The sequence below is a fragment of the Microbacterium ulmi genome (genome assembly GCF_011759705.1).
In the GTDB taxonomy this organism is placed as follows: Bacteria; Actinomycetota; Actinomycetes; order Actinomycetales; family Microbacteriaceae; genus Microbacterium; species Microbacterium ulmi.
Window position 1 is genome coordinate 2,570,626 of the sequence record NZ_JAAOZF010000001.1, and the last position, 109,970, is coordinate 2,680,595.

General features: G+C 71.1%; 108 protein-coding genes and 1 pseudogene (1 of these 109 running past the window's edge). 81 read left to right on the top strand and 28 right to left on the bottom strand.

The window, feature by feature from the left end; genetic code table 11:
* Together FHS08_RS11985 and FHS08_RS11990 are read left to right on the top strand one after the other, a co-directional pair.
* A protein-coding gene (locus tag FHS08_RS11985; protein ID WP_167039249.1) for an aldehyde dehydrogenase family protein crosses the window boundary here: on the top strand, positions 1-55 show its end. 1,388 nt of this gene lie to the left of the window's left edge; only the last 55 of its 1,443 coding nucleotides appear in the window; its start codon lies beyond the left edge, outside the window; the stop codon is at positions 53-55.
* A complete protein-coding gene (locus FHS08_RS11990) occupies positions 52-915 on the top strand; it encodes an aldehyde dehydrogenase family protein (RefSeq protein ID WP_167039251.1) in 864 nt (287 codons plus the stop codon). The genes FHS08_RS11985 and FHS08_RS11990 overlap by 4 nt, the downstream gene beginning before the upstream one ends.
* Positions 916-1,027: 112 nt before the next feature.
* On the opposite strand, the gene deoC is transcribed toward FHS08_RS11990, so the two are convergent.
* The gene (gene deoC / locus FHS08_RS11995) at positions 1,028-1,741 is read right to left on the bottom strand and encodes a deoxyribose-phosphate aldolase (RefSeq protein ID WP_167039253.1); all 714 of its coding nucleotides are present in this window, start codon (positions 1,739-1,741) and stop codon (positions 1,028-1,030) included.
* 48 nt (positions 1,742-1,789) lie between these two features.
* On the bottom strand, positions 1,790-2,506 hold the full coding sequence (locus FHS08_RS12000; RefSeq protein WP_167039255.1) for an NRDE family protein: 717 nt from the start codon (positions 2,504-2,506) through the stop codon (positions 1,790-1,792).
* A gap of 44 nt (positions 2,507-2,550) precedes the next feature.
* Here FHS08_RS12000 and coaBC point away from each other — a divergent pair, with 44 nt between their 5' ends.
* The 5 genes from coaBC (at position 2,551) to FHS08_RS12025 (ending at position 9,008) form a co-directional block, all read left to right on the top strand.
* Positions 2,551-3,768: a bifunctional phosphopantothenoylcysteine decarboxylase/phosphopantothenate--cysteine ligase CoaBC gene (coaBC, locus tag FHS08_RS12005; RefSeq protein ID WP_167039257.1), complete on the top strand. Its 1,218-nt coding sequence runs from the start codon at positions 2,551-2,553 to the stop codon at positions 3,766-3,768.
* 113 nt (positions 3,769-3,881) lie between these two features.
* The gene (locus FHS08_RS12010; RefSeq protein ID WP_167039259.1) at positions 3,882-4,781 is read left to right on the top strand and encodes a glycerophosphodiester phosphodiesterase; all 900 of its coding nucleotides are present in this window, start codon (positions 3,882-3,884) and stop codon (positions 4,779-4,781) included.
* 34 nt (positions 4,782-4,815) lie between these two features.
* Complete coding sequence (locus tag FHS08_RS12015) at positions 4,816-5,475, top strand: hypothetical protein (RefSeq protein ID WP_167034306.1); 660 nt, start codon at positions 4,816-4,818, stop codon at positions 5,473-5,475.
* A 244-nt stretch (positions 5,476-5,719) separates the two neighbouring features.
* A complete protein-coding gene (locus FHS08_RS12020) occupies positions 5,720-7,879 on the top strand; it encodes a DEAD/DEAH box helicase (protein ID WP_167039261.1) in 2,160 nt (719 codons plus the stop codon).
* A gap of 100 nt (positions 7,880-7,979) precedes the next feature.
* The gene (locus tag FHS08_RS12025) at positions 7,980-9,008 is read left to right on the top strand and encodes a 6-phosphofructokinase (protein ID WP_167039263.1); all 1,029 of its coding nucleotides are present in this window, start codon (positions 7,980-7,982) and stop codon (positions 9,006-9,008) included.
* Between the two features lie 124 nt (positions 9,009-9,132).
* Here the strand turns inward: FHS08_RS12025 and FHS08_RS12030 are convergent, their stop codons facing one another.
* Positions 9,133-11,274 (bottom strand): S9 family peptidase, encoded by a 2,142-nt coding sequence (locus FHS08_RS12030; RefSeq protein WP_341800394.1) that lies wholly within the window; start codon positions 11,272-11,274, stop codon positions 9,133-9,135.
* A 197-nt stretch (positions 11,275-11,471) separates the two neighbouring features.
* Between FHS08_RS12030 and FHS08_RS12035 the strand changes: the two are divergent.
* The 5 genes and pseudogenes from FHS08_RS12035 to FHS08_RS12055 form a co-directional block, all read left to right on the top strand.
* Positions 11,472-12,665: pseudogene (locus FHS08_RS12035) on the top strand (inorganic phosphate transporter); the annotation flags it as partial.
* Positions 12,666-13,126: 461 nt separating this feature from the next.
* On the top strand, positions 13,127-13,459 hold the full coding sequence (locus FHS08_RS12040; protein WP_167039265.1) for a peptidase: 333 nt from the start codon (positions 13,127-13,129) through the stop codon (positions 13,457-13,459).
* Between the two features lie 106 nt (positions 13,460-13,565).
* Positions 13,566-14,480 (top strand): phosphodiesterase, encoded by a 915-nt coding sequence (locus FHS08_RS12045; protein WP_167039267.1) that lies wholly within the window; start codon positions 13,566-13,568, stop codon positions 14,478-14,480.
* A 135-nt stretch (positions 14,481-14,615) separates the two neighbouring features.
* Positions 14,616-16,082: an aspartate ammonia-lyase gene (locus tag FHS08_RS12050; protein WP_167039269.1), complete on the top strand. Its 1,467-nt coding sequence runs from the start codon at positions 14,616-14,618 to the stop codon at positions 16,080-16,082.
* Between the two features lie 82 nt (positions 16,083-16,164).
* Positions 16,165-16,713 carry a DUF4190 domain-containing protein gene (locus FHS08_RS12055; protein WP_167039271.1) on the top strand — a complete coding sequence of 183 codons (549 nt, stop codon included), beginning with the start codon at positions 16,165-16,167 and terminating at the stop codon, positions 16,711-16,713.
* Between the two features lie 159 nt (positions 16,714-16,872).
* On the opposite strand, the gene FHS08_RS12060 is transcribed toward FHS08_RS12055, so the two are convergent.
* Positions 16,873-17,739: a fumarylacetoacetate hydrolase family protein gene (locus tag FHS08_RS12060; RefSeq protein ID WP_167039273.1), complete on the bottom strand. Its 867-nt coding sequence runs from the start codon at positions 17,737-17,739 to the stop codon at positions 16,873-16,875.
* A 66-nt stretch (positions 17,740-17,805) separates the two neighbouring features.
* Between FHS08_RS12060 and FHS08_RS12065 the strand changes: the two genes are divergently transcribed.
* Complete coding sequence (locus FHS08_RS12065; protein ID WP_167039275.1) at positions 17,806-19,008, top strand: PrsW family intramembrane metalloprotease; 1,203 nt, start codon at positions 17,806-17,808, stop codon at positions 19,006-19,008.
* A 109-nt stretch (positions 19,009-19,117) separates the two neighbouring features.
* Here the strand turns inward: FHS08_RS12065 and FHS08_RS12070 are convergent, their stop codons facing one another.
* Complete coding sequence (locus tag FHS08_RS12070; RefSeq protein WP_167039277.1) at positions 19,118-20,434, bottom strand: threonine/serine exporter family protein; 1,317 nt, start codon at positions 20,432-20,434, stop codon at positions 19,118-19,120.
* 83 nt (positions 20,435-20,517) lie between these two features.
* Here FHS08_RS12070 and FHS08_RS12075 point away from each other — a divergent pair, with 83 nt between their 5' ends.
* The gene (locus tag FHS08_RS12075; protein ID WP_167039279.1) at positions 20,518-20,886 is read left to right on the top strand and encodes an FKBP-type peptidyl-prolyl cis-trans isomerase; all 369 of its coding nucleotides are present in this window, start codon (positions 20,518-20,520) and stop codon (positions 20,884-20,886) included.
* A gap of 325 nt (positions 20,887-21,211) precedes the next feature.
* Complete coding sequence (locus FHS08_RS12080; RefSeq protein ID WP_167039281.1) at positions 21,212-21,772, top strand: YceI family protein; 561 nt, start codon at positions 21,212-21,214, stop codon at positions 21,770-21,772.
* 69 nt (positions 21,773-21,841) lie between these two features.
* Here FHS08_RS12080 and FHS08_RS12085 read toward each other — a convergent pair whose 3' ends face one another.
* Positions 21,842-23,149: an MFS transporter gene (locus FHS08_RS12085; RefSeq protein ID WP_167039283.1), complete on the bottom strand. Its 1,308-nt coding sequence runs from the start codon at positions 23,147-23,149 to the stop codon at positions 21,842-21,844.
* A gap of 23 nt (positions 23,150-23,172) precedes the next feature.
* Positions 23,173-23,394 (bottom strand): DUF167 family protein, encoded by a 222-nt coding sequence (locus tag FHS08_RS12090; RefSeq protein ID WP_167039285.1) that lies wholly within the window; start codon positions 23,392-23,394, stop codon positions 23,173-23,175.
* A 203-nt stretch (positions 23,395-23,597) separates the two neighbouring features.
* On the opposite strand from FHS08_RS12090, the gene rpsO reads away from it, so the two are divergent.
* Positions 23,598-23,867: a 30S ribosomal protein S15 gene (gene rpsO / locus FHS08_RS12095; RefSeq protein WP_167039287.1), complete on the top strand. Its 270-nt coding sequence runs from the start codon at positions 23,598-23,600 to the stop codon at positions 23,865-23,867.
* Positions 23,868-24,063: 196 nt separating this feature from the next.
* Here rpsO and FHS08_RS12100 read toward each other — a convergent pair whose 3' ends face one another.
* A complete protein-coding gene (locus tag FHS08_RS12100; protein WP_167039289.1) occupies positions 24,064-25,083 on the bottom strand; it encodes an isopenicillin N synthase family dioxygenase in 1,020 nt (339 codons plus the stop codon).
* Between the two features lie 366 nt (positions 25,084-25,449).
* Here FHS08_RS12100 and efeU point away from each other — a divergent pair, with 366 nt between their 5' ends.
* The 3 genes from efeU to efeB are packed head-to-tail and all read left to right on the top strand — an operon-like array spanning position 25,450 to position 28,954.
* Positions 25,450-26,394, top strand: coding sequence for an iron uptake transporter permease EfeU (efeU, locus tag FHS08_RS12105; RefSeq protein WP_167039291.1), 945 nt, complete (start codon positions 25,450-25,452; stop codon positions 26,392-26,394).
* A complete protein-coding gene (gene efeO, locus FHS08_RS12110; protein ID WP_167039293.1) occupies positions 26,391-27,620 on the top strand; it encodes an iron uptake system protein EfeO in 1,230 nt (409 codons plus the stop codon). Before efeU ends, efeO begins: the two co-directional genes overlap by 4 nt.
* Positions 27,620-28,954, top strand: a complete 1,335-nt coding sequence (efeB, locus tag FHS08_RS12115; protein ID WP_167039295.1) for an iron uptake transporter deferrochelatase/peroxidase subunit — start codon at positions 27,620-27,622, stop codon at positions 28,952-28,954. Before efeO ends, efeB begins: the two co-directional genes overlap by 1 nt.
* A gap of 12 nt (positions 28,955-28,966) precedes the next feature.
* On the opposite strand, the gene FHS08_RS12120 is transcribed toward efeB, so the two are convergent.
* Positions 28,967-30,175 (bottom strand): acyltransferase family protein, encoded by a 1,209-nt coding sequence (locus tag FHS08_RS12120; protein WP_243847282.1) that lies wholly within the window; start codon positions 30,173-30,175, stop codon positions 28,967-28,969.
* Between the two features lie 149 nt (positions 30,176-30,324).
* Here FHS08_RS12120 and FHS08_RS12125 point away from each other — a divergent pair, with 149 nt between their 5' ends.
* From FHS08_RS12125 to FHS08_RS12135, 3 genes are all read left to right on the top strand, one after another.
* Complete coding sequence (locus FHS08_RS12125) at positions 30,325-31,206, top strand: alpha/beta fold hydrolase (RefSeq protein ID WP_167039297.1); 882 nt, start codon at positions 30,325-30,327, stop codon at positions 31,204-31,206.
* Positions 31,207-31,371: 165 nt separating this feature from the next.
* The gene (locus FHS08_RS12130) at positions 31,372-32,571 is read left to right on the top strand and encodes an LLM class flavin-dependent oxidoreductase (RefSeq protein ID WP_167039878.1); all 1,200 of its coding nucleotides are present in this window, start codon (positions 31,372-31,374) and stop codon (positions 32,569-32,571) included.
* 2 nt (positions 32,572-32,573) lie between these two features.
* Positions 32,574-33,218 (top strand): FMN reductase, encoded by a 645-nt coding sequence (locus tag FHS08_RS12135; RefSeq protein WP_167039300.1) that lies wholly within the window; start codon positions 32,574-32,576, stop codon positions 33,216-33,218.
* Between the two features lie 144 nt (positions 33,219-33,362).
* On the opposite strand, the gene FHS08_RS12140 is transcribed toward FHS08_RS12135, so the two are convergent.
* Positions 33,363-34,190, bottom strand: a complete 828-nt coding sequence (locus FHS08_RS12140; protein ID WP_167039302.1) for a DNA/RNA non-specific endonuclease — start codon at positions 34,188-34,190, stop codon at positions 33,363-33,365.
* Between the two features lie 40 nt (positions 34,191-34,230).
* Positions 34,231-34,827, bottom strand: coding sequence for a DedA family protein (locus FHS08_RS12145; RefSeq protein ID WP_167039304.1), 597 nt, complete (start codon positions 34,825-34,827; stop codon positions 34,231-34,233).
* Positions 34,828-34,967: 140 nt separating this feature from the next.
* Here FHS08_RS12145 and FHS08_RS12150 point away from each other — a divergent pair, with 140 nt between their 5' ends.
* Positions 34,968-36,944: a GDSL-type esterase/lipase family protein gene (locus tag FHS08_RS12150; protein WP_167039306.1), complete on the top strand. Its 1,977-nt coding sequence runs from the start codon at positions 34,968-34,970 to the stop codon at positions 36,942-36,944.
* Positions 36,945-36,979: 35 nt separating this feature from the next.
* On the opposite strand, the gene FHS08_RS12155 is transcribed toward FHS08_RS12150, so the two are convergent.
* Entirely contained in the window at positions 36,980-37,147 is a 168-nt protein-coding gene (locus tag FHS08_RS12155) for a hypothetical protein (protein ID WP_167039308.1), read from the bottom strand.
* Between the two features lie 51 nt (positions 37,148-37,198).
* Positions 37,199-37,381: a DUF5302 domain-containing protein gene (locus FHS08_RS12160; RefSeq protein WP_167039310.1), complete on the bottom strand. Its 183-nt coding sequence runs from the start codon at positions 37,379-37,381 to the stop codon at positions 37,199-37,201.
* Between the two features lie 332 nt (positions 37,382-37,713).
* Here FHS08_RS12160 and FHS08_RS12165 point away from each other — a divergent pair, with 332 nt between their 5' ends.
* The 3 genes from FHS08_RS12165 to FHS08_RS12175 all read left to right on the top strand — a co-directional run bounded on the left by FHS08_RS12165 (position 37,714) and on the right by FHS08_RS12175 (position 42,003).
* On the top strand, positions 37,714-40,005 hold the full coding sequence (locus FHS08_RS12165) for a polyribonucleotide nucleotidyltransferase (protein WP_167039312.1): 2,292 nt from the start codon (positions 37,714-37,716) through the stop codon (positions 40,003-40,005).
* A 269-nt stretch (positions 40,006-40,274) separates the two neighbouring features.
* Positions 40,275-41,303, top strand: a complete 1,029-nt coding sequence (locus tag FHS08_RS12170) for an aldo/keto reductase (protein WP_167039314.1) — start codon at positions 40,275-40,277, stop codon at positions 41,301-41,303.
* Between the two features lie 97 nt (positions 41,304-41,400).
* On the top strand, positions 41,401-42,003 hold the full coding sequence (locus FHS08_RS12175) for a histidine phosphatase family protein (RefSeq protein ID WP_167039316.1): 603 nt from the start codon (positions 41,401-41,403) through the stop codon (positions 42,001-42,003).
* On the opposite strand, the gene FHS08_RS12180 is transcribed toward FHS08_RS12175, so the two are convergent.
* Positions 42,000-42,470 carry a GNAT family N-acetyltransferase gene (locus FHS08_RS12180; RefSeq protein ID WP_167039318.1) on the bottom strand — a complete coding sequence of 157 codons (471 nt, stop codon included), beginning with the start codon at positions 42,468-42,470 and terminating at the stop codon, positions 42,000-42,002. The two genes, FHS08_RS12175 and FHS08_RS12180, sit on opposite strands and share 4 nt — an antisense overlap.
* A gap of 127 nt (positions 42,471-42,597) precedes the next feature.
* Between FHS08_RS12180 and FHS08_RS12185 the strand changes: the two genes are divergently transcribed.
* Both FHS08_RS12185 and FHS08_RS12190 read left to right on the top strand, forming a co-directional pair.
* On the top strand, positions 42,598-43,410 hold the full coding sequence (locus FHS08_RS12185) for a 4-hydroxy-tetrahydrodipicolinate reductase (RefSeq protein ID WP_167039320.1): 813 nt from the start codon (positions 42,598-42,600) through the stop codon (positions 43,408-43,410).
* Positions 43,407-43,856 carry a hypothetical protein gene (locus tag FHS08_RS12190; RefSeq protein WP_167039322.1) on the top strand — a complete coding sequence of 150 codons (450 nt, stop codon included), beginning with the start codon at positions 43,407-43,409 and terminating at the stop codon, positions 43,854-43,856. The genes FHS08_RS12185 and FHS08_RS12190 overlap by 4 nt, the downstream gene beginning before the upstream one ends.
* 11 nt (positions 43,857-43,867) lie before the next feature.
* Here FHS08_RS12190 and FHS08_RS12195 read toward each other — a convergent pair whose 3' ends face one another.
* The 3 genes from FHS08_RS12195 to FHS08_RS17160 all read right to left on the bottom strand — a co-directional run bounded on the left by FHS08_RS12195 (position 43,868) and on the right by FHS08_RS17160 (position 45,867).
* On the bottom strand, positions 43,868-44,767 hold the full coding sequence (locus tag FHS08_RS12195; RefSeq protein ID WP_167039324.1) for a TIGR01777 family oxidoreductase: 900 nt from the start codon (positions 44,765-44,767) through the stop codon (positions 43,868-43,870).
* Between the two features lie 27 nt (positions 44,768-44,794).
* On the bottom strand, positions 44,795-45,220 hold the full coding sequence (locus FHS08_RS12200; protein ID WP_167039326.1) for an OsmC family peroxiredoxin: 426 nt from the start codon (positions 45,218-45,220) through the stop codon (positions 44,795-44,797).
* A gap of 209 nt (positions 45,221-45,429) precedes the next feature.
* Positions 45,430-45,867, bottom strand: a complete 438-nt coding sequence (locus FHS08_RS17160; RefSeq protein ID WP_167039328.1) for a thioredoxin domain-containing protein — start codon at positions 45,865-45,867, stop codon at positions 45,430-45,432.
* Between the two features lie 115 nt (positions 45,868-45,982).
* Between FHS08_RS17160 and thyX the strand changes: the two genes are divergently transcribed.
* The gene (gene thyX, locus FHS08_RS12210; RefSeq protein ID WP_167039330.1) at positions 45,983-46,738 is read left to right on the top strand and encodes an FAD-dependent thymidylate synthase; all 756 of its coding nucleotides are present in this window, start codon (positions 45,983-45,985) and stop codon (positions 46,736-46,738) included.
* Positions 46,735-47,496 carry an SDR family NAD(P)-dependent oxidoreductase gene (locus tag FHS08_RS12215; protein WP_167039333.1) on the top strand — a complete coding sequence of 254 codons (762 nt, stop codon included), beginning with the start codon at positions 46,735-46,737 and terminating at the stop codon, positions 47,494-47,496. Before thyX ends, FHS08_RS12215 begins: the two co-directional genes overlap by 4 nt.
* Positions 47,497-47,599: 103 nt before the next feature.
* Here the strand turns inward: FHS08_RS12215 and FHS08_RS12220 are convergent, their stop codons facing one another.
* On the bottom strand, positions 47,600-48,142 hold the full coding sequence (locus FHS08_RS12220; protein ID WP_167039335.1) for an NUDIX domain-containing protein: 543 nt from the start codon (positions 48,140-48,142) through the stop codon (positions 47,600-47,602).
* Between the two features lie 54 nt (positions 48,143-48,196).
* Between FHS08_RS12220 and dapA the strand changes: the two genes are divergently transcribed.
* The 3 genes from dapA to FHS08_RS12235 all read left to right on the top strand — a co-directional run bounded on the left by dapA (position 48,197) and on the right by FHS08_RS12235 (position 51,492).
* Entirely contained in the window at positions 48,197-49,174 is a 978-nt protein-coding gene (dapA, locus tag FHS08_RS12225; RefSeq protein WP_167039337.1) for a 4-hydroxy-tetrahydrodipicolinate synthase, read from the top strand.
* A 97-nt stretch (positions 49,175-49,271) separates the two neighbouring features.
* Positions 49,272-50,948 (top strand): ribonuclease J, encoded by a 1,677-nt coding sequence (locus FHS08_RS12230; protein WP_167039339.1) that lies wholly within the window; start codon positions 49,272-49,274, stop codon positions 50,946-50,948.
* A 49-nt stretch (positions 50,949-50,997) separates the two neighbouring features.
* Positions 50,998-51,492, top strand: a complete 495-nt coding sequence (locus tag FHS08_RS12235; protein ID WP_167039341.1) for a GNAT family N-acetyltransferase — start codon at positions 50,998-51,000, stop codon at positions 51,490-51,492.
* Between the two features lie 70 nt (positions 51,493-51,562).
* On the opposite strand, the gene FHS08_RS12240 is transcribed toward FHS08_RS12235, so the two are convergent.
* Positions 51,563-52,036: a hypothetical protein gene (locus tag FHS08_RS12240; protein WP_167039343.1), complete on the bottom strand. Its 474-nt coding sequence runs from the start codon at positions 52,034-52,036 to the stop codon at positions 51,563-51,565.
* A 183-nt stretch (positions 52,037-52,219) separates the two neighbouring features.
* Between FHS08_RS12240 and FHS08_RS12245 the strand changes: the two genes are divergently transcribed.
* The 13 genes from FHS08_RS12245 (at position 52,220) to dapF (ending at position 65,804) form a co-directional block, all read left to right on the top strand.
* Entirely contained in the window at positions 52,220-54,901 is a 2,682-nt protein-coding gene (locus tag FHS08_RS12245) for an FtsK/SpoIIIE family DNA translocase (protein ID WP_167039345.1), read from the top strand.
* Between the two features lie 40 nt (positions 54,902-54,941).
* Positions 54,942-55,517 (top strand): CDP-diacylglycerol--glycerol-3-phosphate 3-phosphatidyltransferase, encoded by a 576-nt coding sequence (pgsA, locus tag FHS08_RS12250; RefSeq protein ID WP_167039347.1) that lies wholly within the window; start codon positions 54,942-54,944, stop codon positions 55,515-55,517.
* Positions 55,514-56,095 (top strand): CinA family protein, encoded by a 582-nt coding sequence (locus FHS08_RS12255; protein WP_167039349.1) that lies wholly within the window; start codon positions 55,514-55,516, stop codon positions 56,093-56,095. Before pgsA ends, FHS08_RS12255 begins: the two co-directional genes overlap by 4 nt.
* Before the next feature lie 158 nt (positions 56,096-56,253).
* Positions 56,254-56,562, top strand: a complete 309-nt coding sequence (locus FHS08_RS12260) for a helix-turn-helix domain-containing protein (RefSeq protein ID WP_167039351.1) — start codon at positions 56,254-56,256, stop codon at positions 56,560-56,562.
* A 42-nt stretch (positions 56,563-56,604) separates the two neighbouring features.
* A complete protein-coding gene (locus FHS08_RS12265) occupies positions 56,605-56,829 on the top strand; it encodes a DUF3046 domain-containing protein (protein WP_167039352.1) in 225 nt (74 codons plus the stop codon).
* A gap of 259 nt (positions 56,830-57,088) precedes the next feature.
* Entirely contained in the window at positions 57,089-58,138 is a 1,050-nt protein-coding gene (gene recA / locus FHS08_RS12270; protein WP_167039353.1) for a recombinase RecA, read from the top strand.
* On the top strand, positions 58,138-58,848 hold the full coding sequence (locus FHS08_RS12275; RefSeq protein WP_167039354.1) for a regulatory protein RecX: 711 nt from the start codon (positions 58,138-58,140) through the stop codon (positions 58,846-58,848). The genes recA and FHS08_RS12275 overlap by 1 nt, the downstream gene beginning before the upstream one ends.
* 117 nt (positions 58,849-58,965) lie before the next feature.
* Positions 58,966-59,895, top strand: a complete 930-nt coding sequence (locus tag FHS08_RS12280; RefSeq protein WP_167039355.1) for an ABC transporter ATP-binding protein — start codon at positions 58,966-58,968, stop codon at positions 59,893-59,895.
* Complete coding sequence (locus FHS08_RS12285) at positions 59,892-60,770, top strand: ABC transporter permease (RefSeq protein ID WP_167039356.1); 879 nt, start codon at positions 59,892-59,894, stop codon at positions 60,768-60,770. Before FHS08_RS12280 ends, FHS08_RS12285 begins: the two co-directional genes overlap by 4 nt.
* Positions 60,771-61,480: 710 nt before the next feature.
* Complete coding sequence (gene miaB / locus FHS08_RS12290; RefSeq protein ID WP_167039880.1) at positions 61,481-63,028, top strand: tRNA (N6-isopentenyl adenosine(37)-C2)-methylthiotransferase MiaB; 1,548 nt, start codon at positions 61,481-61,483, stop codon at positions 63,026-63,028.
* Between the two features lie 524 nt (positions 63,029-63,552).
* Positions 63,553-64,467 (top strand): tRNA (adenosine(37)-N6)-dimethylallyltransferase MiaA, encoded by a 915-nt coding sequence (miaA, locus tag FHS08_RS12295; RefSeq protein WP_167039357.1) that lies wholly within the window; start codon positions 63,553-63,555, stop codon positions 64,465-64,467.
* Positions 64,464-64,889, top strand: a complete 426-nt coding sequence (locus FHS08_RS12300) for a GNAT family acetyltransferase (RefSeq protein WP_341800395.1) — start codon at positions 64,464-64,466, stop codon at positions 64,887-64,889. The genes miaA and FHS08_RS12300 overlap by 4 nt, the downstream gene beginning before the upstream one ends.
* 57 nt (positions 64,890-64,946) lie before the next feature.
* Entirely contained in the window at positions 64,947-65,804 is an 858-nt protein-coding gene (gene dapF, locus FHS08_RS12305) for a diaminopimelate epimerase (RefSeq protein ID WP_167039359.1), read from the top strand.
* Positions 65,805-65,882: 78 nt separating this feature from the next.
* On the opposite strand, the gene FHS08_RS12310 is transcribed toward dapF, so the two are convergent.
* Entirely contained in the window at positions 65,883-66,524 is a 642-nt protein-coding gene (locus tag FHS08_RS12310; protein ID WP_167039360.1) for a class I SAM-dependent methyltransferase, read from the bottom strand.
* A gap of 91 nt (positions 66,525-66,615) precedes the next feature.
* Between FHS08_RS12310 and hflX the strand changes: the two genes are divergently transcribed.
* Positions 66,616-68,133, top strand: coding sequence for a GTPase HflX (gene hflX / locus FHS08_RS12315; protein WP_167039361.1), 1,518 nt, complete (start codon positions 66,616-66,618; stop codon positions 68,131-68,133).
* A gap of 25 nt (positions 68,134-68,158) precedes the next feature.
* Here hflX and FHS08_RS12320 read toward each other — a convergent pair whose 3' ends face one another.
* Positions 68,159-70,066: a prolyl oligopeptidase family serine peptidase gene (locus FHS08_RS12320; RefSeq protein ID WP_167039362.1), complete on the bottom strand. Its 1,908-nt coding sequence runs from the start codon at positions 70,064-70,066 to the stop codon at positions 68,159-68,161.
* Between the two features lie 304 nt (positions 70,067-70,370).
* Between FHS08_RS12320 and FHS08_RS12325 the strand changes: the two genes are divergently transcribed.
* Together FHS08_RS12325 and metE are read left to right on the top strand one after the other, a co-directional pair.
* Positions 70,371-71,342: a methylenetetrahydrofolate reductase gene (locus FHS08_RS12325; RefSeq protein ID WP_167039363.1), complete on the top strand. Its 972-nt coding sequence runs from the start codon at positions 70,371-70,373 to the stop codon at positions 71,340-71,342.
* Positions 71,339-73,660: a 5-methyltetrahydropteroyltriglutamate--homocysteine S-methyltransferase gene (gene metE / locus FHS08_RS12330; protein WP_167039364.1), complete on the top strand. Its 2,322-nt coding sequence runs from the start codon at positions 71,339-71,341 to the stop codon at positions 73,658-73,660. Before FHS08_RS12325 ends, metE begins: the two co-directional genes overlap by 4 nt.
* Positions 73,661-73,667: 7 nt before the next feature.
* Here the strand turns inward: metE and FHS08_RS12335 are convergent, their stop codons facing one another.
* Positions 73,668-75,065: a hypothetical protein gene (locus FHS08_RS12335; protein WP_167039365.1), complete on the bottom strand. Its 1,398-nt coding sequence runs from the start codon at positions 75,063-75,065 to the stop codon at positions 73,668-73,670.
* Positions 75,066-75,128: 63 nt separating this feature from the next.
* Positions 75,129-75,818, bottom strand: a complete 690-nt coding sequence (gene lexA / locus FHS08_RS12340; protein WP_167039366.1) for a transcriptional repressor LexA — start codon at positions 75,816-75,818, stop codon at positions 75,129-75,131.
* A 290-nt stretch (positions 75,819-76,108) separates the two neighbouring features.
* Here lexA and FHS08_RS12345 point away from each other — a divergent pair, with 290 nt between their 5' ends.
* From FHS08_RS12345 to FHS08_RS12370, 6 genes are all read left to right on the top strand, one after another.
* Positions 76,109-76,471: a LysM peptidoglycan-binding domain-containing protein gene (locus FHS08_RS12345; RefSeq protein ID WP_167039367.1), complete on the top strand. Its 363-nt coding sequence runs from the start codon at positions 76,109-76,111 to the stop codon at positions 76,469-76,471.
* 47 nt (positions 76,472-76,518) lie between these two features.
* On the top strand, positions 76,519-77,601 hold the full coding sequence (locus FHS08_RS12350; RefSeq protein WP_424960800.1) for a histidinol-phosphate transaminase: 1,083 nt from the start codon (positions 76,519-76,521) through the stop codon (positions 77,599-77,601).
* Positions 77,598-78,200 carry an imidazoleglycerol-phosphate dehydratase HisB gene (gene hisB, locus FHS08_RS12355; protein WP_167039370.1) on the top strand — a complete coding sequence of 201 codons (603 nt, stop codon included), beginning with the start codon at positions 77,598-77,600 and terminating at the stop codon, positions 78,198-78,200. Before FHS08_RS12350 ends, hisB begins: the two co-directional genes overlap by 4 nt.
* The gene (hisH, locus tag FHS08_RS12360) at positions 78,197-78,847 is read left to right on the top strand and encodes an imidazole glycerol phosphate synthase subunit HisH (RefSeq protein WP_167039372.1); all 651 of its coding nucleotides are present in this window, start codon (positions 78,197-78,199) and stop codon (positions 78,845-78,847) included. The genes hisB and hisH overlap by 4 nt, the downstream gene beginning before the upstream one ends.
* Positions 78,848-78,923: 76 nt before the next feature.
* The gene (gene priA, locus FHS08_RS12365; RefSeq protein WP_167039374.1) at positions 78,924-79,670 is read left to right on the top strand and encodes a bifunctional 1-(5-phosphoribosyl)-5-((5-phosphoribosylamino)methylideneamino)imidazole-4-carboxamide isomerase/phosphoribosylanthranilate isomerase PriA; all 747 of its coding nucleotides are present in this window, start codon (positions 78,924-78,926) and stop codon (positions 79,668-79,670) included.
* Positions 79,654-80,430: an SseB family protein gene (locus FHS08_RS12370; RefSeq protein WP_167039376.1), complete on the top strand. Its 777-nt coding sequence runs from the start codon at positions 79,654-79,656 to the stop codon at positions 80,428-80,430. Before priA ends, FHS08_RS12370 begins: the two co-directional genes overlap by 17 nt.
* 127 nt (positions 80,431-80,557) lie before the next feature.
* Here FHS08_RS12370 and FHS08_RS12375 read toward each other — a convergent pair whose 3' ends face one another.
* Complete coding sequence (locus FHS08_RS12375; protein WP_341800396.1) at positions 80,558-80,977, bottom strand: DUF1844 domain-containing protein; 420 nt, start codon at positions 80,975-80,977, stop codon at positions 80,558-80,560.
* A 240-nt stretch (positions 80,978-81,217) separates the two neighbouring features.
* Between FHS08_RS12375 and infC the strand changes: the two genes are divergently transcribed.
* The 20 genes from infC to FHS08_RS12475 all read left to right on the top strand — a co-directional run bounded on the left by infC (position 81,218) and on the right by FHS08_RS12475 (position 101,097).
* Positions 81,218-81,886 (top strand): translation initiation factor IF-3, encoded by a 669-nt coding sequence (gene infC, locus FHS08_RS12380; RefSeq protein WP_167039378.1) that lies wholly within the window; start codon positions 81,218-81,220, stop codon positions 81,884-81,886.
* A 75-nt stretch (positions 81,887-81,961) separates the two neighbouring features.
* Complete coding sequence (gene rpmI / locus FHS08_RS12385; protein WP_167039380.1) at positions 81,962-82,156, top strand: 50S ribosomal protein L35; 195 nt, start codon at positions 81,962-81,964, stop codon at positions 82,154-82,156.
* A 33-nt stretch (positions 82,157-82,189) separates the two neighbouring features.
* Positions 82,190-82,570 carry a 50S ribosomal protein L20 gene (rplT, locus tag FHS08_RS12390; protein WP_167039382.1) on the top strand — a complete coding sequence of 127 codons (381 nt, stop codon included), beginning with the start codon at positions 82,190-82,192 and terminating at the stop codon, positions 82,568-82,570.
* Positions 82,571-82,680: 110 nt separating this feature from the next.
* Positions 82,681-83,481, top strand: coding sequence for a TrmH family RNA methyltransferase (locus FHS08_RS12395; RefSeq protein ID WP_167039384.1), 801 nt, complete (start codon positions 82,681-82,683; stop codon positions 83,479-83,481).
* An 87-nt stretch (positions 83,482-83,568) separates the two neighbouring features.
* A complete protein-coding gene (locus FHS08_RS12400; RefSeq protein WP_167039386.1) occupies positions 83,569-84,360 on the top strand; it encodes an amino acid ABC transporter ATP-binding protein in 792 nt (263 codons plus the stop codon).
* 58 nt (positions 84,361-84,418) lie between these two features.
* On the top strand, positions 84,419-85,333 hold the full coding sequence (locus tag FHS08_RS12405; protein WP_167039388.1) for a glutamate ABC transporter substrate-binding protein: 915 nt from the start codon (positions 84,419-84,421) through the stop codon (positions 85,331-85,333).
* Between the two features lie 72 nt (positions 85,334-85,405).
* Entirely contained in the window at positions 85,406-86,062 is a 657-nt protein-coding gene (locus FHS08_RS12410; protein ID WP_167039390.1) for an ABC transporter permease subunit, read from the top strand.
* The gene (locus tag FHS08_RS12415; RefSeq protein ID WP_167039392.1) at positions 86,059-86,967 is read left to right on the top strand and encodes an amino acid ABC transporter permease; all 909 of its coding nucleotides are present in this window, start codon (positions 86,059-86,061) and stop codon (positions 86,965-86,967) included. Before FHS08_RS12410 ends, FHS08_RS12415 begins: the two co-directional genes overlap by 4 nt.
* 59 nt (positions 86,968-87,026) lie before the next feature.
* On the top strand, positions 87,027-88,076 hold the full coding sequence (pheS, locus tag FHS08_RS12420) for a phenylalanine--tRNA ligase subunit alpha (protein WP_167039394.1): 1,050 nt from the start codon (positions 87,027-87,029) through the stop codon (positions 88,074-88,076).
* The gene (pheT, locus tag FHS08_RS12425) at positions 88,076-90,607 is read left to right on the top strand and encodes a phenylalanine--tRNA ligase subunit beta (protein ID WP_167039397.1); all 2,532 of its coding nucleotides are present in this window, start codon (positions 88,076-88,078) and stop codon (positions 90,605-90,607) included. Before pheS ends, pheT begins: the two co-directional genes overlap by 1 nt.
* A 70-nt stretch (positions 90,608-90,677) precedes the next feature.
* Entirely contained in the window at positions 90,678-91,271 is a 594-nt protein-coding gene (locus FHS08_RS12430; RefSeq protein ID WP_167039399.1) for a DUF2510 domain-containing protein, read from the top strand.
* A gap of 25 nt (positions 91,272-91,296) precedes the next feature.
* Positions 91,297-92,034: a dienelactone hydrolase family protein gene (locus tag FHS08_RS12435; RefSeq protein ID WP_167039401.1), complete on the top strand. Its 738-nt coding sequence runs from the start codon at positions 91,297-91,299 to the stop codon at positions 92,032-92,034.
* A 407-nt stretch (positions 92,035-92,441) separates the two neighbouring features.
* Positions 92,442-93,488 carry an N-acetyl-gamma-glutamyl-phosphate reductase gene (argC, locus tag FHS08_RS12440; protein WP_167039403.1) on the top strand — a complete coding sequence of 349 codons (1,047 nt, stop codon included), beginning with the start codon at positions 92,442-92,444 and terminating at the stop codon, positions 93,486-93,488.
* A complete protein-coding gene (argJ, locus tag FHS08_RS12445) occupies positions 93,485-94,642 on the top strand; it encodes a bifunctional glutamate N-acetyltransferase/amino-acid acetyltransferase ArgJ (protein WP_167039405.1) in 1,158 nt (385 codons plus the stop codon). The genes argC and argJ overlap by 4 nt, the downstream gene beginning before the upstream one ends.
* Entirely contained in the window at positions 94,639-95,544 is a 906-nt protein-coding gene (gene argB / locus FHS08_RS12450; RefSeq protein ID WP_167039407.1) for an acetylglutamate kinase, read from the top strand. The genes argJ and argB overlap by 4 nt, the downstream gene beginning before the upstream one ends.
* Entirely contained in the window at positions 95,541-96,758 is a 1,218-nt protein-coding gene (locus FHS08_RS12455) for an acetylornithine transaminase (RefSeq protein WP_167039409.1), read from the top strand. The genes argB and FHS08_RS12455 overlap by 4 nt, the downstream gene beginning before the upstream one ends.
* Positions 96,755-97,678 carry an ornithine carbamoyltransferase gene (gene argF / locus FHS08_RS12460; protein WP_167039412.1) on the top strand — a complete coding sequence of 308 codons (924 nt, stop codon included), beginning with the start codon at positions 96,755-96,757 and terminating at the stop codon, positions 97,676-97,678. The genes FHS08_RS12455 and argF overlap by 4 nt, the downstream gene beginning before the upstream one ends.
* Entirely contained in the window at positions 97,657-98,802 is a 1,146-nt protein-coding gene (locus FHS08_RS12465; RefSeq protein WP_341800397.1) for a heparan-alpha-glucosaminide N-acetyltransferase domain-containing protein, read from the top strand. Before argF ends, FHS08_RS12465 begins: the two co-directional genes overlap by 22 nt.
* A gap of 61 nt (positions 98,803-98,863) precedes the next feature.
* Entirely contained in the window at positions 98,864-100,306 is a 1,443-nt protein-coding gene (gene argH / locus FHS08_RS12470) for an argininosuccinate lyase (RefSeq protein ID WP_167039414.1), read from the top strand.
* 152 nt (positions 100,307-100,458) lie between these two features.
* Positions 100,459-101,097, top strand: a complete 639-nt coding sequence (locus FHS08_RS12475; RefSeq protein ID WP_167039416.1) for a SatD family protein — start codon at positions 100,459-100,461, stop codon at positions 101,095-101,097.
* 9 nt (positions 101,098-101,106) lie between these two features.
* On the opposite strand, the gene FHS08_RS12480 is transcribed toward FHS08_RS12475, so the two are convergent.
* Positions 101,107-101,700 carry a hypothetical protein gene (locus tag FHS08_RS12480; RefSeq protein ID WP_167039418.1) on the bottom strand — a complete coding sequence of 198 codons (594 nt, stop codon included), beginning with the start codon at positions 101,698-101,700 and terminating at the stop codon, positions 101,107-101,109.
* A gap of 132 nt (positions 101,701-101,832) precedes the next feature.
* Between FHS08_RS12480 and tyrS the strand changes: the two genes are divergently transcribed.
* The 5 genes from tyrS (at position 101,833) to FHS08_RS12505 (ending at position 105,407) form a co-directional block, all read left to right on the top strand.
* The gene (gene tyrS / locus FHS08_RS12485; RefSeq protein ID WP_424960801.1) at positions 101,833-103,143 is read left to right on the top strand and encodes a tyrosine--tRNA ligase; all 1,311 of its coding nucleotides are present in this window, start codon (positions 101,833-101,835) and stop codon (positions 103,141-103,143) included.
* A gap of 215 nt (positions 103,144-103,358) precedes the next feature.
* On the top strand, positions 103,359-104,381 hold the full coding sequence (locus FHS08_RS12490) for a matrixin family metalloprotease (RefSeq protein ID WP_167039420.1): 1,023 nt from the start codon (positions 103,359-103,361) through the stop codon (positions 104,379-104,381).
* Positions 104,382-104,420: 39 nt separating this feature from the next.
* Positions 104,421-104,645 carry a hypothetical protein gene (locus tag FHS08_RS12495; protein WP_167039422.1) on the top strand — a complete coding sequence of 75 codons (225 nt, stop codon included), beginning with the start codon at positions 104,421-104,423 and terminating at the stop codon, positions 104,643-104,645.
* Between the two features lie 11 nt (positions 104,646-104,656).
* On the top strand, positions 104,657-104,974 hold the full coding sequence (locus FHS08_RS12500) for a hypothetical protein (protein ID WP_167039424.1): 318 nt from the start codon (positions 104,657-104,659) through the stop codon (positions 104,972-104,974).
* Positions 104,967-105,407 (top strand): hypothetical protein, encoded by a 441-nt coding sequence (locus FHS08_RS12505; protein ID WP_167039426.1) that lies wholly within the window; start codon positions 104,967-104,969, stop codon positions 105,405-105,407. The genes FHS08_RS12500 and FHS08_RS12505 overlap by 8 nt, the downstream gene beginning before the upstream one ends.
* A gap of 4 nt (positions 105,408-105,411) precedes the next feature.
* On the opposite strand, the gene FHS08_RS12510 is transcribed toward FHS08_RS12505, so the two are convergent.
* Positions 105,412-106,131, bottom strand: coding sequence for an AfsR/SARP family transcriptional regulator (locus FHS08_RS12510; protein WP_167039428.1), 720 nt, complete (start codon positions 106,129-106,131; stop codon positions 105,412-105,414).
* Positions 106,132-106,261: 130 nt separating this feature from the next.
* On the opposite strand from FHS08_RS12510, the gene FHS08_RS12515 reads away from it, so the two are divergent.
* Positions 106,262-107,056: a DUF4184 family protein gene (locus FHS08_RS12515; RefSeq protein WP_167039430.1), complete on the top strand. Its 795-nt coding sequence runs from the start codon at positions 106,262-106,264 to the stop codon at positions 107,054-107,056.
* Positions 107,057-107,128: 72 nt separating this feature from the next.
* Here FHS08_RS12515 and FHS08_RS12520 read toward each other — a convergent pair whose 3' ends face one another.
* Positions 107,129-108,241: a pyridoxine/pyridoxamine 5'-phosphate oxidase gene (locus tag FHS08_RS12520; protein ID WP_167039432.1), complete on the bottom strand. Its 1,113-nt coding sequence runs from the start codon at positions 108,239-108,241 to the stop codon at positions 107,129-107,131.
* A 61-nt stretch (positions 108,242-108,302) separates the two neighbouring features.
* Positions 108,303-109,574: a CoA transferase gene (locus FHS08_RS12525; RefSeq protein WP_167039434.1), complete on the bottom strand. Its 1,272-nt coding sequence runs from the start codon at positions 109,572-109,574 to the stop codon at positions 108,303-108,305.
* Positions 109,575-109,970 lie beyond the last annotated feature (396 nt).

Below are 109,970 nucleotides of genomic sequence, written 5' to 3' on the forward strand. Positions count from 1 at the left end.
ACGCGAGGGCGGCCGCCACGGCCTGCTCGCCTACCTCGAAGGAGGCGCGAAGTGAGCGGACGACTTGCGGTGCCGAAGACGTACAAGCTCTACATCGGAGGAAGGTTCCCGCGGTCCGAGTCCGGGCGCACATACGAGATCGTCTCGGCGGACGGCGAGTTCCTCGCGAACGCGGCGCTCGCGTCGCGCAAGGACGCGAGGGATGCCGTGGCCGCCGCGGAGTCCGCCCTCGAGGGATGGTCGGGTGCCACCGCGTACAACCGCGGCCAGGTGCTGTACCGCGTCGCGGAGATCCTCGAGGGGCGCCGCGCGCAGTTCGCGGACGAGATCTCGCGCCAGACCGGGGCCTCGGCATCCGTCGCGGGCGCGGAGGTCGACGAGGCGATCGACCGCTGGGTCTGGTACGCGGGGTGGTGCGACAAGTTCGGGCAGGTCGCGGGCAACGGCAACCCCGTCGCGGGGCCGTACTTCAACATCTCGGTGCCCGAGCCGACGGGGGTCGTCGGCATCGTCGCGCCCCAGGACTCGGCGCTCGTGGGCCTCGTCTCGTCGATCGCGCCCGCGCTCGTGACCGGCAACGGCGTCGTCGTCGTCGCGTCTCAGGCGTATCCCCTGTGCGCCGTCAGCCTCGCCGAGGTGCTCGCCACCTCCGACGTGCCGCCCGGCGTCGTCAACGTTCTCACGGGATCACCGGCGGAGATCGCGCCGTGGCTCGCGTCGCACCCCGACGTGCATGCGCTCGACCTCGTCGGCGCGGGTGGGATCGACTGGGTCTCGCTCCAGATCGCGGCGGCCGAGACGCTCACCCGCGTCCTCCCGCCCGAGCAGGGTCCGGATGCCGCGGCTCCGAGCATCCGCCGCATCGCGGCCTTCACCGAGGTGAAGACCGTCTGGCATCCCAAGAGCCTGCTCTGAGGCGCGCCGCGAGAACCGTCTCTACGCCCGCGGAGCGAGCGTGCACATCTGATCAGGAAGACACCGCGTCGGAGGCTCTCGTCGGCTGATCGTCCGGCACGCAGGCGGGGGCTCAGTACGACGTGTCGTCGACGGCGCCGGTCGCGCTCCGCCCCTCGGCGATCGCGCGCGCCTCGCCGAGGATCGTCGCGGTCGCGCTCGTTCCGAGCCGCGTGCAGCCGGCGTCGAGCATCGCGACGGCGCGCTCGAGGCTGCGCACGCCGCCCGACGACTTGACCTGCACGTCGGGTCCGACGCTCGCGCGCATGAGGCGCACGTCTTCGAGCGTCGCGCCGCCGCCGCCGAACCCCGTCGACGTCTTGACGAAGTCGGCGCCCGCGGCCTCGGTCGCGCGGCAGGCTCGGACGATCTCGTCGGCGTCGAGGTACGACGTCTCGAAGATGACCTTCACGACGTGTCCGTCGGCGGCCGCGACGACCGCCCGGATGTCGGCTTCGACGGCGTCGTCGAACCCCGACCGGAGCCACCCGATGTTGAGCACCATGTCGAGCTCGACGGCGCCGTCGGCCAGGGCCTGGCGGACCTCGGCGACCTTCGCGGCCGTCGAGGTCGTGCCGTGCGGGAACCCGATGACGGTCCCGACGGCGACCCCCGTCCCGGCGAGGCGCTCGGCGACGTAGGGGATGTCGGAGGGGCGCACGCACACGCTGAAGACCTTCCACTGCACGGCGACGTCGAGCTCGGCATCCACCTCGCTCCTCGTCAGCTTGGGCTTGAGGATCGCGTGGTCGATCGTCGCGGCGATCTCGGCTTCGGAGTAGGTCATGTGCCCAGCCTAGAACCGCACGGACGGAGCGTCGGGGCTGCGGCGGGCTTACGCGAGCTCGAGCGAGTTCCACTCGCCCGGGGTGCGCAGCTCGCCGTAGTGGACGGCGGCATCGCCGCGCGAGACCTCGGCCGCGCACAGGAGCAGCGACAGCGTGGGATAGCCGAGCGGGCGGTTGTCGCGGATGATCGCCTGCTCGTCGTCGGCGGGAAGCTCCGACGAGCGCGCGAGGACGTCGAGCCACGGCGTCCACCAGGTCCCGCCGTCGGGGAGCGGAGTGTCGCGGAACACGGGCAGCCAGCGCGCGATGCGCGCGGTCGCCGGGTCGTCGACGTCCTCGTGCGCGATCATGTGCGTGCCGGGCTCGAGCTGCGTCGTGCGCAGGGACGAGCCGTCCCACGTCACGACCCGCGCCGAGGATCCCTCGACCTCGACGAGGTTGAACCCGTGCGTCGGGGGGTGGCCCTGCGGGGACGACCCTCCGACGGAGGCGAGCACGATGCCGCCGCGCGAGACGAGCTCGGACTCGGGGCGCGTCGAGACGTCGGCGCGATTGAGAAGCACCGAGAGGCGGCCGTCGGAGGGGGCCGCCGCGAGCCATGCGCCGCCCGCGCGGCCGTCGCGCACGCCGATGACGCCCGGGTGGCGCTCGGGCCACGACGGTCCGAGCGGCTGCCACGTGCGCGCAGGGTCCTCATCGCGGACGGCGAGGACGCGGACCGCCTCGTCGGAGTCGACGGGGACGCGGATGATGACGGTGCACATGCTGGTCGGGCTTTCCGGGGGTCGGGCGTGGGAGTATCGGAGTCGTGTTCGTCGTGGTGGGTGTCTCGGGCGGTATCGCCGCCTACAAGTCGGTGCAGCTGGTCCGGCTGTTCGTCGTGGAGGGGCACGATGTCCACGTCGTCCCCACCGAGGACGCGCTGCGGTTCGTGGGCATCCCCACGTGGGAGGCCATCAGCCGCAACCCCGTGACGACCTCCGTGCACGACGACGTCGCGAAGGTGCGTCACGTCGCGCTCGGGCAGGCGGCCGACCTCGTCGTCGTGGCGCCGGCGACGGCGAACACTCTGGCGAAGATGGCCGCGGGACTCGCGGGCGATCTGCTGGGAACAACCCTACTTGCCACGACGGCACCGGTCGTCGTGGCCCCTGCGATGCACACCGAGATGTGGCGGCATCCGGCGACGGCGCACAACGTGGCTCTGCTGCGCGCACGCGGCGTGCACGTCGTCGGCCCCGACGACGGAGCGCTCACCGGCGGCGACAGCGGACCGGGGCGGATGTCCGAACCCGAGACGATCCACGCGGCGGCGCTCGCGATCGCCGGGCGGCGCCGGGACCTCGCGGGCCTCGACGTCGTCGTGAGCGCGGGGGGCACGCGCGAGCCGATCGATCCCGTGCGGTTCATCGGCAACCGCTCGAGCGGCAAGCAGGGCGTCGCGGTGGCGCTGGCGGCCGCCGATCGGGGAGCAGACGTCGTGCTCGTCGCGGCGCACGTCGACGACGGCGTGCTGGCCGAGGCCTGCGCGCACCCCCGCATCGCGGTGCGGCGCGCGGGGACGGCCGCGGAGCTCGCGGAGGCGGTGACGGATGCCGCCGCCGCCGCGGACGTCGTCGTGATGGCGGCGGCGGTGGCCGACTACCGCGTGTCGCACGTCGCGGAGCGCAAGCTCGCGAAGGAGTCGGCGGGCGGGCCCGGGATCACGCTCGAGCTCGTCGAGAACGCCGACATCCTCGCGGGCCTGGTGGCATCCCGCCGCGCGGGCCAGACGGTCGTCGGCTTCGCGGCCGAGACGCCGGGGGAGGACGAGACGCTGCTCGACCGCGGGCGACGCAAGGCCGCGCGCAAGGGTGTGGACCTGCTCGCCGTCAACGAGGTGGGGTGGACGTCGGGCTTCGAGGCCGACGAGAACGCCCTCGTCGTCCTGGCTCGGTCGGGCGAGGTCGTCGCCGAGCCTCGCGGCAGCAAGCGCGAGGTCGCCGACGCCCTGTGGGATGCCGTCCTCGGCATCCGTGTGCGCTGACGTCCTCGGTGCCGCGCTCATCCGGGTGGACAGGTGGTAACGAAAAGGTAACGGCGCATGTAGAGTGGTCGCCACGTCGACGATGACGTGAGGTACCACGGAGGACATGCCCGATGCCCGACGAAGCTCCGTCCGCTCGCGGGAGCGACCGGATCCAGGCGCTGCTGGTCGTGTGCGTGCTCGCCGTAGCGAGCGTCGTGATCGCACTGCTGGGCACGACGCCCGCGCGGGTGAGCGCGACCGAGCTCATGGGCGACGCGCGGACGCCGGGGGAGCGCGCCTTCATCGCGAGCCACCGAGGCGGAGGCGCGACGGCGCCAGAGAACACGCTTCCCGCGATCTCGGCGGCCCTCGCGGGCGGCTTCGACTACGTCGAGGTCGATATCGCGCTCACGGCCGACCGGCATCCCGTGCTCATGCACGATGCGACGGTCGATCGGACGACCGACGGGCACGGCGCCGTGCGCGGCCTCACGCTCGACCAGGTGCGCGCACTCGACGCGGGCGCGTGGTTCGCGCCGGCGTACGCGGGCACCCGCGTTCCGACGCTGACGGAGTTCCTCGACGTGCTCGCGGCCTCGGAGGGACGCGCGCTCGTCGAGCTCAAGGGACGCTGGGATGCCGAGGCCGTCGCACACGCCATCGCGGAGGTCGAGGCGCGAGACCTCGACAGGCGCATCCTCGTCTCGAGCTTCGACGCGCGCACGCTCGCGCTCGTCCGCGAGACCACCGAGCAGGTTCCGCGCCTCGTCATCCTGCACACTCTGCCCGACGACGTCGTCGCGGCGGTCCGCGAGGCGGGCGCGCGCGGGATCGTCGTCGACCGGCGCGCCGTCCTCGATCGCCCCGAGGTCGTCGACGAGCTGCACGACGCGGGGATGCGGGTCGTCGTGTACACCCTCAACACCGACAGGCAGTGGGGGCAGGTGACCACGCTCGGCGTCGACGGCATCGTGACGGATGATCCCGGCACGCTGTCGCGGTGGCAGGAGAGCGCGGCAGGCAACGGGTAAGGTCGGGAGAGCACCACGACCCACGGAGGCTCCCGTGTCAGACGTCACGCACCGCGCGCGCGCCCGGCGTGTCCTCGGAGCGCTGATGGCCGTCGGACTCGCGACGCTCGCGCTCAGCGCGTGCCGCCCCGAGCCTGCGGCCTCGCCCACCTCGACGCCCTCGTCCGTGTCGACGCCGACGCCGACGCTGACCCCGACCGATCCGGGGCCCACTCCCGAGCCCACCGTCCTCGGGCCCGACGACATCGCCCTTCCGACCTCGTGCGAGTCGATCTACTCCCCGGCGATGCGCGACACCCTCGAGGCTCAGCTCCCGCCGCTCAACGACCCCGGCGTGACGATGAACTCGTCGCAGATCGTCGAGGCCCTCGAGCTGCTCACGTCCGGCATCCCGACGATCCGCTGCTCGTGGGGGACCCCCAGCGAGTCGGGCCTCGCGACCAACGTCTCGCTCATCGAGCAGGACAGGGCGCAAGAGCTCATCGTGTCGCTCCAGTCCGTCGGCTTCATCTGCGACTCCGTCGACGACGGAACGATGTGCGACCTGCAGCGCAACACGATCGACCTCGACGACAACGAGGTCGCGCTCGGCGAGTCCCACTACTTCCGGGGCAACGGGTGGGTCTCGACGGCGTGGATCCAGTCATTCCCCGAGGGGTACACCGACGACATCGTGGCGACGCTCTGGCAGTGACGTCGCAGGTGCCGCTCGCGTGTTCCCGGCCTTCGGCCAGCGGATGCCGCTAGACTGACACCGCAACTCCGCCCCCGATGTCGCAGCTCGCAGAAGCGAGTGCCCGCGACCGGAGGAGGCAGGAGTCCTGCTCCGCGTCAGCGACGGCACCCCGTCACACGACACACGCCGCCCGCGGAAGCCCGTCCTCGCCGGTTCCGACCGGTCATCGCCGGACCATCCGGCACCTACGCTCAGGAGGAGCATGCCGCCCACGGCATCCACCGCTCACCGCACCGCACAGCGGCGCCGTCGCCCGTCGTCCGCCCGCCGCGACGACGAAGCGCCCATCATCCCTATCCTCGCCCGCAAGGTGCGCGAGGTCGAGGCGAAGGCGCAGCGCGGCAAGCTCGGTCCGACCAATCGCGTCAAGTTCCAGGTGATCGCGTTCCTCGTGCGCGAAGAGCGCGCACGGGTGAAGGCCGACACGACGATCGCGGATGCCGCGCGGGCCGAGCTGCTCAAGCGCCTCGACGGCGTGGCCACGATCCTCGCCAAGACGGCGGCGCGCGACACGTCCCTCATCCAGCTGCTCGAGGTCGACCAGGCCGCCTCGCCCGTCGCCAGGCGCATGCGGCGCGACTGGCTCCTCGAGTCCGGTGCAGAGCTCGCGCCCGACGAGCTCATCATCACGGACGTCGCTCCCGTCCAGACGCCCGTCGTGCCCGCCGCGCTCGCCGAGCGCCAGGTGGTCCCGCCGCAGGTCGAGGCGCGCCGCGAGTCGAACCCGTTCCTCGCGCCGGATCTGAGCCTGCGCGCCCCGATCCAGACGCCGCGCCGGCGCCTGGACGGGTGGGAGCTCATGGGCCCGCTCTACAAGGCGTTCGAGACGGGCGCAGGCGGAGGCGCGGCCACGATGGAGCTGCCGCCGGTGCCCGAGTTCGACCGGCTCTCGCCCAAGGGCCTGGAGATCATGCCGCACCAGTCTCGGTTCCTCGAGTCCGTGCGCGCCGGCCATCGCACGTTCCTGCTCGCCGACGAGCCGGGCCTGGGCAAGACCGCGGAGTCGGTGCTCGCGGCATCCGTCGCCGGCGCCTATCCGCTCCTCGCGGTCGTCCCCAACGTCGTCAAGATGAACTGGGCGCGTGAGGTCGAGCGCTGGACGCCGCAGCGCCGCGCGACCGTCATCACGGGCGACGGCGAAGACATCGACGCCTTCGCGGACGTCTTCATCGTCAACTACGAGATCCTCGACCGCCACCTGGCGTGGCTCGGGGCGCTCGGGCTCAAGGGCATGGTCGTCGACGAGGCGCACTTCATCAAGAACCTGTCGTCGCAGCGCTCGCAGAACGTCCTGGCGCTCGCCGCCCGCATCAGGGAGCAGGTGCGCGACCCGCTGCTGCTCGCGCTCACGGGCACGCCGCTCATCAACGACGTCGAGGACTTCGATGCGATCTGGCGCTTCCTGGGCTGGACGAACGGCGAGAAGCCCGGTCCGCTCCTCATGGAGCGCCTCGACGAGTCGGGCCTGACCCCCGCCGACAAGGCCTTCTACCCCGAGGCGCGCGACGCCGTCATCTCGATGGGCATCGTGCGGCGCAAGAAGAAGGATGTCGCCGCCGACCTTCCCGACAAGCTCATCGCGGATCTCCCCGTCGAGCTCGACGACGAGTTCGGCCGCTCGATCCGGCAGGCCGAGCGCGAGCTCGGCGAGCGCCTCGCGGCGCGCTACCGGCGCATCGTCGAGGCGAGGGGCGATCGCGGACTCGCGCCTGGCGAAGTGGATGCCGACATCGTCCGGCTCGTCGCGCAGAACGAGCTCGAAGAGTCCAAGGCGGCCGGGACGGGTGCCGAGAACGTCTTCACGATGGTGCGCAAGATCGGCCAGGCGAAGGCCCTGCTCGCGGCGGACTACGCCGTGCAGCTGCAGCGCTCTGTCGACAAGGTCGTCTTCTTCGCGAAGCACATCGACGTCATGGATCAGGCCGAGGCGCACTTCGCGGCTGCGGGCCTTCGGACCGTCTCGATCCGGGGCGACCAGACCTCTCCGGCGCGTCAGCTCGCGATCGACTCGTTCAACAACGATCCCGGGGTCGGGATCGCCGTGTGCTCGCTCACGGCGGCGGGCGTCGGTCTGAACATGCAGGCCGCGTCGAACGTCGTGCTCGCGGAGCTCTCGTGGACCGCCGCCGAGCAGACGCAGGCGATCGACCGCGTGCACCGCATCGGCCAGGACGAGCCCGTGACGGCGTGGCGCATCATCGCGGCGCACACGATCGACACGAAGATCGCGGAGCTCATCGACTCGAAGCAGGGCCTCGCGGCCAGGGCGCTCGACGGCGAAGCGGTCGACCCGCAGTCGAGCGATTCCGTGCAGCTGTCGGCGCTCATGCACGTGCTCCGGCAGGCGCTCGGCGCCGACTAGGACGCGCCGCCCATCGCGTGTGGCAGGTGGGCGGCATCCGGCGATAGTGTCTGAGAAGGCACCGTCGCCGGACCCCTGAACCGACAGCAAGGACCACACAATGAAGATCGGCATCCTGACGAGCGGCGGCGACTGCCCCGGGCTCAACGCGGTCATCCGCGGAGTCGTCCTCAAGGGGACGACGAACTACAACCTGGAGTTCGTCGGCATCCGCGACGGCTGGCGAGGTGTCGTCGACGCCGACTTCTTCCCCTTGACCAGGCACGAGGTGAAGGGCTTGTCGAAGGTCGGCGGCACCATCCTCGGCACGAGCCGCACGAACCCCTACGAGGGCCCCCGCGGCGGCGCCGAGAACATCGCCAAGACGCTCTACGGGCACCGCATCGACGGGATCATCGCGATCGGCGGAGAGGGCACCCTCGCGGCGGCCAATCGCCTCCAGAACGACGGCATCAACGTCCTCGGGGTGCCGAAGACGATCGACAACGACCTGCGCGCGACCGACTACTCGTTCGGTTTCGACACGGCCGTCAACATCGCCACGGAGGCGATGGACCGCCTGCGCACGACGGGCGACTCGCACCAGCGGTGCATGGTCGCCGAGGTCATGGGCCGGCACGTCGGCTGGATCGCTCTGCACGCCGGCATCGCGGCAGGCGCGCACGTCATCTGCATCCCCGAAGTGCCCCTGTCGATCGAGGAGATCGCGTCGCAGGTGACGAAGGCCTTCGACCGGGGCCGGGCGCCCCTCGTCGTCGTGTCCGAGGGGTTCACCGTCACGGGGATGGACGAGGCGTACAGCGACAAGGGCCTCGACGCCTTCAACCGTCCGCGCCTGGGCGGTATCGGCGAGGTCCTCGCCCCCGAGATCGAGCGCATCACGGGGATCGAGACACGCGCCACGGTGCTCGGCCACATCCAGCGCGGCGGTTCGCCTTCCGCGTTCGACCGCGTCCTGGCGACCCGGCTCGGCCTGCACGCGGCCGATGCGGTCGTCGACGGGGCGTGGGGTCAGATGGTGTCGCTGAAGGGCACCGACATCGTGCGCGTCCCCTTCGCCGAGGCGCTCGGCGAGCTCAACACGGTCCCGCAGTACCGCTACGACGAGGCCGCAGCGCTGTTCGGGTAGCGCATCGTCCGCCGCGGCGGCGTGGGAGCACTCAGGGGTGGCGCGTGTCGCATGTCGTCCCCCAGGCGCCCCATCGCTCGTAGCCGCGCATCAGCACGCGGTCGAGAGCCGCGCCTCGCGAGGATCAGGCGTCGGCGACGCCGAGGACGTCGAGGAGCCACGCGAGCTCGAACGCCCGCTCGCGCCACGCGTTGTACCGCCCGCTCACGCCGCCGTGGCCCGCGACCATCTCGCACTTGAGCAGCGCGTCGGCGCCCACCTCGCGCAGCCGAGCGACCCACTTGGCGGGTTCGACGTAGAGCACGCGCGTGTCGTTGAGCGAGGTCACGGCGAGGATCCGCGGGTAGGCGACATCCTCCCGCACGTTCTCGTAGGGCGAGTACGACTTCATGTACGCGTACACGTCGGCGTCGTGCAGGGGGTCGCCCCACTCGTCCCATTCGATGACGGTGAGGGGGAGCGAGGGGTCGAGGATCGTCGTGAGAGCGTCGACGAACGGCACGTCCGCGAGGATGCCGGCGAACAGCTCGGGCGCGAGGTTCGCGACGGCTCCCATGAGGAGCCCGCCTGCCGAGCCGCCTTCTGCGACCATGCGGTCGGCGCTCGTGTATCCGCGGTCGACGAGGTGCAGCGCGCTGTCGACGAAATCGGTGAAGGTGTTGCGCTTGCTGAGCAGCTTGCCGTCCTCGTACCACTGACGGCCGAGCTCGCCGCCGCCGCGGACGTGGGCGACGGCGAACACGACGCCGCGGTCGAGCTCCGACAGCCGAGGCACCGAGAAGCCGGGCTCGATCGAGTGCTCGTACGAGCCGTACCCGTACAGGTGCAGCGGCCGGGGCGCGGCTCCCGCGTCGCCGAACGAGCGCTTCCACACGAGCGAGATGGGCAGCTGCGTGCCGTCATGCGCCGTCGCCCACACGCGGGCCTGCGCATAGTCGTCGGGATCGTAGCCGCCGAGCACCGGCTGGCGCTTGCGCAGCAGGAGCTCCCCTGACGCGACGTCGTAGTCGTAGACCGTGCTCGGGGTCACGAACGAGCCGTAGCCCAGCCGCAGCAGCGGGGGCGCCCATTCGGGGTTGCCCGCGGTGCCCACCGAGTAGAGGGGCTCGTCGAAGCCGATCTCGCGCACGTCGTGCGTCGCGTAGTCCAGCATCCCGAGCCGTGCGAGGCCGCCGCGCCGATAGGCGACGACGCCCCAGTCGCGAAACGTCGACACGCCGAGGAGCCGCTCGCCTGCGCGGTGGGGGATCACGACGGTGCGGTCGCCCGCAGGGTCGGATGCCGCCACCCGCACGAGCTCGAAGTCGAGGGCGCCGTCGTTGTGCAGGAGGTACAGGACGTCCTCGCCGTCGACGACGGCGTGCTCCGACTCGTACTCGACGCCTTCGCGCCGCGGCCACACGACGCGAGGCTCCCTGCGCAGGTCGTCGGCGTCGATGAGCCACTCCTCGGACGTGATCGACGACCCGAGGCCGATCACGAGGTACCGGTCGCTGCGCGTGAAGCCCGCGCCCACCCAGTACCGTTCGTCGGGCTCGTGGAACAGCGTGACGTCGTCGGCGACGGGCGTGCCCAGCTCGTGCAGCCACACGGTGTCGGGACGCCACGCCTCGTCGACCGTCGGGTAGACGATGAACCGGCCGTCGGGCGAGAACGTCGCCCCGGCCCCTGTGCCGGGGATCTCGTCCGCGAGCTGCTCGCCCGACACGAGGTCGCGCACGCGCACGGTGTACCGTTCGTCGCCGGCGACGTCGACGCCGTAGAGCATCCTCGTGCCGTCGTTGGACACCTCGAAGCTGCCGAGCGAGAAGAACTCGTGGCCTTCGGCTTCGACGTTGCCGTCGAGCAGCACCTGCTCGCCGGGCACCTCGACGTCGGGGGAGAGCACGGGCGGAGTCCAGTCGTCGGCAGACGCGAGGGGCGCCCGGCACTGGATGCCGTACTGCTTGCCCTCGACGGTGCGCCCGTAGTACCACCACTGGCCGCGTCGCGTGGGCACCGAGAGGTCGGTCTCGAGCGTGCGGCCCTTGATCTCGCCGAAGATCTCGTCGCGCAGCCCCGCGAGGTGGGCCGTCCGCGCCTCCGTGTAGGCGTTCTCGGCCTCGAGATGCGCGATGACCGCGGCATCCTCCTTCGCGCGGAACCACTCGTAGGGATCCGTGACGTCGTCGCCGTGATGGGCCCTCACGACGGGGCGACGGTCGGCGACGGGAGGGAGGATTTCCGGAGGGACGGATGCCGCGGCGGCGGCGGAGCGATCGGTCACGGCTCCACGCTAGTCGCCCTCCGCGCAGGGGCCTCCGCTGCGGCCTCGATTGCGCGACAGGTGGATTACGGGATCCCCATCTGGTATGCGAGGATTTGTCGTGGCCGGGTTGCCGGAGCATGAATCCTCGGTGAACTGTTCGTTCGCAACGCCGATCTCTCGGCACCTCTCCCTCACCCCATCACGGAAAGCGAACGGTGGAAACCGCAGCCCTGATCGTCGTGCTGGTCATCGCACTGGCGCTGTTCTTCGACTTCACGAACGGGTTCCATGACACCGCCAACGCGATGGCGACGCCCATCGCGACGGGTGCCCTCAAGCCCAAGGTCGCGGTCCTGCTGGCGGCCGGGCTGAACCTCATCGGCGCGTTCCTGTCGACCGAGGTGTCGAAGACGATCTCGCACGGGATCATCCAGGAAGACCGGATCCAGCCCGTGGCGTTCCTGCCGATCATCTTCGCCGGGCTCATCGGCGCGATCACGTGGAACATGCTGACGTGGCTGCTCGGACTGCCGTCGAGCTCGTCGCACGCACTGTTCGGCGGGCTCATCGGGGCCACGATCGTGGGCGCGAGCGCCGCGGCGATCGACTTCGGCGTCGTCCTCAGCCGGGTCGTGCTGCCTGCCCTCATCGCCCCGTTCACGGCGGGAGTCATCGCCTTCGTCGTCACGAAGGTCGCCTACGCCGTGACGCGCAGATACGACGGCAGGCCGGACGGCCGCGACGGCTTCCGCTTCGGCCAGATCTTCACGTCGTCGCTCGTCGCGCTCGCCCACGGCACGAACGATGCGCAGAAGACGATGGGTGTCATCACGCTCGCGCTCATCATGGCGGGCTGGCAGAGCTCGGCGCAGGCGGACCCGCAGCTGTGGGTCGTGCTCGCCTGCGCCATCACGATCGCGCTGGGCACCTACACGGGCGGCTGGCGCATCATCCGCACGCTCGGCAAGGGTCTCACCGACGTCAAGCCCGCACAGGGGTTCTCCGCCGAGACCTCGACGGCATCGACGATCCTCGCCTCGAGCTTCTTCGGGTTCGCCCTGTCGACGACGCAGGTCGCCTCGGGATCGGTCATCGGCTCGGGTCTGGGCCGCCGTGGGTCGACGGTGCGCTGGCGCACGGTCGGCCGCATCGCGGTCGGATGGGTGCTGACTCTTCCCGCTGCGGGCGGGGTGGGGGCGCTCGCGGCCCTGCTGGTGGTGTGGCTCGGCACGTGGGGGATCCTGATCGACGCCGTCCTGGCTGTCGGCATCGTCGCGGCGATCTTCGTGCGCTCCCGCCGCAACGCGGTCTCGGCCCACAACGCGATGAGCGAGGTCGCAGACTCGGGCCTGGCCGTCAACGTCACGGAGAACCCCCCGCCGACCCGCCGCCAGAGCCGGCTCGCGCGTGAGCAGGAGCGCCGCCGCGCGGAGGCCGCGGCGCGCAGGGCCGCCGACGCGCATTCCAAGGCGCAGGCCAGGGCACGTGCCGACCAGAAGCGCGCCGACGAGGCCAAGCGCGCGGCCGAGCACGCCCGCCGCGCGGCCGACACCGGCGCTCCAGGCGATGCGAAGCGGACGGCGGCGGCGAAGGCCAAGGCCGACGCGAAGGTCCGCTCGGCCGACGCGCGCGCGGCCGAGGCGCAGCGCGACGCCGACGAGAAGGCGGTCGTCGCGGCGCGGGCCAAGCGCGCCGTCGAGGCCACCACTTCGGCCCTCTCGCTCGTCGACGTGGGCGCGCAGACGCGCAGGGCGACGGCCTCCGGCAGACCCGCCGATCCGAAGGCGACGGCCAAGCGCGCGGGGCAGACGCCCGACTCCGCCACGAAGGCGGATGCCGCGCGTGCGGCATCCGAGAAGGGGACGTCGAAGTGAACGTCGTCATCGAGTGGGATGCCTTCGTCCAGGTCTTCGTCGCCGCGATCATCGGCGCGTCGCTCGTGGTCGCCTTCTATGCGCTGGGCCTCAGGCTTCTCGTGCGCGCGGGCCGTTCGCCCGTCGTCACGCCGGCGGCGTTCACCGACGCGATCACGGTCATCTCCGACAAGGAGGCGCGGCGTGCGGCCAAGGCCTCGGCGAAGGCCGCGAAGAAGAGTCCGCTGACGGCCGGCCAGAAGCGCCTCTCGCTCACCGGCGCCTACGCCGCGTTCGGCGTGTGCACGCTCGCCGTGCTCGGCGGGCTGTACCTCATCGTCATCCACTGACGCCGCCGGAACCCCCTCGCGCCCGAGACCGCGGGCAGGCCGGCCGCGCCCGAGACCGCGGGCAGGCCGGCGAGGAGGACGGATGCCGCGGCTCTAGGCTGAGCGCATGGATGCCGCATCCTCGTCACCTGTGCAGTTCGGCCGGCACGCCCCCGCCCGGCGGACCATCGTCCACCTGAGCGATACGCACCTGCTCGCGGGCAATCCACCGCTCGGCGGCCGGTACGACACGGCGGCGAATCTCGCGCGGACCCTCGAAGCCGTCGAGGGTCTCGGCATCCGCCCCCATGCCATCGTCTTCACGGGCGACCTCACCGATCTCGGCGAGCCGGACGCCTATCGGGCGCTGAAGGATGCCGTGGACCCCGTCGCGGCTCGGCTCGGCGCACCCGTCGTCTGGTGCGCGGGAAACCATGACGAGCGCCCGGCGCTGCGCCGCGACCTGCTGGGCCTCGCGCCGACGGAGGAGCCCGTGACGGGCGTCTGGGACCTCGGCGGACTGCGGCTGATCGCGCTGGACTCGAGCGTGCCCGGCTGGCACCACGGAGACCTCGACGAAGGGCAGCTCGCCTGGCTGCGCGACCTGCTCTCGGCGCCCGCGCCGCTCGGGACGCTCCTGGCTCTGCATCATCCGCCGCTGCCGAGCCACATCCCGCTGTTCGACATCCTCGAGCTGCGCGACCAGGGGCGGCTGGCCGATGCCATCGCAGGCACCGACGTGCGAGGCGTCCTGGCGGGTCATCTGCACTACTCGACCAGCGGCACGTTCGCCGGCGTCCCCGTCAACGTCGCGGCGGCCACGTGCTACACGATGAACCTCGCGCGGCCGGCCGCCGCGGTCAACGGCATGGACGCGGGTCAGTCCTTCCACCTCGTGCACGTGTACGACGACACGATCACGCACTCGGTCGTCCCCGTCGTCGAGGTCGACACGGGCGGCTTCTTCACGCAGGAGTGGGTCGACCGGATGGCGAGGCTGACCCCCGAGGAGCGGCTGCTGTCGTTCTCGCGCAAGCGCTGACACCTCGGTCGCGCCATGGCGGCGAGGGCCGACGAGCGCGATGTACGCCGTGTACATGGGCCGTGCGGGGCGGCGTGACTAGGCTCGAGACATCCCTTTCACACCGCCGTGAACGACCCACGAGGACTGCACACCATGGCTGAGGACGCGACGACGCGCACCCGGATCGAGACCGACTCCCTGGGATCCATGGAGATCCCCGCCGACGCGTACTGGGGGATCCACACCGCGAGAGCGCTGGAGAACTTCCCGGTCTCGCGCCGCCCGATCTCCGTCTACGCAGACCTCGTGCGTGCCCTCGCGATGGTCAAGCAGGCCTCCGCGCGCGCGAACAGGGAGATCGGCGTCCTGAGCGCGCACAAGGCGGATCTCATCGACCGCGCCGCGCAGCTGGTCATCGACGGGCGCTTCCACGACCAGTTCGTCGTGGGCGTCATCCAGGGCGGGGCCGGGACCTCGACCAACATGAACGCGAACGAGGTCATCACCAACATCGCGCTCGAGCTCGCCGGCCGGGACAAGGGCGACTACGCGTTCCTGTCGCCGATCGACGACACGAACCGCAGCCAGTCGACGAACGACGTCTACCCGACGGCGGTCAAGATCGGGCTCGGACTCGACCTGCGCACGCTCCTCGAAGAGCTCGACCTGCTCCGGCACTCGTTCCTCACGAAGGCGGTGGAGTTCCACGACGTCCTCAAGATCGGGCGGACGCAGCTGCAGGATGCCGTCCCCATGACGCTCGGGCAGGAGTTCCACGGCTTCGCCACGACGCTCGGCTACGACCATCAGCGCCTGAGCGAGAACGCCGCGCTGCTGTACGAGATCAACATGGGGGCCACGGCGATCGGCACGGGCATCACGACGCACGCCGCCTACGCGTCGGCCGTGCTGCGGCACCTGCGTGAGATCTCGGGGCTGGACCTGGCGACCGCGGAGGACCTGGTCGAGTCCACGAGCGACACGGGATCGTTCATGTCGTTCTCCTCGTCGCTCAAGCGCAACGCGATCAAGCTCTCGAAGATCTGCAACGACCTGCGCCTGCTGTCGTCCGGTCCGCAGGCGGGGCTCGGCGAGATCAACCTGCCAGCGCGCCAGGCGGGCTCGAGCATCATGCCCGGAAAGGTCAACCCCGTCATCCCCGAGGTCGTCAACCAGGTCGCGTTCGCCGTCGCCGGCGCCGACCTCACCGTGACGATGGCCGTCGAGGGCGGCCAGCTGCAGCTCAACGCGTTCGAGCCCGTGATCGCACACTCGATCTTCCAGTCGATCACCTGGATGCGCCGTGCGATGCGGACGCTGCGCGTCAACTGCGTCGACGGCATCACGGCGAACCGCGAGCGGCTCGGCGCGATGGTCGGATCGAGCGTCGGCGTCATCACGGCGCTCACGCCCTTCATCGGCTACGCGGCGGCCGCGGCCCTCGCCAAGACCGCGCTGCTGACGGGCCACAGCGTCGCGGACCTCGTGGTCGACGCGGGGCTCATGTCGCGCGACGAGGTCGCGAAGCAGCTCTCGCCGGCTCGCCTGTCAGGGCTCGAGGCGGTGACCGCCGCGATCCCCGTCGTCCGACCGGCGGAGAACGTCGTCCCGGGCAAGTGAGGCGTCTGCCGATCGCACGGCGTTTGCCTCGCATGTCCGGGTGCGGGTAGCGTTCGAGCACAGGCCGACGAGAGGACTTCCCGTGACCGATCCGCAGAACCCCGACGCGCAGCAGCCGCCCGCGTACACGCCGCCCCCCGCCGAGGTGCCGCCCGCGTACGACCCGGCTGCGCAGCCCCCCGCCTACGGCGGTCAGCCCCCCGCGTACGGGGCGCAGCCTCCCGCCTACGGCGCCCAGGCCCCCGGCTACGGCTACGGTGCCCAGCAGCCGTATGCCGCCGCACCGCCCGCGCCGTACGGCGCGCCCGTGCAGCCCACCGTGCCCGGCCGGACGATGGGCATCGTCGCGTTCATCCTGTCGTTCTTCGCGCAGCTCATCGCGCTGATCCTCGGCATCATCGCCCTCGTGCAGAGCCGCAAGGCGGGCGCCAAGAACGGCTTCGCGCTCGCGGCGATCATCATCAGCTCCGTGCTCATGGTGGTCGGCATCATCATCGGCATCGTGCTCCTGAGCTACTTCGGCAACCTCGCCAACGAGGTCGTCGTGAACTGCGGTCCCGGCGGATCGGGGTTCGTGGAGATCTGGGGTCAGCTGGTGCCGTGCGATCAGATCGAGAGCCCGCGCCGGTAGCCCTCCACGGCGGCGGCCGCGCTCCTGCGCGCCGCCGCCGTTCACATGCGCGCGGGCACATGCTCGGCCGACGCGCTGCTCAGCCGACCCCGGTGCACGGTCGACTCGTGCTCAGCCGACCCGTGCTCACCCGACCCCGTGCACGGTCGGCTCCGCGGCTCAGCCGATGATGCGACAGTGCGTCGTGAGCGCGCCGATCCCGTCGATCCCGACGGTCACGGTCGAACGGTCGCGCAGGAAGATCTGCGGGTCGCGCGAATAGCCCGCGCCTCCGGGGCTCCCCGTCGAGATGAGGGTGCCCGGGAGCAGCGTCGCCGACCGCGACACCTGCGAGATGAGGGTCGCGACCGACCGCACCATCTGCGCCGTCGACGCGTCCTGCAGCAGGTGCCCGTCCAGGATCGTCCAGATGTGCAGCTGCTGAGGGTCGGGGATCTCGTCCGCCGTCACGACGAAGGGACCCGTCGGGGTGAAGCCGTCGAACGACTTGCACCGCGACCACTGGGCCTCCGAGTACTGGATGTCGCGCGCCGTGATGTCGTTGACGACCGTATAGCCCCACACGTGCCTCAGCGCGTCCTCCACGGCGACGTCCTTCGCGGGCGTTCCGATGATGACGCCCAGCTCGGCCTCGTAGTCGATCGCCTCGCTCAGCGAGCGCCGCCACGTCGTCGTCCCCTCGTGGCCGGTCAGGGAGTTCGGCCACAGCCCGAACACGGTCGGCGTGGAGTCGGTCTTGAGGCCGAGCTCGCTCGAGTGCGCCGCGTAGTTGAGCCCGATCGCGAGAATGGCGGGCGGTGTCAGGACGACGGACGCGAACCGCACCTCCGGGAGCGGATGCCGCGGCCCCCCGCCCCGCGGTGCCGCCCGCACGCGGGCGAGCAGATCGTCGCCCCCTGCGATGAGCTCCTCCAGGAACCGCGGCGCTCCCGGGAAGAGCGACTCGACGAGGATGGCCTCCTCGTTCTCGACCACTGCCAGCCTGGGCTCGTCCGCCCCGGGCGGGATCACGTGGGCGAAGCGCATCTGTCCAGGCTAGTCGTCCGTCTCGCGTCGGGGCGCGGCGATGTGCGCGGCCCCTAGGCTGTCGTCATGTCGACCGGACCCTGGCCGCCCGCAGACCCGCAGCCGGGGTTCTCGTCGCCTCTCGCGCAGTCGCCGCTGACACCGCCGGAACCGGTCGCGCCCGCGCCCGTCTCTCCTGCTGCTCTGCCGGCGCTCTCGCGGAAGGGACGATCCGCGCCGATCTGGATCTTCGGCGTGCTCGTGTTCGCGCTGATCGCCCTCGTCGGCTACTTCCTGAACGCACTCGGGCCGTCGGCATCCGTCGTCGGCGCTCTTCTCGCGCTCGTCCCTCTCGCCGGGGTCCTGCTCGCCGTGCGGATCGTCGACAGGTGGGAGCCCGAGCCGCGCGGCCTGCTCGTCCTCGCCGCGGCGTGGGGCGCGATCGCCGCGATCGGGATCGCGCTCGGCGTCGACCTGCTCGTGACGATCGCGACGGGCGGCGACGCGTCGACCCGCGAGGTGTTCTCGTCGGTCGTGCAGGCGCCCCTCGTCGAGGAGTTCGCGAAGGGGCTCGGGGTCTTCCTGATCTTCGCGTCGGCGCGGCGCGCGTTCGACGGGCCGGTCGACGGCATCGTCTACGGCGCGCTCGTGGGGGCGGGGTTCGCCTTCACCGAGAACATCCAGTACTTCGCGATCAGCCTCATCGAGGGCGGCGTCGCCGACGTCTCGCAGACGTTCTTCCTGCGCGGCATCCTCTCGCCCTTCGCGCACGTCATGTTCACCTCGATCACGGGCTTCGCCGTCGGGCTGGCGGCGCGCCGCGGCGCGACGACGCGGCAGGCGGTGGGGCCGTGGGTCGTCGGGATGCTCGGCGCCGCGGCGCTGCACGCGTTCTGGAACGGCTCCGCCGTCTTCACGGACTTCTTCCGGCTCTACGTGACGGCGCAGGTGCCGCTGTTCCTGCTCTTCGTCTTCGGGATCGTCGCGCTGCGGCGCGAGGAGTCGCGCCTCACGCGGGCTCGGCTGGCCGAGTACGCCGACGCGGGGTGGTTCACGCCGCAGGAGGTCGACATGCTCGCGACGGGCGCGGGGCGCAGGGCCGCCCTCGCGTGGGCACGGACGCTCCGGGGCGACAGGACGGCCGTGATGAAGAGGTTCATCGCGGACGCGACGGCCCTCGCGATGGCGAGGCAGCGGGCGCTCACGGGCAGGGATGCCGCAACCGCGCAGGACGAGCGGACCCTGCTCGAGCGCACGAGCGCCGCGCGCGCGGCGCTGTTCGCGCCATAGGCACGGGTGCCCACATCAGAACTCAGCGCTCGGTGCCGCGGCGATGCCTGCGTGTCAACCGAGCGCTGAGCTGATCTGCCTCCAGCGTGCCAAAGCCGCGCAGAGCCCGTCAAGACCTCTTCTTCGACGGCGGATGCCGCCACGCGCGCGTGACGGCGGTCATGTCGCGGCTGAAGCCTGCGCCCACCATCATGCCGATCGCGATCGCGACGAGCGATACGAAGGTCTGCACGACCGTGTCGAGCGCCCCCGCAGCCCCGGCGGCGACCTCCGTGATCCCGATGAACCCGAGCGCTCCGGGGACGAGCAGCCAGTACGCGCACGTCAGCATGACGGCGCTCGGAGGAGCCGTGCGGATGCGTCGCACGAGATGGACCGCGGGGACGACGGCGGCCGCTCCGACGAAGCCCGACAGCTCCGCGCCCAGCAGGGCGTTGCCGGCGAGCTGAGCCGCGTAGGCGACGACGAGGGCGGACAGGATCCAGGGGATCGCCCCGCGCGGTGCGACCGAGAACAGCGCGAACCCGGCGCTCGTGAGGACGATGCCGACCCACGGCGCCCACCAGCCGAGGGTGTCCGGCGTGGCGGCCGGGACATGGATGCCCACGACCGTGATCGCCCCGAAGACCCCGAAGGCGAGCAGGCCCAGCTGCGCGACGCCGTAGACCATGCGGCTGGCGCCGGCGATGACCTGGCTGCTCGTGAGCTCGACGGCTGCGACCGTCAGGGTGAGCCCCGGAAGGAAGCTCACGAGCGCAGGGGCGACGAGCCGCAGAGGATCGTCGTCGACGAACGGCACGACCAGCCACGCCGTGAGCGAGGTCACGGCGAACGCCGTGAAGACGGGCAGCAGCAGCGACAGCGTCGCGACCCTCGCCCCGAACACGACGATCGCGCCGACGATCGCGCCCAGCACGACGTAGACGGGCAGCGCCGTCGCCGTGGGGTTGAGCACCATCCCGAACCCGAGCGTCAGGATCGTGTGCCCGAGGATCGTGACCGCCACGGGGAACCGCGGGGGAGCGGCGCGGATGCGTGCGGCCTCCGCCACGACGTCGCGCGGCGGCATCCGCGTGTCGACGGCTCTCCCGATGAGGCGCTCGATGCCGCCCGCCTGGTCCAGTCGCAGGCTCGTCCCCTCGGCGGGGAAGATCGCGGTGTGGGCGGGCGTCGTCGAGGGGTCCTCGACGAGGACGAGCGTCGGGAGGACGAACGTGCGCAGATCGGGCCTGTCGTAGGCGCGCGAGAGCTGGTGCAGCGTGTCCTCGACGTCGTTCGTCGCCTGCGTCGATGCGAGCATCGACGTGCCCACCGCGCCCAGCATCTCCGGAACCCCGGCCGTGTCGGGATCGGGTCGGGGCGCAGGCTCCGACCGGCGGCGCAGGGCGCCGACGGCGGCGCGCACACGATCGAGGAGACCCGTCATGCGCCCCATCCCACCATCTGCGGACGACTCGCGACAGTGCCGCTCGCGTTGACCCGATCGACCGCCTCGGGTTGGATGGAGTCATGACTGACGACCGCACCAAGCCCGACATCGACGCTCCCGAGGGTCCTGCACCCTCCGAGCTCGTCATCCGCGACCTCATCGTGGGCGACGGCGCCGAGGCGAAGCCCGGAGACACCGTGACCGTTCACTACGCGGGTGTCGAGTACGAATCCGGCGAGGAGTTCGACTCCTCGTGGAACCGGGGCGAGAGCATCCAGTTCCCCCTGCGCGGCCTCATCCAGGGATGGCAGGACGGCATCCCGGGCATGAAGGTCGGGGGTCGTCGCGAGCTCGTGATCCCTCCGCACCTCGCCTACGGACCCGCGGGAGGACACTTCCTCGGGGGCAAGACGCTCATCTTCGTGATCGACCTCATCGCGGTCGGCTGACCGCGATGCCTTGGCTCGGGGTCGTCTGTACCGTCGGGCTCGGGTGTCCTCTGGTTCCGCGCGGTCGTCACGACCGCGCGGCTTCGTGATCGACCTCATCGCGGTCGGCTGACCGCGGCTTCGTGATCGACCTCATCGCGGTCGGCTGACCGCTCCCCGCACGACGACGGATGCCGCGGCCCTCGGGTCGCGGCATCCGTCTTCTCTCGACCGATCTCACAGGACGTGAAGAAATCCAGGGGAACCGGGAATACATGCGTGTGAATGCAACTTGTCCCGTGTCAGACTCGCCGCGCTGTGCGGCGCCATCCCACCAAGGAGAGACATGACCGACACGACGATCGACGTTCCCGGCTACCGTGCGGGCACCTGGGTGCTCGACCCCTCGCACAGCGAGGTCGGCTTCAGCGTGCGCCACATGATGATCTCGAAGGTGCGCGGCGCCTTCGGCATCAAGAGCGCCACCCTCATCGCGCCCGAGAACCCGCTCGAGGCGAAGGTCGAGGCGTTCGTCGACGCGTCCTCCCTCTCGACGAAGGACGACGGCCGCGACGCCCACCTGCGCTCCGCCGACTTCTTCGACGTCGAGAACCACCCCTCGATCGAGTTCGTCTCGACCGGCGTGCGCATCGAGGACGGCGACTTCCTCGTCGACGGCGACCTGACGATCCGCGGCATCACGAAGCCCGTCACGTTCGAGTTCGACTTCGGCGGCTTCGGAGCCGACCCGTGGGGCAGCTACAAGGCCGGCGCGACCGCCAAGACGGTCATCAACCGCGAGGACTTCGGTCTCACGTGGAACGCCGCCCTCGAGACGGGCGGCGTGCTCGTCGGCAAGGACGTCACGATCACGCTCGACCTGCAGGGCGCGCTCCAGCAGGACTGACGCGACGAGAGGGGCGGATGCCGCAGCCCGCGCGAGAGCGCAGGGCTCGGCATCCGCCCCTTCGTCGTCCTAGGGCTCGGGATGCAGCGCGTCGTACGCGCGGAAGCGCGGACTCAGCCGCACGAGGAACGCGACGAGGCCGACGATGACGAAGCCGCCCAGCAGCGGGGGGAACCACAGCGCCGTGAAGGTCGCGAGCGTCCCGGCGTAGAACGCGCCGACGCGGGGACCGCCCGCGACGACGACGATGAACAGTCCCTGCAGGCGGCCGCGGACCGAATCGGGCACGGCTGCGAGCACCATCGTGTTGCGGAAGATCGAGCTGACGTTGTCGGCCGCGCCCGCCAGAGCGAGCGCGATCATCGCGAGGACGAGAACGACGACGTTGGCGTGGTCGACGTCGACGACATCCGGTGCGAACCATCCCAGCGCGCCGGCGCCGAGCGCGACGCCGAACAGGGCGATCGCCCCGCCGTACACGAGGATGGCGCGCTCGATGCCGAGCCCCTGACGCCGGACGCGCCCGACAGGCCCCGAGAAGACGCTCGAGACGAAGGCGCCCGCCGCGATGGAGGCCGTGAGCAGGCCCGTCGTGATGGGGCCGCCGCCGAGGAGGACCGCGCCGATCGCCGGGAACAGCGCGATGGGCTGGCCGAACGTCATGGCGACGATGTCGAGCAGGAACTGCAGGCGGATGTTCGACCCGCGCGTGAGGAACCGCCACCCGTCCCGGAGCGACTCGAGCCCGGGCCGGACGATCTCGCCCTCCGGATGGATCGCCGGCAGCGTCCACAGGCCGAGGAAGAGCGACGTCATGAGCACGACGTCGATCGAGTACGTCCACGCGTACCCCGCGAAGGCCACCAGCACGCCCGCGAGCGCGGGGCCGGCCATGACCATGATCCCGACCGTGATGCCGTTGAGCGCAGATGCCGCCGGAAGGAGCTCTCGAGGCACGAGCCGGGGAACGATCGACTGGCGCGCCGCCATGACGATGGAGTTCGCGGACGAGTTGACGACGCTCAGGACGTACAGCCACCACACCGTCTCGAACTGCCCCCACGCGAGCACGGCGAGCAGCAGAGTGGACGCGAAGGTGACCGATGCCGCGATGAGGGCGACGCGGCGCCGATCGAAGGCATCAGCGAGCATTCCGCCGTAGAGTCCCGCAAGGATCATGGGGACCAGCCCCGCGACGGCGATCATCGCGACGGCGAACGTGGATCCCGTCAGCTCGTACATGTGCAGCATGACGGCCACGATCGTCAGCTGGCCGCCGAGTCCCGCGAGGGTCGATCCGATCCACATGCGCGCGAAGGCGGGGCTCGCGGCGAACGGACGCAGGTCGATGAAGTGGTCGCGGCGCAGTCGCGGCATCCGTGTCGGCGCTCTGCGCGCCGTCACTCGTCGACCTCGACGCGCTTGATGCGGGACGCGTGGCCGCGGACGATCTCGACGCGGCTCGGCGCGACGCCGAAGTGCGCGGCGAGGGCCTTCACGAGCCCCTCGTTGGCGGCGCCGTCGACGGCGCGCTCGCGAACGTGCACCGTCAGGCCGTCGGCGGATGCCTCCACGAGCGGGCCCTTGCGGCTTCCAGGTCTGACGCGAACGGTGTACTGCACCCGTCGAGGCTACCGGGCACCCGGATGACTCATGCCTCGGCGGCGACGCGCCGGCGAGGCCGGGGCGCCCGCCTCATGGGGGATTCGCGGGGGCGTCGCTCCCGCTGGTAGACTCTTCAGGTTGCCGTTCGATCGGCCGCGGATAAAGAGAGCCCACGCATCAGGCGTCGGGCGCCGCGCAACGAAGAGAGAGGGGATCACCTATGGCACTGGATGCAGAGGTCAAGAAGGCGATCATCGAAGAGTACGCGACGCACCCCGGTGACACCGGATCCCCCGAGGTGCAGGTCGCGATGCTGACGCAGCGCATCAAGGACCTGACCGAGCACCTCAAGGAGCACAAGCACGACCACCATTCGCGTCGTGGGCTGTTCCTGCTCGTCGGTCAGCGCCGTCGTCTGCTCGGCTACCTCCAGGACATCGACATCGAGCGCTACCGCTCGCTGATCGAGCGTCTCGGACTCCGCCGCTAAGCGACTCAGCGTTCAATCGCACCAAACTTCTTGAAGGCCGCCCCGGGTGTGGGGCGGCCTTCGTGGTTCCCGCGCCGAGGAGCCGGCGGCGCAGACGCCACGTTCCGTCCGCGCCGCGGTGAGCCGATGCATCGACACGCCGCCGGGGGCGCCGACGCGTCGTCGCGCGTGCGGCGCGCCGGCGCCTCCGGGCGGGTCAGGATGCCGCAGCCCGCGCGGCGACGAGGTCGGCGTGCCAGATCCCGGCGACATCGGGGTGCGCCCTCAGTCGCGACTTGAGCGCGTTCTCGCCGTACAGGGCGTGGATCGGGTTCGACGGATCCTGAGTGACCCCGCGGGCCTGGGCCGCGAGCTGCGCGGGCAGCTCGATGATCGGCAGGCGCGCATCGAGCGCGGGATTGAAGAAGAACGGCACCGAGATGCGATCGCCGGGGTACCGCGGCGAGACGACCCGGTGCTTCGTCGCGATGAGGTACCCCTGCGTCGCGTACTCGAGGAGCTCGCCGATGTTGACGACGAACGCCCCGGGCACGGGAGGAGCGTCGACCCACTCGCCGTTCCGCTCGACCTGCAGTCCGCCCTTGCCGGGCTCGACCCACAGGAGTGTCAGGACGCCGGAGTCCTTGTGTGCACCGACGCCCTGCTGCGGCTCCGGCTCTCGCGAGCCGGGGTAGCGCACGATCTTGATGAGCGTCGACGGCTCGCCGAAGTGCTGGTCGAAGTACGACTCGTCTGCGCCGAGAGCGAGCGCCCACGCCCGGAGGAGCTTGCGGGCGACGCCCGACAGATGGTCGTGCCACTCCGCGACGACCTCCCGCAGCTCGGGCTGCGCCTCGGGCCACAGGTTGGGGCCGATGAGCGCCGCGTAGTCGGGTGCGTCCGGGTCTGTCACGGCCTCGCGCTCGGGGCCGATGTCGATCTGCTCGCGCCAGTCGACCTTCCCCTGCGTGCGCTCGCCGCCGACGCGCGTGTAGCCGCGGAAATGCGGACTCTTGACGTTCTCGATCGAGAGCTTGTCGTCCTCGGGGAGGGCGAAGAAGTCCCGCGCGGCGCGGTGCAGCCGCGCTTCGAGCTCGGGGGTGACGCCGGTGCCCGTGAGGTAGAAGAAGCCCACGTCGTGCGTCGCGGCGCGCAGGTCGTCGCGGAACCGCGCGGCGGTTTCGGGGCCCTCATCGAGCTGAGACAGGTCGAGGATCGGCAGGTTCAGGTCGGTCATGACCCGAGAGTAGGCACGGTCGCGGCATCCCGAGCCGTATGTTGCCGAGGATTACTCGCGCAGACGGCGGCGACGCACGGGATGCCGCGCCGTGGCCGGCGGTGAGCGCGACCCCGGGGAGTCATGGCCGCACCGCGGCTGCATCGCGGCGGTTGGCGCGCTCCTCGTCCTGCTGGTCATGCGCGCCGTCCGCGCGGTGCGGGGCATCCGCGCCGGCGCCTCGGTTTGATCGCGTTCGATCCCTGGAGTAAGGTCCTGCTTAGTGAGGTTCGCCTAACCTGAGTTCACTGCGGTAGAACTCGGTTCAGCCTGCAACGCGGCAGGACGTCGCCTCCGCCGCATCCCTCCAGCAGATCGAGTCCACCCGTGTTCCTTCCCTCGCTTCTCATCGGCCTGCGAGAAGGCCTGGAAGCCGCGCTGGTCGTCGGCATCCTGGTCGCCTACATCTCGCGCCTGGGTCGCCGCGACGTGCTTCCGCGTCTGTGGGTCGGGGTGGGGCTCGCCGTCGCGCTGTCGCTCGCGATCGGCGCCGTGCTCACCTTCGGCGCCTACATGCTGACCTTCCAGGCGGTCGAGATCATCGGCGGCACGATGTCGCTTCTGGCCGTGGGGCTGGTCACGTGGATGATCTTCTGGATGCAGCGCGCCGCCCGCACGCTCAAGAAGACGCTCGAGGGCGACATCGACCGCGCGCTGGCCGCGGGGTCGCTGTGGGGCGTCGTCATCATCGGCTTCGTCTCGGTCGCCCGCGAAGGCATCGAGACGACGCTCATCCTGTGGGCGATGGTGCAGGACTTCGCCGAGGCGCCCATCGCGCTGCTCGGCGCCCTCGTGGGCCTGCTCATCGCGGTCGTACTCGGCTGGGGGATCGCCAAGGGGATGCTGCGCCTCGACCTGCGCATCTTCTTCACCTGGACCGGCGCCTTCCTCATCATCGTCGCCGCCGGGGTCCTCGCGTACGGCATCCACGACCTGCAGGAGGCGGCCGTCCTTCCCGGCCCGTTCAGCCCCGCGGCGCCGATCGACCCCGTGACGGGCGCCGTCGCGGTCGGGTGGGGCGCATTCCCGTTCGGCTGGGCGTTCGACGTGAGCACGAGCTTCCCGCCGGGAAGCATCGTCGCGACCCTGCTTCAGGCGACGGTCGGCTTCACCCCGGCCATGACCTGGCTCCAGGTCGTCGCGTGGGCCCTCTACGTCGTCGTCGTGGGCGCCGTCTTCCTGTCACGATCGCGTCGCCGCCCGACGCGCACCAGCTCGTCCACGAGTCCTTCCACCGAGACTCCCGTCACTGCACAGCAAGGAGCAGCATGAACACGACCCGCGCACTGGGCGCACTCGCCGCCGTCGGCGTGACCGCCCTGGCCCTCGCCGGCTGCGTCGCCAAGAGCGACGTCGCGGCATCCGACACCCTCACCGTCGACTCGAGCGACGCGGGCTGCGAGGTCTCGGCGGCCGCTGCGACCAGCGGAACGCTCGCCTTCGACGTCACGAACTCGGGCTCGCAGGTCACGGAGTTCTACCTGCTCGCGGAGGACGGACTGCGGATCATCGGCGAGGTCGAGAACATCGCCCCCGGCGCCTCGCGCTCGCTGACGCTCGTCGCCCAGCCGGGCGAGTACTTCACGCTGTGCAAGCCCGGCATGATCGGCGAGGGCGTCGGCCGGGCGGGCTTCTCCGTGTCGGGCGACAAGATCGCGGCGACCGGCGACGACGCCGGGCAGAAGCAGCAGGCCGTCGACCTGTATGCCGCATTCGTGAAGGACCAGGTCGAGCAGCTCGCTCCCGCCGTCGAGACGTTCGTCGCCGCGTACGAGTCCGGCGACGACGCCGCCGCGAAGGAGCAGTTCCCGCAGGTGCGCGCGTTCTACGAGCGCATCGAGCCCGTCGCCGAGTCGCTCGGCGACCTCGACCCGCGCATCGACTTCCGCGAGGTCGACGCCGTCGCGGACGGCATCGACTGGACGGGCTTCCACCGCATCGAGAAGGACCTCTGGGTTCCCGCGGAGGACGCGCTCAACGCGGACGACGAGACGCCCGCGTGGCAGGACTGGGCCCCTTCCACGCCCGAGGAGCGCGCCGCCTTCGGCGACCAGCTCATCGCCGACGTGCAGGAGCTGAACGACTACGTCCACTCGGACGATTTCCAGACCGCGCTCGACGAGCAGGGCATCGCCGGCATCTCGAACGGCGCAGTGGGCCTGCTCGACGAGGTCGCGACCGGCAAGATCTCGGGCGAGGAGGACTGGTGGTCGGGCACCGACCTGTGGGACTTCGCCGCCAATGTCGAGGGCTCGAAGATGGCGTTCTCGCTCGTGCAGGACTTCGCGACCGCGAAGGGCGACGAGGGCGAAGCCCTCGCGGATGAGATCGCTCAGGGCTACGCCGACCTCGAGACAGCCCTCGCGCAGCACGGCTCGCTCGCGGACGGGTTCGTGAACTACAGCGAGCTCACCGAGGCCGACAAGCGCGAGTTCACCGATCTCATCAACGCGCTCGCCGAGCCGCTGTCCCAGCTGACATCGACGATCCTGGAGTAATGACGCAGGATGCACCCGACCCTTCGGGGTCGGCGCCCGAGCCCCCGGCGCCCGTTTCGGCGACCGGGGGTTCCGGCGTGTCTCGGCGCGGCCTGTTCGGCATCGCGATCGGCGCGGGAGCGGCGGCGGTCGCCGTCGGGGCCGGCGCAGGCGCGACGGCGGGCGTCGCGACCGGCCGCGGGCGCGAGCGGGATGCCGCGGCATCCGCCCACGACTTCTTCGGTGCGCATCAGGCGGGCATCACGACGCCCGTGCAGGAGCACCTCCACTTCGCCTCGTTCGACATGATGGCCCGCACGGACCGGGACGACCTCGTGTCGCTCCTGCAGGACTGGTCGTACGCGGCATCCCGCATCACGAAGGGCCTCGACGTCAGCGCGACGGGCGCGGTCGGCGGGTCGCCCGAGGCCCCGCCCGACGACACGGGCGAAGCGCAGGGGCTCGCGGCGAGCAGCCTCACGATCACGATCGGGTTCGGTCCGACGCTGTTCGAGACCGCCGACGGCGTCGACCGCTACGGTCTCGCGGCGCGCCGGCCCGCGGCGCTGCAGAAGCTCCCGCCGTTCCTCGGCGACGATCTCGACCCCGACTACAACGGCGGCGACTTGTGCATCCAGGCGTGCGCCGACGACCCCCAGGTCGCCGTCCACGCGATCCGCAACCTCAGCCGCATCGCGTTCGGCCGTGCGCGCCTGCGATGGTCGCAGCTCGGATTCGGTCGCACCTCCCGCACGACGACCGACCAGTCGACGCCGCGCAACCTGTTCGGGTTCAAGGACGGCACGGCGAACATCCTCTCGGACGATCAGGAAGCCCTCGACGACCACGTGTGGGTCTCGGCATCCGACGGCCCTTCCTGGCTCGCGGGCGGCTCGTACCTCGTCGCGCGCAAGATCGCGATGCTCATCGAGACGTGGGACCGTGTGCGCCTCTCCGAGCAGGACGGCATCATCGGGCGCGAGAAGGGATCCGGCGCGCCTCTGTCGGGCGGAACCGAGTTCACCGAGCCAGACTTCGAGGCGACGGATGCCGCGGGCTCGCCGCTCATCCCCGAGAAGAGCCACGTGCGCCTCGCGCACCCCGGGTTCAACGACGGCACGCGCATCCTCCGCCGCGGCTACAACTACGTCGACGGCAACAACGACCTCGGCCGTCTCGACGCGGGCCTGTTCTTCCTCTCGTTCCAGCGCGACCCCGAGCACTTCGTCCGGCTGCAGCGGGCCCTTTCGACCGACACGATGAACGAGTACATCCGCCACGTCGGATCCGGCATCTGGGCCGTGCCGCCTGGCGCCGTCCCCGGGTCGTACGTCGGGGCCGGGCTGTTCGCCTGACCCGAGGTCGCGTCAGCCGTTCTGCCTCGGATCGGGATGCCGCACCCGCGGAGCCTCGGCGGCGCGGGCGCGCTGCGATCCCGTCGGGTCTGTGCGGCGCCCCTCGCGACCCGCGAGCGTGGGGTCGGCGAACAGCCACGCGGGGCGAGGCTCGACGAGCGGGCGGAACACGCGCCGGACGGGCCTGGTCGCGAGGCCGAGCGCGATGAGCACGGATGCGACGACGACGATGGGCAGCCACAGCCACGTGGGCTCGAGGTTGCGGAGGATCCCGGTCTCCCGGAACGGATACAGCACGAACGAGTGCAGCAGATAGACGTACATCGTGAACTGACCGAAGTGGGTCCACCAGTGCGTCGTGCGCGGAAGGAGTGCGAACAGGGCCGCCGACAGGATCAGCGCGACCGCCATGATGGCGAGGCGCACGGCGCCCGCCCACCACTGCGTGCCGCCGATCGCGGAGTAGTTCTCGTCGTAGAAGAGCCACTCCCGCAGGTTCATGTCGCGCCATCCGTCGACGAAGAACCACGCGGCCCAGCCCGCGACGGCGAACGCGGCCAGCGCCCCGCCGACGGACCACCACGTGCGCCGGAGCAGCTGGAGGCGGGCGACGATGTCGTGCTCGCGCAGCCACCAGCCGAGCGTGAAGAACGGGAGGAGGCCGAGCGTCCGTGAGAGGGAGAGCGTCGAGTCGATGTTGGGCAGGTACCCGGCGCCGATCGAGATGACGACGGTCCACACGAGCGGCCAGCGCAGCAGCGCGAGGTAGGGCAGCACGAGCCGGAAGATCCCGAGCGCGAGCAGGAACCACAGCGTCCACGAGGGCTCGGTGATGTTGGGGTTCGCGCGTCCCTCGACGAGCCACTTCGTGAGCGTCCAGAGCGCCTCGAAGATGAGATACGGCACGAGGATGTCGGTGACGACCCGCGCCATCTGGCGCCTCGACGGCGCCTCCGACTTCGAGAAGTACCCCGAGATGATCGCGAACGCCGGCATGTGGAACGCGTAGACCAGGAGGTAGAGCCCGAGGGCGATGTCGGAGTCGTAGGTGAGCCGCTGCGTCGCGTGCCCGAGGACGACGAGCACGATGCAGGCGAAGCGTGCGTTGTCCCAGAACGGCACGCGCCGCTTCGCGCGGGGCAGACTCGTGCTCCCCGTCGCAGGTGCGCCCGGGGATCGGGATGCCGCGTCCGCGGCGGGGCCTGGGTCGTCGATCATCATGTCGGCGCTCTCGACCCTATCCCGCCCCGCCGCGAGCGGCGAGGCGTGCCACGCGTGGACGCCGGGTCCGCTCGAGCGGCCGGCACGTCGACGGCGCCCCGCGCGCGATCCGGATCGCGCGATCGCCGCGCGGTAGTGTCGACCGCGCGATGACCATGGCAGACGACGCACTCGAACTCGACCTGGCGATTCCCGACATCGACTGGCGGGTGTTCCCCGACGGCACGGAGCGAGACCGCCTCGCGGCCCCCAGCGGCGACCTCGCGCGCGTGCGGCTCGGCGATCCGCACGCGCCCCGGGTCGTGCTCGTCCCCGGCGTCGCGGGGTCGAAGGAGGACTTCGTCCTGCTCTTCCCGCTGCTGGCGGCTGCGGGCTACCGCGTCGAGTCGTACGACATCGCAGGACACTACGAGTCGGTCGATGCGGGTCCCGCACACCTCGACCCGCCGCGCGAGCGCTACGACCATGCTCTCTTCGTCGACGACCTCGTCGCGGTCCTCGAGGACGGCGACGGGCCGGCGCACGTGCTCGGGTACAGCTTCGCGGGGCTGACCGCCGAGCTCGCGCTCATCGCCCGCCCCGACCTGTTCCGCAGCCTCACACTCATGTCGGCTCCGCCCGCCGTCGGGCAGGTGTTCCGCGGCATGAAGCACATCGGACCGATCTCCGACATGCCCCCGCATCGCGCGGCCGGCCTCATCCTGTGGGGCATCCGCTACAACCTCAACCGCACGCCGCCGCAGCGCATCGCGTTCGTCCGGGAGCGGCTGGGCGTCACCCCGCGCTCGACGATCGACGACGTCGTGGCGCTCATGATGGCGATGCCCGACATCGTCGACGAGGTCGCCGCGATCGGCATCCCGAAGCTCATCGCCGTGGGCGAGAACGACCTCTGGCCCATCGCACAGCATCGCGAGTTCGCCGCGCGCATCGGCGCGGAGGTCGCCATGTACCCGACGGGGCACGCACCCTGCGAGACGGCGCCGCATCAGCTCGCGCGCGACATGATCGCGCTCTTCGACGGGTCCTGAAGCGCGGCCCGCTGTGCCGCCGCTCCCATTCGGCGGCGGTTCAGGGTGCCGGGAATAACCTGGCTGAGCAGGCGTTGCACGAGATACATTCATCTGAATAGAAGCGGATGCCGAGTCATCCGGGAATCGGAAGCGATCGTGAACGACAACAGCACGTGGCCGGGGATGCAGTTCGGCATCTTCTCCGTGAGCGACATCACGGCCGACCCCACGACGGGACGCACCCCGAGCGAGGCCGAGAAGATCCGCGACGCCGTGACCATCGCCAAGCACGCGGAGGATGTCGGACTCGACGTCTACGCGCTCGGCGAGCACCACAACCCGCCCTTCTGGTCGTCGTCGCCCACGACGACCCTCGCCTACATCGCGGCCCAGACCGAGCGCCTGATCGTCTCGACGGCCACGACCCTCATCACGACGAACGACCCGGTCAAGATCGCCGAGGACTTCGCGATGCTGCAGCACCTCTCCGGCGGCCGCGTCGACCTCATGCTCGGCCGCGGCAACACGGGCCCGGTGTACCCGTGGTTCGGCAAGGACATCCGCCAGGGCCTGCCGCTCGCGCTCGAGAGCTACAACCTCCTGCATCGCCTCTGGCGCGAGGACGTCGTCGACTGGGAGGGGAAGTTCCGTACGCCCCTCCAGGGCTTCACGTCGACCCCCCGCCCCCTCGACGGCGTCGCTCCGTTCGTCTGGCACGGCTCGATCCGCACGCCCGAGATCGCCGAGCAGGCCGCGTACTACGGCGACGGCTTCTTCGCGAACAACATCTTCTGGCCCGCCGAGCACTACCAGCGGCTCATCGCCCTCTACCGCCAGCGCTACGCGCACTACGGCCACGGCACACCCGAGCAGGCGATCGTGGGCCTGGGGGGTCAGGCGTTCATGCGCAAGAACTCGCAGGACGCCGTGAACGAGTTCCGCCCGTACTTCGACAACGCGCCCGTCTACGGCCACGGACCGTCGATGGAGGACTTCACGCAGATGACGCCGCTCACGGTCGGCTCGCCGCAGCAGGTCATCGACCGCTACGCGGGCATGCGCGACCTGTTCGGCGACTACCAGCGTCAGCTGTTCCTCATGGACCACGCGGGGCTCCCCGTGAAGACGGTGCTCGAGCAGCTCGACCTGCTGGGCGGCGAGGTCGTGCCGGTGCTGCGCAGGGAGCTGCAGCACAACCGCCCCGCGCAGACCCCGGATGCCCCGACCCACGCGAACCTCGTCACGAAGGCGTACCCCGACGGGGCGCCGCGCGAGGCGCGTCCCAACGCCAACCGCGGCGACAACCTCACGGTGGGCTCGCCGTACCAGGACACCGCGGCGCCCGTCGGCGCCGCGTTCGGCCTCGGCCGGAAGGACGCATGACCATGACCGTTCGCCGCATCGCGGTCGTCTCCGCCGGCCTGTCCAACCCGTCGTCGACGCGCATGCTCGCCGACCGGCTCGCCTCCGCCTCGGTGCGGGAGCTCTCCGAGCGCGGCATCGAGGCGGAGCTCGACGTGTTCGAGCTGCGCGACTACGCGCACGACATCACGAACAACCTCCTGACGGGCTTCGCTCCGCCGGCGCTCGAGTCGATGATCAACACGGTCGTCTCGGCGGACGCGCTCATCGCGGTCACGCCGATCTTCTCGACGAGCTACTCGGGACTGTTCAAGTCGTTCATCGACGTCATCGACCCCGACGCGCTCACCGGCAAGCCCGTGCTGATCGGCGCGAACGCCGGAACGCCGCGTCACTCGCTCGCGATCGACTACGCCATCCGTCCGCTGTTCGCCTACCTCCACGCCGAGCCCGTCTCGACGGGCGTGTTCGCGGCCTCGGCGGACTGGGGCGCCTCGGGCGATCAGGTCGCCTCGCTCGGCTCCCGCGTCGAGAAGGGCGCCCGGGAGTTCGCCGACGCGATCGCACGCCGCGAGCCGGCGTCGGCGGTCGACCCGTTCGACCCGGCCTCGTACCTCGGGGAGGGGCGGTCGTTCGGCCACCTCCTGGGCGGTCTCGCGGGGGAGTAGCCGCGACGGATCGGGCGCGACGCGCGGCCCGCATCCGACGGCCGCCGGGTTCCCGCGCATGACGTCGTGGCCGGCCCTCAGCGACCAACAGGATGCGCCCCGGCGGGGTGTGCTGCGCACTGCGGGCCGGCAGGGGACCACGCGTCAACCGAGCACGACGTCCTCCGGCGCGTGCAGCTGTGTCCACGCGCGTGCGCGCACCGCCGCCCGCGGCAGGACGTCGGCGTCCACGAGGGCGCCGAGGTCGACGCGGGCGAGCTGCGCGATGTCGCCGATCGGCGCCTGGAACGTGCGAAACGCCCCGAGCGGGGGCACCGCGAAGACGTCTGCCGACGGGTCCACGAGCTGCGCCTGATCCAGGACGAACCCTGCCGCCGCGAGCGCCGGCGGATCGCCCTCGTCGGCCGACGACCACGCCGCGATCTTCCAGAACCGCAGCGGGATCCGGATGCCGCGATACGGCGGATCGTCGTCGGCGAGGACGGGAGCCGTGAAGACCGAGATGCGGAGGTCTGCGGCATCCGCGTAGTGCAGGACGTGATCCTCGAGGCCGAGCCAGAGGTCTTTGGACTGATTGAAGACGGATGCCTGGGGTGCCGCATTCGGATAGGCGAAGGTCGCCGCCGTCGCGACGCGCGCCTGCTCGACCGTGCCCCAGCCGGGATCGCGGCGGCGCACGAGGTGTCCGCGGTCGAGGTCGTTGCGCGCGTAGACGTCTGGCCCTGCCTGCTCCGACGCGGGAATGCGGGGATCCAGACGCCAGTCGCCCCGGCGCTCGAGGTCGTGCAGGGTCGGCCCGTCGATGTTGACCCCTGTCGTCATCGCGAGCCGGCGAGCCGGGTCGAGGAGCACCGTGAACCGCGGATACGGCAGCTCGCGCACGGGGCGCCGATCGGCGGGACGCGGAAGCGGGAGCGGGATGCCGAGGAAGCCGGCGTCGTAGCCCGCCCCTCCGGTGGTCGGCGAGGTCATGCGCTCATCCTGGCGTGCGGTGCGGACAGTCGCGACGGCGTCATCGCGGCTCGCGCCGCGCGGCCCGCGCGAGCATGCCGTCGACGGCCAGCCCGACCCCTATCGCGATGACGACCGACACCACGACCGCGACGACGGGACCGCCCGGCACGATCGCCGCGACGACGGCGCCCACGAGGGTCTGATACGCCGCCCAGCCCGTCGCGGCCACGGCGGCGACGGCGAGGTACCGCGCGGCGTGCACGCGCGATGCGCCGGCGACGAGGTTCACGGCGAGTCGGGCGAACGGGATGAAGCGCGCCGTGAACAGCACGACTCCCGTCCGTTCGTGGATCCGGGTCCGCGCCCACGCGAAGGCTGCGCGCACGCGATGCGCGCGCATCCATCGCCACCGCTCGAGCCCCGCGAGGCGCCCCACGGCGTAGCAGGCGGCATCCCCGCAGACGGCGGCGACGGCCCCCACCACGAGCACGGCGCCGAGGGGCGGCGTGCCCGTCGACACCGCGAGCGCGCCGAACGCCGCCAGCGCGATCTCGCCGGGGACCACGACGAGGAAGGCGTCGCCGAGGACGAGGGCGAAGAGGATCGGGAGCGCCCATGCGCTCGCCGCGAGCGCCGTCAGCCAGTCCTCCGCCATGCCTGTCTGTCTAGTCGTCGGAGGTGAACGGCGACGAAACGGCGCACGGCAGGTGACCGGGCGTCGTGCATCGAGTGAACTCTGCGCGCGGAGCGGGGTGTGCGGCGTTCCGGCGTGGCGCAGCCCGAGACCCTGGATGCATGAGAGTCGCGATCCTGGCGGAGTCGTTCCTGCCGCATCTGAACGGAGTGACGGGCTCCGTCCTCCAGATCCTGCGCCACTTCGAGCGCGAGGGTCACGAGACGCTCGTCATCGCCCCTCGGGCAGGCGACGTCGACGCCGACCTGCACGGCGCGCGCCCCGAGCTCCTGCGCTCCGTCCCGCTTCCCTCCTACCCTCAGGTGCGGCTGGTCTTCGCGCGCGCGGCTCGGCTGTCCGGCATCCTGCGCGCCTTCCGTCCGGATGTCGTCCATCTCGCATCGCCGTTCCTCCTCGGCTGGCAGGGCGTCGTCGCGTCCGACGCGCTGCGCGTGCCCTCCGTCGCCGTCTACCAGACCGACGTCATCTCGTACGCCGAGAAGTACGGGATGCCGGGCGCCACCTCGCTCGTCGCATCGCATGTCGCGCGCCTGCACACCCGTGCGACGCTGACCCTCGCACCCTCCGGCGCCTCCCTGCGCCAGCTCCAGGACCTCGGCGTCGACCGGCTGCGGCTGTGGGGGAGGGGCGTCGACGCGGAGCGGTTCTCGCCCGCACGGCGGGACGAGTCGTGGCGCCGACGCGTCGGATCGGGAGAGGTCGTCGTCGGGTACGTGGGCCGGCTCGCCCCGGAGAAGCAGGTCGAGGACCTCGCCGCGCTCGACGGGCTTGCCGGCGTCCGTCTCGTCGTCATCGGCGACGGGCCGTCGAGATCCGAGCTCGAGCGCGCCCTCCCTCACGCCGAGTTCACGGGCCAGCTGTCCGGCGATGCGCTCGGGAAGGCCTTCGCGAGCCTCGACGTCTTCGTGCATCCCGGCGAGAGCGAGACGTTCGGCCAGACGATCCAGGAGGCGCTCGCGAGCGGCGTGCCCGTCGTCGCGACGGGAGCGGGCGGCCCGCTCGATCTCGTGCACAGCAGCGTCGACGGGTGGCTCTACCGCCCCGGCGACCTCGCCGACCTGCGCGCCCGCGTCGCAGACCTCGCGGGCGACGAGGCCAAGCGCCGCGCGTTCGGGCGCGCCGCGCGCGAGGCCGTCGCGGATCGATCGTGGGATGCCGTGTGCCGTCGTCTCGTCGAGCACTACGAGGAGGCCCGTCGACTGCGACCCATCGACGACGCGCTCCCGGCCAGGGCGCTGTCGCGCCCTGCGCTCCCGCCGCGTCCTGCCCCTCTGCGGCGCCCGCGCTGGACGCGGTACATCGCGCTCGGCGACTCCCTCACGGAGGGTCTGTGCGACACGTCCCGCGCGTCGGCCGGCCAGTACCGTGGGTGGGCCGACCGCCTCGCAGAGCTGATCGCGCACGCGGGCGGCGGGGTCGAGCCGTTCCGGTACGCGAACCTCGCCGTGCGCAGCCGGAAGGTCGCGCACGTCGTGACGGAGCAGCTGCCCGCCGCGCGCAGCCTGCGTCCCGACCTCGTGTCGATCCTCGTCGGGGGCAACGACCTGTTGGCCCGAGCCGCGAGCCCCGTCGATCTCGCGGCCGCGCTGGAGACGGCCGTCCGACAGCTGCGCGGCGACGGAGCCGACGTCGTGCTCGTGACGCCGTTCCTGCCACGCCGGCGGGCGTCGCTGCTGTTCGCGCGGCGATTCGCGGCGTTCAACGGGCAGCTGCGGCGGATCGCCCGGGAGACGGGGGCGATCCTGCTCGACCTCGAGGCGCACCCGCGGATCGGGGAGCCCGAGCTGTGGGCCGACGATCGCGTGCATCTGCGCTCGCGCGGCCACCGGTTCCTCGCCTACTGCGCGGCAGAGGTCCTGGGCATCCCCGACGCGCACACGCTGGGCGGGCTCGACGCGGCACTCCACGCGGACGACGAGGAGCCCGCGCGCGGTAGCTGGGTCGTCCGCGACGTGCTTCCGTGGATGTGGCGCCGCCTCCGCGGGCGCACGGCGGGTGACGGGCGCGCGGCGAAGCACGCCGACTACGTCCTGCTGCCGCGCGGCGGCTCGATCACGACGGCGCCGACGCGCCCCTGAAGCGCGGACACGCCCTGGGCGCATCCGCGGGGGAGTCAGCCCTGGATGCCGCCCTCGAACTGCTCGAGCTCGAGGGCCAGCGTCTCGCGGAGCTCGATGCGCTCCTCGGGGTCCAGCGTCGCGTCGGGGCTGTCGAACTCGTCCTGGTCGTCGATCGGAACCTCCCGCTCATCGTCGGGATTGCGCTCTCGGAAGTCGCTCATGGCTGCTTCCTCCTCTCGAAAGTCGCGAAGCACCGCAGGGCGCCGGGGCGGTCAGCCGCTCTTGCGCCGGAACTCCCGCCTCGTGACGGCGCCGTGCGTGCCGTGGATCGCCGAGTCGCCGTCGAGGCGCGCTTCGCCGCGGCGGCTCTGCGCATTCTTCTTCTCGAGGGCCTCCTTGAACTTCTTCTTCAGGTCCTCGGGTGCCGCGCCGGCCGGATTGTCGTCGGTGCTCATCTCCCCAGACTAGGCGTGCCCGGAGTGCTTGTCACGGCTCCGCGTCCCAGCGGCATCGCAGGACCTCACTGGTAGGGTTGACAAGGTTGCCCTCCGGCATCCGCTCAACTACACACTGAGCTCCTGGAGCAGGCCCGGCAGGAAGCTGGTCCCCTGTGGTGGATTCCCCGTCGCGACGCCGGGTGGTCTTCTACTGGTGGCCAGCGCAGGCGGACCTCGCGGACGTGCGCATTCCGCACTTCCGCACGCCCATATCTGCCTGTTCCTGCTCCTTCGATTGACCCTCGCCCTGCACACGGCCGGACGAGGCTAAACAAAGAAGGAGAGACCTCTTGGAAGGTCCTGAAATCACCGCAGCCGAAGCCGTCCTCGACAACGGACGCTTCGGCACCCGCACGGTCCGGTTCGAGACCGGACGCCTCGCCCAGCAGGCGCAGGGCGCCGTCGCCGCCTACCTCGACGAGGAGACGATGCTCCTCTCGGCGACGAGCGCGAGCAAGCAGCCCCGTGAGGGCTTCGACTTCTTCCCGCTGACCGTCGACGTCGAAGAGCGCTCGTACGCCGCGGGCAAGATCCCCGGCTCGTTCTTCCGCCGCGAGGGCCGGCCCTCGACCGAGGCGATCCTCGTCTGCCGTCTGATCGACCGCCCGCTGCGCCCCTCGTTCGTCGAGGGCCTGCGCAACGAGGTCCAGATCGTCGTGACGGTGCTCTCGATCGCGCCCGGCGAGTTCTACGACGCGCTCGCGATCAACGCCGCGTCGCTCTCGACGCAGATCTCGGGGCTGCCGTTCTCCGGCCCGATCGCCGGTGTGCGCCTCGCGCTCGTCCCGGGCCACGGCGAGCACGCCGACCAGTGGATCGCATTCCCGTCCGCCAAGCAGCTCGAGGACGCCGTCTTCGACCTCATCGTCGCGGGCCGTGTCGTCACGGATGCCGACGGCAACGAGGACGTCGCGATCATGATGGTCGAGGCTGAGGCGACCGAGGGCAGCTGGAACCTCATCAAGGCCGGCGCGACCAAGCCCAACGAGCAGGTCGTCGCCGAGGGCCTCGAGGCGTCGAAGCCCTTCATCAAGCAGCTCGTCGCGGCGCAGAACGTCGTCGCGAACACCGCCGCGAAGGAGATCGCGTCGTTCCCGGTGTTCCTGCCCTACTCGCAGGAGACCTACGACTTCGTCGCGGGCCGCGCCTACGACGCGCTCGTGGGCGTCTACCAGATCGCCGACAAGATCGAGCGTCAGAACGCAGACGACGCGGTCAAGGACCGCGTCAAGGGCGAGCTCGTCGCCGCCGTCGAGGCGGGCGAGCTGGCGCAGGTCGCGCTCAGCGAGTTCTCGGCCGCGTACAAGTCGGTCACGAAGAAGATCGTCCGCGGTCGCATCCTCACGGACGGCGTCCGCATCGACGGCCGCGGCCTCGCCGACATCCGTCCGCTCGACGCCGAGGTGCAGGTCATCCCGCGCGTCCACGGCTCGGCGATCTTCCAGCGCGGCGAGACGCAGATCCTCGGCGTCACGACGCTCAACATGCTCAAGATGGAGCAGCAGATCGACTCGCTGTCGCCCGTCACCCACAAGCGCTACCTGCACCACTACAACTTCCCGCCGTACTCGACGGGTGAGACCGGTCGTGTGGGCAGCCCCAAGCGCCGCGAGATCGGCCACGGCTTCCTCGCGGAGCGTGCCCTCGTTCCGGTGCTGCCGGCGCGCGACGAGTTCCCCTACGCGATCCGCCAGGTGTCCGAGGCCCTCGGGTCCAACGGCTCGACGTCGATGGGCTCTGTCTGCGCGTCGACGCTGTCGCTCTTGAACGCGGGCGTGCCGCTGCGCGCTCCCGTCGCGGGAATCGCGATGGGCCTCGTGTCCGACGAGGTCGACGGTCAGACCCGCTACGCGGCGCTGACCGACATCCTGGGCGCCGAGGACGCGCTGGGCGACATGGACTTCAAGGTCGCGGGAACGAGCGAGTTCGTCACGGCGATCCAGCTCGACACGAAGCTCGACGGCATCCCGTCGTCGGTCCTCTCGGCGGCTCTCCAGCAGGCGCACGACGCACGCATCACGATCCTCGGCGTGCTCAACGCCGCGATCGACGGTCCCGACGAGATGGCACCGACCGCGCCGCGCGTGATCTCGGTGCAGATCCCGGTCGACAAGATCGGCGAGCTCATCGGCCCCAAGGGCAAGACGATCAACGCGATCCAGGACGAGACCGGCGCCGACATCTCCATCGAGGAGGACGGCACGGTCTACATCGGCGCCGTCGACGGACCGTCGGCCGAGGCCGCCCGCGCGCAGGTCAACGCGATCGCCAACCCCACCAATCCGGAGGTCGGCGAGCAGTTCCTCGGAACGGTCGTCAAGATCGCGACGTTCGGCGCGTTCATCTCGCTCCTCCCAGGCAAGGACGGACTGCTGCACGTCAGCGAGGTCCGCAAGCTCGCCGGCGGCAAGCGCGTCGAGAACGTCGAAGACGTGCTCTCGGTCGGCAAGAAGCTGCTCGTGCGCATCACCAAGATCGACGACCGCGGCAAGCTCTCGCTCGAGCCCGTGCTCGAGGAGGCCGCCGACCAGGAGGGTCGCGACGCGGCCAGCCGCGGCCCGGAGGCGCCCGCAGAGGGCTGATCCCCGCGCAAGCGCGAAGGCGCCCGTGTCTCCTTGCGGAGAGGCGGGCGCCTTCGTCTTCCCCAGATCTCGGAGATGTCCTCCGAATGGGGGACACATTGCCGCATCCGCGCCGCTTGTGACAAGAACGTTATGGAATGTTTACCGAGTGGATGCCGGAACTTCGAGTGTCGAGGCCGGGCTGTCCTACCCTCGAAGTACCGCGCCGGGGGGCGCGGGTTTCGTGGTCATGGCGACACCCGACGGGCTTCGCCATGGGGGGGTGGGACATGGCTTTCTTCAGCGTCGGCTCGGCCGTCTCCTCGACGCGCCCCGCCGCCATCCCCGCGACGCATCCGTCGGCGCCCATTCCCGTGCAGGGACCGCCGCTCGGGCAGAACGTGCGTGTGCCGCTCGGCGAGACGGGTGCGCGCGTCTTCCCGCTCATCCTCGGCGGTGCCGAGTTCGGCTGGAACGTCGATCTCGAGTCGAGCCACGAGATCCTCGACGCCTACGTCGAGCTCGGCGGCAACGCCGTGCACACGGCCGACAGCTTCGCAGGCGGGCGCAGCGAGCACATCATCGGGCAGTGGATGCACTCGCGCGGCCTGCGCGACGACGTCGTGCTCGCCGTGCGCGTGGGCGGCCATCCCGACAACCCCGGGCTCGGTCCCGTCAACCTCGTCCGCGCCGTCGAGGCGTCGCTGACGCGACTGCGCACCGACCGCATCGACGTGCTGTACCTCGATGCCGTCGCCGACACGGGCGCATCGCTCGACGACACGCTCGCGACGGCGGAGTGGCTCATCGAGTCGGGCAAGGCGCGTGCGCTCGGCGCGTTCGGGTACACGGCGGCGCAGCTCGTCGAGGCTCGCATCTACGCCTCGGCCGGGTACCCCCGCATCTCGGTGCTCGACGTGCCGTTCAACATCCTGCGTCGCCACGAGTTCGACGACGACCTGCGGCTCGTCGCGGGCGCCCAGGACATGGCCGTGACGCCGTCTCACGCGCTCGAGCACGGCTTCCTCGCGGGGCGCCACCGCACGCGGCAGACGGCGAGCCTCACGGTCCGCGGCGCTCAGCTCGCCGCCAGCATGAACCGGCGCGGCACGCGCACGCTCCGCGCGCTCGACGCCGTGGGGACGGAGCTCGGGGTGCCCGACGCCGCCGTCGCGGTGGCCTGGCTGCTCGCGCAGAGGCTCGTGACGGCTCCCATCATCAACGCGTTCGCGCCGCAGCACATCGACGAGCTCGTGCAGGGCGTCGGGGTGCGGCTGAGCCGTGCTCATCTCGCCGACATCGCTCGCGCCGCCGAATAGGCGCACGGGTTCTCCACCGCTCCGGCATCGACGGGAGGGGTGACGTAGGGTGGAAACGTGCCCGTCGGCACGTGAGACCCCCGGAGACGATTCAGGCATGACGCACTACATCTACCTCGTGCGGCATGGTGAGCATCAGGATGCCGAGCACGGCGTCGACGACGGCCCCCTCTCGCCGCGCGGCCGGAGGCAGGCGTCCCTCATCGCCGACCGTCTGTCGGGCGTTCCGCTCAGCGCCGTGTGGCATTCGCCCCTCATGCGTGCGAGCGAGACGGCTCGCGCCGTCGCGAGCCGTCTTCCCGCCGTGTCGCCGCAGCCGTCAGCGCTGCTGTTCGACTGCGTCCCGACCGGCATGACCGACGCGACCCCCGCCGTGTTCGAGCCCTTCTTCGGCGGGATCACGCCCGCCGAGATCGACGCGGGCCGTGCGCAGATGGAGGACGCCGTGAGCGAGTTCCTCGTGCGCAAGCCCGGCGACGTCCACGAGCTCCTGATCACCCACAACTTCGTCATCGGCTGGTTCGTGCGCGAGGTCCTGCAGGCGCCGGAGTGGCGGTGGATGACGCTCAACCAGGCCAACTGCGGACTCACGGTCATCGCGCAGAAGCAGGGGCGGCCGTGGACGCTCGTGTCGCACAACGACCTGGCGCATCTGCCGGTCGAGCTGCGCACCGGCCTGCCGGAGCAGTACCCCGTCTAGGGGCGGAGCCGCTTCCCGTACCACCGGGTCGCGTTGGGATTGTCGTTGTAGGGCTCGATCTCGCCGAAGCCCGACGCCGCGTAGAGACCGCCCGCCGCCTCGAGCGTGTGATGCGTGTCGAGCACGAGCTCGGCGGCATCCCACTCGCGTGCGCGCCGCTCGAGGTCGTCGAGGAGCAGGCGCCCCCAGCCGCGGCCGCGCGTGGACGGCGCGAGATACAGGTGCTTGACCTCGTACCGGGTGCCGGCGGGTCCGTCGGCGATGCGGCGGATGCCTCCGCAGCCCACGGGTTCACCCTCGTCGTCGAACACGACGACGAACACGCCCGCAGGCGGCTCGAAGGTCGCACGCTCGGGGAACACCGGTCGGTACTGGCCGGGGAACGTGGCGCCGCGCATCTCGAAGTAGTCGGCGAGCAGCGTGCGCGAGGCGGGATCGTCGGCGGGAAGCACGCGCAGGTCGACCATGCGGCCAGCCTAGCGACGGACCGTTCCCCGCCGTGCGAGCGGCGGTCGCTCGCACGTCCTGCCCGCCGCGGCGGCGAGCACCTGGCACACGCCCTGACTCTCGAAGCGCCCCGGCTACGCTGGATGCATGACGACACGCGTGGCCATCGTGGGCGGAACGGGCAAGCTCGGCGGCATCATCCGCGCGGCGGTCGAGGCGGAGGACGGCTTCACGGTCGCCGCCGTGCTCTCTTCCCGGTCGGAGCTCAGCGAGCTCGACGGCGCCGACCTGGTCGTGGACGCCTCGACGCCCGCCGTCTCCATCGACGTGGTCCGCGCGGCCGTCGAGCGCGGGCTGAACGTGCTCGTCGGCACGTCGGGCTGGTCGACCGAGCGCATCGCGCTCGTGCGACCCCTCGTCGAGGCGGCGGGGACAGGGGCCGTCTTCATCCCGAACTTCTCGCTCGGCTCCGCGCTCGGCTCGGCCCTCGCGGCCGCCGCTGCGTCGTTCTTCCCCTCGATCGAGATCGTCGAGGCGCACCGCGAGACCAAGATCGACTCCCCGAGCGGCACGGCAGTGCGCACGGCCGAGCTCATCTCGGCGGCGCGCGCCGAGGCGGGTCCCGTCGAGTCTCCCCACGTCGACCAGCGCGCCCGGGGGCAGCAGGTCGCGAGCGTGCCCATCCACTCGCTGCGCCGCCCTGGCGTCGTCGCCCGCCAGGAGACGATCCTCTCGGGTCCCGGGGAGTCGCTCACGATCGTGCACGACACGATCGACCCGGCTCTCGCGTACGGCCCGGGCATCCGCCTCGCGCTCTCGGCCGCACGGGACGCGAAGGGGGTCGTGGTGGGGCTCGACAGTCTCGTCGACATCGGCATCAGCACGCCCCGCGCGCCCGCGGCCGATCCCGTCGTCGAGGACGACGTGCCCGGTCAGGTCGCGCGGGCGACCGGCGCGTGAGCGCGCGCATCGGCGTCGCCGTCATGGCGGCGCTGCTCGCCCTGTACATCGCCCTGGCCGGGCAGCGCGCGTGGCTCCTGCTGACGTCGGGCGAGCCGGTCGCGATCGCGATCGGGGCAGCCCTCGTCGTCCTGCCGCTCGTGGCCGTGTGGGCGCTCGGCCGGGAGCTGTGGTTCGGGTGGCGCGCGGAGCAGCTGGGGCGGCGGCTCGAGTCCGAGGGCGCGCTCCCGGCCGACGACGTCGCGGTGCATCCGAGCGGCAGGGTCGTCCGTGAGGACGCCGATGCCGTCTTCCCCGCCTACCGCGCCGAGGCCGAGGCGCACCCGGACGACTGGCGCGCGTGGTTCCGGCTCGGGATCGCGTACGACGCCGCAGGCGATCGGCGCCGGGCGCGCGAGTCCGTGCGCAAGGCCATCCGCCTCGAGGCCGCCGGCCGCAAGCGCTGACCGGATCCGGCTCAGGATGCCGGGACCGCGGCTGCGACGGCATCCTCCACGGTCGAGTGCCGGTGCTCGAACCCTGATGCCTGCAGGACGGAGGGCACGACGTCGAGGTCGCTCGTGAGGATCGCTTCGGTCGCATCGGAGCCGAGGACGAGCCGCATCCCCCACACGGGTGCGCGGACGAGGAACGGACGGTTGAGCCGCACGGCGAGTGCGAACCCGAGGTCGGTCGCCGTCGCCCGGGTGGGCCCCGTGAGGTTGACGGGGCCGGCGAGGCCCGCGTCGATGACGTGGCGTATCGCGCGCACCTCGTCGTCGAGCGTCATCCACGGCCAGACCTGCGAGCCGGCGCCGATGGGGCCGGCCAGTCCGGCCTTCGTCAGCAGGATGAGCGGCTTGAGCACGCCCTCCGCATGCACGAGAGGCGCCGTCCGCAGGAGAGCGACCCTCGCGTCGGGGCCCGCCGCGAGCGCCGCGCCCTCCCACTCGCCGCACAGGTCCGCGAGGAAGGTCTCGCCGCGGGGCGACGACTCGTCGAGCCGCGCGCCGGCTGCCGAGCCGTAGTAGCCGACGGCGGAGGCCGAGACGAAGGCGGGCGCATCCGTCCCGAGCGCGCGCACGGCGGACGCGAGCGTGCGGGTCGGGGTCACCCGCGACCACAGCAGGGTGCTCTTGTACTTCGGCGTCCACGGGAAGTGCCCGATGCTCGCGCCGTTCAGTCCGACGACGGCGTGCGCGCCCTCGAGCACGGCCGGATCCAGCCCTTGCGAGCCGGGACGCCATTCGACCTCGGAGGGGTCCTCGGCGGGTCGGCGCACGAGCGTCGTCACCTCGACGCCGTCGGCGCGCAGGCTCGCGGCCAGCGCCGAGCCGATGAGCCCGGACGCTCCCGCGATGACCACCCGCTGCGGCATCCGTGCCCTCCGCTCAGCGTCGCGCCGTCAGGCGAGCGACGCCTCGAGGGTGATCTCGATGCCGGCGAGCGCCTTCGAGACGGGGCAGTCCGCCTTCGCCGCCGCGGCGATGCGTGCGAAGTCCTCGGCGCCGAGCCCCGGAACGGAGGCCTCGACATTGAGGTGGCTGCCTGTGATCCCCGTGCCGGGGACGAAGGTGACGGATGCCGTCGTCTCGATGCTCGTGGGGGGCGTGCCGTTGGTGGCGAGGGCCGCCGAGAGCGCCATGCTGAAGCACGACGAGTGCGCCGCCGCCACGAGCTCCTCCGGCGTCGTGACCGACGTCGATCCTTCGCTGCGGGCCTTCCAGTTCACGGCGAACGGACCCTGGTTCGAGCTCTCCAACGCGACCTCGCCGGAGCCGTCGACCAGGCCCCCCTTCCAGGATGTGCTGGCTTCGCTCGTGACGCTCATGGTGTCCTCCTCATCGACCGCGCCGTCGTCGGCGCTCGCGGTCAGCCTAACGACACCGACGACAGCGTGGGAGGGGTCGACGGAGGCGTGAGCGCTTCGACGGGCTGCGGATGTGCGGCGGGCCGGGCATGGATCGGTCGGGACCGCGTGCGGTCGGTCGGAGCTGGGCCGCGGTGGCGCGCCGGTGCCGCGCGTGGACGCGCGTCCGCTCAGACGTTCGCCGTCTCGCCGATCAGGCGGTTGAGCTCGAGCTCGAGGACCTCGCGGTTCGCAGCTCCGCCGAAGCGCGTCTGCACGACGCCGTCGCGGTCGAGGAGGAGCGTCGTGGGGGTCTGCAGCACGTGGAAGTGCTTCGCGATGTCGGGGCGATGCGTCACGTCGACGTCGAGATGGCGCACGCCCTCGCGGCTCTCCGCGAGGGCTGCGAGCGTCCGGTGCACGCCGGGGCACCGCGCGCACATCTCGGTGCTGAACTGCAGGAGCGTCGCCGTCTCTCCGAGCGCGTCTGCACCGAGTCGTCCGGGCTCGACGACCTCGTGGGCGATGTGCCGCTGGGGGCGGCTCTGCCGCCATTGGAGGAAGACGCCGAGCGCGACGGTCGCCGCGAGGAGGACGGCGAGGCCGATGAGGGCGCTGACGAGGGTCACAGCAGACCAGGCTAACCCCATTCAGCTGGATGGTCGCCGGATGCCGCCAAGATGACGGCGCGGCGTAATGAACCGAGGCGGGCGTGGACGGGCCGGCGGCTTCGTCGCCCCCGGTATGGTGGCACTCGTGACCGACGCCGCCGACGCACCTCAGCCAGAATTCCGCAGCGACGTGACGGTGGAGCTCGTCCGCGCGAGCGCCTCCGACTCGGACGTCCTCTTCGCCGCCCGCGTCTCGACGCAGGGGGAGCAGACCCTGGAGGCTGCGGCGGCGGGTACCGAGGCATCCGCCCGCGATCGCGGCCTCATCAACTACCTCATGCGCGACCGTCATGGATCGCCGTTCGAGCACAACTCGATGACGTTCTACGTGCAGGCGCCGATCTTCGTGTTCCGCGAGTTCATGCGCCACCGCATCGCGTCGTACAACGAGGAGTCCGGCCGCTACCGCGAGCTGCGCCCCGTCTTCTACGTGCCCGCGCGCGAGCGCAACCTCAACCAGGTCGGAAAGCCCGGCGCGTACGAGTTCCTCCCCGGCACGGACGAGCAGCACGCTCTCGTCGAGGTCGCGACGCGGGATTCCGCGACCTTCGCATTCGCGGCGTACCAGCGGATGCTGGAGGCCGGAGTCGCGCGAGAGGTCGCACGCATCGTCCTGCCCCTCAACATCTACTCGTCGATGTACGTCACGATGAACGCCCGCTCGCTCATGAACTTCCTCTCGCTGCGCACGAAGGTCGAGGGGACCCACTTCCCGTCGTTCCCGCAGCGCGAGATCGAGATGTGCGCCGAGAAGATGGAGGCGTTCTGGCGCGAGCTCATGCCGCTGACGCACGCCGCCTTCAACGCGAACGGGCGCGTCTCGCCGTGACGACGGCGCTCGTCACGGGCGCGAGCTCGGGTCTCGGGGCGGAGTACGCGCGGCAGCTCGCCGCGCGCGGCGCAGACCTCGTCCTGGTCGCACGCGACGCGAGTGCGCTCGAGGGGCGTGCGGCGGCGCTGCGCCGCGAGTACGGCGTCGATGCGGAGGTGCTCGCCGCCGACCTTCTCACGCCGCGGCAGCGCGAGAAGGTCGAGCGGCGGCTCACGGATCCCCGCCGGCCCGTCGAGGTGCTCGTGAACAACGCGGGATTCGGTCTCCCGCTCGCGTTCGAGCGCAACGGGATCGAGCGAGAGGCGGCCCATCTCGCTCTGCACGTCGAGGTGCCGATGCGCCTCACGCACGCAGCGCTCGGACCCATGCTCGAACGGGGGAGCGGGCGCATCGTCAACGTCGCGTCGATCGCCGCCTTCATGCCGCGCTCGACCTACGGCGCGTGTAAGCAGTGGATCGTGTCGTTCAGCCGCTGGGCCGATGTCGCCTACAAGGACCGCGGGGTCACCGTGACGGCCGTGTGCCCCGGCTTCACCCACACGAGGTTCCACGAGCGTCTCGGGTTCCCGCCGGGCGAGGAGGGCATCCCCGCGTGGATGTGGCTCGACGTGCGAGACGTCGTCTCGGAATCGCTGAGGGATGCCGCGCGCGGCAGGAGCGTGTCGGTCCCGAGCCTGCGGTACAAGGCCCTCTCGAAGCTCGTGGGGCTGCTTCCCGATCCGGTCTCGGCCCGGCTCGGCCAGCGCGGACGCTGAGCAGGCCGCGCGTCCGCGCCGCCTGCTCGCTCGCGCGGCACGCCCGCGCCGCACGCAGCCGGACGGCGCCCGACGGATCCGGCGGCGACGGCACGCGGCCGGATCAGCGGAATCGGCCGAGTCTGATCCCCGCGAGGGCCAGGGCCGCGATCGACTCGCCGTCGGTGAGCGAGCCGCCGCGGATGAGGCCGACGGCGTCGGGGAACGGCATCCACTGCACCGAGTCGATGCCCTCCTCGCGCTGCGTCGACGAGGCGTCGGCGACGGGCGTCAGCCCGCGCGCGAGGAAGACGTGCTCCGGCGCGTTGGCGACCCCGTTGAGCGCGTGCATGCCCCCGAGCAGCTCCCATTCGGCGGCTTCGAAGCCCGTCTCCTCGAGCAGTTCGCGCTGCGCGGCGGCGAGCGGGTCCTCGCCGTCGGTGCCGCCCGCGGGCACCTCGATCGACGCGCTGCCCGTCGCATAGCGATCGAGCGTCACGAGGCACACGCGGTCTTCGTCGTCGAGCGCGACGACGAAGACCGCGGGGTGGCGCAGCTCGACGACTCCGTAGACTCCCGGGCCGTCGGGCCCCTCCACGTCGTCCTCGTGGACGCGGATCCACCGGTTCTCGTACACGGTGCGCGAGGCGAGCGTCTTCCACGTCATGCCGCCACGATACGGCCCTCTCGCGGCGTCCGGATGAACCGATAGCCTGAGAGCATGACGCACACGGGCAACCCCTTCGGACAGGTGCTCGTCGCGCTCGTCACGCCCATGACGGCCGACGGCGAGGTCGACTGGGCCGCCGTCGAGAAGCACATCGACGACGTCATCACGGCGGGATGCGACGGCGTCGTCGTGACGGGGACGACGGGCGAGACGTCGACTCTGACGGATGCCGAGAAGCTGAGGCTCGTCGAGGTGGGCAAGGACGTCGCGGCCGGTCGGGCCAAGATCATCACCGGCGGCGGCTCGAACGAGACCGCCCACGCCATCGAGCTGTACAAGGCGAGCGAGCGGGCCGGCGCCGACGGCATCATGATCGTGACGCCGTACTACAACAAGCCGACGCAGGCGGGCATCCTGACGCACTTCCGGCTCGTCGCGGATGCGACCGACCTGCCCGTCATCCTGTACGACATCCCCGGGCGCACGGGCGTCCCGATCAGGTACGAGACGATCCTGCGCATCGCGAAGCACCCCAACGTGCTCGCGATCAAGGACGCCAAGGGCGACTTCAGCGAGGTCAGCCGCGTGCTGAACCAGACCGACCTCATGTACTTCTCCGGTGACGACGCGAACGTCCTGCCGCATCTGTCGATCGGCGCGACGGGTCTCATCGGCGTGACCGCGAACATCACGGCGCAGCCCTACCGCGAGATCGTCGACGCCGTCAACCGCGGCGACCTGACGGCGGCCACCGCCGCGCACCGCAAGCTCGAGCCGCTCGTGCGCGCCGTCATGACGCACGTGCCCGGGACCGTCTCGGCGAAGTACATCCTGCACGGGCTGGGTCGCATCTCGAGTCCGCGCGTGAGGCTGCCGCTCGTGGGTCCCGAGGAGTGGGAGGCCGCCGTCATCGAGGATGAGCTCGCGCTCGTGAAGGACGTCCCCGGTGCCGACTTCTCCAACTTCCGTCCCGACCGCAACGCCGCCGCCGGCGGCGCGCTGCCGAAGGTGTCGGGCACGACGAGATGACTGCGCGCTCGCGTCGCGGGCGTGAGGACGGATACAGGGACCGCCGGACGACGCCACTGAGCGTGACGCACGCCGCGGATCCCGAGGAAGGCGACTGATGGCCACCACCGTGTACGACCCGCCCGCTCTCGACCCCGGAACCCTGCGCGTCACGCCGCTCGGCGGGCTCGGCGAGGTCGGACGCAACATGACGGTCTTCGAGTACGCGGGCAGGCTCCTCGTCGTCGACTGCGGCGTCCTCTTCCCCGAGGAGCATCAGCCGGGCGTCGACCTGATCCTGCCCGACTTCGAACCGATCAAGGGCCGCCTCGACGACATCGTCGCCGTCGTCCTCACGCACGGGCACGAGGACCACATCGGCGCCGTGCCGTACCTTCTCAAGCTCAAGCCCGACATCCCTCTCGTGGGCTCGGGCCTGACCCTCGCCCTCGTCGAGGCGAAGCTCAAGGAGCACCGCATCCGGCCCTTCACCTTGACGGTCAAGGAGGGCCAGACCGAGCGGTTCGGCCCGTTCGAGCTCGAGTTCGTCGCCGTCAACCACTCGATCCCCGACGCGCTCGCCGTCGCGATCCGCACCCCCGCGGGCACCGTCCTCGCGACGGGCGACTTCAAGATGGACCAGCTGCCCCTCGACGGGCGGCTCACCGACCTGCGCGCCTTCGCGCGCCTCGGCGAAGAGGGGGTCGACCTCTTCCTGGTCGACTCGACGAACGCCGACGTGCCCGGGTTCACGCCGCTCGAGCGCTCGATCGGGCCCGTGCTCGACCAGGTTATCGGCAAGGCGCCTCGGCGCGTCATCGTCGCAAGCTTCTCGAGCCACGTGCATCGCGTCCAGCAGGTGCTGGATGCCGCCTACGACCACGGTCGCAGGGTCGCGCTGCTCGGCCGCAGCATGGTGCGCAACATGACGATCGCGGAGGAGCTGGGCTACCTCCACGTGCCCGAGGGCGTGCTGATCGACTACAAGAAGGCGCGCGATCTCCCCGAAGACCAGATCGTCTACATGTCGACGGGGTCGCAGGGCGAGCCGATGGCGGTGCTCAGCCGCATGGCGAACAACGATCACGAGATCGAGCCGGGGCCCGGCGACACGGTGATCCTCGCGTCGAGTCTCATCCCGGGCAACGAGAACGCCGTGTATCGCGTGATCGACGGGCTCACGAAGCTCGGCGCGAACGTCGTGCACAAGGGCAACGCGATGGTGCACGTCTCCGGCCACGCGGCGGCGGGGGAGCTGCTGTACTGCTACAACATCCTCAAGCCCAGGAACGTGCTCCCCGTCCACGGCGAGCACCGCCACCTGATGGCCAACGCGCGGCTCGCGCAGGACACCGGCGTCCCCGAGGACCGCACGATCCTCGGCGAGAACGGCACGGTCGTCGACCTCAAGGACGGCATCGCCCGCATCGTGGGGCAGCTCGACCTCGGCTTCGTCTACGTCGACGGCTCGACGGTCGGCGAGATCACGGATGCCGATCTCAAGGACCGCCGGATCCTCGGCGAAGAGGGGTTCATCTCGGTGATCGTGGTGGTGGATGCCGCGACCGGCCGGATCATCACGGGGCCCGAGATCCACGCCCGCGGCTTCGCGGAGGACGACGCGGTCTTCGAGGACGTCAAGCCGAGGATCGCCGCGGCGCTCACGGAGGCCGCCAAGTCCGGAGTCCGCGACAACCATGCGCTGTCGCAGATCGTGCGGCGCACGATCGGCCGGTGGGTCAACACGTCGCTGCGGCGCCGGCCCATGATCGTGCCGCTCGTGATCGAGGCATAGCGCGCGGATTCTTCACAGCGCCGTAACACCCTCGCTCTAGACTCTCGTCATGCCGCAGACGTTCCTCGTGCGCCCGGCGACGCAGGCAGACGGCGCATTCCTCGGCGACATGGTCGTCGAGGCCGCGAACTGGAGCCAGGGCGGCGCGCGGCCGCGGCATCAGGTGCTCACGAGCCCCGAACACAGCCGCTACGTGTCCGGATGGATGCGGCCGGGCGACGCCGGGTTCGTCGCACTCGACCCCAACGGCGATCCGATCGGGGCCGCGTGGTACCGCATGTTCCCCCGCACCGATCCGGGCTTCGGCTACGTCGGCACGGGTGTGCCCGAGCTCATCATCGGCGTGCGGCCCATCTGGCGGGCCCACGGGGTCGGTCGCAGTCTTCTTCAGCGGCTGTGCGATCACGCCGCGGCACAGGGCTTCGGGCGGCTGAGCCTCAGCGTCGAGCGCGGAAACTTCGCGGTGACGCTGTATCGCAGCGAGGGGTTCGCCGTGACGCAGGCGGGCATCGGGCGGGACACGATGGTCAAGCGCCTGCGCTGACGTAGCCGTCGAGGGGCCTCTCGGTCCGACGACGACGGGGCGCCCCGAAGGGCGCCCCGCGGTGCATCGATCAGCCGGCGCAGAGCGTGCTGAGCGCCGTGAGCGACGTCTGCATGTCGGTGGTGGCGGTCGTGAGATCGCTCAGGGCAGCGGTGTCGCCGTCGACGTAGATCTTCGCGATCGCGTCGCGGACGGCGGCGAGGTCGTCCTTGGCAGTCGTCGCAGCCGCCTTGACCTCTGCGTTCGTGACGGTGTCGGCGACCTCCTGGTACGCGTCGACGAGCGCCGTCCAGGCGTCGACGGCGGCCTGCGGGTCTGCGGCGGCGTCGGCCAGCTTCGCCAGCGTCGTGCTCGCCTCCTCGAGCGGCCCGGCCATGCTGACGCAGGCCTCGGCGACCGTCTGCTCGGATGCGGTCGTCTCCGCCGGCGCCGCCGGGGCGCTCGCGGCGGGCGTCTCGCCCGTGCTCTCCGGTCCGGCGGAGCACGCGGTGAGACCGAGCACCGCGACTGCGGCGAGGGTCCAAGCGGCGATACGAAGCTTCATTCTGTAGTCCTTTCACAGGGTTGAGGGCATTCATGATGAATGCTGAGAAGCCGAGGCATCTGGACCCGGGTTCTTGTACCGAACGTAGTCGATCTCGGACGGCGCCCGCGGCGCCTGTGAGCGGGGCGCCGATCCGCCGCGTCAATCCGCCGATATCCGACTCCTGCGGCCTACCGTGGAGCAATGGCACGATCCGCGAGTACGCCCACGAACGCCCGCGCGTCCGCGAAGGGCTCCTCGTCGCGTGCCCGCAAGCCCGACCCGGCTCCGCGCCGCTACGTCGGCGAGTCCGAGAAGCCGCCCGTCGTCACGCGCATGTGGATGGGCCTGGCCCATGGCACGGGCGGGCTCTTCCGCGCATTCGGGCCCGAGACGCTCGAGAAGGAGCAGCGACGCGACGGGCTGCCGTTCTTCATCGTGCTGCTCGCGATCGCCGGCGCGGTCGTCGAGTGGTTCTTCATCGGCGACGAGGTCGCCAAGAGCATCAGCGCGTACACGGCGGGCGGACTCGTCGGACGCGTCTCGTTCGTGCTCCCCGTGCTGCTCGTGCTCCTCGCCGGATGGCTGTTCCGCCACCCGGCCTCTGTGCACGACAACGGCCGCATCGGGATCGGCTTCGCGCTGTTCGTGCTGACCATCGCGGGCTTCTGCCACATCGGCGGCGAGCGCCCCCAGCCCCGCGCGGGCCTTCCGGTCCTGAGCGATGCGGGCGGTCTGTTCGGATGGATGGTCGGCGAGCCGCTCGCCCTCGGACTCACCGACGTCGGCGCGTGCATCGTGCTGGCGATCGTGGCGGGGCTCAGCATCCTGATCCTCACCAAGACCCCGCCGAACCGCATGGGGCGCCGCCTCGGCGACCTGTACGCGTGGATGTTCGGAGCAGAGCGCCTCGACCCCGCAGAGGGGCCCGGGTTCACCCCGGATGCCGCGGCCGACACCTCGATCCCGTGGTGGCGCCGCAACCGGACGGGCCGTGAGCAGGACCCCGACGGCGCAATCGGATCGCAGGACCTCACGGAGCTCCTCCCGCCCGGCGCATCGCACGGCGGGTTCGACCAGGCGATCACGCCCTCGGTCGCGCCTCCGCGGCCGCCCGCGCCCGTCGTCACGCCGGATGCCGTGACCGAGGTCATCGACCCGGCCGTCCTCGCGGGCGCCGCGAGAGCGGCGAGCAGAGCCGAGACCTCGCTCCGCGACGACGTCTCCGGGTCGGGAGACGGCATCCTCCCCGGGCTGTCGGGGATCGGCACCGACATGCCCCACTCGGCCGCGATGGCGCCGTACCGGCTGCCGTCGGTCGAGAGCCTCGCCGCCGGCACGCCGCACAAGGCCCGCTCGCAGGCCAACGACGACGTCGTGCGCGCCATCACGAGCGTGCTGCAGCAGTTCCAGGTCGACGCGCGCGTCACGGGGTTCTCGCGCGGCCCGACCGTGACGCAGTACGAGATCGAGGTCGGCCACGGCGTCAAGGTCGAGCGGATCACGGCGCTGACGAACAACATCGCGTACGCGGTCGCATCCAACGAGGTCCGCATCCTCGCGCCGATCCCCGGCAAGAGCGCGATCGGCGTCGAGATCCCCAATGCCGACCGTGAGATCGTGACGCTCGGCGACGTCCTGCGCTCGAACGCCGCGCACCAGTCGACGCATCCCATGACGATCGGCGTCGGCAAGGACGTCGGCGGCGGCTACGTCGTGGCCAACCTCGCCAAGATGCCCCATCTGCTGGTCGCCGGCTCGACAGGCTCGGGCAAGTCGAGCTTCGTGAACTCGATGATCACGAGCCTGCTGATGCGCGCGAAGCCGTCCGAGGTGCGCATGGTGCTCATCGACCCGAAGCGTGTCGAGCTGACCTCGTACGCCGGCGTCCCGCACCTCATCACGCCCATCATCACGAACCCCAAGAAGGCGGCGGAGGCGCTGCAGTGGGTCGTGAAGGAGATGGACATGCGGTACGACGACCTCGCGTCGTTCGGGTTCCGTCACATCGACGACTTCAACCGCGCCGTCGTCGCGGGCGAGCTGCAGCTTCCCGCCGGCAGCGAGCGCGTCCTCAAGCCGTACCCCTACCTGCTCGTCGTCGTCGACGAGCTCGCCGACCTCATGATGGTCGCTCCTCGTGACGTCGAGGACTCGATCGTGCGCATCACGCAGCTCGCGCGGGCGAGCGGCATCCATCTCGTGCTCGCGACGCAGCGTCCGTCCGTGGACGTCGTGACGGGCCTCATCAAGGCCAACGTGCCCTCGCGGCTCGCATTCGCCGTCACGAGCGTCACCGACTCCCGCGTCATCCTCGATCAGCCCGGCGCAGACCGGCTCATCGGGCAGGGCGACGCGCTCTTCCTGCCGATGGGGACGTCGAAGTCGATCCGCGTGCAGGGCGCGTGGGTCAGCGAGCCCGAGATCGAGAAGGTCGTCAAGCACGTGACGCGTCAGGCGCGGCCGGACTACCGCGACGACGTCGCCGCGGTCGCGGAGAAGAAGGAGATCGACGCCGACATCGGGGACGACCTCGAGCTGCTGCTCGCGGCGGCGGAGCTCGTCGTGTCGACGCAGTTCGGATCGACCTCGATGCTGCAGCGCAAGCTCCGCGTCGGGTTCGCGAAGGCGGGCAGGCTCATGGACCTCCTCGAGTCTCGCGAGATCGTCGGCCCGTCGGAGGGCTCGAAGGCGCGTGACGTGCTCGTGACCGTCGAGCAGCTTCCCGGCGTGCTCGCGCGGCTGCGCGGCGACGACGTTCCGGATGCCGCGCCCCCGGCAGACGACCGGTACGGCGCCGACGCCGTCGAGGCCCAGTACGACGGGTATCCCGTCGTCGAGGACGAGGGCGACGAGGACGCGTGGGGGCTCACAGGTCGTGACTGACGCGCGTCGCGCGCCCGTGGGCAACGGGTAGGCTCGCACCGTGGCCGTCCCCCGCCAGCTGCCGAACTCGATCACGGTCGTCCGCATCCTGTGTGCGCCCGTGTTCCTGTGGATGCTGCTCGCCGATGCCGGCGCCGACGGTGCGCTGCGGTGGTGGGCGGCCGTCCTGTTCATCGTCGCGATCGCGACGGACGGCATCGACGGCTACATCGCGCGCAGGCACGAGATCGTCACGGATCTCGGCAAGCTCCTGGACCCCATCGCCGACAAGGCGCTGACGGGGTGCGCCTTCGTCGGCCTGTCGATCCTGGGCGAGCTGCCCTGGTGGATCACGATCGTCGTGCTCGTCCGAGAGATCGGAATCACGGTGTACCGTCTCGTCGTCGTGAGCGATCATGTGCTCGCGGCGGCGTGGATGGGCAAGCTCAAGACGCTCGCGCAGGCCGTCGCGCTGTCGCTCGCCCTTCTCCCGCTGTGGACGCTCGTCGGCGACTGGATCCTCTGGGTCGACGGCGTGGCGATGACGATCGCTGTGATCCTCACCGTCGCGAGCGGGGTCGACTACATCGTGAGCGAGGCGCGGGCGGCGACCGCCCGTGGGAAGGGCGCGGCATGACTCCGCTCAAGCCTCACGCGCCCGACTTCCCGGACGACGCCGACATCACGCAGCCGAGCTCGCGCCGAGCGGATGCCGAGTCCGCGACTCCGTTCGCGCCCGCGGTCGACGCCGTGAGGCTCCTCGAGCGTCTGGGCGAGCTCGCCTGGACCGTCGGCGTCGCAGAGTCCCTCACCGGCGGACTCGTGATCGCGAGCCTCATCGGCGTCCCCGGCGCGTCGAGCGTCGTGCGCGGGGGTGTCGTGGCGTACGCCACCGAGGTCAAGCACACGATGCTCGGGGTCGACGAGACCCTTCTGCAGGCGCACGGCGCCGTGCATCCGCGCGTCGCGCGACAGATGGCGGACGGCGTGCGCGCGCGCCTCGGCGTCGACGGGACGCCGTGCGACGTCGGCATCGCGACGACCGGGATCGCGGGCCCGGACTCCCCGGACGGGCAGCCCGTCGGGACTGTCCACATCGCGGTGGCGACTCCGCTCGGCACGCGAGTCGAGTCGCTCGAGCTCGCCGGAACGCGCGACGAGATCCGCACCGAGGCCGTTCGCCGAGCGCTGCGGCTCGCGCTCGACGCGCTCTGATACACGATCCGCGGATCGGGAACAGACCGTGTTTCGGCTCGGTTACATTCGGCGATTCCCACCCATTCCCCAGCGCGCAGGATTAGATTGGCGGTTGACGGTGTTGTACTGTTGTCCACCCGGACGACGGCGGAATCTGAAGTGAGGAGGGGGCTCTCATGATCCTGGTACGTCAAGAGATCGGCGAAGTGCTTCGTGATTTCCGCCAGCAGAAGGGACGCACCCTCCGTCAGGTCGCAAGCCGTGCGAGCGTCGCCCTCGGTTATCTGAGCGAGGTCGAGCGCGGTCAGAAGGAGGCGTCGAGCGAGATCCTCGCGTCGGTCGCCGAAGCCCTCGATGTGCCCATCTCGACGATCATGCGTGAAGTGGGCGACCGCATCTCGGTGCTCGAAGGCATCCAGCCGTTCCCGGATGTCGTGCCCGACGATCTCGTCGCATCGGTCGACGCAGAGCTGTCGCTGCGCTGACGCGCCCGCCATCCGACACGTCTGCACGACGGAGCCATGTCCATGCGCCGCAGTGAGTTCGACCGCGCCGTGGCCGACGAGTTCGGTGCTCGCGGCGCGGCTCTCGTCGCGGACCTCGTCCTGCCGCAGCTCGGCTCGCGCACGGCCGCCGAGGCGCTCGCGGCCGGCATCGCGCCGGGTGAGGTCTGGCTCGCGCTCTGCATCGAGAACGACGTTCCGCCGCAGCGCCGCTACGGTGCGGGTCGGCTCGAGCCGGGGCGTCGCTGAGACAGGCGACGCGGACGGTCGGCGGCTGACGCGCCACGGCGTGTCGTCGAAGATCTGTTCGATGCCCGCGTAGGCTCCTGCACAGATGGAGTCGAAAGGCATTCGTCCACGGGCGGGTGGCGGCGACGACGGGATGTCGGAGCCTCCTCGTAGCGTGAGCGACGTCGAACGACACCACACGCCTTGTCGCAGCATCCGGCCCACCGGGGCGGAGCGCGACAGCCTACAGGCGACGGAACGCGAGCAGAAGGAGCACGCCATGCCATCACCCGCCGACCGCGAGAAGGCCCTCGAATCGGCCCTCGCCCAGATCGACCGGCAGTTCGGGAAGGGCTCGGTGATGCGCCTCGGCAGCGACGAGCGCGCACCCGTCGAGGTCATCTCCACGGGCTCGATCGCCCTCGACGTGGCCCTCGGCGTCGGAGGTCTGCCCCGCGGGCGCATCATCGAGATCTACGGCCCCGAGTCATCGGGAAAGACGACGCTCACGCTCCACGCGATCGCCAACGTGCAGCGCGCCGGCGGCATCGCAGCGTTCATCGACGCCGAGCACGCGCTCGATCCCGACTACGCGCAGAAGCTCGGCGTCGACATCGACCAGCTCCTCGTCTCGCAGCCCGACACCGGCGAGCAGGCGCTCGAGATCGCCGACATGCTCGTCCGCTCCGGTGCGATCGACCTCGTCGTGATCGACTCCGTCGCGGCCCTCGTGCCGAAGGCCGAGATCGAAGGCGAGATGGGCGATTCGCACGTCGGTCTGCAGGCGCGCCTCATGTCGCAGGCGCTGCGCAAGCTCACCGGCGGTCTCAACCAGACCAACACGACGATGATCTTCATCAACCAGCTGCGCGAGAAGATCGGCGTCTTCTTCGGGTCGCCCGAGACGACCGCGGGCGGCAAGGCGCTCAAGTTCTACGCGTCGGTGCGCCTCGACATCCGCCGCATCGAGACCCTGAAGGACGGGGCAGAGGCCGTCGGAAACCGCACGCGTGTGAAGGTCGTCAAGAACAAGATGGCCCCTCCGTTCAAGCAGGCCGAGTTCGACATCCTGTACGGCATCGGCATCTCGCGCGAAGGGAGCCTCATCGACTTCGGCGTCGAGCACGCGATCGTCAAGAAGTCGGGCGCCTGGTACACCTACGACGGCGAGCAGCTGGGTCAGGGCAAGGAGAACGCCCGCAACTTCCTCATCAAGAACGAGGATGTCGCGGCCGACATCGAGTCGAAGATCAAGGTGAAGCTCGGCATCGGCCAGCCCAAGGCCGAAGCTCCCGTGGGCGACGAGCTGGCGGCCCGACGGCCTGCGTGATGGTCCGTTTCGTGGAGGACGGGGGCGAGTCCGGCGCTTCCGAGGGACTCGCCCCCGTCATCCCGCTCTTCGGTGCGGCCGGTGCGGTGGTCGAGCGCGGGAAACGACACACGACGCCGTCGATCACCGACGACGACCTGGAGCCCTCGTGGAGTTCGACGTGGGGTGCCGACGTCCACGAGGTCGCCGTCGACGAGCCGACCGCCGCGGCCGACGAGGCCAGGCGCACCGAGCTCGCCGAGAAGACGCTGCTGCGCAAGATCCGGGGCCGTTCGCTCTCGGTGTCCGAGGCGCACGGAGTCCTCGCCGAGTTCCACCTTGAGCGCCACGAGCTGGATGCGATCATCGAGGCGTTCGCCGGACGCGGCTACCTCGACGACGCAGCGCTCGCGGAGCAGATCGTGCACGTCGGAGTCGACCGCCGGGGGAGCGGTCGCCGAGTCATCGCGCAGACGCTCGCGAAGCGCGGCATCCCGCGCGATGTGGCGGATGCCGCGCTCTCGGCGGTCCCCGACGACGATGACGAACGGGCACTCGAGTTCGCGCGGTCGAAGGCGCGCGGACTCGGGGGCCTCGATCACGACACCGCGCTGCGGCGCCTCGCGGGGCAGCTCGGCCGTCGCGGATACCCGGGCTCCGTCGCGCTCCGTGCCGCGAAGCAGGCGCTCGCTGAGGAGGGCGGCCCTTCGCCGAGCGTCCGCTTCCGCTGACGCGCGGGATGGTCCCTCGATCATCGCGCCCGGATCGCAGGCCCGCCGGAATGGCGACGTCATCGGGCCCGGGCGGCGGCTGGTGAATACTGGGTGCGGAGCGGACAAGGGGGGCCCATGGCGATCGAGGTCAGAGGGCTGACCAAGCGATTCAAGAACGTCGTGGCCGTCGACGACCTGAGTCTCTCGGTCGCGGAAGGCACGGTGTTCGCCTTCGTCGGCACCAACGGCGCCGGCAAGTCGACGACGATCAACTGCCTCACGACCCTGTTGCCGCTCGACGCGGGCGAGGCGAGCGTCGCCGGGTTCGATGTCGCGCGGGATCCCGATCAGGTCCGTGCGCGCATCGGCGTCGTCTTCCAGGACTCGGTGCTCGATCCCACGCTGACCGGACGCGAGAACCTGCGGCTGCGCGCCCGGTTCGCGGGGCTCGACCGGCGCGCCGCGGACGAGCGCATCTCGGATCTCGCCGAACTCATCGACGTCGGCGAGTTCCTCGACAGACGGTACAAGACCCTCTCGGGCGGCCAGCGCCGCCGCATCGATGTCGCCCGCGCCCTCCTGCATCGTCCCGAAGCGCTCTTCCTCGACGAGCCGACCGCAGGCCTCGACCCCGCGAGTCGTGCGGCCGTCTGGGGCACGATCCAGCAGCTGCGCCGGCGGGGCGAGTTCACGGTGTTCCTCACGACGCACTACCTCGAAGAGACCGAGGAGGCCGACGAGGTCTGCATCATCGATCGCGGCAGGATCGCGGCATCCGGAACCCCTGCGCAGCTGCGCGAGCAGCACAGCCGCAGCATCCTGACCGTCACATCCGCCGACCCGGGCGCCCTCCTCGCACTGGCGGACGTTCGCGGCATCTCTGCGACGCGGGACGGCGACGTCGTCGTCATCCCGGTCGACGGGGCGACGACGGCGCGTGCCCTGCTCGCAGCGCACGGCGACTCCGCTGTCGACTTCGAGTTCCGGCACGGGAGCATGGACGACGTCTTCCTCGCCGTCACGGGTCGCGTCGGCGGCGACGGCGTCTCGGAGACGGCCGCATGAGCATCGTCGCGGCGATCGTCGCCCGAAACCTGCGGATCTTCTTCCGCGACCGCTTGAACGTGTTCTTCTCGCTGCTGGGCGGGATCGTCCTGTTCGGGCTCTACGTGCTGTTCCTAGGCAATCTGCAGACCCAGTCGCTGGCGGCGTCGATCCCCGCCGCGACGCCGCAGGAGGTGCAGGCCTTCGTCGACAGCTGGATGTTCGCGGGCATCGTGCTCATCACGACCGTGACGTCGGGCCTCGGCGCGATGTCTGTGCTCGTGGAGGATGGCGAGACCGGCCGCTTCCGCGACTTCCTCGTCTCGCCGATCCGCCGCGGACAGCTCGTTCTGGGCTACCTCATCTCGGCGATCATCGTGTCGCTCATCCTTTCGGCGTTCGTGTTCGCGGTCAGCGTCGCGTATCTCGGTCTCGTGCGCGGCACATGGCTCCCCGTCGACGCCGTCGCGCGTGCCGCGGGCGTCGTCGTCCTGTCGTGCGCCGCGTTCACGGCGCTCATCTCGTTCGTCGCGTCATTCGTTCGCACGTCGGGCGCCTTCGCGGGCCTCTCGACGATCGTCGGAACCGTCCTGGGCTTCATCGCGGGGGCGTACATCCCCGTCGGTCTCCTGCCCGCGACGGCCGGCGACGTCGTCAACGCCCTCCCGTTCGGCCAGGCCGGGGCCCTCCTGAGACAGCAGTTCACCGTCGACACGCTGCCCGCCATGACGGGAGGGTTCGCAGAGGCCGACGAGAGCCTGCGCACGTTCTTCGGCATCGACGCGATCGTCGGAACATGGCTCGTGCCGCCCGGCGTCATCGTCGCCATCCTCGTGGCCATGGTCGTCGTGTTCGCCTCCCTGTCTGCGTTGCGCATCCGTGCGCGGATCCGCTGACGAGAGGCGGATGCCGCGAAGCTGCGCGCGATCGGACGCGAGGCCGACCGGACTGGTGCCGACGCGAACACGATGAACGCGATCAGCGCGATCGTCGCCGGCACCAGACGTCCGGCCCACATCGTGCGAATGGGCAGGTGGAGTCCGGCGTCGTCGTCGTGCGGCGTCCCGACAGCGCGTGCAGCGCTCTCGCCGTTGTCGCGCATCAGCCCGCGTACACATGTGCGACGGCATCGCCGATGACGTCGCCGGCACCCCGGGCAGATGCAGCTCGGCGATGAACAGGTCGATCCGGCGCTCGGTCCTGACAGTCACGGGGTGCTCCGTACGGTCGACACAGTCCCTCGTCAGGGCGGCGACGCGCGCCCATTGCGCGCACTGCTGGTCGAGCTCGGCACCCTCCCGCGCGCGTGAGCATGACGTGCTTGCAGTCGGGTCCGCCGTCGCCGGGGCACCGCTCGGTCGTGACGAGACCCGCCTGCTCGAATCACGTGAGCAGCGGATGCAGCGTGCCGCCCGTGATATCGACGACGCCCGCCTGGGCGACGGCGGCGATGATCGCGTACCGTCACGGCAGCCCGGGCCGCAGCGCGCGCAGCGTGCACGCCCCGAGCGTCGCCCGCAGCCCGTCGCTCGGCCACTCGAGCACGTCGGTCTGCTCGTCCGTTCACGGCATCCGCCCCGACCGCCGCCGTAGAATGGCTCCCGCCATGACTACTCCGTCCTCCGCCCCGACGCTCATCGCGCCCTCGCCCGCCGCGCACTCGTCCGACGGGCGCGCGCGGACGTACGAGGTGCGCACGTTCGGCTGCCAGATGAACGTCCACGACTCCGAGCGACTCTCGGGCTCGCTCGAGAGCGCCGGCTACGTGCGCGCCGAGCTGGGCGAAGAGGCCGACGTCGTCGTCATCAACACCTGCGCCGTGCGCGACAACGCGTCAGGCAAGCTCTACGGCACGCTCGGCCACCTCAAGTCCCGCAAAGACAAGCACGACGGCATGCAGATCGCGGTCGGCGGCTGCCTCGCGCAGATGGACAAGCAGGCCGTGCTCGACAAGGCGCCCTGGGTCGACGTCGTCTTCGGGACCCACAACATGGGGTCGCTGCCGAGCCTGCTCGAGCGCGCGCGTCACAACGGCGAGGCGGAGCTGGAGATCCTCGAGTCGCTCGAGGTGTTCCCCTCGACGCTGCCGACGAAGCGCGACGCCGTCCACAGCGGCTGGGTGTCGATCTCGGTCGGATGCAACAACACGTGCACGTTCTGCATCGTCCCGAGCCTGCGAGGCAAGGAGAAGGACCGTCGCCCCGGCGACATCCTGAACGAGATCCGCCTGCTCGTCGACGACGGCGCGATCGAGGTGACGCTCCTCGGACAGAACGTCAACAGCTACGGCGTCGAGTTCGGCGACCGACAGGCGTTCGGCAAGCTCCTGCGCGCGGCGGGTGAGATAGAAGGACTCGAGCGCATCCGCTTCACCAGTCCGCATCCGGCCGCGTTCACCGACGACGTCATCGATGCGATGGCCGAGACAGCCGCCGTCATGCCGCAGCTGCACATGCCGCTGCAGTCCGGCTCCGACCGGATCCTGAAGGCTATGCGCCGCTCGTACCGCAGCGAGAGGTTCCTCGGCATCCTGGATCGCGTGCGCGCGAAGATGCCGGATGCCGCGATCTCGACCGACATCATCGTGGGCTTCCCCGGCGAGACCGACGAGGACTTCGAAGACACGATGCGCGTCGTCGAGCGGGCCCGCTTCGCGAGCGCCTTCACGTTCCAGTACTCGATCCGCGAGGGCACGCCCGCCGCGACGATGCCCGACCAGGTGCCGAAGGCGGTCGTGCAGGAGCGCTACGAGCGCCTCATCGCGCTCCAGGAGCGGATCTCGCTCGAGGAGAACCAGCGCCAGCTCGGCCGGTTGCTCGAGGTGCTGGTCTCGACCGGCGAAGGCAAGAAGGATGCTGAGACCCACCGCCTGACCGGCCGTGCGGAGGACAGCAGACTCGTGCACTTCGAGGTGCCCGCCGGTTCGCCCGTGCCGCGTCCCGGCGACGTCGTGAGCGTCGTCGTGACGCACGCGGCGCCCTTCCATCTGCTCGCCGACGTGGCGGACGGTGCGCCGCTGCGCATCCGCCGCACCCGCGCGGGCGACGCGTGGGACCGGTCGCTCGCCGAATCGTGCGCCGTTCCGTCGCCCGCCGAGCCGGGCGGTCCGCGCGCGGTCTCGCTCGGGCTCCCGACGCTGCGCATCGGCGTGTAGGGCAGGATGGCGCCTGAACGGCCCGTGCGCGGTCGTCGTCGTGCAGCGGTCCCCGCGATGCACCGCGCGTCCGTGCGTCTCCCCGGCGCGCGTGCGGCCGCACGCTTCGGCGATTGCTGGGGGGCTGCGCGTCCCCGCGGCGGTGACGCGCGCCCGCCCCGGATCGGTGGCCGGTCGTTGCGCGTCGTCAACGCTCGTGCGGCTGTTCTGTGCAACTGCGGCAGTTCGATGTGGCGCGGTTGCACGGAACAGCCGCGGACGTGGGGTCGCGCGGGGCGTGGTTGCACGGAACAGCCGCAGACGCGGGATCGCGTGTGGCGTGGTTGCACGGAACAGCCGCGGACGCGGGGTCGCGTGTGGCGCGGTGGCACGGAACAGCCGCGGACGCGGGGTCGCGTGTGGCGCGGTGGCACGGAACAGCCGCGGACGCGGGATGGCGCGGGGCGTGGTTGCACGGAACAGCCGCGGACGCGGGGTCGCGGGCACCGCCTGGCGGCGCGCTGTGCGTACCCGGGGAGCGGAGGATGACCCCCGCGCTGTGGGCGATCGTCGGCGCGACCGGCACGGGCAAGACGGCCCTCTCGCTCGACCTCGCCGAGGCCCTCGCGCGGCGCGGCCGGCCGGCCGAGGTCGTCAACGCCGACGCCATGCAGCTGTATCGCGGCATGGACATCGGCACCGCGAAGCTGCCAGAGACGGCGCGGCGCGGCATCCCTCACCACCTCTTCGACGTGCTCGACGTGACCGACGACGCGGCCGTCGCCTGGTATCAGGATGCCGCGCGCTCCGCGATCCGCGCGATCCACCATCGCGGCGCCGACGCGATCCTCGTCGGCGGATCCGGGCTCTACGTGTCGAGCGTGCTGTACGACTTCCGCTTCCCGCCCCGTGACCCGCAGGTGCGGGCCGCCCTCGAGGCCGAGCTCGAGCAGCAGGGCGCCGGCGCGCTGTACGCGCGGCTGCGCGATCTCGATCCCGCGACGGCGGAGCGGGTCGACCCGCGCAACGGGCGCAGGATCGTGCGGGCCCTCGAGGTGCTCGCGCAGGGATCGCAGACGCACGGCGCCGTGCTTCCCGACGAGCCGGCGCTGTGGCACACGCCGACGCGGGTCATCGGCGTCCATGTTCCGCGTGACGAGCTCGTGCTGCGTCTCGATGCGCGGGCCGAGGGCATGTGGCGTGAGGGGCTGCTCGACGAGGTCGCGCGGCTGCGACGACAGGGCCTCGAGTCCGGCATCACGGCGCGCCGCGCCATCGGGTATGCGCAGGCGCTCGCACAGCTCGCGGGAGACCTGAGCGAAGCCGACGCGATCGCCGAGACGCGGGCGCTCACGCGGCGCTACGCACGTCGGCAGGTGTCGTGGTTCAGGCGCTACAGCGGCATCCGATGGGTCGGGCCGGGGGCGGATGCCGCTGCCCTGGCAGACTCGATCGGGTGACCACCGACATCCGCCCGTTCCGCCCGTCCGACACCGACGAGGTCGTCGCTCTGTGGCATGCGACGGGGCTCACGCGTCCGTGGAACGACCCGCGCAAGGACATCGAGCGAAAGCTGTCGGTGCAGCCCGAGCTCTTCCTCGTCGCGACCGCCGGGGGAGCCGTCGTCGGCTCGGTCATGGCGGGGTACGACGGTCACCGCGGGTGGCTCTACTACCTCGCCGCGGCGCCCGAGCGCCGCAGGGAGGGGATCGCCCGCGCGCTCGTCGCCGAGGCGGAGCGGCGCCTGCTCGCCCTCGGGTGCCCGAAGGTGCAGCTCATGGTTCGTCCGGGCAACGAGGGTGCGCGCGGCTTCTACGACGCGCTCGGGTACGAGCCGTTCGAGACCTGGGCGACGGGAAAGCGGCTCATCGCGGACGGCTGAGGCGCGGTGAGGGAGCTCCTCGGCTTCCGCGTCGCGCCCCGACTCTAGACTGGACGGATGCCGCAGACAGTCCCCTTCACGAAGGGCCACGGGACGGGGAACGACTTCGTGATCGTCGCCGATCCCGACGGCGCGCTCGACCTCAGCGACGACCAGGTCGCGGCCCTGTGCGACCGGAGATTCGGCATCGGTGGGGACGGCATCCTGCGTGTCGTGCGCTCCTCGGCACTGCCGGAGGGCGCGGCGACGGCCGACGCCGAGTGGTTCATGGACTACCGCAACGCCGACGGGTCGAAGGCCGAGATGTGCGGCAACGGCATCCGGGTGTACGTGCGATACCTCCTCGACGCGGGACTGGCGCAGCTCGCGGACGGAGAGACGATCCTCATCGGCACGCGGGCGGGGACGAAGACCCTCACGCGCAGCGATCTCGGACTCGAGGTCGACCTCGGCGTGTTCCGCATCGACGGGACCGACACGCTGGTCCGCGCGAAGGGTCTCGGCGTCTCCCGCCCCGGCGTCGGAGTCGACGTCGGCAACCCGCACGTCGTGGTCGCCCTCCCCGCCGACTCGGTGCTCGACGCGCTCGACCTGACGGCGCAGCCCATCCTCGATCCCGTGCCCGCGCACGGGGCGAACGTCGAGTTCGTCGTCCCGGCGGATCCGCTCGTGCGCGGCGGAGTCGGATCGATCCGCATGCGCGTCTTCGAGCGGGGTGTCGGCGAGACCCTGAGCTGCGGGACGGGCGTCGCCGCCGCCGCGATCGCCGTGCGGCACTGGGCGGGAGCCGCGGCACCCGACCGCTGGTCGGTCGAGGTGCCGGGCGGAGTCCTCGGCGTGCGCATGGTCGACGGGCACGTCTTCCTGTCGGGGCCGGCGGCCCTCGTCTACTCGGGGCAGGTCGCGCTGGCCTGACGCCCGCAGGTGCACGCCGTCGAGCGCGCTGTTCGACGACGCGAGCCGTTCGATGGCGGCAGGGCGATGCTCCGTGCGTCAGGCGATCTCGATCGCGTCGGTCCGTGGCGTGCCGTGCCGGCGCACCTTGAGGACGCGGAAGCCGCGGCCCGTCGCGGCGCGGTGCACGCTGAAGGCGTCGGCAAGGGCCGCGGCGAGCCATCGCTGCAGCGAGTCGGCGCCGAGGTTGCGCTGGACGACGAGCCAGGCGTCCGAGCGCTCGTCGAGTCGCGGGATCCATCGCTCGAGCAGCCCGTGCAGCTCGCTCTTCCCGACGCGGATCGGCGGGTTGGAGCGGATCGTGCGGAACGTCACGTCGTCGGGAACATCCTCCGGCAGCGACGCGTTGACATTCGTGAGGCCGAGGGACTCCGCGTTGCGTCGCACGAGGTCGAGGGCGCGTTCGTTGACGTCGACCGCCCAGACCGTGGCGTGAGGCGCCTCGAGAGCGAGTGACAGCGCGATGGGCCCCCATCCGGAGCCGAGGTCGAGCAGATGCCCGCCCGGCGGCGGAGGGGGCGTGTTCGCGAGGAGCACGGACGTTCCCGAGTCGATGTGGTCGGGGCTGAACACGCCGCCCGCCGTCGTCACCTCGACGTCCTGGTCGGCGAGCCGGACTCGGATGCGGCGCAGATTCTCGGGACTTGCGGGGGATGCGGTGAAGTAGTGGTCGCTCCCCATGCGGACGAGCGTAGCGGAGGACCTCCCAGACGGGGAGGCTAGAGTTCACGGATGGCCCGCGATTGTGCGGACGCCGCCCAGAAAGGAAGACATGACGGATACCACGACACCCCAGAGCACCGACGAGACGACGGTCGACCCCGTCGATCGCGTGCTCGCCCGCGCCGCGGCGCACTCGGGTGTCCGCGTGTTCGGGGCGGCGCAGGCGCTGCAGGACGAGACCACCGTCTCGCGGGGCGATTCCGACGGCGAGCAGTGGGACCGCGAGGAGCGCGCAGCGCTGCGCCGCGTGCCCGGGCTCTCGACCGAGCTCGAGGACGTCACCGAGGTCGAGTACCGGCAGCTGCGCCTCGAGAACGTCGTGCTCGTGGGCGTGCACCCGCAGGGATCGCAGGAGGATGCCGAGAACTCGCTGCGTGAGCTCTCCGCGCTCGCCGAGACCGCCGGCGCCGTCGTCCTCGACGGCGTGCTGCAGCGACGCCCGCACCCCGACCCGGCGACCTACGTCGGCCGCGGCAAAGCAGAGGAGCTGCGCGACATCGTCGCATCCGTCGGCGCCGACACCGTCATCGCCGACACGGAGCTCGCGCCCAGCCAGCGGCGTGCGCTCGAGGATGTCGTGAAGGTCAAGGTCATCGACCGCACGACCGTGATCCTCGACATCTTCAGCCAGCACGCGAAGTCCCGCGAGGGCAAGGCGCAGGTCGAGCTCGCGCAGCTCGAGTACCTCCTCCCGCGCCTGCGCGGCTGGGGCGACTCGATGTCGCGCCAGGCCGGTGGCCAGGTCGGCGCGGGCGGTGCGGGGATGGGATCGCGCGGACCGGGTGAGACCAAGATCGAGCTCGACCGCCGTCGCATCCGCACGAAGATGGCGCTGCTGCGCAAGCAGATCCGCGACTTCACGCCTGCGCGCGACGCGAAGCGGGCGGAGCGCAAGCGAAACACGATCCCGTCCGTCGCGATCGCCGGCTACACCAATGCCGGCAAGTCGAGCCTGCTCAACAGGCTCACTCGCGCCGGCGTGCTCGTCGAGAACGCACTGTTCGCGACGCTGGACGCCACGGTCCGCCGGTCGGTGACGACCGACGGCCGCGTGTACACGCTCACCGACACCGTCGGGTTCGTCCGCAACCTGCCGCATCAGCTCGTCGAGGCATTCCGCTCGACGCTCGAGGAGGTCGGCGACGCCGACGTCATCCTGCATGTCGTCGACGGATCGCACCCCGACCCCGCGGCCCAGCTGAAGACCGTCCGTGACGTCATCGGCGACGTCGGCGCGCGCGACACGCGCGAGATCGTCGTGTTCAACAAGGCCGATCTCGTCGACGAGGACGCGCGACTGCTCCTGCGGGGGCTCGCGCCCGGCGCGCTGTTCGTGTCGTCGCGCACCGGCGAGGGCGTTGACGAGCTGCGGGCCGCGATCGAGGAGGCGCTGCCGCTGCCCGCCGTCGAGGTGCGGGCGGTCGTGCCGTACGATCGCGGCGACCTCGTCTCGGCAGCGCACGAGACGGGCCACATCGTGTCGCAGGAGCACGGGGCCGACGGGACCCAGCTGCACGCGTACGTCTCGGAGCGACTCGCGGCCGAGCTCGCGCCCTACAGCCGATAGGCCCGAAGCGTTCGCGGCGGCGGGCTCACGAGAGGTCGATGGGCGGCACGCCGGGAGTCTCGAACCCGAAGACCGAGCCGAGGAACGCGTACTCCTTCTCGAGCGCGTCGACCACGGTCTCCTTGCGGCGGAAGCCGTGGCCCTCGCCCTCGTAGAGGACGTACGCGTGCGGCACGCCGTTCGCGGCGAGGGCGTCCCGGATGGCCTCTGCTTGCGCGGGCGGCACGACGACGTCCTCGTCCCCCTGCAGCAGGAGGACGGGAACGCGGAAGCGCTCGGCGCGGCTCAAGGGAGACCGGGCGATGTACAGCGGCTCCGCCGACGGGAGCGGCCCGATGAGGCCGTCCAGGTACCGCGACTCGAAGTCGTGCGAGTCGTGGGCGAGGGCACGTGCGTCCCCGACGCCGTAGCGGGAGATCCCCGCCGCGAACACGTCGGTGTCGACGAGGGCCGCCAGCACGGTCCAGCCGCCCGCCGAGCCGCCCTCGATCGCGAGGCGCGCAGCATCCGCGAGACCCGCGTCGGCGAGGCCTCGAGCCGCCGCCGCGACGTCGTCGACGTCGACGACGCCCCACATGCCGTGCAGGCGCTCGCGGTACGCGCGGCCGTAGCCGGTCGATCCGCCGTAGTTCACGTCGAGAACGCCGATGCCTCGGCTCGTGAAGTACGCGATCTTCGCGGATGCCGCGCCCCCGACATGGCTCGTCGGCCCGCCGTGGACGAAGACGACGTAGGGCGGCAGCTCGCCGTCCGGCGCTGACACGGCGGGGTTCGCAGGCGGGTAGGCGAAGGCGTGGACGGGCCCGTGAGGGCCGTCCACCGTGACGGCGCGGGGGCGCGGCATCCATTCGTCGCCCCACGGTGCCGAGCCGCCGCGGATCGTCTCGACGAGATCAGGGCGGTCCACGTCGATCAGCCACAGTCCGCTGGGCGCGTCAGGACCCGATCCCGAGACGAGCACGGTCGAGCCGTGCGCGTCTTCGACGACGGTGGATGCCGTCGAGGGCACGGCGATCGGCCGCGCGCCGCCGACAGCCTGGTCGATCAGCACGAGCTCGTCGGATCCGTTCGTGCGGATCGCGACGATGCGGCCGTCGTGGAGCACTCGGTACCAGCGGGTTCCGAGCACCCAGAGGGGGCCGCCCGTGTCGGCGTCCGCCGGCGCGACGGGCTCGTGCTCGAGGTCCGCGGACAGGTGCAGCCGCCAGAGGTTCCACCGTCCCGTCGGGTCGTCGGCGAAGACGAGGTCGTCCTCGCCGATCCAGGTCGGCTGGACGGGGGACGAGGCTCCTCCCGCGACGGCGCACCACTCCGCGACGATGCCGTCCTCGAGGCGTCCGATCCGCAGCTCGGAACGGTCCCACGGCATCGCGGGGTGGTCCCACGCGATCCAGGCGAGCAGGCGCCCGTCAGGCGACAGCGCGGGCTGCGCGAGGAAGTCGCTGTCGCCGACGAGGGACGTCAGCGTGCCGTCGAGCGCGATCTCGACGAGGTCGCGGTGCGGGACCGGCCTATCGGAGTGGGTCTCGCGGACGGCGAACAGCCGGCCATGCTGCCACGTCAGCCCGCCGAACCGCATGCCTTCGTCTGCGGGCGTGAGGGGCTCGGGCTCCCCGCCGGGGCGCAGCATCCACACCCGCTGATCGTTCTTCTCGACGAACAGGAGCACGGCGTCGTCCGTCGCGGCCCACGAGCCGCCGCCGTACTCGTGCACGCGCGAGCGGGCGCTCCACGGCGCGGGGAGGACGTCGACGATGTCGCCGGATGCCGCGCGCCGGCGCACCGCGGTGCGGCCGCCCTCCTCGGGGACGGTCTCGGCCCACCACACGTCGGCTGCGACGAAGCACGCGCCGTCGATGCGGGGAGCGGCGGCCGACACGGCGTCCGCGGTGAGGGGGGAGGGCCACGAGCCGTAGGGGAGGGTGTCGGTCACGATCCCACGCTACGCCGGGCGGCGCGCCGTCGTGAGGGACCGCTGCGCGAGAGGCCGTCGGGACGGTGCTCGGGCGACCGTCCGGGCGGCAGTCGGGGCGGCCGTCGGGCGCAACAGATCGTCATACGACACCGGCCGCGCAGGTCGACGGCTAGCCTGGTCGCATCGTCGGCCCTTCGAGGGCCTGGAGCGACAGCCGAGCCCGGCACCCGCCCGCGATGCACGTGCACCCTTTCCCCAGGGCGGGGTGTGCACGCTTCCGCGGCCAACCGGCCTCCTGTCCGTTCCCACCGAGAGCACGCCCATGTCGACAGCTGCGAGCACCTCGCCGACCGCCTCGGCCGTCCCGTTCTCGTTCGAGATCCACCCGCCGAGAACGGATGCCGGGCTGCCCGCCCTCTGCGAGACGATCGGTCACCTCGCGGCCGCGCGTCCGCAGTTCATCTCCGTGACCTTCGGCGCGGGAGGGTCCACCGGCGGACGCTCGCTCGAGGTGCTGACGCACATCCTGCGCGAGACCGACGTGCCGCCGCTCGCGCACCTCACGTGCGTGGGCAACCGCTACGAGGGTGCGACGGCGCTCATCCGGGAGTTCCTCGATGCCGGCATCGAGAGCTTCCTCGCCCTCCGCGGAGACCCGCCCGCCGGGGTCGACGAGGACGACGTCGATCTCGGCGACCTCGAGAGCGCGGCACATCTCGTGCAGCTCATCCACCGCGTGCAGGCCGAACGCGCGCCCTACACGGAGGCGGCGATCCCCGGCGTCCCCGGGGCGGCGCGCCTCGGCCGCCCCAGGAAGGCCGAGATCGCGGTCGCCGCATTCCCCAACGGGCATCCGAGGTCCCGGCATCCGCGGGAGGACATCGACGCCCTGCTCGCGAAGCAGGCCGCGGGCGCGACGTTCGCGATCACTCAGCTGTTCTTCCACGCCGACGACTATCTCGGGTTCGTGTGTCGTGCCCGCGACGCGGGAGTCACGATCCCGATCCTCCCCGGCATCATGCCGATCACGTCGCCCGCGCGGCTTCGGCGCGTGCTCGAGCTCAGCGGGGAGGAGCTGCCCGTCGAGCTCTCGGTCGCGCTCGAGGTCGAGCCCACCGGCGAGGGGCGGCGCGAGGTCGGAGTGGCGCACGCCGCGGCGCTCGCACGCGACGTCCTCGCAGGCGGCGCGCCCGGCATCCATCTCTACGCCTTCAACAACCATGAGACCGTCCTCGCGACGCTGCGCGAGGCCGGCGTGCTCATCGACCACGACTGCAAGGAGCCCGTACGATGACCGACTTCCCCGCTGGAACGATCCTCGGCTACCCCCGCATCGGGCGCCGCCGCGAGCTCAAGCGCGCCGTGGAGGCGCATTGGTCGGGCGCGCTCGACGAGGCCGCTCTCGAGAGGACGGCGGCCGACCTGCGCCGTGCGACGCGCGAGCGCCTCGCCGCGCTGGGGCTCGGTCGCGACGACTCGTCGATCCCCGAGTCGTTCTCGTACTACGACCAGGTGCTCGACGCGGCGCTGACGGTGGGGGCGCTGCCCGAGCGCTTCGCGCCGCTGCGCGCCGCGGACGGGTCCATTCCTCTGGCGGCATACTTCGCGGCCGCGCGGGGCGACGAGACGGGCGCCCCGCTGGAGATGACGAAGTGGTTCGACACGAACTACCACTACCTCGTGCCCGAGATCGGCCCCGAGACGCAGTTCTCGCTCTCGAGCGACCGCTTCGCGCGCCTGGTCGCCGAGGCGAAGGCTGACGGCGTCACCGTGCGCCCCGTCGTCGTCGGGCCCGTCACGCTCCTCGCTCTCGCGAAGGCGACGGATGCCGCGCCCGCCGGGTTCGATCCGCTGAGCCGCCTCGACGACCTGCTGCCCGTGTACGCCGAGCTGCTCGCGTCGCTGACCGCCGCGGGCGCCGAGTGGGTTCAGCTCGACGAGCCTGCTCTCGTGAGCGAGAGCCTGTCGGCGCCTCCGGCCGCGCTGGCGGACGCGGCATCCCGCGCGTACGCGGTCCTCGGCGACGCACCCCGCCGTCCGGCGATCCTCGTGGCCGCCGGCTACGCGCAGCTGTCGGCGGAGGCGTGGGCCGCTCTGGCCGCGGCTCCCGTCGAGGCGATCGCGATCGACGTCCATCGTGGCTCGGTGCCCGCAGGGGCGGAAGGGCTCGAGGGCAAGACCCTCGTCGGAGGCGTCGTCGACGGCCGCAACATCTGGCGCGGCGACCTCGGCGGCGCATGGGACCGGCTCGAGGAGCTGCGGGGCATCGGCGCGAAGTCGGTCGCGGCCGGCACCTCGACGTCGCTGCAGCACGTGCCGCACGACGTCGACGACGAGGCGGGGCTGGACCCGCGACTGGTCTCGTGGCTCGCCTTCGCCGACCAGAAGGTCAGGCAGGTCGTGGCCCTCGCGCGCGGCCTCGTCGAGGGGCGCGATGCGATCGAGCCTGAGGTGGCAGCGGCATCGGCCGCGCTCGCCGAACGCCGGTCGGCGCCGGGGGTGCGCGACGCGGCCGTGCGCGCCCGCGCGGCGGGTCTCACGGCGGGGGACTTCGACCGGAGCGACTACGACGCCCGGGTCGCGGCGCAGGACGCGCTCGGGCTCCCCGTGCTGCCCACGACCACGATCGGATCGTTCCCGCAGACCGGTGACATCCGCCGCGCCCGCGCGCGCTTCGGCCGGGGGGAGCTGACGGCCGACGAGTACGACGGGTTCCTGCGCGCCGAGATCCAGCGGGTCGTGCGCCTGCAGGAGGACCTCGACCTCGACGTGCTCGTGCACGGCGAGGCGGAGCGCAACGACATGGTGCAGTACTTCGCCGAGCTGCTCGACGGCTTCGCCGTGACGCAGCACGGCTGGGTGCAGTCGTACGGCTCGCGGGCGACGAGGCCCTCCATCCTGTGGGGCGACGTGTCGCGTCCGGCTCCCATGACGGTCGCATGGTCGGCGTACGCGCAGTCGCTGTCCGACAAGCACGTCAAGGGGATGCTGACGGGACCCGTCACGATCCTGGCCTGGTCGTTCGTCCGCGACGACCAGCCCCTCGGCGAGACGGCGAACCAGGTCGCACTCGCGCTGCGAGACGAGATCGCCGACCTCGAGGAGGCCGGCATCCGGATCATCCAGGTCGACGAGCCCGCGCTGCGCGAGCTCCTCCCGCTCAAGAAGGCCGCTCAGCCGGCATACCTCGACTGGTCGGTCGGCTCGTTCCGCCTGGCGACGGCAGGAGCCCGGGATGCGACGCAGCTGCACACGCACCTCTGCTACTCGGAGTTCGCCGTCGTGATCGACGCGATCGCCGCGCTCGACGCCGACGTCACCTCGATCGAGGCCGCCCGCAGCCGGGGCGAGGTGATCGCCGACGTCGCGGACTCGGGCTTCTCGCACGGCATCGGCCCGGGTGTGTACGACATCCATTCGCCGCGCGTGCCGTCGGTCGACGAGATCGGTGAGCTCCTGGAGCGCGCCGCGACCGAGCTGCCGCTGCGACAGGTGTGGGTCAATCCCGACTGCGGGCTGAAGACCCGCGGCTACGACGAGACCGTGGCGTCGCTGCGCAACATCGTCGCGGCGACGCTGGCCGTGCGCGAGAAGGTGGGCGTCCGCGCCTAGCGACGACTCAGGATGCCTCGGCCGCCGGCTCTCGAGAGTCGCCGGCCGAGGCATCCGTCGCGTCCTCCCCGTCGGGCATCGACGGACCCGTCGTCTCGTCGTCGGCGGAGCGCTTCTGGAGCAGTTCCAGGATCCAGGCGACGGCGATCGCGACGACGAGGACGAGCAGGACGTCGCCGAGCGACAGCGGCCGCAGCGCGAAGATCCACAGGATGGCGAGGACAGCGACGATCGTGCGGACGAGCACGCAACGGGCGCCGAGCCAGGCGCCGAATCCGCCCGTGTCGAGCCCACGCGCGGCGAGCGAGCGCCGCGCCGACGCGTTGAGCGAGTGGACGGCCGTGCGCGTGCGCACGGCCGGAGTCGATCGGCCCATGAGCCAGCCGATGACGGCGACGAAGACCCCGAACAGAGCGGTGACCCATGCCGTGTGGATCATCGACTCGACGAGCTGGCGATAGATCACGTCCAGTGCCGACGGCGACAGGTCGGTCTGCGTCGCGACGATGCCGACGGCGGTCGAGCCGATGGACAGCGCGATGCCCAGCGACGCGCCGCCTGCGGCCAGTCCGATCCCCGTGCCGAGGATCGCGACGCTGCGACGCCGCGCGAGGAGGATGCCGAGCGCGAAGAGTGCGAGCGCGATGACCGGGAGCCACCAGCCGAGAGTCGCCGCGAGCGCGTACGCCGTGCGGATGAGCGACAGGTTCTCGCCCGATCCGACGATCACGGTGCGATCGACGCTCGGGATGAGGTTCGCGATCCCGACCCCCCGGTCGACGAGGTTCGACTTCGCGCGATCGACGATGGGGCCGAGACGGATGCCGACGCCGTCCGGGGTCCGCACGACGATGCCGCCGCCGTCCGAGGTGGCTGCGACAGTGAGCGCGCGATGGGCTCCGCGCACGGCCGTGGCCCATACGTCGGAGAACGCGTCCGAGCGCACGATGTTGCCGATCGCCTGCGCGACGAGGTTCTCCAGGCCCTGCGCGGCGGGCTGACGGAGAAGGTCGAGCGCGGCGCTCGCCCGCGGGCCGAGCCCGAGCTCGCCTATCCCGTCGAAGACGTCGTCGGTCAGCTGTGCGAAGTCGGCCTGCTCGGAGATCGCGGCGACGGTCTCGTCGATGACGAGGTCCTGCACCGCGGCCTCGTCGACGAGCGGCGCGAGAGTGCGGACGAACGCGTCCTCATCGACGAGCTGCACCCGCGCCCATGCGCCGACGATCGAGACGGGGACGAGGATCGATGCCAGCACGATGCAGATCGCGGAGGCGACGGCGCGCCAGCGGCCCGCAATCGGAGACGGGACGGGCTCGACGACCCCCGCCAATCGGGCGTTCTCGGCCTCGAGCGCGCGCACTCGCGCAGCGAGCGCTTCGACGTGATCCTTCGTCGCATCCGTCATTCCGACATTGTGGACCTGGCCGGCGCCGTGGGCGAGAGACTCACCCGCGGCGGGTGATCGTCGTCAGACGGCGCGCAGGACCGCGACGACTCTGCCCAGAACCGTCGCCTCGTCGCCCAGGATCGGCTCGTAGGCCGAGTTCCGGGGAAGCAGCCACGTGTGCCCGTCGCGGCGCCGGAACGTCTTGACCGTCGCCTCGCCGTCGAGCATCGCCGCGACGATGTCGCCGTTCTCGGCATCCGCCTGCGACCGCACGACGACCCAGTCGCCATCGCAGATCGCCGCGTCGATCATCGACTCTCCCGCGATCTTGAGCATGAACAGATCGCCCTTCCCGACGAGCTGGCGGGGGAGCGGGAAGATCTCCTCGACCTGCTGCTCCGCCGTGATCGGGATGCCGGCAGCGATGCGCCCCACGAGGGGGACGAGGGCCGCATCGCCGACGGACGGCGCGGAGTCGGCGGGGTTCTCCGTCGACATGCCGGGGAGGTCGATGAGAACCTCCATGGCACGGGTCTTGCCCGCGTCACGGCGGAGGTAGCCGCTGAGCTCGAGCTGATTGAGCTGGTGAGTCACGCTCGAGAGCGACTTGAGCCCGACGGCATCGCCGATCTCGCGCATGCTCGGCGGGTAGCCGTGACGCGCGATCGAGCGCTGGATGACCTCGAGGATCGCCAGCTGCTTGTCGCTCAGGCTCCGCCGGCGGCGGGTCGATGGCTTCTCCTGCCTGTCGCGCCCCGTCTCGTCGGTCATGCGCCCAGCTCCCGTCTCGCCGTGAGGGCGGTGTCTCGTCACGTGCAGTGTTCTTCGAATGTCGGAGGCCCGTGGTGGGGTGCTCCTATCGAAACCGTATCCGGATGCGCGGCGATACGCACGGAGGCTCTGCGCGTGTCGCGTTCGAAGGATCCGACCTCGATGTCGTGCTTGACACACAACACTATCGAAGATAGCTTCGGAAGAGAGCTTCGGGTCCTCTCCTCCCGGCCGAGGGGTGGATCCGAAGCTCTCCCCGGCTGCTTCACAGACCCGACCCAGGAGGAGTCATGACCGCGATCGCCCTCAGCGCCCCAGGCGGAGCCCGCACCGCCACCCGGCTGCGACTGACCCAGCGCGGACGACGGCTGCTCGCGGCGCTCGCCGCGCTCCCCGCCGTCGTCGCGCTGGCGCTCGCGATCATCGGCGGCGGGGCGGCGATGGCGGCTCGCGACGCCGTGCCGGCGTCGTCGTTCGAGACGGTCACGGTCCTCGAAGGCGACTCGCTGTGGTCGATCGCGCAAGACGTGGCGCCCGACGCCGATCCGCGTGACGTCGTCGACGCCTTCGTGCGGCTCAACGCGCTCGGTGGCGTGACGCTCACGCCCGGTCAGGAGCTCGCGATCCCCGCCGCGTACGCGCCGGCGCACTGAGCGTCTCCCGGCCGATTCCCCGGGTCCAGCGTCCTAGCATGGGACGGGTGACCAGTCTCGACGACTTGCCCCTCCGTTCCGACCTCCGAGGACAGAAGCCGTACGGCGCTCCGCAGGCGCCTCTGCCCGTCGCGCTCAACGTCAACGAGAACACCCACCCCGTCCCGGGCGAGGTCGCGGACGACATCCTCGACTCCATCTCCCTCGCCCTGCGCGATGTCAATCGCTATCCCGACCGCGAGTTCACCGAGCTGCGCGAGGGATTCGCCGAGTACCTCGGCCACGGTCTGACCCGCGACCAGATCTGGGCCGCGAACGGCTCCAACGAGGTGCTCCAGCACGTTCTGCAGGCGTTCGCGGGTCCGGGCCGCACCGCCTTCGGGTTCGGTCCGACCTACTCGATGTATCCGCTCCTGACCCGCGGGACGGGTGCCGCGTGGGTCGCGGGCACGCGTGCCCACGACTACACGCTGACGCCCGCGGGCGCGGCCCAGCAGGTGGCGGATGCCGCACCCGACGTCGTGTTCCTCTGTGCTCCGAACAACCCCACGGGCACGCCCCTCGGCCTCGACGTCATCGCAGCCGTGTACGACGCGACCGACGGCATCGTCGTCGTCGACGAGGCCTATTTCGAGTTCGCGCCGCGCGACGAGCGGTCCGCGCTGACGCTGCTCCCCGGTCGCGAGAGGCTCGTCGTGTCGCGCACCATGAGCAAGGCCTTCGCGTTCGCAGGCGCCCGCGTCGGCTACCTCGCGGCCGATCCTGCGCTCATCGACGCCCTGCGGCTCGTGCGGCTGCCGTATCACCTGAGCGCGCTCACGCAGGCGGCGGCATCCGCCGCGCTGCGGCACGCGCCCGTCATGCTCGGCATGGTCGACGAGATCGTCGCGCAGCGCGACCGCCTCGCCGCGACCCTCGACGCTCTCGGCTACGAGCCTCACGAGTCGTGGACGAACTTCGTGCTCTTCGGCGGCGTCGGCGATCCGGCCGAGACGTGGCAGCAGCTGTACGACCGCGGCATCCTCATCCGCGACGTCGGCATCCCGCACCACCTGCGCGTGACGGCGGGCACGGAGGACGAGACGACCGCGTTCCTCGAAGCACTCGCGTCGATAGACTCGGCGGCATGAGCGCCCGTACCGCGTCCCTCCGTCGTGCCACGAGCGAGTCGACCGTCGAGCTCGAGCTCGACCTGGACGGGACGGGCCGCAGCCGCATCGACACGACGGTGCCGTTCTACGACCACCTCCTGACGGCGTTCGCGAAGCACTCGCTGACCGATCTGACGGTGCGCGCGTCGGGCGACACCGACATCGACGCGCACCACACGGTCGAGGACGTCGCGATCGTGCTCGGCCAGGCGATCCGCGAGGCCCTCGGCGACAAGGCGGGGATCTCGCGCTACGGCGACGCGCTCGTGCCGCTCGACGAGGCTCTCGCGCAGGCCGTCGTCGACATCTCGGGCCGTCCGTATCTCGTGCACACGGGCGAGCCCGCCGGCTACGAGCACCACCTCATCGGCGGCCATTTCACGGGATCGCTCGTGCGTCACACGTTCGAGGCGATCGCGTTCAACGCGGGGCTGACGGTGCACGTCACGGTCCTCGGCGGCCGCGACCCGCATCACATCGCAGAGGCCGAGTACAAGGCGTTCGCGCGTGCGTTCCGCCAGGCGAAGGCGATCGACCCGCACGTGGAGGGCATCCCGAGCACGAAGGGCGCCCTGTGACGAGCCGGCCCCTCGTCGCCGTGCTCGACTACGGCTCGGGCAACGTCCATTCCGCCGTCAAGGCTCTCGACGCGGCGGGAGCCGACGCACGGCTCACGTCCGACCGCGCTCTCGTCATGGAGGCCGACGGGCTCGTGGTCCCCGGGGTCGGCGCATTCCGCGCGGTCATGGAGGCGCTTCGCGCGATCCGCGGCGACGAGCTCATCGAGCGCCGGCTGGCGGGCGGCCGCCCCGTTCTGGGCATCTGCGTCGGAATGCAGGTGCTGTTCGACCGCGGCGTCGAGCGCGGTGTCGACACGGAGGGAATGGGCGAGTGGCCCGGCGTCGTGACGGAGCTCGACGCCCCCGTGCTGCCGCACATGGGCTGGAACACCGTCGACCCGGGGGAGGGGTCGCGCCTGTTCCGCGGGCTCGAGGACGAGCGCTTCTACTTCGTCCACTCCTTCGGCGCGCGGCAGTGGCTGCTCGACGTGCAGCCGCCGTTCCCGCAGCCCGTGCTGACGTGGTGCACCTATGGGCAGCCGTTCCTCGCGGCGGTCGAGAACGGGCCCCTGTCGGCGACCCAGTTCCATCCCGAGAAGTCCGGGGATGCCGGCATCCGCCTTCTGGCGAATTGGATCGACGGGCTCGGCGGGGCTACCCTCTGAACTCGTGCCTCTCGCGCTCGCCCCGTGCGGCTGAGCCTCCGGCAGACATCCATCCCGTGAAGCGAACCAGGGAGCCATGAACGATTTCGCGTCCACGCCCACATTGACCCTTCTGCCCGCCGTCGACGTGGCGGGCGGCGGGGCGGTGCGCCTCACGCAGGGCGAGGCAGGCTCCGAGACCAACTACGGCGACCCCGTCGACGCCGCGGTCGACTGGGCGCGTCAGGGCGCGGAGTGGATCCACCTCGTCGACCTCGACGCGGCGTTCGGACGCGGCAGCAACACGTCGATCCTGCGCAAGGTCATCAAGCAGGTCAAGGGAGTGCAGGTCGAGGTGTCCGGCGGCATCCGCGACGACGAGACGCTCGAGGCGGCGCTCGAGTCCGGCGCCGCGCGCATCAACCTCGGCACTGCGGCCCTCGAGAACCCCGAGTGGGCGTCCGACGTCATCGGGCGCTACGGCGACGTCATCGCCGTGGGCCTGGACGTCCGCGGCACCACCCTCGCGGCCCGCGGCTGGACGCGTGAAGGCGGCGACCTGTGGGCCGTGCTCGACAGGCTCGAGACGGCGGGCTGTGCGCGCTATGTCGTCACCGACGTCACGAAGGACGGCACCCTGCAGGGGCCGAACCTCGACCTGCTCCGCGAGATGACCGCCCGCACGCCGAAGCCCGTCGTCGCGTCCGGCGGGATCTCGAGTCTCGACGACATCGCCGCCCTGCGCGAGCTCGTCCCGCTCGGCGTCGAGGGCGCGATCGTCGGCAAGGCGCTGTACGCCGGCGCGTTCACGCTGGCCGAGGCGCTGGATGTCGCAGGGCACTGACCCGCACGGAGGCGACTCGGCCGGCATCCCCTGGGAGGGCCGCCGGTTCGAGCCCAATCCGCATGCGGGCGACGACGGCACCGCCGACGGTCCGCTGCTCTCGGCGCTCACGGCGTTCCACGCGGGATCCGGTGACCAGGTCGCGATCGTCGACGCCTACCGCTCGGCGCGGCTGCTGATCCCGCTCGTCGCCGAGAAGGGCGACCACGGCGTCGGGGAGCACGGGCTCGAGGTCGACAAGACCCAGGAGCTGTCGATCGTGACGGTCGCGGCACCGGACGGACGTCGCGTGCTGCCGGTGTTCACCTCCGTCGCCGCCCTCGCGCGGTGGGATGCCGCGGCCCGCCCCGTTCCCGCAGACGGCGTCAGGACGGCTCTGGCCGCCGCCGACGACGACACGGATCTCATCGTCGTCGACCCGGGCTCGGAGACCGAGTTCGTCCTGCGGCGCCCCGCCGTGTGGGCGATCGCGCAGGGTCAGCCGTGGGAGCCGAGCTACGCGTCGCCCGACGTCTATGCCGGGCTGCAGCAGAGCGTCGGGGGAGAGCTCGCGGTGCTCGACCTCGCAGTGGCCCCCGGCGATCCGGCGGGTCGCCTGCGCGGTCCGGAGCTCGTCGTCGTTCTCGAGCTCATGCCCGGTCTGGATCAGGCCGAGCTCGATGCCGTGCTCTCGCGTCTCGCGAAGCGCTGGGCCGCCGACGACCGCATCGCGGTCCTGGTCGACTCCCTGACCGTCAAGCTCCGCCGCGCCGGGGTGTGAACAGCGCGCCGCTCGCGACTCGTCTCCATCGGACGCCGCGGGCATGAACCTGGCCGACCTGGACTGACGTCCGCAGTCGGGGACAGGCGGTCTCGGCATCCCGGGGGGCGGAGCGCCCCACCAGGAGTCAGGTGACCGGCCCCGTCCACTTCTCGCCCGGCCCTTTGCCGATCGGGTCGGGGATGACGGACGCCTCGCGGAACGCGAGCTGCACGGAGCGCAGCCCGTCGCGCAGCGATCGCGCGTGCATGTCGCTGATCTCGGGCGCACCGGCCGTGATGAGGCCCGCGAGGGCGTTGATGAGCTTGCGCGCCTCGTCGAGGTCGGTCTGCGCGGCGGGGTCGTCTGCGAGGCCGACCTTGACCGCCGCGGCGCTGAGGAGGTGGACGGCGGCCGTCGTGATGACCTCGACGGCCGGCACGTCCGCGATGTCGCGAGAGGCGGATGCCGCAGCCTGCTCCTGCGCCTCCCAGCGCGCCCGGCGCTCGGCATCCTGGGCCTCGTGGTTCGTCGCCAGCTCGTCTTCGCCGCCCTGAATCGTGTTCACGCCGCTCTCTCTGATAGACTTTGCCGGGCTCCGGAACGTTCCGCTCCGGATGCGAAAGAGGATCACATCCCACCCGCGCTTGCCGTTCCAGGCTACCGGGTCACGCACTCCGCCCCGACCGCGCAGCGGCCGGGGTAGTCCTACGTCGGAATCGGCGCAGGGAACAGGGTGCAGAGAATGAGCCGGCGCTTCCGCGTCGTGCCGGGTGGACCGTGAGACTCTTCCGCCCGTGACACACCCGTGTCGCGGACCCCCACCCGCACGAAAGAGGAGTTCCGCATCAGCGATCCCCGCACCAACGACCGCATCCGCGTTCCCGAGGTCCGACTCGTCGGTCCTGCAGGCGAGCAGGTCGGCGTCGTCCGCATCGAGGTGGCTCTGCGTCTGGCGCAGGAGGCAGATCTCGACCTCGTCGAGGTGGCCCCCAACTCGAAGCCGCCCGTCGTCAAGATCATGGACTACGGGAAGTTCAAGTACGAGGCCGCGCAGAAGGCCAAGGAAGCCCGCCGCAACCAGGCGAACACGGTCCTCAAGGAGGTCCGCTTCCGTCTGAAGATCGAGGCTCACGACTACACGACCAAGCTCAAGCGTGCAGAGGGCTTCCTCCAGTCGGGCGACAAGGTCAAGGCGATGATCCTCTTCCGCGGTCGCGAGCAGTCGCGTCCCGAGCAGGGTGTCCGGCTCCTCCGCAAGTTCGCAGAGGATGTCGCCGAGTTCGGCACGGTCGAGTCGAATCCGACGATCGACGGTCGCAACATGGTCATGGTGATCGCACCGCACAAGAACAAGTCCGAGGTCAAGACGGAGCAGAACGCCCAGCGCGCCGCCAACAAGGAGGCCGCTCGCACGGCCCGCGCAGGCAGCGCACCGGGCTCCGCTCCCGACGCCGACGCGGCTGCGGCCGAGTAGGGCCGCCCCACAGACTCCCGCACCGCGCGGGATCACGACTCCCGCCCGCGCGGGAAGCACAACGAAGGAAGAGAAATGCCGAAGCAGAAGACCCACTCGGGTGCCAAGAAGCGCTTCAAGATCACCGGCACGGGCAAGCTCATGAAGCAGCAGGCGAACCTGCGTCACAACTTCGAGGGCAAGCCCACCAAGCGCACGCGCCGCCTGTCGCAGGACCAGGTCCTCGCCAAGGGCGACGCCAAGGTCGCGAAGAAGCTCCTCGGCCGCTGACGCGCGCCGACGCACGAATAGGAACCAAACGAAATGGCTAGAGTCAAGCGGGCCGTCAACGCCCACAAGAAGCGTCGCGTCATCCTCGAGCGCGCCTCGGGTTACCGTGGCCAGCGTTCGCGTCTGTACCGCAAGGCGAAGGAGCAGGTCACCCACTCGCTCGTCTACGCGTACCGCGACCGTCGCAAGCGCAAGGGCGACTTCCGCCGCCTGTGGATCCAGCGCATCAACGCCGCGAGCCGCCAGAACGGCCTCACGTACAACCGCCTCATCCAGGGTCTCGGCCTCGCGGGCGTCCAGGTCGACCGCCGCATCCTGGCCGACCTCGCCGTGAACGAGCCCGCGACCTTCGCGTCGCTGGTCGAGACGGCGAAGAAGGCGCTTCCCGAGAACGTCAACGCCCCCAAGGCGTAAGTCTCGGCATCCGTGCTCGAAAGGGCGTCCTCCTCGCGGAGGGCGCCCTTTCCCCGTCTGGCCACCCCGTGGATACCGGTTCGCACGGGACCGCCCTCTAGGATGAGACCGTGCTCGAGAACCCGCGTTCGCCGCGCGTGCGCGCCGTCGCGAAGCTGACCAAGCGCAGCGCGCGCCAGGAGACCGGGCTCTTCCTCCTGGAGGGTCCGCAGGCCGCCCGTGAGGCGCTCGCGTACCGCCCCGAGACCCTCGTCGAGCTGTACGCGACCCCGACGGCGATGGAGCGGCACGTCGACGTGCGTGATGCGGCGAAGGCCGCGGGCGTGAGCGTGCAGTTCACGACGGAGGCCGTGCTCGACGCGATGGCCGACACCGTGACGCCGCAGGGCATCGTCGCCGTCGCGCGGCAGTCGCCGACCTCCGTCCGCGACGTCTTCGCCGCGTCGCCGCGTCTCGTCGCGATCTGCGAGGAGGTGCGCGATCCCGGCAACCTCGGCACGATCATCAGGGCCGCGGATGCCGCGGGCGCCGACGCCGTGATCCTCACGGGCCGCACCGTCGATCCGTACAACCCCAAGGTCGTGCGCGCGACGACGGGGTCTCTCTTCCACCTCGCCGTCGCCGTCGGCGTCGACCTGGCGTCGACCGTCGAGCGCGCGCACGCGGCGGGGCTGCGCGTCATCGCCGCCGACGTCGGGGGCGACGACTTCCTCGCGTCGCGGCATCTGCTCGCCGACCCGACGGCGTGGCTCTTCGGCAACGAGGCGCGCGGTCTCGACGAGGACGCGCTCTCGCACGCCGACGTGTCGCTGCGGCTCCCGATCTACGGCTCGGCCGAGTCGCTCAACCTCGCGACGGCGGCGAGCGTGTGCCTGTACGAGAGCGCGTTCGCGCAGCGCGCGGCATCCTGAATCCGGCACGTTTCGGGCCGGTCACAACTGCGTAACCGTGCGGCCAAACCTCTGGCAGGCCGCCGAGGGCACTCATAGGGTGCGGATATGACGACACCCGATGCTTCGGCGCCGAAGACCTCGAACATCAACGTCCGCCGGGGCGATCCGCTCGTCGTGATCAGCGAAGTGCAGAAGCACTACGGCGACTTCCAGGCGCTCAAGGACATAGACCTCACCGTCAACAGAGGCGAGGTCGTCGTCGTCATCGGTCCTTCGGGATCGGGCAAGTCGACGTTGTGCCGTACCATCAACCGCCTGGAGACGATCACGAGCGGCACGATCTCGATCGACGGCAAGGAGCTCCCCCAGGAGGGGAAGGCCCTTGCTGCACTCCGGGCCGATGTGGGGATGGTCTTCCAGTCGTTCAATCTCTTCGCCCATCTCACCATTCTCGAGAACGTGACGCTGGGCCCCATCAAGGTCAAGGGCATGAAGAGAGCGGATGCCGAAGCCCTTGCGCGACAGCTCCTCGACCGCGTCGGGGTGGGTCAGCAGGCGTCCAAGCTTCCCGCGCAGCTCTCCGGCGGCCAGCAGCAGCGCGTCGCGATCGCGCGCGCTCTCGCGATGCAGCCCAAGGTCATGCTGTTCGACGAGCCGACCAGCGCGTTGGATCCCGAGATGATCAATGAGGTGCTGGATGTCATGGTCGGGCTCGCGCAGGACGGCATGACGATGATCGTCGTGACTCATGAGATGGGCTTTGCTCGCAAGGCGGCGGATCGCGTCGTGTTCATGGCGGACGGGCAGATCGTCGAGGAGGCGACGCCCGAGGAGTTCTTCACGAACGCGAAGTCGGCGCGCGCGAAGGACTTCCTCTCGAAGCTCATCACCCACTAGACCTCCGCGCCTGCACCGGCGCGGCGGAAGCAGATCGATACGAAACCAGGAGGCACACATGCGCAGGACACGGATCGCAACGCTCGCGGGCATCGCGATCGCGGCACTCGCACTCACCGCATGCAACACGGGCACGCCCGGCGGAACGGGTGACACGGGCGCCACGGGCGACGCGGGCGACGGCGATGCTGCTCTCTGGGAAGTCGCCACCGACTTCTCGCTCGAAGGCAGCCCGACGTTCGACAACATCAGCGAACGTGGCAGTGTGATCGTCGGCGTCAAGAACGATCAGCCAGGGCTCGGCTACGAGGACGCGACGACCGGCGAGCGCACGGGCTTCGACGTCGACATCGCGCGGTGGATCGCGGCATCGCTCGGCTTCGCGGAGGACCAGATCGAGTACCAGACGATCCCCTCCGCGAACCGCGAGCAGGCGATCGTGAACGGAGACATCGACTACTACGTCGGCACCTACTCGATCACCGACAAGCGCAAGGAGCAGATCAGCTTCGCGGGCCCGTACTTCATCACGGGTCAAGGTCTGCTCGTCGCGGCCGACAACACGGACATCAACGGACCCGAGGACCTCGCAGGCAAGATCGTCTGCTCGGTGACCGGGTCGACGCCGCTGCAACGCATCCGCGATGAGTTCAATCCTGGCGACACCGTCGAGTACGACACGTACTCGCAGTGCGTCGAGCAGCTCCTCGCCGGCTCGGTGGACGCGATCACGACCGACGAGGCGATCCTCGCCGGCTACGTAGCGCAGCGACCCGACGAGCTGAAGATCGCCGGAGAGCCGTTCAGCGAGGAGCGCTACGGCGTCGGCCTCGCGAAGGGCGACACCGTGCTGCAGGAGCACATCAACACGCTGTTCACCGACGGCGGCGACGTCTGGCAGGCGCTGTTCGATCTGCACCTCGCTCCCGCCGGCATCTCGGGCGAGCAGCCCGACGTCGATCCGATCGACTGATGCACGGACGCGCCGGGGGCGGCTCGCCGCCCCCGGCGCAATCTCTGACCACCGGACACGACAGGAGCGCGCGTGGGCGTCATCTTCGACAATCTCGACCTGTGGGGCGAGATGCTGGTCGGCACGATCATCCTCTTCTTCGCCGGCGGAGCGCTCGCGCTCGTCCTCGGCACGATCGTGGGGGCGATGCGCGTCTCGCCGGTGCCGGTCGCCCGCGCAGTCGGCGCTCTCTACGTCAACACGATCCGCAACTCGCCACTCACTCTCGTCTTCTTCGCGTTCGCGTTCGCTCTGCCCCCTCTGCTGGGTCTGCGCCTGACCGGCCAGACGTCCCTGACGCTCGCGATCTGCGCGCTCGGGATCTACACGGCGACCTACGTCGCCGAGACGATCCGCTCCGGCATCAACACGGTGTCGGTGGGGCAGGCGGAGGCCGCCCGGGCCCTGGGACTGACCTTCGGCCAGGTGATGGGGCTCGTCGTGCTGCCGCAGGCGTTCCGTTCCGTCATCCCGCCGATGATGAGCGTCTTCATCGCCCTGCTGAAGAACACGACGGTCGCAGCCGGCTTCTCGGTCATCAACCTCGGCTCGGTCCGCGCGTACATGAGCGAGCGCGGCGAGAACCAGTTCGTCGCGATCCTGTGGGTCATGGTCGTCTTCGTCGCACTGGTGCTGCTCCTGTCGTGGCTGCAGCGATCGCTCGAGACCCGATGGAAGGTGACGCGATGACCTCCGTGCTGTACGACGTCCCCGGCCCCCGGGCGATCGCTCGCAACCGGATCATCGGGATCGTGACGGTGCTCGTCGTAGCGGGCGTCCTCGGGTTCATCCTGTGGCGGCTCATCGAGACGGGGCAGTTCACGGCGATCAAGTGGTCGGCGTTCACCTACACGAACGTGTGGGTCCAGATCGGGCTGGCGATGTGGGCGACGGTGTCGGCCTTCGCCGTGGCCGCCGTCGGTGCGCTCGCGCTCGGATTCCTCCTCGCGCTCGGGCGCCTCTCCGACCACGCGTGGGTGAGGTGGCCGGCCGGGGCGGTCGTCGAGGTGTTCCGTGCGATCCCCGTCCTGGTGTTCATGTTCCTGCTGTACTTCGGCCTTCCGGCGATCGGCATCCGCATGGTCCCGTTCTGGGCCGTCGTGATCGCGCTCATCGCGTACAACGGGTCGGTGCTCGCGGAGGTCTTCCGTGCCGGCGTCGAGTCTCTTCCGAACGGCCAGAGCGAAGCGGGCTACGCGCTCGGCCTGCGCAAGTCCGGAGTCATGCGCCTCATCCTCCTGCCGCAGGCGATCAGGGCGATGCTGCCCGTCATCATCGCGCAGCTCGTCGTGACGCTCAAGGACACGGCACTCGGATTCATCATCACGTACGAGGAGCTGCTGTTCTACGCACGCTTCCTCGGATCGCGGTCGGAGTTCGGCTCGCCGATCGTGCCCGCGACCATCGTCATCGGCCTCATCTACATCGCGATGTGCCTCCTGCTGTCGTACTTCGCCAGCCTCGCCGAGAAGCAGCTGCGGCGCTCGCCGAAGGCGAGGGCCGCAGCGGAGGCGATCGCGCCGCTCCTGCACGAGACGACCGACACGGAGCTCATCGTCGCGCAGGACGCCGAGGATCGACGCGGGCGCCCCTGACACGTCGCGGACTCGATCGGGACAGGGGTGGGCACCCGCCCTCGGTAGACTCGTTCCTCGTGTCCGATGCACCTGATTCCCCCGACATCACGCCCGCCGCTGTCGATGCCGCCCTCGACGCCGCGCTCGCCGCGATCGCCGGCGCGACGACGACGGCAGAGCTGAAGGCGGCGCGCGGCGCGCACTCCGCCGAGGGCTCGCCCCTCGCAAAGCTCAACGCACAGCTGCGCAACGTGCCGAACGACCGCAAGGCCGAGTTCGGCAAGCTCATCGGGCAGGCGCGCGGGCGCGTCACGCAGGCTCTCGCGGCGCGCGAGGAAGAGCTCGCCGCCGCCGAGACGGCAGCCCGGCTCGAGGCGGAGCGCGTCGACATCACGGCGCTCGGGCAGCACGCGCGCGTCGGGGCGCGGCATCCCATCTCCCTCCTCCAGGAAGAGGTCGCCGACATCTTCGTCGGGATGGGCTGGGAGATCGCGGAGGGCCCCGAGCTCGAGCACGAGTGGTTCAACTTCGACGCCCTCAACTTCGACGAGGACCACCCCGCGCGCCAGATGCAGGACACGTTCTTCGTCGACCCCGTCGCACGCCACCTCGTGATGCGCACGCACACGAGCCCCGTGCAGGTGCGCTCCATGCTCGAGCGGGACCTGCCGATCTACGTCCTGTGCCCCGGACGGGTCTACCGCACCGACGAGTACGACGCGACGCATCTGCCCGTCTTCACGCAGTTCGAGGGGCTCGTCGTCGACAAGGGCATCACGATGGCGAACCTCAAGGGCACGCTCGACCATGCCGCCAAGGTGCTGTTCGGCGCTGAGGCGAAGACGCGGTTCCGCACGAACTACTTCCCCTTCACCGAGCCGTCTGCCGAGCTGGATCTGTGGCATCCGACCTTCAAGGGCGGCGCCCAGTGGATCGAGTGGGGGGGCTGCGGCATGGTGAACCCCAACGTGCTGCGCGCGGCCGGGATCGACCCCGAGGTGTACTCGGGCTTCGCGTTCGGGATGGGGATCGAGCGGACGCTCATGTTCCGCTCGGACGTGCAGGACATGCGCGACATGGCCGAGGGCGATGTCCGCTTCAGCGAGCAGTTCGGAATGGTGGTCTGATGCGCGTCCCTCTGTCGTGGCTGCGTGAGTACGTCGATGTCCCGCAGGATGCTTCGCCCGAGGACGTCCTGGCGGCTCTCGTGTCGGTCGGGTTCGAGGAGGAGGACGTCTTCCGCTTCGACGTGCACGGCCCGATCGTCGTGGGCGAGGTCCTCGAGTTCGTCGAGGAGCCGCAGTCCAACGGCAAGACGATCCGCTGGTGCCAGGTGCGTGTCGCTCCGGGCGACGAGACCGCGGCCGACGGCGGCCCCGCCGTGCACGGCATCGTGTGCGGGGCGCGCAACTTCTTCGTCGGCGACAAGGTCGTCGTGACGCTCCCCGGCGCTGTGCTCCCAGGTCCGTTCCCCATCGCGGCGCGCAAGACCTACGGGCATGTCTCGGACGGCATGATCGCGTCGGCGCGCGAGCTCGGCCTCGGCGAGGAGCACAGCGGCATCCTGCGTCTCGTCGAGCTCGGCATCGACGCCCCCGTCGGAACCGACGCGATCGAGCTCCTCGGCCTCGACGACGTCGCGGTCGACGTCAACGTGACGCCCGACCGCGGGTACGCCCTCTCGATCCGCGGCATCGCTCGGGAGTATGCGCACGCGACGGGCGCGGAGTTCCGCGATCCGGCAGAGAGGATGGGGCGCGCGGCCGCCCTCCGGGACGGGAACGCGTTCCACGTCGCCGTCCAGGATGCCGCGCCGATCCGCGGTCAGGTCGGGGCATCCGAGTTCGTCGCCCGCATCGTCCGCCACGTCGACCCGACCAAGCCCACGCCCGCGTGGATGATCGCGCGCCTGACGCTCGCCGGCATCCGCTCGCTCGGCATCCTCATCGACATCACGAACTACGTCATGATCGAGCTCGGCCAGCCCATCCACGGCTACGACCTCGACAGGCTCGCAGGCGGCATCACGGTGCGCCGCGCAACGGCGGGCGAGAAGCTGGAGACGCTCGACGGCAGAGTGCGCGAGCTCTCGACCGAAGACCTGCTCATCACCGACGAGTCGGGCCCGATCGGACTGGCGGGCGTCATGGGGGGCGGCACGACCGAGATGACGGATGCCACGCGCAACGTCCTCATCGAGGCGGCGACGTTCGACACCGTGTCGATCGCGCGCACGGCCCGTCGGCACAAGCTCCCGTCCGAGGCGTCCCGCCGCTTCGAGCGGGGCGTCGACCCCGCGATCCCGTTCGTCGCGGCGGCGCGCGTCGCGGAGCTCATGGTGGAGTACGCGGGCGGAACGGACACGGCCGCCGGCGGAGCCCTGCACCGGTCGTTCGAGGTGCCCGTGATCGAGCTGCCGCACGGGTTCGTGCAGGGACTCATCGGCGTCGAGTACACGCCGGACGAGATCGTCTCGGCGCTCGAGAAGGTCGGATGCCGCGTCATCGCGCTCGGCGACGACTGGGCGGTGCATCCGCCGACGTGGCGCCCCGACCTCACCGACAAGTGGACGCTCGCGGAGGAGGTCGCCCGCATCCACGGCCTCGACCGCGTGCCCTCCGTGCTCCCGACGCCCCCGTCGGGCCGCGGTCTCACGACCGCTCAGCGCGCACGCCGGCGCGTCTCGAACGCGCTCGCGGCCGCGGGCTTCGTCGAGACCCCGTCGTTCCCGTTCACGGGCGAGGAGCAGAACGACCTGCACGGGTCGGCATCCGGCGCGCACGCACCCGGCATCCGCATCGCGAACGCGCTCGACGGCCAGGCGCCGTTCCTGCGGCGCTCTCTCGTGCCGGGTCTCCTGCAGGTCGCGCACCGGAACGTCGCGCGCGGGTTCACCGATCTCGCGCTGTTCGAGACGGGCGCCGTCTTCCTCCCCGAGCCCGGCGTCGAGTACGGCACGTCATCCATCCCGCCACTGGCCGTGCGCCCGGATGCCGCGACCCTCGCACAGCTCGACGCCTCGATCCCGCCGCAGCCTCGCCACGTCGCCGTGCTCCTGACGGGGAGCCGCATCGCGAAGCAGCCCGGTCAGGCAGCCGCCCCGTTCGACCTCGCAGACGCACTCGACGCCGTTCGGACGATCGCCGCGGCCGCAGGCGTCGAGATCGGCGTCGCGCAGGCCGAGCGCGCGGCGCTGCATCCCGGGCGCACGGGTGCGCTGAGCGTCGGAGACGTCGTCGTCGGCTACGTCGGCGAGCTCCTGCCGACCGTCGCCGAGGGCGCAGCTCTTCCCGGTCGCGTCGTCGTCGCCGAGCTCGACCTCGACCTCGTCATCTCGCTCGCGGGCGAGCGCGTCGTCGCGGCATCCCTCTCGGGATTCCCGGCCGCAACGCAGGATGTGTCGCTCGTCGTGCCCGCCGCGATCCCTGCCGCCGCCGTTCGCGACGCGCTCGTCGAGGGCTCCGGCGCGCTGCTGGAGTCGCTGCGCCTCGTCGACGACTACCGAGGCGAGGGCCTGCCCGAGGGCGTGAAGAGCCTGACGTTCGCGCTGCGGTTCCGCTCGTCCGATCGCACCCTCACGGCGGCGGAGGCGACCGACGCCAAGCTCGCGGGAGTCGCCGTCGCGGCCGACAGGTTCGGGGCGACGCTCCGCGAGTAGCGGGGGTCGTTCCGCTGAGCCGCCGAGACCCCTAGAGTCGACGCACACCGGTTCGGGCGAGAGGGTGGGGATGTCGACTCCTGCGGGGTGGTACGACGACGGTCACGGCCGTCGTCGCTTCTGGGATGGATCCGCGTGGACGGCGCACGTCGCGCCTCAGCCCACGCCGCCGGGCGCAGGACGGCCGGCCATCGCGCCGCCCGCGCCGGGTGCCGTGCGGCCCGCGATCGCGCCGGCGGCCCCGTTGACAGAGGCCCCGACGGCGCGGACCCCCTACGGCACCGTCCACGTGCCGCAGACGCCGTACGGCGTCGCGCCCGTGCCGCAGACGCCCTACCGTGTCGCGCCCGTGCCGCCGCACCCCGCCGCTGGCTACGCCGTCGCTCCCTCTGGCGCCACACCGTACGGAGCAGCGCCGTACGGTGTCGCCTCGCACGGCGTCGTGCCCTACGTCGTCGCGCCGGTGCCGGCGCCGAACGGCGTGGGGGTCGCGGGATTCGTCGTCGGCCTCGTCTCGCTGTTCCTCCCGGTCTTCCTCGGGCTGTTCGGCGGCCTCGTCGGGCTCGGCCTGTCGATCGGCGGACTCGTGCGCACCGGCAGGCGCAAGGGACTCGCGATCGCGGGAGTCGTGCTGAGCGTGGCCGCGATCATCCTCATCGTCTGACGCGCCCCCGCGGTACGGTTCTCGCATGCCCGAGTCCCTCTCCCTCGCCGCGTCGGGCGAGCAGTTCGACGTCCACATCGCGCGCCCCGAGGGGGAGCCGATCGGCGGTCTCGTCGTGATCCACGAGATCTGGGGTCTCGTCGAGCACATCCGCGACGTCGCCGACCGTTTCGCCGAGCTCGGATGGCTCGTCGCGGCGCCCGACATCCTCACCCGCGGCGGTCTCGAGCCCGCCCTCGGCGAGGAGCTCTTCGCGGTCATGAACAGCGCCGACGAAGAGGCGAGGACGGCGGCACAGCCCCGCATGCGCGACGCGCTGTCCGGCACGCGGGCGCCGGAATACGCGGGATGGGCCGTCGCGGCGCTCGAGGCGACCGTCGACTGGCTCGCGGCGCAGCCGGGCGTGGGCGGTCGCCTCGCCGTGACCGGGTTCTGCTTCGGCGGGACCTACGCGTTCCTCCTCGCGGCCGACGACGATCGCATCCGTGCAGCCGCCCCCTTCTACGGGACCGCGCCGAGCCCCGCAGACATCGCGAAGATCCGGGCGCCGATCCTCGCGCTGTACGGACGGCACGACCCCTCGCTCATCGACGCCCTCCCCGATGTCGTCTCGGCGATGTCGGCTGCGGGCGTCGACTTCGAGCCGGTCGTCTACCCCGACTCCGCGCATGCGTTCTTCAACGACGCGGGTCGCCGCTACAACCCGGTCGACGCGACGGACGCGTGGACGCGGGTCACGCGGTTCCTGCGCGCGCACGTGTGACGGCTGCGCCGACGGCGGAACGGGATGCCGCGACGAGCGCTCGTCGGGGGTTTGTGGCGAGCTCTGCTGCGCCATCGTGACCCCATGACCGACGTCCTCGTCCTCGGCGGAACGGGTTGACTGAGCGGCCGCGCAGCCGAGCGCTTCGTCGGCCGCGGCATCCCGCCGATTTGCCGCCTCCCGCCGCGAGGCGCTATCGTCACGGCATGCCTTCGGCCGCGCAGCCCTCCGCGATGCTCCTCATGAGCGTCGTTCCCGCGCGCCGACGTCCGGGCGGACGCCGACTCTAGGCGACCCTGCCGGGCACCCGTTCGCGGGTGGACCCGCGGGTGTCGCCGTCTCCGGCTCATCGTCGTCGAGCGCTCTCGGCGACGGTCCGACTCCGTCCAGACCTTAAGGTGGAATCCATGACCTATTCGGTCGCCGTCTCCGGGGCATCCGGCTATGCAGGCGGCGAGATCCTGCGCCTGCTCGCGTCGCACCCCGACGTCGAGATCCGCACCGTCACCGCACACTCGAACGCGGGTCAGCCCCTCATCGAACACCAGCCGCACCTGCGGTCGCTCGCGCACCTCACGCTGCAGGAGACGACGCCCGACGTCCTCGCAGGCCACGACATCGTCTTCCTCGCGCTGCCGCACGGCCAGTCCGGGCAGTACACGCAGACGCTGGCCGACACGCCGCTCGTGATCGACGCGGGTGCAGATCACAGGCTGACGTCGGCCGCCGACTGGGACGAGTTCTACGGCGGCGACTTCCGCGAGCCGTGGACCTACGGTGTGCCCGAGCTTCCCGTCGCGGGGGGCAGGCAGCGCGCGAACCTCGTCGGTGCGAGCCGCATCGCGGCGCCCGGCTGCAACGCGTCGACCGTCGCCCTGAGCCTCGCGCCCGGCGTCGCGGCGGGGGTCGTCGATCCGTCCGACATCGTGAGCGTGCTGGCGGTCGGGCCGTCCGGCGCGGGCAGGAGCCTCAAGCCGCACCTGCTCGCGAGCGAGCTGCTCGGCTCGGCGAGCCCGTACTCGGTAGGAGGCGTGCACCGCCACATCCCCGAGATCCGCCAGGCCCTCGTCGGGGCGGGTGCGCGCGGCGACGTGCGCATCTCGTTCACGCCCGTCCTCGTGCCGATGGCGCGCGGCATCCTCGCGACGACGACGGCTCCCATCGCGCCGGGGGTGACGGATGCCGAGATCCGTGACGCCTGGGAGTCCGCCTACCGCGGCGAGACGTTCGTGCAGCTCCTCCCGGCGGGGCGGTTCCCGCGCACGGCCGACGTGCTGGGCGCCAACACCGCCCTCCTCGGTCTCGCGATCGACCGCGCGGCGAACCGCGTCGTCGTCGCCGCGGCCGTCGACAATCTCGTCAAGGGGACGGCGGGCGCCGCCATCCAGTCCATGAACATCGCGCTCGGGCTCCCAGAGGACCGCGCTCTCACCGTGAACGGAGTCGCCCCGTGAGCGTCACCGCCCCTCAGGGATTCGTCGCCGCCGGCGTCGCCGCCGGACTCAAGTCGACGGGCAGGCCGGATGTCGCCGTCGTCGTCAATCGCGGCCCCCTCAAGGTCGGCGCCGCCGTCTTCACGAGCAACCGCGCCAAGGCCAACCCCGTCATCTGGTCGCAGCAGGTGATCCGGGACGGCACCGTCGAGGCGATCGTGCTCAACGCGGGCGGCGCGAACTGCTTCACGGGCGCGTTCGGCTTCCAGACGACGCACGAGACCGCGGAGAGGGCCGCCGAGCTGCTCGCCGTGAGCGCCGGCGACATCCTCGTGTGCTCGACGGGCCTCATCGGCTCGGGTGACGAGGTGTTCCGCGCGAAAGTGCTCGCCGGCACGGAGCAGGCGATCGCGCAGCTCTCCGCCGAGGGGGCGGAGGCGGCATCCGAGGCCATCATGACGACCGACTCGCGGCCCAAGCGCGTCGTCGCCGCCGGAGACGCGTGGACGATCGGCGGGATGGCGAAGGGGGCGGGGATGCTGGCGCCCGGCCTCGCGACGATGCTCGTCGTGCTCACGACCGATGCCGTCCTCACACCCGAGGAGGCCGACGCGCACCTGCGGCACGCGACCCGCGTGAGCTTCGACCGGCTCGACTCCGACGGCTGCATGTCGACGAACGACCAGGTTTCGCTCCTCGTGAGCGGTGCGAGCGGCGTCACCCCCGATCCCGACGAGTTCCGCACGGCGCTCACCGAGGCGTGCATCGCGCTCGCCGAGCAGCTGCAGGCGGATGCCGAGGGCGCGAGCCACGACATCCGCATCGTCGTCGAGAACGCGGCATCCGAGGACGACGCCGTCGTGGTGGGTCGCTCGGTCGCCCGCAACAACCTCTTCAAGGCCGCGATCTTCGGCAACGACCCCAACTGGGGCCGCGTGCTCGCCGCGATCGGCACGACGGATGCCGCGTTCGATCCGTATGACGTCGATGTGTGGATGAACGGCGTCCGCGTGTGCACGGCGGGCGGGCCCGATCGGCCGCGCGAGGAGGTCGACCTCACGCCCCGCGCGACGCACGTCCTGATAGACCTCAAGGCGGGCGACGCCTCGGCCATCATCCTCACCAACGACCTGACGCACGACTACGTCCACGAGAACAGCGCGTACTCCTCATGACCGAGCCCGCGATCCAGGACACCGATCCCGACGAGGCGAGCGCGAAGGCGGCGAGTCTCATCGAGTCGCTGCCGTGGCTGCGCCGCTTCCATGACCAGATCGTCGTCGTCAAGTACGGCGGCAACGCCATGGTGAGCGACGAGCTGCAGGATGCGTTCGCCGCCGACATCGCCTACCTCCGCTATGTCGGGGTCAAGCCCGTCGTCGTGCACGGCGGAGGCCCGCAGATCTCCAGCATGCTCGATCGCCTCGCGATCCCGAGCGAGTTCAAGGGCGGCTACCGCGTCACCTCGACGGAGGCCATCGGCGTCGTCCGGATGGTGCTGACAGGTCAGATCAATCCGCAGCTCGTCGCGAAGATCAACGCGCACGGGCCACACGCTGCGGGTCTCTCGGGCGAGGACGCCGGCCTGTTCGGCGGACGCAGGCGGGGCGTCGTCGTCGACGGCGTCGAGCAGGACCTCGGTCGCGTCGGCGACGTCGTCGAGGTCGACCCGCAGCCCGTCCTCGACCAGCTCGCGGCAGGGCGCATCCCGGTCGTCTCGAGCATCGCGCCCGACCTCGACAACCCGGGACACTCCCTCAACGTCAACGCGGATGCAGCCGCCGCGGCCCTCGCGGTGGCCCTGGGAGCGGCGAAGCTCGTGGTCCTGACCGACGTGGCCGGGCTCTACGCCGACTGGCCGCGCCGCGACTCGCTCGTCTCGCACCTGACGACGAGCGAGCTGCGCGAGATGCTGCCGCGCCTCGAGTCGGGGATGATCCCCAAGATGCAGGCGTGCCTCGAGGCCGTCGAGGGCGGCGTCGAGACGGCGGCCATCATCGACGGCCGCGTGCCGCACTCGGTGCTGGTCGAGATCTTCACGAGCAAGGGAATCGGAACGGAGGTGGTGGTCGGATGACCGCCTGGCAGGATGACGCGGGGCGCGACCTCGTGCGGAGCTTCGGCGACCGGATGGCGCTGTTCACGCGCGGCGAGGGCGCGTACCTGTGGGATGCCGAGGGCCGGCGCTACCTCGACTTCCTCGCGGGCATCGCGGTGAACTCGCTCGGGCACGCGCATCCCGTCTTCGTCGAGGCCGTCGCGCGCCAGGCGGCGACTCTCGCGCACGTCTCGAACTACTTCGCGACCGAGCCGCAGCTCGCGCTCGCCGCGCGGCTCAAGCGCCTCGCGGGTACGGGCGAGTCCGGTCGCGTCTACTTCGGGAACTCGGGCGCCGAGGCCAATGAGGCGGCCTTCAAGCTCGCCCGGCTCCACGGCGGCGGCGAGCGGACCCGCATCCTCTCGCTCACCGACGGGTTCCACGGCCGCACGATGGGCACGCTCGCGCTCACGGGCAAGCCCTGGATGCAGGAGCCGTTCCTCCCCATGGTCAGCGGCGTCGAGCACCTCGACTCCACGATCGAGGCGCTCGAGGCCGCGCTCGACGATCGCGTCGCGGCGCTGTTCGTCGAGCCCATCAAGGGCGAGGCGGGCGTCGTCGAGCTGCCGGAGGGTTATCTGCAGGCTGCGCGCGAGCTGACCAGCAGGCATGGCGCGCTGTTGATCATCGACGAGGTGCAGACCGGCGCCGGCCGCACGGGCGAGTGGTTCGCCTTCCAGCACGCGGGCATCACGCCCGACGCGATCACGGTCGCGAAGGGCATCGGCGGAGGGTTCCCGATCGGGGCGCTCATCACGTTCGGCGCCGCGAGCGAGCTCTTCTACCCCGGGACGCACGGCTCGACGTTCGGCGGCAACGCACTCGCGACCGCCGTCGCCGGCGCCGTCCTGGGCGAGATCGAGCGCGCAGGCCTCGTGCAGAACGCGGCCGAGCGCGGCGCCCAGCTGCGCGCCGCGATCGCCGCGATCGACTCCCCGCTCGTCACGGGATGCCGCGGCCAGGGCCTGCTCATCGGCGTCGGGCTGCGGCATCCCGTCGCGCGAGCCGTCGTCGCGGCTGCGCAGGAGCACGGGCTCATCATCAACGCGACGGGCGACGACACGATCCGACTCATTCCGGCGCTCAACATCGGCGACGTCGAGATCGACGAGTTCGCCGGCCTGTTCGCGGCGACCCTGCGCACGGTCGAGGACGCGCTGCTGCTCGAGACATCCACGGAGGTTCCCGCATGACCCGTCATCTGCTGCGCGACGACGACCTGAGCCCCGCCGAGCAGAGCGAGATCCTCGACCTCGCGATCGAGCTCAAGAAGGACCGCTGGCAGATCAAGCCCCTCGCCGGCCCGCAGACCGTGGCCGTCATCTTCGACAAGTCGTCGACGCGGACACGCGTCTCGTTCGCGGTCGGGATCGCCGACCTCGGCGGGTCTCCGCTGATCATCTCCACCGCGAACAGCCAGCTCGGGGGCAAGGAGACGCCGTCCGACACGGCACGGGTCCTCGAGCGGCAGGTCGCGGCGATCGTGTGGCGCACGTATGCGCAGGCGGGGCTGGAGGAGATGGCGCGAGGCACACTCGTCCCCGTCGTCAACGCTCTGAGCGACGACTTCCACCCGTGTCAGCTGCTCGCCGACCTTCTGACGATCCGGGAGCACAAGGGCGATCTGAAGGGGCTGACGCTCGCCTTCTTCGGCGACGGCAAGTCGAACATGGCGCACTCCTACGTGCTCGCGGGAGTCACGGCGGGCATGCACGTGCGTGTCGCGTCTCCCGAGGACTACGCCCCTCGAGAGGATGTCATCGCCGACGCCGACCGTCGGGCGGCCGAGACGGGGGGCTCCGTGGCGCTCTACACGGACGCCGTCGAGGCCGCCGCCGGCGCCGACGTCATCGTCACGGACACGTGGGTGTCGATGGGCAAGGAGGAGGAGAAGCTCGCACGCCTGCGCGATCTCGGCGCCTACAAGGTGACGGAGGAGCTCATGGGGATCGCCGACCCCGAGGCGATCTTCATCCACTGTCTCCCCGCCGATCGCGGATACGAAGTCGACGCACGGGTGATCGACGGCCCGCAGAGCGTCGTCTGGGACGAGGCCGAGAACCGTCTGCACGCGCAGAAGGCCCTCCTCGTGTGGCTGCTGAGGCAGCAGTGACGCCGGCGCGGCGAGTCGCGCGCAACTGGGAGCGGCTGACGGGGCCGAGCCGCATCGGCGGCATCGACACGGCCCGCGGTCTCGCCGTCATCGGAATGCTCGCCGCGCACCTGATCGGGCTTCCCGTCCCAGGGCTCGACCCGGAGACCTGGGGCGGTGTGGCGACCGGACGCTCGTCGATCCTGTTCGCGACCCTGGCAGGCGTGTCCGTCGCCCTCATGACCGGGGGAGCGCGACCCGTCGACGGCGAGCGGCTCCGCACGAGCTCCGCGCGGCTCGCGGTGCGTGCGCTCGTGATCTTCCTCATCGGGCTGATGCTGGTCGCCCTGAACACGCCCATCATCATCATCCTGCCGACCTACGGCATCCTGTTCCTCCTCGCGATCCCGCTGCTGTCCGTGCCGCCTCGGGGGCTGGCCGGCATCGCCGTTGCGCTCGGAGTCGCGACGCCGCTGCTGTGGGCCTTCGTGAAGCTCGTCGCGGAGTGGAGCACCGACGAGCAGTCGGCCGCGTTCCTCATCCTGGGCCTGGAGTACCCCTTCGTCGTGTGGATCGCGTTCCTCGTCGCGGGCATGGCGGTCGGGCGGCTTCCGCTGCGCTCGTGGCGGACGGGGCTGCTGCTCGTCGCGATCGGGGGTGCGGTCTCGCTCGTGGGGTACGGGTTCGGGCACCTGTGGCGGGAAGCGACGGGGGTGGTCCCCGGCGAGGGCGGATTCCTCGACCACGCCTTCCAGGTCGACCCGCATTCGAGCGGAATGGGCGAGGTGTTCGGCTCGGGCGGGTTCGCGATCCTCGTCATCGGTCTCTCGCTCCTCGTGACCCGCGGAGCGGTCGGCGCGGTGCTCGCACCCCTGCGCGCGCTCGGATCGATGCCGCTGACCGCCTACTCGGGGCAGATCGTCGCGCTCGCCGTCATGCAGGCCACGATCGAGCCGGGGAACTGGCCGAACGAGATGCGCGTCCTCGAGATGTTCGTGCCCTTCACCCTCGTGACGATCCTCTTCTGCACCGCGTGGGCGCTGCTGGTCGGCCGGGGCCCCATCGAGGCCGCCGTCGACCGCTTCTCCCGGTACATGGTGCCCGGCCGACCCGTCGCGCCGGAGCGCACGGCCTCCCTCTCCTGACGGCGCGGTGCAGCGCGGGCGGCCGCGATGATCGCGCGAGACGCGCCGATAGGCTGATGTGGTGAGCGAGAACCATCCCACCGACGACACGCAGGGCACGAACGAGGGCGCGCTGTGGGGTGCCCGCTTCGCGTCGGGGCCGTCTGCAGAGCTCGCCGCCCTGAGCCGCTCGACGCACTTCGACTGGGCCCTCGCGCTCTATGACATCGCGGGATCGCACGCGCACGCGAAGGCGCTCGCCGCAGCCGGGTACCTCACGGCGGACGACGAGCAGCGGATGCACGAGGGGCTCGACGTGCTCGCCCGCGGCATCCAGGACGGAACGCTCGTCGCGCGTCCCGACGACGAAGACGTGCACGGCGCGCTCGAAGCGGCGCTCATCGCGGAGGTCGGTCCCGAGCTCGGCGGCAAGCTGCGCGCCGGGCGCAGCCGCAACGACCAGATCGCGACGCTCGTGCGCATGTATCTGCTCGACCACTCCCGCACGATCGCACGCGACATCCTCCGGCTCGTCGATGCCGTCGTCGCGCAGGCGGAGGCCCATCCCGACGCCGTCATGCCTGGTCGAACGCACCTGCAGCACGCGCAGCCGATCCTGCTCGCCCACCACCTGCAGGCGCACGCGTGGCCGCTCGTCCGCGAGCTCGAGCGGCTGCGCGACTGGTCGGCTCGGGCATCCGTCTCGCCGTACGGCGGGGGAGCGCTCGCGGGATCGTCTCTCGGTCTCGATCCGGCGCTCGTCGCACGGGAGCTCGGACTCGCGCGCCCTGCCGAGAACTCGCTCGACGGCACCTCGTCGCGCGACGTCGTCGCGGAGTTCGCGTTCATCACGGCGATGATCGGCGTCGACCTGTCGCGCTTCGCCGAGGACGTGATCCTGTGGAACACGCGCGAGTTCGGATTCGTGACGCTCGACGACGCGTACTCCACGGGGTCGAGCATCATGCCGCAGAAGAAGAACCCGGACATCGCGGAGCTCGCGCGCGGCAAGGCCGGCAGACTCGTGGGCAACCTGACAGGACTCCTGACGAGCCTCAAGGGCCTTCCGATCGCGTACAACCGCGATCTGCAGGAGGACAAGGAGCCCGTCTTCGACTCCGTGCGCACGCTGGAGCTCGTCCTCCCCGCTTTCGCGGGGATGATCGCGACGATGCGCTTCGACACGGATCGGATGGCGGAGCTCGCGCCGCAGGGCTTCTCGCTCGCGACGGACGTCGCCGACTGGCTCGTGCGACAGGGCGTGCCGTTCCGCGACGCGCATGAGATCTCCGGCGCACTCGTGCGCGCGTGCGAGCAGCGCGGCATCGGGCTCGAAGAGGCATCCGACGATCTGCTCGCGCAGGTCTCGCCGCGCCTGACGCCCGAGGTGCGCACGGTGCTCACGATCGAGGGCTCCGTCGCGTCGCGCTCCGGCGTCGGCGGCACGGCGCCCGTGCGCGTCTCGGAGCAGCGCGCCGAGCTGATCGAGCGCGCCCAGACCGCGGCGCACGCGCTCGGCCTCTAGGCTGCGCACCGGCCGGGGCCGGGGTCGTCCGGCCCGCACCGGCCCGGCCCGCCTTCCGGGAACCGATGCGGTCCGATAAGTGCACGGCTGATATCAGTGAAGTATCAGCATATTGCTGATGTTTACATTTGATAACCGCTATTCTTATTGACATGGACATCGCGGTGACCGTCGACATCGTTGGCTCGCGTCGGCTGGAAGACAGGGATGCCGCCCAGCGCGCGCTCGACGAGGCCATCACCCGGGTCGAGCGCGACCTGCCGCTCGCCGTCCGTGCGCTGCGTCCCACCGTGGGCGACGAGCAGCAGGGCGTGTACGCGAGCCTGGATGCCGCGATGGCGTCACTGCTTCTGCTGCAGCTCGCGCTTCCCGACGGCGTCGCCTGCCGCTTCGGCCTGGGTGTCGGCGCCATCGGATCGGTCGCCTCGGTCCGCGGCGACATCCCGGACGGACCCGGCTGGTGGGCGGCACGAGCGGCGATCGAGACCGTGCACGCGATGGAGCAGCGCGCCGTGCCGTCGTCGCGCACGTGGGTGGCGGCATCCGAGGATCAACCGCCGTCCGTCCACGAGGACGTGCGACGCGCCAACGCATATCTGCTCGCACGCGACGCGCTCGTCGCCGGCATGAGCGAGCGCGCGCGTCGGCTGACCTACGGGCGATGCCTCGGTGCGACGCAGCGCGAGCTGGCGAAGGCGGAGGGCATCACGCAGCCCGCCGTGTCGCAGCTGCTCGCCAACGCCGGCGCTCAGGCGATCGTCGAGGGGTTCCGCCTGCTCACGGCGCACTGACCGCGGACGTCACCAGATCGCGAGCCGCACGAGCGCGCCGACGACGCACGCCCACAGCAGGCTCGCGAGCGTGCCGATGATGAAACGCTCCCGGGCCTCCGCGGCGGCGAGCTCCGAGAAGCGTCCGATGCCCTTGATCGCGACGACCACGGCGATCGCCTCGGGGTATCCCGCGATGATCGCGATGACGACCGCGAGCCGCTCGAGGTAGCCGATCGTCGTGCCGCCCCGAAGGAGCGAGTCGAAGTCCGAGGGCGAAGCGCCCTTCTGCGTCGAAGGGAGGAGGATGCCGCCGTCCGCCGTCTCCCGTACGCGCCCGCCGGTCGCCACCTCGAGCACGCGACGAGTCACGGGGTTGCCCCCCACGACTCCCACGGCGAGGCCGAGCGGAGCGATCACGATCCCCGCGATCGGGACGATGTCGACGGGGCTTGCCGCGACGAGGACCGTCGAGAACACGACCAGCGTGCCGGCGACGAGCAGAGGCGCCGTCGTCGGACGCCGAACGGTGATGACGCTGAGCACGAGCGTTGCCGACAGCGCGAGGAAGACGAAGATCGACAGGCCGGCGGCGAACAGTGCATGAGGGAAGGCGATCTCCATGCGCGCAAGTCTTCCACGACCCTCCCGCGGTCCCGGGGCGGGCTCGGCCGATGACGCGACTCCTCTGCGGAAGACTCGTCCCGGCATGCTCGCCGCCGGGGGAGGCGTCCGCCCGCTGATAGCCTGAAGCGCGTGTCTGCTACTCCCGTGAGCGCGACCGCGCCCGCCAACGACCCGACGTTCGAGAACGTCTGGGATGAGCTCGTCTGGCGCGGACTCGTGCATGTGTCCACCGACCAGGAGGCGCTGCGCGCCCTGCTCGCGGGGGATCCCATCACCTACTACTGCGGCTTCGACCCGACTGCGCCGAGCCTTCATCTCGGCAACCTCGTGCAGCTGCTCACGATGCGCCGCATCCAGCTCGCGGGGCACCGTCCGCTCGGCCTCGTCGGCGGATCGACGGGTCTCGTCGGCGATCCCCGGCCGACCGCCGAGCGCACGCTCAACACGCGTGAGACGGTCGCCGAGTGGGTCGACCGACTGCGGGGGCAGGTCGAGCAGTACCTCAGCTTCGACGGCGACAACGCAGCGCGCATCGTCAACAACCTCGACTGGACGGCGCCCCTGTCCGCGATCGACTTCCTCCGTGAGATCGGCAAGCACTACAGGGTCGGCACGATGATCAAGAAGGATGCCGTCGCCGCCCGCCTCAACTCCGATGCGGGCATCAGCTACACCGAGTTCAGCTACCAGATCCTCCAGGGCCTCGACTTCCTCGAGCTGTACCGCCAGTACGGCTGCGTTCTGCAGACCGGAGGCTCCGATCAGTGGGGCAACCTGACGAGCGGGACCGACCTCATCCATCGCGTCGAAGGCGCGTCCGTGCACGCGATCGGCACACCGCTCATCACGAACAGCGACGGCACGAAGTTCGGCAAGAGCGAGGGCAACGCCATCTGGATCGACGCGGGGATGACGAGCCCGTACGCGTTCTACCAGTTCTGGCTCAACACCGACGACGGCGACGTCGTCGAGCGCCTCAAGGTCTTCACGTTCCTCTCGCGTGCCGAGATCGAGGAGTACGAGCGGCTCGTCGAGGTCGAGCCGTTCCGTCGCGAGGCCCAGAAGCGCCTCGCGCTCGAGGTCACCTCCACGGTGCACGGCCCGGATGCCGCCGCCGCCGTCATCGCGGCATCCGAAGCCCTGTTCGGCCAAGGGGACCTCACCGCCCTCGACCCCGCGACGCTGCGCTCGGCGCTCGAGGAGCTTCCGCACGCGGAAGTCTCGCTCGAGACGACCGTCGTGCAGGCCCTCGTCGAGACGGGACTCGTCGCGAGCCTCAGCGAGGGGCGCCGCGCGGTCGCGCAGGGTGGCGTGTCGCTCGACGGCGTTCGCGTCGAGGACGAGGGGGCGCTCGTGACGGGCGCGCTGCCGGGCGGGGTCTCGGTGCTGCGCCGCGGCAAGAAGACCCTCGCTGGCCTATTCGTCTCGACGGGCCGCTGAGCGACGTCACCGCGCGCCCGAAGCGAGCGGTGACCGCGCGGCCGCTCGAGCCGTCATGGTCTCGTCACGTTCTCGTGACGGTGTGCGCACGAGGTCCTCACGCGCGCATGACGACGCCGTAACGGGCACCCCCATACCTTCGTGCTGTCGATCCGTCGGATCGATGGCGGACCGGTGATCCGGTCCGCGCACACGGAGGAAATGGGAGGAATGCCATGGCCGCAAAGGACGAGATCGTCCCCCGTGCCGTCGGCGCGAAGAAGGGCTCGAAGGGAGCGGACGTCACGCGACTGCAGAACTACCTGCGGGCGTTCGGCTACCTCGACTCGGATCGACTGGACGACTTCGGCGTCGGTCGCGAACTGGCTGCGCCGCAGCCTGAGCAGGGCACGTTCGACGACTTCACCGAGGAGGCTCTGCAGACCTTCCAGGCGCGATACGGGCTTCCGGTCACGGGCGTCGTCGACGCGGCCACGCTCGCGCTGCTCGAGAAGCCGAGGTGCGGATTCCCAGACACGGCCGAGTTCGTCGCGCAGGGCAACAAGTGGACCACGAACGACCTGAGATACGGGTTCATCGAGTTCACCGGCGACCTCACGCAGGCGCAGGCCCGAACCGCCGTCGCGACCGCTCTCGGGTACTGGGCGGCCGTCACGCCGCTGACCTTCACCGAGGTGCCGAACGCGAACGACCCGGACATCAGGATCCGCTTCGTCGCGGGCGACCACCAGGACGGGAGCCCCTTCGACGGCGCGTCCGGTGTGCTGGCGCATGCCTACTATCCGCCGCCGAACGGCGGGGACATCGCGGGAGACGCGCACTTCGACGAGGCCGAGACCTGGTCGGTCGATCTGCCGGCCTCCGGCACCGACCTGTACACGGTCGCGGCGCACGAGTTCGGGCACTCTCTCGGGCTCGCCCACTCCACGGTGTCGGGTGCGCTCATGTACCCGTACTACGGAGGGCCTCACCGATTCCTCAGCGATGACGACATCGCCGGGATCCAATCGATCTACGGCGGCAGCCCGTGGATCACGGCGACGCTGGACAGCGTGTACGCCACGCCCCACTCCAAGAACGCCTGGGCGTATCCCCATGGCGTCGGCTGGCGCAAGATCCAGCCACTCACGGCGGACGGCGTCTCGAACGTGTTCGCCACGCTCGTGCGGGCACGTGCCGCCGGCAGCGCGGTGACGCTGCACGTCACCGGCAACGAGATCGACACCGTCTATCTCTGAACGATCACTCTCTACAGCAGGAAGCAAAGGAAAGACATCATGGCCGTATACAACACGACGATCGGTCGCATCTACGCGACCCCGCACGCCTCGAACGCGTGGGCATGGCTCAACGCCGCAGGCGGGTGGCGCAAGATCTCCGAGACGAGTGCGGACGGGCACACGAACACCCACGTCGCGCTCACGGCGGCGCGCAGCAGCGGGGCGACCGTTCGCGTCGACACCGACGCCGCCGACAGCAAGATCGTCGCCGTCTACCTGTGAGGAGTCCGCACATGAGCAGCATGAACATCACGATCAGCCTCAGCGGCGTGGCGGCGGGCTCAGATGCCGCCGTCGGGTCGGACGCGTCGGCACCGGCACCGGATCCGTCCGTGGGCGGCGACGTCGCGGGGCTCGCGGGCGGATCCGCGGCGGGCCCCGCACCGGATGCCGCCGCCGGATCGGTCTCGGCCGGGGCGGGCGAGATCGCCGGACCCGCGCCCGACGGCGTCGGGGGAGCGATCGCCGGACAGGCCGACACGGCGGCTCCGCCGCCGATGTCGCTGACCGATCTCGACGCGATCATCGCGGGAGCCCCGGGCGATGACTGACGCCGGCCGCGGCGGCGAGCTGCAGGGCAACCTGCTGCTCGCCGCCGTGCTCTCGCGTCCGCTTCCCGGTGGAGCATCTCCTGTCCGCCTGGCGGATCTGGCGTTCGCACGGGACGACGACGGAGCGGTCCGCGTCGTCGTCGACGGCATGGACAGCGCCGGATCCGAGCGCCTCGTGGACGAGGCCGCTCGCGCGGGCGGTCCGATCCGCATCCTGGCGGCAGCCGAGGACTCTTCGACGCAGAGCGGACGCGTGCAGGCGGCGGTGCACGTCGCCCGCCCCGAGAAGACCGCCGCGGGCGTCCGCGTCCGTGTGAGCGTGTCGACGTGGCAGAGCGGCCGGGAGGTCCCCCTCGAGTCCATCGTGTTCGAGTTCGTCGACGCGGACGGGGAGTGGACGCTGTCCGGCTCTCCCACGCACTCCGCCGGCTGAGGACTCAGTCCCTCGCCGCGCGGAGGGCGAAGCTCGGCGGAACCCCGAGCTCGTCCTTCAGGATCGTCGCCAGCTGCGAGAAGGTCCGCATCGCCTCGGCGCGATTGCCCTCGCCCAGCTGAGCGTCGATCAGCGCGGCATACGCGCTCTCACGCAGCGGCTCTGCGCGCACGGCGGCCATCGCGGCGCGGACCGCGCGCGCGAACGAGCCGCTCGCCGCGAGCCGACGGCTGTGGGTCTCGAGCGCGCGCGCACGCAGCTCCGTGAAGCGGCTCTGCTCGCTCTCGAGCCATTCCTCCCACCACGACTCCAGCAGCGGATGGTGCAGCATCGCGACGGGATCGCCGCACTCGCACTCCTCGCCGGCGACCACCCGCTCCCCGACGTGCACAGCGCTGTCCCAGTCCACGTGGACATTCGGCGAGAGCGCGATCGAGCCACGATCGCACTCGATCAGCGGGTTGACCTCGAGGCGGTGCAGCTGGTGCAGAGAAGACCGGACGCACATCAGCGCGCGCTCGTGCGTCTTGTCCGGCCAGAGCATGCCGGCGATCTTCGTCCGGCGCATCGGACGCGTCGTGATCGACAGCAGCGCGAGAAGCCGCTGTTCACGGCCGGCGACCGCGACCGGCACGCCGTCGTGCGTCAGCTCGAAGTCCGGGAGCAGAGCGAGGGTCGTGCTCGCATGTGAGCGCTGGCGCAGGCTGTCGCACGTGAGTTCCATGTCGCACCTCCCGAAGCCCCATCCGCCATACATGAAAGAGGGTCTTCGCGGTGCGCTGATACCACTCCGGCGATCCCCACGTCGGGTGTGCGCGTCCGCCGGTTCGCGCGACTCGGGTAGCGTCGGGGCGATGCCGTTCACACCGAGCCATGCCGTCGTCGCGCTGCCGTTCGTGCGGACGCCGCTCGTTCCCGCGGCCGTCGCCGTCGGTGCGATGACCCCCGACCTCCCGCTCTTCGTGCGCGGCACGCCCCTCACCTACGCGTACACGCACTCGGCCGAGGGAGTCGTCGTCACGAGCCTCGTCGCGCTCGTGCTGCTCTTCGTGTGGCGCAGCGTCCTGAGACCCGCCGCGCGCGAGCTCTCGCCGCGTGCGCTGGCGGCGCGGCTTCCGGGGGAGTGGGATGCCGGAGCCGCCGCGTCGGCGCTCGAGACGCTCGGAGTCGCCCACTCAGGACCGCGGCGGGCGTGGTACCCGCTCGCCCTCGCGGCATCGATCCTCATCGGCGTCATCTCCCATCCGCTCTGGGATGCGTTCACGCACGAGGGCCGGCTCGGCCTGGCTGCGCTGCAGACCGAATGGGGCCCGCTTCCCGGCTACAAGTGGCTCCAGTACGGCTCAGGGATCGTGGGGCTCGCGATCATCGCCGTGTGGGCTGTGCTCTGGCTTCGGAAGCGGTCGGCGGCGGCATCCGTCGATCGCGTTCTCCCCTCCGCGGTGAGGTGGGCGTGGTGGGCGTCGCTGCCCGTGATCCTCGCGATCGCGTGGGCGACCGGTCTCTTCGTGTCAGGTCCCCTCGACGCCGAGTTCACCGTGGCGCACCTGGCCTACCGGGTGCTGCCGCCCGCGTCCGCTCTGTGGTGCGGGCTGACCTTCGTGCTGTGCGTGATCGTGCAGCTCGTGCGGGCGCGCCGCAAGCGCTGATCCGGGCGGGCGAGCGGACCGACCCGCGTGCCTCGGGGCCGCGCCCCCGCGAGTCGGCTGCCGCGCGGGGCTTCACGGCCAGAGCAGGCCGTGCCGCCAGGGTCCGCCGAGCGCGTCGCGGCGGTACTCGAGCCGCACCTGGCCGTCGCTCGTCGCCGCCCAGAACTCCACGACCGTCGGCTGCAGCACCATCGCCGACCAGTTCGGCGCCACGAGGTCCGGGTGTGTCGCGATCTCCGACTTCGCCTCGGCGAATGCGTCGGCGTACTCCGCCAATGAGCCCAGCGGGGCGCTCTGGGCGCCGATGATCGCCGCCGCCCGCGAGTGAGCCGGCCGCGCGAGGAAGTCGACGGCAGTGGCATCCCGCCCTGCGTCCACGACGAGCCCCGACACCCGCACCTGCCGACCGTGCTCGCGCCAGAAGAAGGTCAGAGCGGCGTGCGGATCGGCCGCGAGGTCGACTGCCTTCGGCGCCTCCGTCCGTGTCGCGAACCACCAGCCGCGCTCGTCGAGGTCCTTGAGCAGCAGGGTCCGCGCACCGACGCTCCCGGATGGGCCCGCGGTCGAGAGCGTCCCCGCGTGCGGTGCGGAGACCCCCTGCGAGATGGCGGCGTCGAGCCACTCCTCGAAGAGCTCTCGCGGATCGTCCGGCGCGCCCTCGACCGAGAAGCCCATCGGCTCCGCGGGGAGGACGGCGAGCCCGCGGAGGCGCTCCCGCCACGCCAGGGGGCGGCCGACGGCATCCCGGAGCGCAGCGACCGCGTCGCCGTCGGACCGTCCGGCGCCGTCCGGGCCGATGAACACGGCGACGACGCGCGCCTCCGGGTCGCTCTCCCACGCAGGACGGATCGCGTCCCGCCAGCGCCACAGGTTGGGATGCGTGACGTCGGGACACGCCTCGGCGGGCTCGAGCAGAGTGATCGCGCGGTCGAGCTGCTCACGCGAGACCTCGAACGCGCCCGTTCCGCCGGCGTGGCCGAGCACGGATGCGAGCACGACGGCGGGAAGCCGATGTGCGACGGTGCCGACGAGCGGGAAGTGCTCAGGCCTCGGGCCCGCCTCCCCGGACGGCACGAAGGCCACGGCGTGCGCGAGCGGCTGCGTCCACCCGGGGATCCGTGCGGCGAAGCGCTCTCTTGCGGCGGCGAGGTCGGCGGGAGTCGCCCACCGTTCGAGGGACGTCATGATGCGACGGTACCGGATGCCGCACCCGCCGCAGCGGGGCATGCGTCCCTTGCCGTGCCGCTCAGCGAGCGAGCCATGACGGCTCGTCCTGCCCCCAGGGGCGCGGGGGCGCGAACGCGACCGGCCCGCCGTCGTACGAGACGGCGGGGGCGGCCGTCGTCACGAGGGCGCCGTCGACGTCGAACGTCTGCAGATGCGGCGCGGGATCGAAGGATGCCGCAGTCTCGGGCTCCGCCGTGCGCGGCATCCCGAGCAGCTCCGCCGCGATGCGCCGCAGCGACGTCTCCGCCAGCCATGAGCCGCCTTCCTGCGCCCGGCGGGCGAGGAGGTCGATCGCCGCAGCGGCCAGGAGGTAGCCCGCGCTGTGATCGAGGGCCTGCGCGGGCAGTGCGCCGGGGCGCGTGCCGTCGGCGGACTCGATCCACGAGATCCCGGAGGACGCCTGCACGAGGCTGTCGAACCCGCGACGGTCGGGATCGCCCCACGCGGTGTGGCGGACGACGACGACGCCGGGACGGCGCTGCGCGAGCTGGGCGGGGGAGAGCCCGAGCCTCGCGAGCGCCGCCGGGCGGTAGCCCAGCGCGACGACGTCCGCGTCGGCCAGGAGCGCCTCGAAGCGCGCGCGGCCGGGCGACGACGCGAGGTCGAGCACCGCCGAGCGCTTGCCGTGTCCCGTGTCGAGGTGCTGCCACGCGATCTCCGGCATGCCGGGCGGGTCGATGCGCAGGACGTCGGCCCCGAGCAGCGCGAGGGTCCGCGTGCCGACGGGGCCCGCGATCACGCGCGTGAGATCGAGGACCCGGATGCCGCGCAGCGGCGCGTCGGCAGGCCCGCCCGGACCCGGCTTGAGCGGGGCCGCGCCGAGCCGTCTGTCCTCGACGAGGCGTGTCGTGCGCAGCTCGTCGTCGACGTCGGGCTTCTCGTGGTTGACGGCGACGCACAGTCCGCCTGAGCGCGAGACGGCCTGGACCGCGACGCCGGCGGGAACGCCGGCCAGTGCTGCGGCCAGCGCCTCGCCGTCGGCGTCGGGAGGAAGACCGAGCCCGCGCCGCAGCGCCGACGCGTGGTGCGGGTAGTTGCCGTGCGTGCGGACCCAGCCGTCCGACGTGCGGAAGAAGCCTGACAACGCCGCCCAGGCCGGAGGGGCCTCACCCGCGATGCGGAGATGCCGTTCGCTCGCGTACGCGACGGCGATCCGCTCGGGGTCGAGTCGAACGGCCCCGCCTCCGGCGACGCGTGCGGCGGCGTCCGACGCCGCGTACACGGCCGCATATGCGAGCGCGCCGACGCTCGTCCGCGCGGGCAGGGGGACTGCCGGCTGGTCCGTGGCCATGTCCAGACGGTACGCCCGCCGTGCCCGTCCGACCGCACGCACGGGCGCCGGAGGCGCGTGTTTCCGCGGATCGCTCCGTGCGACACGCCCGGGGTGCGGGGTGGATTCGACGGGAGGTGTGGGGGCACGTAAAGTATTACTTGTTCGCCCCACAGGGAAGAGCGAGAGGCCAGACGGCCCGCCCCCTCAAGCGGAGAACACATCCTCTTCCAGATGACTGCCGATGTCGGTTTGACAGCCGGTCGGGATGGGATAAGATAGTCAGGTTGCCCTGCGTGGGAAGCTGCGAAGCCGACGCGTAGGAGTGTCCGATCCTTGAGAACTCAACAGCGTGCACTTGTCAAATGCCAAATTTTACCTCGTCCTGGTCTTCGGATCGGGTGAGATTCCTTTGGA

What these genes read in the sequence shown, in the direction of transcription:
- deoC (WP_167039253.1), bottom strand. Translation starts at nt 1,741, where the DNA reads ATGACCTACTCCGAAGCCGAGATCGCCGCGACGATCGACCACGCGATC.
- FHS08_RS12000 (WP_167039255.1), bottom strand. Translation starts at nt 2,506, where the DNA reads ATGTGCACCGTCATCATCCGCGTCCCCGTCGACTCCGACGAGGCGGTC.
- FHS08_RS12010 (WP_167039259.1), top strand. Translation starts at nt 3,882, where the DNA reads ATGCCCGACGAAGCTCCGTCCGCTCGCGGGAGCGACCGGATCCAGGCG.
- FHS08_RS12020 (WP_167039261.1), top strand. Translation starts at nt 5,720, where the DNA reads ATGCCGCCCACGGCATCCACCGCTCACCGCACCGCACAGCGGCGCCGT.
- FHS08_RS12025 (WP_167039263.1), top strand. Translation starts at nt 7,980, where the DNA reads ATGAAGATCGGCATCCTGACGAGCGGCGGCGACTGCCCCGGGCTCAAC.
- FHS08_RS12045 (WP_167039267.1), top strand. Translation starts at nt 13,566, where the DNA reads ATGGATGCCGCATCCTCGTCACCTGTGCAGTTCGGCCGGCACGCCCCC.
- FHS08_RS12050 (WP_167039269.1), top strand. Translation starts at nt 14,616, where the DNA reads ATGGCTGAGGACGCGACGACGCGCACCCGGATCGAGACCGACTCCCTG.
- FHS08_RS12060 (WP_167039273.1), bottom strand. Translation starts at nt 17,739, where the DNA reads ATGCGCTTCGCCCACGTGATCCCGCCCGGGGCGGACGAGCCCAGGCTG.
- FHS08_RS12065 (WP_167039275.1), top strand. Translation starts at nt 17,806, where the DNA reads ATGTCGACCGGACCCTGGCCGCCCGCAGACCCGCAGCCGGGGTTCTCG.
- FHS08_RS12070 (WP_167039277.1), bottom strand. Translation starts at nt 20,434, where the DNA reads ATGACGGGTCTCCTCGATCGTGTGCGCGCCGCCGTCGGCGCCCTGCGC.
- FHS08_RS12075 (WP_167039279.1), top strand. Translation starts at nt 20,518, where the DNA reads ATGACTGACGACCGCACCAAGCCCGACATCGACGCTCCCGAGGGTCCT.
- FHS08_RS12080 (WP_167039281.1), top strand. Translation starts at nt 21,212, where the DNA reads ATGACCGACACGACGATCGACGTTCCCGGCTACCGTGCGGGCACCTGG.
- FHS08_RS12085 (WP_167039283.1), bottom strand. Translation starts at nt 23,149, where the DNA reads ATGCCGCGACTGCGCCGCGACCACTTCATCGACCTGCGTCCGTTCGCC.
- rpsO (WP_167039287.1), top strand. Translation starts at nt 23,598, where the DNA reads ATGGCACTGGATGCAGAGGTCAAGAAGGCGATCATCGAAGAGTACGCG.
- FHS08_RS12100 (WP_167039289.1), bottom strand. Translation starts at nt 25,083, where the DNA reads ATGACCGACCTGAACCTGCCGATCCTCGACCTGTCTCAGCTCGATGAG.
- efeO (WP_167039293.1), top strand. Translation starts at nt 26,391, where the DNA reads ATGAACACGACCCGCGCACTGGGCGCACTCGCCGCCGTCGGCGTGACC.
- efeB (WP_167039295.1), top strand. Translation starts at nt 27,620, where the DNA reads ATGACGCAGGATGCACCCGACCCTTCGGGGTCGGCGCCCGAGCCCCCG.
- FHS08_RS12120 (WP_243847282.1), bottom strand. Translation starts at nt 30,175, where the DNA reads ATGATGATCGACGACCCAGGCCCCGCCGCGGACGCGGCATCCCGATCC.
- FHS08_RS12125 (WP_167039297.1), top strand. Translation starts at nt 30,325, where the DNA reads ATGACCATGGCAGACGACGCACTCGAACTCGACCTGGCGATTCCCGAC.
- FHS08_RS12130 (WP_167039878.1), top strand. Translation starts at nt 31,372, where the DNA reads ATGCAGTTCGGCATCTTCTCCGTGAGCGACATCACGGCCGACCCCACG.
- FHS08_RS12135 (WP_167039300.1), top strand. Translation starts at nt 32,574, where the DNA reads ATGACCGTTCGCCGCATCGCGGTCGTCTCCGCCGGCCTGTCCAACCCG.
- FHS08_RS12140 (WP_167039302.1), bottom strand. Translation starts at nt 34,190, where the DNA reads ATGACCTCGCCGACCACCGGAGGGGCGGGCTACGACGCCGGCTTCCTC.
- FHS08_RS12145 (WP_167039304.1), bottom strand. Translation starts at nt 34,827, where the DNA reads ATGGCGGAGGACTGGCTGACGGCGCTCGCGGCGAGCGCATGGGCGCTC.
- FHS08_RS12150 (WP_167039306.1), top strand. Translation starts at nt 34,968, where the DNA reads ATGAGAGTCGCGATCCTGGCGGAGTCGTTCCTGCCGCATCTGAACGGA.
- FHS08_RS12155 (WP_167039308.1), bottom strand. Translation starts at nt 37,147, where the DNA reads ATGAGCGACTTCCGAGAGCGCAATCCCGACGATGAGCGGGAGGTTCCG.
- FHS08_RS12160 (WP_167039310.1), bottom strand. Translation starts at nt 37,381, where the DNA reads ATGAGCACCGACGACAATCCGGCCGGCGCGGCACCCGAGGACCTGAAG.
- FHS08_RS12170 (WP_167039314.1), top strand. Translation starts at nt 40,275, where the DNA reads ATGGCTTTCTTCAGCGTCGGCTCGGCCGTCTCCTCGACGCGCCCCGCC.
- FHS08_RS12175 (WP_167039316.1), top strand. Translation starts at nt 41,401, where the DNA reads ATGACGCACTACATCTACCTCGTGCGGCATGGTGAGCATCAGGATGCC.
- FHS08_RS12180 (WP_167039318.1), bottom strand. Translation starts at nt 42,470, where the DNA reads ATGGTCGACCTGCGCGTGCTTCCCGCCGACGATCCCGCCTCGCGCACG.
- FHS08_RS12185 (WP_167039320.1), top strand. Translation starts at nt 42,598, where the DNA reads ATGACGACACGCGTGGCCATCGTGGGCGGAACGGGCAAGCTCGGCGGC.
- FHS08_RS12195 (WP_167039324.1), bottom strand. Translation starts at nt 44,767, where the DNA reads ATGCCGCAGCGGGTGGTCATCGCGGGAGCGTCCGGGCTCATCGGCTCG.
- FHS08_RS12200 (WP_167039326.1), bottom strand. Translation starts at nt 45,220, where the DNA reads ATGAGCGTCACGAGCGAAGCCAGCACATCCTGGAAGGGGGGCCTGGTC.
- thyX (WP_167039330.1), top strand. Translation starts at nt 45,983, where the DNA reads ATGGTGGCACTCGTGACCGACGCCGCCGACGCACCTCAGCCAGAATTC.
- FHS08_RS12220 (WP_167039335.1), bottom strand. Translation starts at nt 48,142, where the DNA reads ATGACGTGGAAGACGCTCGCCTCGCGCACCGTGTACGAGAACCGGTGG.
- dapA (WP_167039337.1), top strand. Translation starts at nt 48,197, where the DNA reads ATGACGCACACGGGCAACCCCTTCGGACAGGTGCTCGTCGCGCTCGTC.
- FHS08_RS12230 (WP_167039339.1), top strand. Translation starts at nt 49,272, where the DNA reads ATGGCCACCACCGTGTACGACCCGCCCGCTCTCGACCCCGGAACCCTG.
- FHS08_RS12235 (WP_167039341.1), top strand. Translation starts at nt 50,998, where the DNA reads ATGCCGCAGACGTTCCTCGTGCGCCCGGCGACGCAGGCAGACGGCGCA.
- FHS08_RS12240 (WP_167039343.1), bottom strand. Translation starts at nt 52,036, where the DNA reads ATGAAGCTTCGTATCGCCGCTTGGACCCTCGCCGCAGTCGCGGTGCTC.
- FHS08_RS12245 (WP_167039345.1), top strand. Translation starts at nt 52,220, where the DNA reads ATGGCACGATCCGCGAGTACGCCCACGAACGCCCGCGCGTCCGCGAAG.
- FHS08_RS12255 (WP_167039349.1), top strand. Translation starts at nt 55,514, where the DNA reads ATGACTCCGCTCAAGCCTCACGCGCCCGACTTCCCGGACGACGCCGAC.
- FHS08_RS12260 (WP_167039351.1), top strand. Translation starts at nt 56,254, where the DNA reads ATGATCCTGGTACGTCAAGAGATCGGCGAAGTGCTTCGTGATTTCCGC.
- FHS08_RS12265 (WP_167039352.1), top strand. Translation starts at nt 56,605, where the DNA reads ATGCGCCGCAGTGAGTTCGACCGCGCCGTGGCCGACGAGTTCGGTGCT.
- recA (WP_167039353.1), top strand. Translation starts at nt 57,089, where the DNA reads ATGCCATCACCCGCCGACCGCGAGAAGGCCCTCGAATCGGCCCTCGCC.
- FHS08_RS12275 (WP_167039354.1), top strand. Translation starts at nt 58,138, where the DNA reads ATGGTCCGTTTCGTGGAGGACGGGGGCGAGTCCGGCGCTTCCGAGGGA.
- FHS08_RS12280 (WP_167039355.1), top strand. Translation starts at nt 58,966, where the DNA reads ATGGCGATCGAGGTCAGAGGGCTGACCAAGCGATTCAAGAACGTCGTG.
- FHS08_RS12285 (WP_167039356.1), top strand. Translation starts at nt 59,892, where the DNA reads ATGAGCATCGTCGCGGCGATCGTCGCCCGAAACCTGCGGATCTTCTTC.
- miaB (WP_167039880.1), top strand. Translation starts at nt 61,481, where the DNA reads ATGACTACTCCGTCCTCCGCCCCGACGCTCATCGCGCCCTCGCCCGCC.
- miaA (WP_167039357.1), top strand. Translation starts at nt 63,553, where the DNA reads ATGACCCCCGCGCTGTGGGCGATCGTCGGCGCGACCGGCACGGGCAAG.
- dapF (WP_167039359.1), top strand. Translation starts at nt 64,947, where the DNA reads ATGCCGCAGACAGTCCCCTTCACGAAGGGCCACGGGACGGGGAACGAC.
- FHS08_RS12310 (WP_167039360.1), bottom strand. Translation starts at nt 66,524, where the DNA reads ATGGGGAGCGACCACTACTTCACCGCATCCCCCGCAAGTCCCGAGAAT.
- hflX (WP_167039361.1), top strand. Translation starts at nt 66,616, where the DNA reads ATGACGGATACCACGACACCCCAGAGCACCGACGAGACGACGGTCGAC.
- FHS08_RS12325 (WP_167039363.1), top strand. Translation starts at nt 70,371, where the DNA reads ATGTCGACAGCTGCGAGCACCTCGCCGACCGCCTCGGCCGTCCCGTTC.
- metE (WP_167039364.1), top strand. Translation starts at nt 71,339, where the DNA reads ATGACCGACTTCCCCGCTGGAACGATCCTCGGCTACCCCCGCATCGGG.
- FHS08_RS12335 (WP_167039365.1), bottom strand. Translation starts at nt 75,065, where the DNA reads ATGACGGATGCGACGAAGGATCACGTCGAAGCGCTCGCTGCGCGAGTG.
- lexA (WP_167039366.1), bottom strand. Translation starts at nt 75,818, where the DNA reads ATGACCGACGAGACGGGGCGCGACAGGCAGGAGAAGCCATCGACCCGC.
- FHS08_RS12345 (WP_167039367.1), top strand. Translation starts at nt 76,109, where the DNA reads ATGACCGCGATCGCCCTCAGCGCCCCAGGCGGAGCCCGCACCGCCACC.
- hisB (WP_167039370.1), top strand. Translation starts at nt 77,598, where the DNA reads ATGAGCGCCCGTACCGCGTCCCTCCGTCGTGCCACGAGCGAGTCGACC.
- priA (WP_167039374.1), top strand. Translation starts at nt 78,924, where the DNA reads ATGAACGATTTCGCGTCCACGCCCACATTGACCCTTCTGCCCGCCGTC.
- FHS08_RS12370 (WP_167039376.1), top strand. Translation starts at nt 79,654, where the DNA reads ATGTCGCAGGGCACTGACCCGCACGGAGGCGACTCGGCCGGCATCCCC.
- rpmI (WP_167039380.1), top strand. Translation starts at nt 81,962, where the DNA reads ATGCCGAAGCAGAAGACCCACTCGGGTGCCAAGAAGCGCTTCAAGATC.
- rplT (WP_167039382.1), top strand. Translation starts at nt 82,190, where the DNA reads ATGGCTAGAGTCAAGCGGGCCGTCAACGCCCACAAGAAGCGTCGCGTC.
- FHS08_RS12400 (WP_167039386.1), top strand. Translation starts at nt 83,569, where the DNA reads ATGACGACACCCGATGCTTCGGCGCCGAAGACCTCGAACATCAACGTC.
- FHS08_RS12405 (WP_167039388.1), top strand. Translation starts at nt 84,419, where the DNA reads ATGCGCAGGACACGGATCGCAACGCTCGCGGGCATCGCGATCGCGGCA.
- FHS08_RS12415 (WP_167039392.1), top strand. Translation starts at nt 86,059, where the DNA reads ATGACCTCCGTGCTGTACGACGTCCCCGGCCCCCGGGCGATCGCTCGC.
- pheT (WP_167039397.1), top strand. Translation starts at nt 88,076, where the DNA reads ATGCGCGTCCCTCTGTCGTGGCTGCGTGAGTACGTCGATGTCCCGCAG.
- FHS08_RS12430 (WP_167039399.1), top strand. Translation starts at nt 90,678, where the DNA reads ATGTCGACTCCTGCGGGGTGGTACGACGACGGTCACGGCCGTCGTCGC.
- FHS08_RS12435 (WP_167039401.1), top strand. Translation starts at nt 91,297, where the DNA reads ATGCCCGAGTCCCTCTCCCTCGCCGCGTCGGGCGAGCAGTTCGACGTC.
- argC (WP_167039403.1), top strand. Translation starts at nt 92,442, where the DNA reads ATGACCTATTCGGTCGCCGTCTCCGGGGCATCCGGCTATGCAGGCGGC.
- argB (WP_167039407.1), top strand. Translation starts at nt 94,639, where the DNA reads ATGACCGAGCCCGCGATCCAGGACACCGATCCCGACGAGGCGAGCGCG.
- FHS08_RS12455 (WP_167039409.1), top strand. Translation starts at nt 95,541, where the DNA reads ATGACCGCCTGGCAGGATGACGCGGGGCGCGACCTCGTGCGGAGCTTC.
- argF (WP_167039412.1), top strand. Translation starts at nt 96,755, where the DNA reads ATGACCCGTCATCTGCTGCGCGACGACGACCTGAGCCCCGCCGAGCAG.
- FHS08_RS12475 (WP_167039416.1), top strand. Translation starts at nt 100,459, where the DNA reads ATGGACATCGCGGTGACCGTCGACATCGTTGGCTCGCGTCGGCTGGAA.
- FHS08_RS12480 (WP_167039418.1), bottom strand. Translation starts at nt 101,700, where the DNA reads ATGGAGATCGCCTTCCCTCATGCACTGTTCGCCGCCGGCCTGTCGATC.
- FHS08_RS12490 (WP_167039420.1), top strand. Translation starts at nt 103,359, where the DNA reads ATGGCCGCAAAGGACGAGATCGTCCCCCGTGCCGTCGGCGCGAAGAAG.
- FHS08_RS12495 (WP_167039422.1), top strand. Translation starts at nt 104,421, where the DNA reads ATGGCCGTATACAACACGACGATCGGTCGCATCTACGCGACCCCGCAC.
- FHS08_RS12500 (WP_167039424.1), top strand. Translation starts at nt 104,657, where the DNA reads ATGAGCAGCATGAACATCACGATCAGCCTCAGCGGCGTGGCGGCGGGC.
- FHS08_RS12505 (WP_167039426.1), top strand. Translation starts at nt 104,967, where the DNA reads ATGACTGACGCCGGCCGCGGCGGCGAGCTGCAGGGCAACCTGCTGCTC.
- FHS08_RS12510 (WP_167039428.1), bottom strand. Translation starts at nt 106,131, where the DNA reads ATGGAACTCACGTGCGACAGCCTGCGCCAGCGCTCACATGCGAGCACG.
- FHS08_RS12515 (WP_167039430.1), top strand. Translation starts at nt 106,262, where the DNA reads ATGCCGTTCACACCGAGCCATGCCGTCGTCGCGCTGCCGTTCGTGCGG.
- FHS08_RS12520 (WP_167039432.1), bottom strand. Translation starts at nt 108,241, where the DNA reads ATGACGTCCCTCGAACGGTGGGCGACTCCCGCCGACCTCGCCGCCGCA.
- FHS08_RS12525 (WP_167039434.1), bottom strand. Translation starts at nt 109,574, where the DNA reads ATGGCCACGGACCAGCCGGCAGTCCCCCTGCCCGCGCGGACGAGCGTC.